The following is a 115,343-nucleotide window of genomic DNA, read 5'->3' as shown; positions in this document are numbered from 1 at the left end:
ATTGTTCGGTGAGCTGAAACCGGCACGCCCAGCATCTCTCCAAGCACCGCGATTCCGACCTGACACCCAACGCCGGTGAGAAAGCCCGCGAGCACCGTCTCCGAGAGAAAGTCGGCGATGAAGCCGAGTCTTAGCAATCGCGCCAAGAACAGGAAACCGGCGGTGAGCAGCGCCACTGTACCCGCCAGTGCCACATATCGCACGCTCGCTGCGGGCGCCAAGTCAGAGACTCCACCGGCAAAGATGGCCGCGGTCGCTGAGTCGGCAGAAACCACCAAGTAGCGGGAGGAACCGAACGTTGCGAATGCCACGAGGGGCAGCAACAACGTGTAAAGACCAGTGACCACGGGCATGCCGGCAATTTTGGTGTACCCCAAGGCTTGCGGGATATTCATTGACGCAAGCGTGAATCCAGCGAGTCCGTCGCGTAAGGCAGCTGCCCGCTCGAACGGCCGTATTGCTTGAAAGAGTTTCAACAAAGTCAAGTTCCGGAAAGCTTATTAATCGTAAGTTGGAAGTGTACATTCTCCCCGCCTGGTCGGGCGTTGGCAGAAAACACGTCGCCGATTACTCCCTGATCGCCAACGCACTCATTGACAATTGAATGCGTTCCAGAGGAACGTGTGGTCCATATCGAAGAAGTAATCAACCGGTACCGAAATAGCGATAATAGGCTTTTAAATTGGGCCTCGAAATTCTCGACGGCTTTTTAAGGAATCTTTGCCGTGAGCGTATCCCACAGTAAGCCTCGAATTGCGGCTGAGGGCTACAGGAAGGGTAATGGCAACCCGCAAAGGTCTGGGAATGCCCATTGGTCGTGCTTCGCCGCACCAATCCACTCGATCGAATAGTCCACTTCTCGGACAAGTGCGTTTCCGCCGTCGACTGACGATGACGCCACACGTATCTCGCTTGCTGAAGAGGCAGGCTAATCCGTCCGCGAACGGGCCAGCTTTTGGAGTGGTGATTTTCCTACTCAGGGTTATACGCGATCTCTCCTGGTGACAAAGCAACGGGGCCAGCGCCAGTCCAACCCACTGTGTCTGTAGATCTCTGAATTGACTTTCCCATTATTCGATCCGCAGATGGTATCCGCGTTTGATCGAAGCTCCTTCGATCATGCCACCGTTGGCAATGTGTTGCTTGATGGCGCTATTCGAGGGCTCAGATTTGACCGAAGCCGCGAGCGGTTCTGCCAGCGTCTTGGGCAATGCTTCGATCACTTCGATCCATAGCGGCCCATCAATCTTGGCTTCAAAGCGCCTAAGGTGATTGGGGATGCTGTCCGGCTGTGTGATCTCCACGCTGTTCTGAGAGTTCTTGTTCCGCTTCAGCGTGAATTCGTGGCTCTCGATCTTCTTGAGATCGTGGCTGGGAAGGTAGTAGAGGACCATGGACTCGGTCCGCTCAATCTTGCTTAGTGCCCTCCTGGCACGAGCGGCGTATCTTGCCGACTCCTTCTTGCAGTGTTCGGCGCGCGTCTCCATGACCCTGAGAAACCTGCCGATCCGATCGATCTTTACGTCCATCGCCTGGCAGAACAGTTGCAAGCGTTCCATTGCTCCGGCGCTCGCTTCGCCCTGGTCATCGATCTCATCCTGAATCTGGTCGAGCAGCGCATCGAGTTCGAAGTCCAGCTCAAGCAGAGAGTGATCCGTTGCTAGCGCCGTGGGAGACGACTGCGTTGCAGTTGTGCTTTGAAACGGGATCAGAGGTGTCGCTTTGCTAGCCATAAAATCTCCGGTTTGTCATTGAAAAGCTCCACGCATGTGAGCCTGGCAGAAAATCCGCCACAGGCTCACATGCAATGGTTCATGCGAAGAGCAGCAACTGCTCTCCCTCCGAGTAGCCGGTGGGCCAAAGCGCGGAAGGGTTCTGCTGCTTCTTCGAAGGTGACGATGGTGCTACTGGCACCTGCGACTGACGAGGCAACAGTGGATCGTCCTCTGCCACCAACTCCGGCTGCGACACCATCGGCATTGATGGCATCTGCTGGGCACGTTCGCGCTTGAGATCAGCCCAGACGGCATCGGCCGACTCGCCCACGCGTCCGCGCTCGACCAACTCACGTGCCATGGCGCTCATCATGTCTTCGTCGCTCTCGAGTGAATGAATGCCTTCGCCCGAGAACTTGCCCTCCATCATCAGGGCCACCAGCATCTTCTTCCCCATCAGTCGTAGACACGTGGTCTGTGTCGTGGCTTTGGACACGAGGAACTTCACCCGCACTGGATGCTTCTGTCCGATGCGCCACGACCGCCGCGAGGCCTGTCGCAGCGTGTGGAGAGAGTATCCGGTCTCGTAGAAGTAGAGGGTCGGAAACGCCAGAAGATCGAGGCCCGTCTCTACCAATTTTGGATGACAGATCACGACTTCGACGCCGTCTTTGAGCTCCTTCTCGTACCAGAGCTCTCGCTTGAGCGTCGGCACCGTGGGCCGAAATACAGCGACACGCAGCCCTGCCTGACGAAGTACTCGCTCGAGGCGAGCTACAACATCGTGCTCACCTGTGAAGGTTGCATAGACCTGGCAACGCCTTCCTTTCCCCAACTCTCCGCGGATGTCCTCGATGAGCCTGCGCTCTTTGGCATACACGAAGTCTTCGGAAAGATCCGGTGCTGTCGTTACCAGGAACGGCTCAAGACAACCGAGATGAGGGTTAAACCGTTTGCCCCAGATTTCCCCGATCCCGAACGGATGATCGGGATAAAGAAGCAGGCGATGCATCATGAGACTCATCAGGCTGCGGTTTCCGCGGTTCTTCTTGACCGCTTCGCGTATGTCCTTTTCGATCTCTGCATACGCCTTGCCGAGCTCTGCATCCATCTCCATCTCGATGACGCTCTCTTCATACGAAGGCAGGTATGCGGCGATATCCTCGAGCGTCACGAAGGCCGTGGACGCCATGAGGAACTTGCCGAAGACCAGCGGTGAAGCCCCGGGCTTTCGCACCTGTCGCACGGTCGTCTTCTGAGCCCGGCTGCAGGCGTTGTCGGCATCCGGGATTTTCTCAATGGATTCGAGAACGCCATAGCGTTCAGCAAAGTCTCGTCTTCCCGAACCGCCCGCCGCAAAGCCTTCTGCCACCATCTGCCGGGGCGTCATCCGATAGAAGAGGTTGAAGAGGTCACGGGCATAGCGTTAGTGCAGATTACAGAGCAAACGTCTTCGGCAGATCCCCTTCTGACCGCGGAGGATGTCGCCGAGCGACTCAAAGTAAGCAGGGACTGGGTTTGGGACCACTCATCCCGGAGATTGCCTTACCTGCCGGTGATCCGGATGAGCGACGGAGCGTTGCGCTACCGGGCCAGTCAGATCGAAGCGTTCCTGACCGAGCGGGAACAGTCCTCTAGTTTACGCCGCAAACGCCGGTAAAATAGGGACGGCCACTTGTTTCCTCCACACAGAAATTGAGGAACAAATGGGAATTTCATATCAAAAAGGATGGGTCAGGCCACGGGGGAAGAAATGGCACGGCTGTTTCCGCCGCACCGAGCTTGACTCTGCAACGAATGAACCGAAACTCATCACAGCATCGATCGTCCTTGGGCTTAGGTCTGAAATGTCCAAGTTCCAAGCCCGGGAAAAGCTGGAGGATGAACTTGCCAAACTAGGGGGTCGCTCCAGCGGGGGATCAAATCGTCGCACATGGAGCAGTCACCTTTGAATGGTTCGTCAAAAACCGTTACCTGCCATTTAAAAGAGGGGGACTGGAGGGAAGAGACTGCCAAGGTAACGAGATACTTGATCCAGGCAGATCTCGTCGATGCGTTCCACGATTGTCGGCTGGAAAACTTCGACAAAGTCATCCTGCAGAACCACCTTAATAAGCTGGCGAAGATTCACTCAAGGGACAGAGTGTTGCAGATCCGATCCTATATGCGAGCAATTTTCGCGGAAGCAGTCGACCAGGACTTCCTCGCCAAAGATCCCGCGCGTAAGGTCAAACCTCCCGCGAACCTGCGCGAGGTCGACAAGACAACGTTATCGTGGGATCAACTGCGTGCAGCCTTAGAGAAGCTGGACGAACTCAGTCTTCGCGATTGGATCCTGATGAAACTGGATATGTCGAATGCTCTTCGGCCCAGCGAGTTGTTTCCACTCCGGTGGAGCTGCTTCCTCGAAGAGACACATATTCTGGACATTCAGGAGACGGTCTATAAGGGGAAGATTCGCCCTTACGGAAAAACCAAAGGAAGTCTGACGCAGGTTCCGATCGCTGACGTACTGGCAGGCGAGATTGTGGAGTACCGAGAGGAGTGCAGGAAGAAGGGGGAGGACGTTTCTCCGGACGGCTTTATGTTTCCGGGCCGCTTCGGGGGACCGATGGATTCGAGCAATTATCGTCATCGCGTCCTGCATAAACTAGCCAAAGAGCTGGGCTTCCCGAAGCTGAACTTCCAGGTAATCCGTCGCACCATCGCCACCCTCGGCAAGACGAAAGGACACCCCAAAGATATCCAGGGCCTGATGCGGCATAGCCGACTAGCGACGACGATGGAAATCTACATGCAGTCGTTGGAGAAGGAAGTGCGTACTGCGATCAACTCTATTCACGACGAGTTGGTAGCCACGGGAACCGAAGGACCTCCTTCTCAGCAGCCAGGGGCGACGTTTGCGCAGAACCCAGAAAGCGAAGTTAATCCCCGAGCGTTTGTCCAAGAACGTAGTTCAACAATGGAGCGCAGGAGCGCTTCGGAAGGAGAGGAAAAGAAGAAGGAAGTGCCGCCTCGCGGTAAGCTTTTGCAATTTGCGGGCAAAATGCGGGCAAACAGTTTGGGAGGGAATCTGCTAAATATTTGAAATGATTTGGTGGACCTGGTCGGGATCGAACCGACGACCTCTTCCATGCCATGGAAGCGCGCTCCCAGCTGCGCCACAGGCCCACTTTCGGAAACCTTTTTCTATTTTCTGTGACAGACGACGTTTCGTCAAACCGCCTCAAGGAAAAACAAGCTTTTCAAGGATGAATGTTTTCTTCCAACTGACAGCAACCATTTTGACATAATTGGGCATCGGGACTTTCATATGCCCTTCATGCAATTGAGTTCTGCAAGGCGTTGGCAAGGCGCCCTATCGTTCGCTCTCACCCTGTTGGCCCCGGTGTCTTTTTGCCAGATGGGCGTAACCAGCGCACCATTGCCGAGCCAGCCCGCGCAGGCATCGCCGAAGGCTTCTGATGTGTTGCATCCGGCGCTGAGCCAAGTCAGTCAGGCAATTGTTGCGCTGAACATTTCCCGCTGGAAAGCTCCCGGCGAAGTGCGTTCTGCTACCCAGCAGAACGTCGACTCCATCCAGCGCGATCTGAACAACACATTGCCCGGACTGCTCGCAACTGCTGACGGAAATCCCGAATCGGTTTCCGCTGTTTTTCCGGTCTACCGCAATATCGACGCTCTCTACGACGTCCTGCTGCGCGTCTCTGGAACGGCCATGCTCGCTGCTCCTGCCAATGAAGTTTCGAGTGTTTCGGACGCGCTCTCCAAACTTGAGTCGGCGCGCGCCGATTTGGCGAACGCGATTCTCAACGCTTCAAAAAACAACGAAACGGAAGTGCAAAATCTGAAGCTGGTCATTCAGAAGGCTGCCGCAGCTCCGCCTGCAGCCGCCCCGAAGACCACGGTAGTGAACGACGGCCCAGCCCAGACGACTGCTCCCAAGAAGAAGAAGAAGCCTGCGGCCACGCCAGCTGCCACACCGCCTCCCAGCTCCGGCTCAACTCCGCCTCAGCAGTAGGACCAGCCGCTTTTCCGTTCCAGAGGAAGCGGCTTCCCTCCCCCTTGGTTTTCGTAAATTCGCCATTTTCAATGGCTTAAGCGTGGGTTAGTTTCCAAGAAATTGCTTTCGCACACATTTCAGACCCCTTGGCTAGGTCCCGCTCCTAGTTCCTAAATTTTGGAGACTGAGGCTCTCGGCTATGTGAGGGAGAGTACCTAAGCCTTTGGAAATGCTCGGCCCTCTCCTCACTTAAATCGCTAAAATATTGAAAAATCATGCGTTGCATGCAAAATATTGATTCTACAAAAGTTAAGGCCCGCGTTTGGACGGGCCCTGACCTTTTCGCTTCTCTACTTCTATTTTATCGGATTCTGCATAATTTTATGCCAAATCAAGGCAGGTTTTTCCTCTTTAAAATGAGTGGGTTAGACGAAAATTTCCAGCGGAGGGGCTTGACATCGATGAGATTGGGGATGGGCTAATCCGGTGGCCACGCGGTAGAAAGCCCCCGCTCAAGCAAAAAGAGTGCTGACTGAGCCGTCAGATAAGGAACTGACTGGGGGATGATCGATCAATCCGCAGAAGATGATGGAGGTACGGACTCGTCAAATCCGGTGGTGAATCTGGCGGGAGCTGGATCATTCTACAGGCAAAAAAAGGGCCCCTCGGGGGAGGGGCCAATCTGCCTTGGTTCTCTCGTTGTGTGAGAGCTTGGTTGCGGACCTCTTTTAGTTATGTGGTTGAGCCGCTGGTTGCGACGCAGCACCCTGAGGGGAGGGCTGCGCGGAAGACTGCTGCGTCGCACCAATCGGTGAACCCGCATTCGAAGATGTCGAGTTCAAGGCCGCTAAACTGTTTTGCATTGTCGACACCCGAACCACGCTTCCCGTGGTCGAAGTGCCGTCTGCTGTTTGAATCTGGGCGTTGCCCATCGCAACCTGGTGAATGCGATAGACCGGAATCTGATGCTCGGTGACGAGGTAACGGACAACCGCGTCAGCCATGTGCTGCGAACTCTGAATTCCAGCCTGGCCGCGGGTGCGCGAGTAACCTTCCACCTCTACGATGTAGCCCTTCTGTCCCTGCAGCTGGGTCGCAATCTGATCGAGTGCGTCCTTTGCTTTTGCATTCAGGGCAGTCTGGCCGGAACGGAAATGAATCTCCGTATCGCTGACTTTCGAATACTGGTCGAGCCCGGAAACCGTAGTGTTCAGCTTGCCCGTCTGATCGCTGGCGTTCTGAGCGAGCGTCTGAGCCTGGTTTGCGGTGCTGTTGGCGCTTTGGGCCGTCTGGCTTGCCTGATCCGCAGTGCCCTGCGCCTGCTTGATGCCAGCTTGTGCCCGCGAATCAACATCCTTGATGTCGTTTGCGTTCTTCGCGGTCAGCTGATCAAGTTCATTCAGGCGATCCTTGACTGGATCCAACTGCCGATTGACCCACTTCTTACGGGCAAACGGGTTCATGTGACCCCAGAAGCCCTCATTCGACTTGGTCGGCAGCGGCTGTCCTGTCGCGTAGGTACTGTTGTCGCCCGGATTCATTCCGTTCGACGTGCCGCTTGCCGAGGTGCCCGTCTGCACCTGAGCGTTGGGGGTGGGGGGAGGGGTGGGGGATTGATTTGACGTATTGGATTGCGCCAGCGCTGGAATTCCCAAAGCGGTCGCTAATACAAGTGTTGCAACCATTCGGAGATCGGGATTTTTTGTAGTCATTTTCCTCATCATCGTCTTGTATCCTTCGTAAACTGCTCTACTAGAACACACTCCGGATGCTGCGCAGCGTCCCGTTACGCCATGAGTATGTGCAGTTGGCATGCCAAACCCGCGAAGCCAAGTGAAGAAAATCCATATGTTCATTGAATATCAATAGCTTAGGAAGAAATGTGCGGGGATGATATGAAGATTTGCAGCACTTCAGGGCCGCCATTCACAGAGGCGCTGAGAGCAGTTTTCGCTTTAAAAAGGGAAAAAATTGCGCGGTGGGAGAGAAGTAAAACTTACTTGCCAGCGACCTGAATAACACGCACTTCGGGGTACTGACCGTTCCAATCCTGCGCAATGTGATCCAAGACAAGGCGAAAATCCTGTGCGTCGCCTGGTTTGAGCGGGGCGGCCGAGACAGGTTGCGTATCCACGTAGGGCTCACGCATGCGAATCAGACTCAGCGGCATGGTTTCTTTTTGCACCAGCTGGTTTCCGAAGTCGTGGAAACCTATCTGCACGGTGATATCGGTGACTGTCTTGCTGCCGTTGTTGGCGATGTGGCCGTCTACATATGTCACCTTGCCGCCGGCAAAATTGCTCGATTCACTCATCTTAAGGTCAGTAATTGGCAGACTGGCCGCATACGGATCAGCTTGCGCCAGCACGGCTCCGCCGGGATTTACTGGAGGTGTCTTTTTCCCACCGAAGACGAGGAGCAGGCCAATTCCGAGAACCACAACGGCACCCGCAACGATCCAGGGAAGGTACGAACGACTCTCTTTTCCGGTGGACTGCCCAGCGAAAAACTCGGGTGCTTTCTGTTGATCGGCTGCCATCGGGTCGATTCTACATCCACAACCGCAATCCACATTGGGGACCTGAACGAACCTTAACCAAAACGACACTTCCTTGACAAAAAGTTTTTACAGAAAACGCATCAATTGGGCGCAAAATGGGTCTAAGTTGGAAGGCGGAAGTCCATCCGCCGGGTTAGTTGAAACGTAAACACAGCGAGCTACACCATCTAACGCATTCGTAATTTTGTTGAGTTGAGGCTGATATGGAGCAGACGCCGAACACGTCCCATCCCAAACTGACGCAGCGCAGGAAGGCCGCAGACTATGTATATCAAGCGGCAACGGTTGCTGCTGCGCTGCTTTTGTTGTTGACTGCCACGGTCTAGACGCGAGAGCTGGTTCGCGAAATCGCTACGCGAAACTGGCCCGACGCACGCTACGACGAAAATCATTTCCGCTCATTTCCACCACAACGCACATTTCTGCCAAACGGGAGCGCATGCGCTCGCCAATGCGATCGCCTAATGTCTCTTCGCGCATGGCGCGATTTGTACCGCCGCCACCGCCAGGAGGCTGATCTGCATAGTTTGTGGTGATAATTGTCGTCCGCTTGTCGTTGTAGCGCGTGTTCAGAATGTGGGCGACGGTGTCCCATACCCAGTCGGTTGGCTTGGCCGCGCCGAGCTCATCAATCACCAAGATCTCGGCGTCGAACACCGGTCGGAGAATTTCCAACTCGGTGGTCGCGACCTGCGGGTTGTAGGAGTTCTGAATCTCTTTGAGTAACTCACGGTAGTCGCAGAAGAGGCCATGTACGCCTTTTTCAAGAATGAGCGCCTGCAGGATGGCTACCGCCAGGTGGGTCTTTCCTACTCCAATGGACCCAGTTAAAAGTAGCCCTCTGCCATCGGTATCCACCGGGTACACTGTGACAAATTTCTCGGCCGTTCTGCGAGCGTTGCGCACCGAATCGTGCGTCTCCCTCGGTAGCTCGAAACTTTCCAAAATGCAGTGTTCGTAGCGGCGAGGAATCGCGGCCCGTGCCAGCAGGCGACCAACGCGCTGCTCGTGCACACAATCGCAGACCTCGGCAGCCTGGATGCCGTCTGCACGCCGGAAAACGCGCATTCCCATGCCGTCACACTTTGGACAAACTTCGTTCATGATCTTCTCCCAAGGATATCTCAGAGGGGCTGCGATCCGGCTTTGGAAAACCGGGCTGGATGTGTGCAAAGTAATCCCAAAGATCCGGCAACACTCCGGAGCCCTCCAGGTTGAATGGAAGGACTCCGGTGCGGCTCCTCCGGCGATTCTGCCGCGACGGACGGAACGACGAGAGTAAACCGCTACTTCCCGACGCGGGTATCGAAAAAGTGCGCCATGACCTCGTCGGCCTCGCGTGACTCGGGAAGATCGACGTCATTCCAGAAAGCATGCGGCAACGCTTCGAAGACGACCAGGTGCGCGTCCACGCCGGCTCTTAAGAATGCGCGATGCAGGATCGTCGTTCCGCTCAGCAACAGATCGCGTCCGCTGGTGACAAAAAGCGTCGGGGGCATTCCTCGCAAGTCGGCATAGAGCGGAGAAAGCACGGGATCCTTCGGATTTGTCGTGCCTACATACTCGGGATCGTGAACGCCTTCGAGTACGGGTGGTGAAAGATAGCCGGAAAGGCCGCGCAACGCGTACATCGATTGCGAGTCTCCTGCAAGGCTGAAATCGCCGAGACCCGAGAAAATTCCTAGAGCGCCCGGCATCGGCAACCCGAGTTGCTTAATTTTTACGGCCGTCTCTGCGGTCAGGATGGCTCCTGCCGAGGTTCCGTAGAGCGCGATGTTGTGCGGTTTGTAGGTCTTCAACAGCTCTTTGTAGACGGCAATTGTGTCTTCAACCGAAGCGGGAAACGGATGCTCAGGTGCGAGGCGGTAGAGCACCGAAATCACTTTCGTCTGGGTGAGATTCGCGATTGGAATGGACTCGGTCAGCGAGCCCGAATCAGAGTTAAATCCGCCACCATGGAAGTTCACTAGAACGCGGTCTGCTTTGCCGGTTCCCACAATTGGAGGAGTCACGATGCGGACAGGCACGCCCCCGATTGTGCCCGCGCTCACCGTCGCCGGATACACCTCGCGGTAAGCCTCCCCTGCCTTGGCCTGCCATGCATCGGTCTTTGACCGACGGTCTGCCAGCGGCTCGGCTACCGGGGCGTCGGAATCAGGCCGTGCAAGGCTCTTCTGCGCTTCCGGGCTGATGGTCTTTGGAACCGGCACGATGCGGGAGACATGCGCGGTCCCCTGGGCGTCGATATAGCTGGCATTTGCCTGAGGCGCGTTGGCGGCTGTCGTTTGCGCTGTGGCGCTTGCGGCGGAAACTATGGCAAGTAAAGCAGCGGAAAACACAATGTTTTTCATGCACGCCACTAAACCACAGCACACATCCTCTGTCGAGCAACAATTGCCTCGCAACCAAATCCCCGTGACGTATACACTTGGTTCAGCGAAACGAATCTTTCCTCAAGGACCAGAATGCAATTTCAAGTGGAATTCGACCGGGAAGAGGACGGCCGTTGGATCGCAGAGATCACGAACCTTCCGGGCGCTATGGCTTACGGAATGACGAGGGAAGAGGCGCTCGCCGCTGTGGAGGCAATCGCGCTGCGCGCCCTCGCCGAAAAGCTTGAAACTGGGCGCGAATCCCTCAAATCCAGCGTCGAGTTTTCCTGCGCTTGAGTGTCTGGCCAAGTACACGCGCAAAGATCGTTCTGAAGGCTCTGAAGAAGATTGGATGGGCAGAGGTGGGGCAGGTCGGATCTCACCTCAAACTATCGCGTCCAGGCTACGCAAACTACATCTGGGCTTTCCATGACGGTGAAGAGATTGGACCGAAGATGCTCACTCGCATTGCTAAGCATACCGGTCTGAAAGCGGAGGATCTTTAGAGGCCTGATGAGCATCTAAAACGTTGCGAATCCAGTGAAATCCGCTTAAAATAAAAGGATTGCAGGGAAAGGTTTTATAGAGTCATGCCAAAGCAGGGTATTCATCCAAACTATAACGAAATCCGGGTTGTCTGCGCGTGCGGCAACAACTTCGCGACCCGTTCGACCCACAAGGGCGATATTCACGTAGAGATCTGTTCCGCCTGCCATCCGTTCTTCACCGGCAAGCAGAAGCTGGTCGATACGGCAGGCCGCGTCGAGCGCTTCCGCCGCAAGTACGCCAAGGCGGAGACGGCTGCCAAATAAACGGAGCCTTCGGTTTCTGAAGCAAAAGCCTCCGCCCGTCGGAGGCTTTGCTATGTTGGCTGGTAACGGAGTCCGATGAAGAAGCACTGGGACAACCCGCAGGAACACGCCATGCCGGAAGGCGTGCGTGTTCCTGCGTCTGTGCGAATCGGCAACGTGACCGTTGCCCCGGCGACAGTGCTCGCGCCCATGGCTGGAGTCACGGACACGGTCTTTCGTCGATTCATTCGCAATGCCAGCGTCTTTTCAGCAGAGGCCGGCAGCGGTGATTCGATCGACACAGAAATCAGCAACCAGCAGTCAGGGTGCGGGCTCATTATGACCGAGTTCACATCGGCGGATGGCCTGTCGCGCATGCGCGAATCGAAGCGTAAGCGCTATCTGACTTTCTACGAAGACGAGCATCCGATTTCCGCGCAGCTCTTCGGTTCGAATCCAACCACGCTGGCTGACGCTGCCCGCATTGTCGAGCAGACGGGCTTTGACATGGTCGACCTGAACCTCGGCTGCCCAGCCAAGCGCGTGGTTGCGTGCAATGGCGGCAGCGGATTGCTGCGCGACCTGCCGCTGATTGCGAAGATCTTCGAGGAAGTCCGCGCCGCAGTGACAATTCCCTTCACCGTTAAGTTCCGTCTCGGCTGGAACGATAACCACATCATCTGCGTGCCACTTGCCAGGCTGGCTGAGGAGTGCGGACTGGAGGCGGTCGCGCTGCATGCGCGCACCCGCGAGCAGGGCTATTCGGGACAGGCGCGCTGGCACCACATCGCCGAAGTGAAAGATGCGGTGAGCATCCCGGTGATCGGCAATGGCGACGTGCGCACTCCGGAAGACGCCTGCGCCCTCGTCGCAAAGACGAACTGCGACGCGGTGATGATCGGCCGCGCCGCGCCTGCCAATCCGTGGATTTTCCGGCAGATTGCGCAGTACACGGCAACGGGACGCTACGACGAACCTACCGATCTCGACCGTTACCGCATGATCCGCACCTACTTCCAGATGCTGCTCGACGAGGGCAATCCGGAAGCGCAGGGCAAGATGAAGCAGTTTGCTTCATGGTTCACGCACGGTGTGCCTGGTGGCGCGGCGCTCCGGAAGTCGATTTACGAATCGAAGACCGGCACAGCTGTTCTGGATGCGGTAGAGCGATTCTTTGAACCGCGCTTCGCTTCTATCGAGGAAGAGCCTGCCGCAATCGCAAGCTAGCGATACCTATCTCTCACTTCTCTTCCGAAAAATAACTCGTCGGCGCTGCCGCCAGTGCTCATCGAGCGCGATGAGCGTCCAATCCACTTCAGGCTTCAGATACCGCAGCACAGTCTCGTTTGCAGGGTGAATACGCAGCGCGGGCGCAACAAGCATCAGCAATGGTGGCTCCGGCGATAGCTCTACGCCGTTGAAATATCCATGCGTCTGCAATTCGCCTTTTGCGTGCACCTGACGCACGCGCAGCCAGTAATCTAGTCCCTGCAGCGGCAGATGCAAGTCTTCATCTGCCTTCAATTCCAGCACCATTAACCGGCCGGAGCGGGTCACGCTCAGCAGATCGATCATGCCACGATCGCCGCCCGCGAATGCCGGCACCTGCACGTACACAAACTCTTCTCGAATCGACGGTTCCAGCTCCGCCAGCCCTTGCCGCAGTTCCGACTCAAGCCAGCGCTCGGGCTGCAGCCGGTATAGCGGATTACGCACGCTTCCACCGGCGAAGCGCCCGTCATGGACACGCTGAATCAGCTCGCGGAACAGATCTTCTGTTTCATGCGTGAGCGGAGTTTCATTGGCTCCTGCGCCGAAAGTGATCGTGTCCTGACGATCGAAAGAACCAGCCACCAGGCCATGCCGGATGCGCGCGAATTCAAGGCCGTGCAGCCGGAAACTGATCTCCGTTGAACTGAGCGGGCGTATCTCTGTCCGCGCCTTCATTCTTACGGGCAGTAATGCCAGCAGCCGATCCACAGTGGCCTGCGACCGCTCCAGCGCGCGTTCATGGCTGAAGCTGTGTACCAGTCGAATGTCGAGATTTCCTTCATCGCCGATCTGTGCGGACTCGACTGTTTCGCAGCGTTCGTCCAGCTCATACAACTCCCATTTCGCGAGCGATGGATTGAGCCACGCCATGCGTCCCCTCGTGACGGCTGCGGCGCCTGCGGGAACAATGACTTTCAGCCCTTCAAAAACACGTCGGCCGCCGCTGTGCTCACGGCAATAGGCCAGCCACAGAATGCCCAGCGTCAATGCGCCATCGACTGTCGCCTGTGTCTCCTCTGCATTGACGGCGATCACCGCCCACGCAATCGGGCCGCGCACCAGGACGCCGCGCGCATAGGCAGGACCGAAACTGTGCTCCAGGTCGGTCGCGTTGCCCAGACTATCAAGCGCAAGATCGGGGAAAGCGCGCGTCATCACGCGTTCCAGCATGCGCAGGAACTTCTTGCGCGTGGCTTCTCGCGTGGTTGGCGTGCGCGTGTCGCGGTCGGGCACAAGTTGAAGCGTCTGCGGCTTGGTCTGGCCAAAGCGCCTTGTCTCGATGCGCAACACATTCTTGCGCGCATCCAGATTCATGACAGTGCGAACCAGATTGCGATCCTCTGACCAGAGGTGCAGCACGCAGCGTCCATGCTCGGCGGAAAGCGCGTAGCGGGCAGTCTGCATTTCGAAAAGCACGCGCCCGTCTTCCAGGACCGCAGCGCGCGGGTGTTCCGCGAGAAAGGATTCCAGTGCAGAGGCCAGCTCCGCTGCAGATGTTTCAGTTTGGATGGGGGGCATTAAGAAAAACTATGCTCGTAGGCACCCAACGGAGCAAGCACTTTCCTGCTACCAGCCCATGCGCTTCCGCAATTCGGTAACGTGCGCGACGTGATGACGGCAGTGCCACGCGTATGCCTGCAGCACATTGGCCAGTTTTTGGCGGCCGTCTTCAGAGTGCACGTATCCGCGCTGCCACTGCTCATCGGTCAGCGATCCGAAGAGCGCGACCCAGCGGCGATGCAGTGGTTCCAGCAGATGCAGCGAAACTTCGATCGGCAAGGTACGCGCGTCAGGAAGCTGAGCCCACAACTTCTCGTCATATGCAGTCACGGCAGGCCAGTCTTCTGTCAGCGCGCGCTTTGTGCGCACATACGCGTTGATGTGACTGTCAGCAATGTGATGCACAAGCTGGCGAACTGTCCAACCGCCGTCACGATAAGGAGTATCTACCTGCTTGTCTGTAAGGCCTTGCACTGCGGAGCGCAGGTTTTCAGGCAAGGCGGCAAGAATGGCAATCGAGGCACGACGTTGCTCCGGGGTCTGTTCGACAGGACCGGAAAACTTTCCGACGGGATAACGAGGATCTTCGCTCATAGGCGAAAAATATCACAGAAGGAACACGGCGGGCTTGCGGGCCCGCTCGCGTTACCGGGCGCGGTGGTGATGACGATGATGGTGGCGGTGGTGATGTGGTTGCGCAAACGCTGAGGCCGAGAACAGCAGCACCAAGGACAGGACAATCAACTTCTTCATGCCGCGATCGTAGCAAGAATCGCCAGCTGCGCATCTGTTGAAATCGCGAGAGGAACCATCGCCGTTAGCCCTCCCCGGCGGCCACTGAAAACCCCAGCGAATCCCGCGGGAAAGCAGCGTAGAATCAGAAGAGCGCTCGGCCTCATCTAAAGGGATACAGGTCCATTCATGACGACACCGCCCAGCAACCACAAACGCTATTTCTTTGAAAAATTCGGCCTTTCCGAGCGACTTCTGGAGCGCTGTCTCGGCGAAGCTCTCTCCGCAGGCGGCGATTATGCCGACCTCTACTTCGAATCCGTCTCGGCAACGTCTATCGGCGTCGACGAATCGCTGGTGAAGACCGCCAGCCAAGGCGTAAGCGCAGGATGCGGAATCCGCGTCGTCTCCGGCGAACGGACCGGTTACGCCTACACGGATGATCTTTCTGCAGAGCGTCTGCTGCATGCTGCGCGCACCGCAGCGTTGATTGCCAGCGGCCCTGCCAAGCAGCTCGTCGCCGGGTTCACAGAGACTCAGTCGCCGAATCTATATCCGATTCCCGCCGCCGATCTCGATTCCGATCTGAGCACGAAGCTTGATCTCGTGATGCGCGTCGATCGCGCCGCCCGCGCTTATGATGCGCGCATTAAGCAGGTACGCGCCAGTTACTCGGATGAGCTGAAGCGCATCCTCATCGCGGCCTCCGACGGCACCTATGCCAGCGATACGCAGCCGCTCGCGCGTCTCAACGTTTTTGTTCTTGCGAATGATGGCAAACAGACGACGCGCGGTACAGCCGGTGGTGGCGGACGCGTTGAGATCAGCTACTTCCAGACGGAGAAGACTCCGGAACACTTTGCCAATGAAGCTGCTCGCACTGCCATTCTGCAACTTGGAGCCGTTGCTGCTCCCGCAGGCGAGATGGAAGTCGTTCTCGGTCCAGGCTGGCCTGGAGTGCTTCTGCACGAAGCCGTAGGCCACGGACTCGAAGCTGACTTTAACCGCAAGAAAACTTCGGCTTTTGCGGGGCTTATCGGCCGGCAGGTCGCAAGTTCCAAAGTCACGGTCGTCGATAACGGGACGATGCCGTCGCGTCGCGGATCACTGAATGTCGACGACGAGGGCTCGCCCACGCAGGAAACGATGCTGATCGAAAACGGAATCCTTAAGGGCTATCTGAGCGACAAGCTTTCGGCGCGCCTCATGAACATGCCGCACACCGGCAACGGTCGCCGCGAGAGCTACCAGCAGATTCCCATGCCGCGCATGACGAACACGTACATGCTCTCCGGCGACGATGCCCCCGAAGATATTCTGCGCAGCGTCAAGCGTGGGCTTTATGCCGTAAACTTCGGCGGAGGCTCGGTCGATATCACAAGCGGCAAGTTTGTCTTCAGCGCGTCAGAGGCGTACCTGATCGAAGACGGCAAGATCACGGCGCCGGTGCGCGACGCTACGCTCATCGGCAACGGGCCTGAGGCTCTGAAATATGTCTCGATGGTCGGCAACGACCTCGAACTCGATGAGGGCGTCGGCACATGCGGCAAGGATGGACAGAGTGTTCCGGTAGGCGTAGGCATGCCGACAGTAAAGCTTGACCGTATGACTGTGGGCGGCACTGGCCACTAAATGCGAATAGTAGACGTAAAACAGTTTGTAACGCTTCCCGATGGCTCGCGCAGCTATGCTTCGCAAACGGTCTCTGCTGTGGATGCTCTCAAGTTAGCTGAGCCTCGTTTACGATGTCCCGAGTGTAAAGGGTCTGTCGGACTGTTTCGCGGGTCCGTGAATGAATCGATGCCTGATCGAGCCGAACACAAGAAAAGAAATCTCGGCTGTTCCTTGGGCGATTGTTTCGACGGAATAAAACGCCCAGCCACGAGCCCTATTGAGCCAAATGAAAAGAGCATAAATGAGCAGTCTTTCAACTGAGCTGACTACCAACCTCAAGCAATTAGCAACTGACGTCGTTACAAAAGCGCGCGCGGCTGGAGCTACTGACGCGGAGGTGGTCGTCCGCGAAGGCGACGAATTCTCGGCTACCGTCCGTCTAGGCGAAGTCGAAACGTTGAAAGAATCCGGCTCGCGCGGCATTGGTCTGCGTGTCTTCGTCGGCCAGAGAGTTGCCAGCACATCGTCGAGCGACTTCACGCCGGAAGGCATCGACCACCTCATCTCTGGGGCGCTGGCGCTTGCCCGCGTTACTTCGGAAGATCCCTTCGCCGGGTTAGCCGACGCCGGCGAATTCGGTCAGCTGGATGACGATCTCAAGCTTTATCACGAGGATGTGTATTCGCTGCCAACCGCCGAGCGCATCGACTTCGCCCGCCGCTGCGAAGCTGCGGCCATGTCGGCCGATACGCGCATACAGAACAGCGACGGGGGTAGCTTCGATGCGGCTACAGGTCGCAAAGTGCTGGCCAACTCGCGTGGGTTCGTCGGCGAATACCGCTCGTCCTACTGCTCCGTTTCAACAAGTCCGATTGCCATGAGCAAGAACGGCGAGATGCAGCGCGATTACTGGTACTCCTCTGCGCGCACACTCGCAAAACTTGACCCCCCTGAATCTGTGGGCGCGGAAGCTGCGCGCCGTACTCTGCGCAGGCTGGATGCGCGCCGCGTCCCAACGCAGCGGGCGCCCATCGTATTCGCGCCAGAGATTGCGCGCTCCCTCATCGGAGCCATCTTCGATGCTGCGAACGGCGACAGCATCTACCGCGGTGCATCCTTCTTTACCGGCAAGTTGGGCGAGCAGGTCGCCGCCGAGTCGATCAACGTCATTGATGATGGAACCATCATTGGCGGTTTCGGCTCATCGCCCTTCGATGGCGAAGGACTGCCGTCACGCCGCAAGGTCATCGTCCAAAATGGCGTGCTCAAAACCTACCTACTGAACACCTACACCGCACGCAAGCTCAACATGCAAAGCACCGGCAACGCCGTCCGCGGACTCGCAGGCAATCCGGGCATCGGCAGCGGCAATCTTTACCTTGAAGCGGACAAGGTTTCGCCTGAGGAGATTCTGCGTGACATAAAAACCGGCTTCTATGTCACGGAGCTGCTCGGGCAAGGGGTGAACATGGTCACGGGCGACTACTCACGCGGAGCATCCGGCCTCTGGATCGAGAATGGCGACCTGACCTTCCCTGTGCAGGAGGTTACAGTCGCGGGCAATCTCAAAGAGATGTTTCGCAATATCACCGCCATCGGCAATGACCTTGTGTTTCACAGTTCTGTGGCCTCGCCCACGTTACGCATCGACGGCATGACCATCGCTGGCGAATAATAAGGACGAGTCGCATGCTCGTCCACTCCATCGCTTTTGATCCAACGAATCCTGCCTCGGCCCTTGCGCAGATACCGGCGCAGCCGGGTGTCTTTGCACTCTTTGCTGCCGATGAGCGCGCCGAGCCCTATCTAAGCCGCACGCCAAACCTGAAGCGGCGACTCACGCGGTTTCTCGATGCACGGCCATCGCAATCGAAACGTCTGCGCCTCACCGAGAAGATTGCGCGCATCGAATACACCTTGACTGGTTCCGACTTCGAATCGGCGCTCTGCCTCTATGCCGCGTCGATGCAGGCCTTTGGAGAGGCAACGCGTAAGCGCATGCATCTTCGCTCGCCATACTTCCTGCGCATGACCAGCGAGAATGCCTACCCGCGCGTATATGTAACCAACAAAATTACGAAATCCGCGTTTGACGACCTCTTCGGACCGTTCCCTTCACGTGCATCTGCTGAAAAGTTTTGCGACGAGATGCTAAACCTCTTTGAGCTGCGCCGCTGCCATGAAGATCTGAACCCCGATCCGGCCTTTCCCGGCTGCATCTACTCCGAAATGAAGATGTGCCTGGCTCCCTGCTTCAAAGGCTGCAGCGATGCGCGCTACGCTGAAGAGGCCGCCAGCGTTCATGCCTTCCTTGAAACTCGCGGCGCCAGCCTTATCGAGAAAATTGGGGCTGAGCGTGATGCAGCATCTGCCAACCTGGAATTTGAGCAGGCTGCACAGGCTCACGCGAAGCTGCAAAAAGTGCAGGCGGTCATCTCGCTCATGCCCGCCGCAGTCCATCCACTCTCGAAGCTTGTTGCGCTCGTCGTGCAACCGTGTGCCGAGCCGGAAAGTGTTGCCTGTTTCCTTCTGACGCGCGGCGTTATTCTCGGCCCGATCTCATACTCCGTGCAGGGCATGCGTCTGCATAACGAGCAATCAGGATCGACGTCGCTCTATCTTCATCCCACAACAGTCGAGGCTCTACCGTTGGAAGCAGAAAGCGCGAGATCAATCGTTCAGACCGTCTCGCGCAATGTGCTGGAAGAGCGTCTCCAGCAAACGCTGGCTGATTTGAAATCGCCGCCTGCAAAGTCGAAGCTCAGCACGCAGACAATTTCCGATCATCTCTGCCTTTTCAGTCGCTGGTTCTATCGCAATCAAACACAGCGTGTTGGTGAAGCATTTCTTGCCAAGGACGCAGACTCGCTACCGCAACGGCAAATCCTGCGCGTCATCTCGCGCGTCTACAGCAGCAATCTCTCATAAAGTAAAAGGCCGGAGACTGGCTCCGGCCTTCGTTAAAAACCGCCTCCCAGCGATTTCTGTGCGGGGATCCACTCCCTCAGCTTTGGTTGCTGCGCAGCACGCAGTTCAATGCAGTCGTTGATCTGGTTCTTCGCCCGCGCCAACGCGTGCTCCGATGCCGGTACCTTGTGCGTGTCGAAAAAACTCACAACCTGATCACGAGCTTCGGCGCTGCAGAAATTTCCCGTGCCGCTCACCAGATATCCACCCATAGCGGTAGTAAGCTGCGCCTGTACCTTGTCCCAGTTCTGCTGAATGTACTGCCATGCCTGGTCACGCGTCTCGCGCGCCCGCAGCATGATCAGCAACTCAATCGCGGCATCCTGGTTCCTGACCTTGCCCGAAACCGTGAAATCGAGAGCGCGATGCTCAAGCGATTGATCTTTGAATTCAGCCAACAGCCGCAATGCAGTCTCCTGCAGTTGCGGATTCGCCGATGTTTCGAAAGTCTGCTGCAACTGATCAAAGAACGCAGGATCGCCGTTCACAGCCGCAATGCCTGTTGCTGTCTGCGCGAAGGTGCCTTCGACGGAAGAAGGATCCGCCAGATACTTTTCAGCAATCTGCTTGGCTTGCGCGATCACGTCCGGATCTTTTCCGAGCGTGCCCAGGTACGCAAACAATGTTGCCCGTAATTCTTTTTTCTCTGGAGTGTCACTGTCCGACGCCTCTCCAAGCCTCTCGTATGCGGGCTTGAAGTTCTTGCGCACCCACGCGGCCAGAGCATCGCGCTCTTCGTCGCTGTCGGCGACACGCGCGTTAATCGTTTCGACAGCGCTCAGAGCCGTTCTGACTACCGCGCCGCTTGAGTCATCTTTCACTGCCGCAGCAAGATTCAGATAGTCGCCTACTGGCATTTTGTCAGCGCGGACCTGCGCCCATACATCGCCTAGCAGACCGATTCGCTCTTCCGGTGTAAGTCCGCTTTCTACGTTGTCGACGATCTTTGCATAAACGTCGGCAGGATAGGTGCTGCGGTAATAGCCCTTACCTTCGGCGTTGGCAAAGAAGAAACCTGACTTGGGCGTCTTCAACGATTGCTGCGATGCGGACAGCATCTCGCAATTTTCCTTGCCGCCGCTCGATTTCATGCACACAGGAACGGTCCACGAATGTGCCTGATCAGCCTTCATGCTAGGGCTCAGGAAGAATCGCTGCTGGTTGACCGCAACGCTATCGGCCTGCGGCGCACTGAAGTTCAGCACCGGCACGCCGGGCTGCGCGACGAAGCTTTCCATGATCTTGTCGACAGGCTTATGGCTTTCCGCTGTCTGCGCGTTCCAGAAGTCTTCTGCCGTTGCATTGCCGTACATGTGCGCTGCCAGATAGTTGTGCACGCCTCTGCGGAAAGTTTCTTCGCCGAGGTAGTTCTCAACCATCAGCAGAACCGCGCCGGCCTTGCCATATGAGATGCCGTCAAACATTTCGTTGATCTGATCCGGAGTGTCCGCCTTGGCGCGTATGGTGCGCGTAACACGCTGTGCGTCGTAATTCAGCGTGTTGTCGAGACCTGCAGCAACATCTTGCGGAATGTTCCACTCCAGGTGCCACGCTGCGACGGGCTTGTTCTCCATCCAGGTTGCAAAGCCCTCGTTCAGCCAGATGTTGTCCCACCACTGCATGGTTACCATATCGCCGAACCACTGGTGAGCCATTTCATGAGCCACTACTTCGGCGACGTTTTTCTTTGCCCCAACTGAGGCGGTCTTTTCGTCGATCAGAAGATCGGTCTCGCGATACGTAATCGCGCCGAAGTTCTCCATCGCGCCCGCTTCAAAGTCGGGGATCGCGATCATGTCGAGTTTCGGCATGGGATACTTGATACCGAAATACGTGTCGTAGTAATGCAGCACAAACTCCGCTGCCTTCACGGAGTACTTTCCTAGCTCAACCTTGTCAGGCGTGGCACAGGCGCGGATCGGCACACCGTCGCTCTCGCCGCTCGTGCACTGAAAGTCGCCCACGAGAAATGCAACCAGGTAGGTCGACATCTTCGGCGTGGTAGCAAACTTGATCGTGTGCTTGTCTGCTGACGGGCCAGCGGTGTCTGAAACGACATTGGTGTTCGAGATGGCTGTATCGCCTTTATCTACGACCAGGGTCACATCATAGGTTGCTTTGAATGCCGGCTCATCAAACGAAGGAAACGCACGGCGCGCGTCGGTCGATTCAAATTGCGTGACGGCGTAGTTGCGCTTCTCAGTCTTCGACAGGTAGAAGCCGCGCAGTTCGTTGTTGAGAATGCCCGTATACTCAATCGCCAGTGTCAGCTTGCCTGTGGGCAGTTGATGATTGAAATGGAAGGTCGCCTGCTGCTTGTCTGTATCTTCCGTAACGGATGCTTCCAGTGTCTTGCCGTTCAGATTTGCTTTTACGCTCTGAAATTTAATCTCGATGGCATTCAGCGTGATCGAATCGACTGGCTTCTGAATCTGCACATCGATCGTTTCGGTGCCGGTGAAGGTTGCGCTCTTCAGATCGGGAGTGAGGATCAGGCCATAGTGTTCCGGACGGACCGTGTCCGGCAGCCGTTGCGCACTCGCATTCGGGCTGAAAACTGTTCCAAGGACAAGACATGCGGTGGCACAACACACAAATCCTGCAATACGACGAATAGCTTGCTGCATAACCTTCCTTTACAGAGAAAGAGGTGCGCTTCTGGCAGAACTGCATTCAGAGCGCTGTATTTACCATATGCAACGGAGGATACGGTTGTCGAATCTCAGGTCTGCCTACGATTCGCGGTAGTCGAGGAGCACGATCCCGACCAGAACCAGGCACACCGGCCAGACATAGGAAGCTATTTTAGAATCACGGTCTTGCGACAGGCGGAGTTCGAGCCAGCGGCTCCAGCCAGCGGTTGCGCCGAGCAATGCAATCGGCGTGTGGCTCATCTCGGCCAGCATTTCTTCTTTGATATTTCCCAGCGCGTGGGAGTGCGTCAGCAGCAGCGCGCCGCCCGCGGCACACATCAAGGGGAAGACGTAGGACGCTCTGCGCGATTTCACCCGGCCCGTCTCAACCGCCCACTCGAAGACAGCAAAGGCCGTAATCAATACCGCATACATGCGGTGCTGGAGAACATCCGGCGAAGAAAAGCTCGCCCAGAATGGCCTCGGTCCAAGCGGCCAGTTTTCCGGATCTGCGCGCAGCAGGATAAACGCCGCCAACCCGATGAATAAAAGCGGCCAATGATGCGCCCACTTGAATCGCTCCGAGCGCGCCAGCAGCGCGAGCAAACCTGCAACCAGTACGATCAACCCCGCCCAGTGATGGTTGTATTCGCTCCATGCGCGGTCGTTCGCATCATTCTCACTTCCGCTGCCGAAGAGAGAATTCTGAATCGCAACCTGAATAGAACTCGGAGGCACCAGCGCTTTCAGCGGCGGACTCGACATGCGTGGCAACACCCATCGCATGCGCTCGACGATTTCATGGCTCGTTAGGCGATCCCGCGTCAGATCAACTGCCGGAGGCTGCGATGTCAGGGATGCAGCCGCGAGAATTGCTGTGAATCCGAGACCGATCTCCGCCTCGCTGAATCGGCGTAGTCGCACCAGCAGTGGCGCAGGCGCACGGTCAATCTGTCGCACCAGAAAGAAATTCCCCGCTCCCATTCCAAGAATCAGCAGCAGCAGGTAAATCTTGGCAACGATCATGATTCCATATGTGGTCCCGTAGATACCCTGCCACGATCCGATGTAGAAGAAGGCCATCCCAATGCCGCCAAGCACGAGCAGAGAGACAGATGTGATCGCCATGGCGGAAAAGCGGCGCGCGTATCGTCCGGCTGTCATTTGGCTCTTCTCACCCCGCAAGGCAATCAACAGGAATGGCATGGCGCCAATCCACGCAGCCGTGCCAACGTGATGCAATGTAGTGAGCGCCAGCAGAATCCAGCGATTTTCGAGCCGAGCCGCCGCATGGCTCATGCCTACGGAAGCCATCAGCACCATAATTGCAAACGGTGCACAGGCAAATAATGTCCTTCGCGAGGTAGCGCGCATCAGCGCAAAAAGTGCCAATGCACTGACAAAGAGCAGGAATCCCAGGAAGAAGAAATCCGCCGTAGCAACATCGCGGAAGCTGAACCCTGAACCGCTGATGAGAATAGTGCAGCCGGTGGCAACGGAAAGAACCTGCGCGACAGCGAGCGCGAGCGCAGCCCAACCCGTCACAATGCGGAGTCGGCGTGTATTCTCAGCATCGAGGCGCGCGGGCAGCGCAGCAAGCAGGAGGAACGACACTCCGCCTAGCGTCAGCGCCTCAAGCGCCAGGCCCGCCGCCCGCAGCAGCACCGAGAGTAGATCGAAATCTTTGAGTAACCAGATCAATGCCGACTATTGAACCGTAAACGGAATTTCTCCGCGCGTGATATGCCCATCACTTGCCAATGCCTGCCACCGAATCGTGTATCCGCCTGCGTTCAGTTTGACACCTTCTGCGGCAAGTGCATCGGGCGAATCCTGCGGAGCCAGCGTCAAAGGCTGCACCTTACCACTTGAATCGACAAGATACAAGCGTGAGTGCGCGCCGTCTATGCGGGAGTTGAACTTAAGATAGACCGAAATCTGCGGGCCTTTGACGGTTGCATGAGCCGTGGGGGTTGACGTCAGCAACACCGCATGCGCCAAAGCGAGCCTCGGCACACTTACAATCGCGGAGAAGATCACCGCCAACAATAAACCCTTCGGAAAAGAATGGACTGCTTTCATATCACTCCATTCAAAGACGCTCGCCAAGGCCGCGGCGATTCAGGAAAACTGGATTGACGCAGCACGCACCGATTGACCACTGAGTTGCGCCGCCCTTGCTTCCGCATACGCGGCCGCTCCCAATAACGCAGCACGGCTCTCCAGAATAATGCGTACCGGGGTATGAATGAGCAGATCACTCAGGCGTCCCTTATCGACGAACGCCTTCATAAAGGCTCCATCCTTCATCGTCTTCAAAATCTTCGGGGCAATGCCGCCGCCCAGGTACAGTCCGCCAACCGATAATACCTTCAAGGCAAGATTCCCAGCCTCGGCGCCATACGCTGAAACGAACATCTCCAGCGTCTTGGCGCACAGCTCGTTCGAACCGTTCTCGCCCACTTCGCCGATCACTGCATTCGGATCTTCTGCATGCATCCGTTCCTTCAGCCATGTCGGCTCATCCATGCCTTTTTCATCTCGCAGGAATGCGTAAATGTTCTTTAGGCCAATGCCGGAAACCACGCGCTCGAAGCTTACCCGTCCCTTCAGCACTCGCTGCAGATAGCGCATGAGATCGATTTCCATCTCGTCGCGCGGCGCAAAATCGCAGTGGCCGCCTTCGGAAGCCATTGGGATATGCATCTTGCCATTCCACACGAGAATAGCCTGGCCTAATCCGGTACCCGCGGACACCAGCGCGCGATTCCCAACCGCGCTCGCATCGCCTTCGCTCAGAACATGAATCTGATCAGCGTGCAGTTCAGGAATGCCATACCCGTTTGCTTCGAGGTCATTGATGAGAAACAAGTGCCGGATATCTAGTCCGGTCGACAGCTCTTCGCAATCGAGTATCCAGGGCAGATTGGTCAGCTTCAGGCGTCCATGCCGCACCGGGCCCGGCACACCAAAACATGCAGCAGTAACTTCCGGATTGCCCGTATCGGCTAAAAACTTCTCTGCTATAACTTCGAGCCCTGAATATTCCTGAGCAGGAAATCTCTCTTCGCGAACCAGCGTCAGTTCACCATTTTCAAACCCGTACAACGCCAAGTCTACTTTTGTGCCGCCCACGTCCCCGGCGAGAATCATCTTTGAATCTCCAGTTTCCCCTTGCCACTCGCGTCGGGCGCGGGCAGCAGCGCCGCTGCATCTTTGTCCAGCAGGAAGAGTAGTTTCCCATTTTTCGGCTGAATCAACTGCGATGGCAGCGTCTCCGGATCATACTGCCCCTGCAGCACGCGATGCAATGGGTCAGCCTTGTCCTTGCCGCCAATCAGGAAGAACACTTCGCCGGCCTGAATAATCACAGGCCATGTCAGCGTCACGCGCCATGTATCTTTCTGCGGAACCTGGTTCGCATACACGAGGCGAGCCAGTTCGTGAATGCCGGCAGTATGCGGAAAGATCGACGCCGTATGCCCGTCATCACCCATTCCGAGTGCCAGCACGTCGAAGCGGGGAACTTCCGCACCCTCCAGCTTGAACTGGTTGCGAAGAGTCGATTCGTATCGCGCGGCTGCTTCTTCTGGAGGCAGTTCGCCCTTAATGCGGAAGACCTGCTCGGGCTTCAGCGGAACCTTGTCTAGCATCGCCTCGCGGGTCATGCGATAGTTGCTGTCTTTGTCCGTGGGAGGCACGGTGCGCTCATCGACAAAATAAAGCTCCAGCTTCTCCCATGGCATCGCCTGCAGAAATTTCTCTTTAGGATTCGCCAGCAATTCAAAGGTTCGCTTCGGCGTACTGCCACCGGAGACGGCAATACGAGCCTTGCCTTTGGCGGCAACACTCTTTTGCGCCTGTTCCAGAAAATGTTCCGCCGCCGCATGCGCCAGCGCATCGGGCCCATCGTGCACGCGGTATTCGACTGCTATCGTCTTCGCCATGCGTCACAACTTTCTCAAAAGCGTCCTGCCCATCCTACCCCTGACCTATGCAAGAGGTAAGGATGGGATCACCGCCATGCACCGCGTTTCCTTACTAGCTGTTGTGCCAGCGCCTGCCATCGCGCCCGATCAGCCCGTCGGCAGCCTTCGGCCCCCAGGTACCGCTGGTGTAATTCGGGAAATCCCTCGGCTTCGACTTTGCCCACGCCTCCAGCACCGGCGTGTACAGCGCCCATGTCGCTTCGACTCCGTCGCGATGGGCGAACAACGTCTGGTCGCCAAGCATCGCGTCAAGCAGCAACCGCTCATAGCCATTTTGCTGATTCACACCAAATGCAGTTGCATACTGGAAGTCCATCACCACCGGGCATACATTCGTCTCCGGCCCCGGAACCTTCGCGCCAAATCTCAGCGAGATCCCCTCATCCGGCTGAATGCGAATCACCAACACATTCGGTTGAATCTCATTGCACGGCCCCGAGCCAGGCTTATCAAAGAGCAGCTGCGGCGGCTGCCGGAACTGGATCATAACCTCCGTCACGCGCTTTGCCAGACGCTTGCCCGCGCGCAGGTAGAAGGGCACTCCAGCCCAGCGCCAGTTCTCGATCTCAAGCTTCAGTGCCCCGAACGTCTCCGTCGCTGAATTGGGATCGACGCGGTCCTCTTCGCGATAGCCTTGCACTTGCTGGCCATCCACCGTACCCAGCGCATACTGGCCGCGCACCGTGTTGTCGATGGAAATGGGTTTGATCGCGCGCCAAACCTTCAACTTTTCGCTGCGGACAGCGCTAGCCTCAAATGAAACCGGAGGCTCCATGGCGACGAAAGAAAGAACCTCCATCATATGGTTTTGGAGCACGTCCCGCAGGGCTCCGGCCTTCTCGTAAAACGGCCCGCGGCCTTCGATGCCAATGCTCTCGGCTGCCGTAATCTGCACGTGATCGATGAGGTTCCGGTTCCAGATCGGCTCAAAAATCCCATTCGCAAAGCGAAAGACGAGGACGTTCTGCACAGTCTCCTTGCCAAGATAGTGATCGATGCGGAAAATCTGCTCCTCATCAAACACCTTGTTTACCTCATCGTTCAGTTCCTTGGCCGATTCCAGATCATGTCCGAATGGCTTCTCGATGATGACCCGCGCATGGCCTTTTTCCGGATGCGCCATGCCATGCTCTCCGAGCCGATTGATGATGTCAGAGAAATATTCAGGGGCCACGGCGAGATAGAAGAGGCGGTTGCCCTCGGTTCCCCGCTCTTTGTCGATCTTCTCGAGCAGAGCCTTCAACGCTGTGTAGCCGCCGTCGTCATCAAAGTTCATCGCGTGGTAATCCACTTTGTCGATGAACTCATCGATTCCGCCGTCCGATTCCTTCACGCCGCCAAATTTCAAAATGCCGTCTTTCATATCAGCGGCAAATTCATGGCGCAGGTCGCGCCGTGCTACGCCGACGATCGCGAACTCCGCGGGCAGCAAACCTTGCTGCTCCAGGTGAAAGAGCGCTGGCAGCAGTTTGCGCTTCGTTAAGTCGCCGGACGCGCCGAAAATCACCACGATCCCGGGATCGGGAATGCGTTCGCTCCGTTGCTCCGCTGCCCGAACGCCCTCAGGAGCCACCCTCACTTCTGTCGTCGCCATAAGTCTCTCCCTGCTGCTCTTTCTTTACTTCGTGACTGCTCTATCCAATCCAAGCGGGTTTGCAAATCGTCGCTCGGTGGCTTACCGCGATACTGCTTCAGGCTCCAGCGAAATACCCAGCTTCTCAAATTCCGCTTTTAATTGCTCCGCGCCTTGATAACGAATTCCGTGCATTCCCACGTCAAGCGCAGCCTGTACATTGCCCGAACGGTCATCGACAAACGCCACTGAGTCCCCATCTTCCTGCAGGATATTGAGCGCAAGCTTGAAGATATCGGTACGCGGCTTGCGCAACCCCACATAGCAGGAACTCAGGAAGATCTCGAAGTAATTATGCAAGTCGAATTTCTCGATGCGGTAATCGTTCAGCTCACGTGACTCGTTGTTCAGCATGCCCAGAAATACTGATTCCGATGCGGCGAGATTCCCAAGAATTCCCAGAGCGCTGTCACCGAGTACTTGTGACTGGGCCTTCATCGCGGCTATGAAGTCGTCCGGGGTAAAGTTGCGCGGCTCGTAGAAGACTGTCTTCCTGAGATACTCCTCAATCGTGATCAGTCCCTTTTCCCAGGCGTCGTTGGACATTTCGTGCCTTTCTTCAAACACGTCGTGGTCCAACCCAAATTGCGCCTGCAGGGCAGCACGCCCCTTACGGTCCCAGCCATTTGTCAGCAGGACCCCGCCAACGTCCCACAAAATGGTATTGATGGTTGTCATTGCCGCTCCTGCGCTGTTCCTTGCGCCTGCAGTGTTTCGTTTTAAGTTCGATTTGATTTACTACTTAACGGTATGGCTCTCCACCTTCGCCGCTTCTGGCATATTGCGAGCCTCAATTGCCTTCACTTTATTCAGCCTGCGTACAAAGCGCTCTTCCTGCTTCTGGAATCGCGCGTTTAGAAAAGATGACACCAGTTCAAACGCCAGCGCGGTGCCGATAATCCTTGCGCCCATCACCAGCACATTCATGTCATCGTGCTCCACACCCTGATGCGCGGAGTAGCTATCATGACACATGCTGGCGCGAACACCCGGCATCTTGTTCGCAGCAACATTCACGCCAACTCCGCTGCCACAGATCAGGATGCCGCGTTCTGCGCGTCCCGCAGCCAGCGCCTTGCCCACGGCCTCAGCAAAATCCGCATAGTCCGAAGGCTCCGTATTGTAAGCGCCTAGGTCGATGACCTCATGCCCCAGGCGCTCCAGATATCCGCGAACCTCTTCCTTTAACGGAAAGCCCGCGTGATCGGCCGCGATCACCAGCTTCATATGCCTACTTCCCTGCGAGCGCTGCGCTCTCCACCAGTGCCTTCGCGCGGCTCACAATGCTCCCTACGCCGAAGCCCAGCTTCTCAAGCGCAACCTTACCCGGAGCCGAGGCGCCAAAGCGCTCCAGTCCGATCACATCGCCGTGACGGCCGACGTACTTCCACCATCCAATCGGGCTGCCCGCTTCCACAGCCAGCTTCGGCAGATGATCCGGGAAAATGGAAGCCTTATACTCAGCGCTCTGCTCTTCGAAGATCTTCCAGCTTGGCATCGAAACCACGCGCACAGTCAAACCTTCCTTCTTCAGCGTCGCCGCAGCGTCGAGAGACGCCCACAACTCCGCGCCTGTCGCCACAATCAGCAAATCGGGTGAATCGCTTCCCTGCTCGACAATGTACGCGCCGTGTTTTACGCCTTCGTAAACGTCATGCTTTGCCGGATCGAGGACCGGCAGATCCTGCCGGGACAGCGCCATGAAGCAAGGGCTCTTGCGTTCAAGCGCCAACCGCCATACGGCGACGGTTTCGTTTGCATCGGCCGGGCGGAAGTCCGTCAGGAAAGGCACCGCGCGCAGCATCATCAGGTGCTCGATCGGCTGGTGCGTCGGACCGTCCTCGCCTAGCGCAATCGAATCGTGCGTAAAGATGAAGAGAGAATGCGCGTGCATGATCGCCGCCATGCGGAGCGCGGATTTGCAGTAGTCGGTAAAAGTAAAGAAGGTCGATCCGTACGGAATGAGGCCGCCATGTGCCCACATTCCGTTCACTGCCGCGCACATGCCGAATTCACGCACGCCGAACCAGATGTTCCTGCCCTTGGGATCGACGTGGAAATTGCCGCCTTCCTTCAGGATCGTCTTCGTCGAAGCAGTGAGGTCAGCGGCGCCGCCGATCAGCTCCGGCACATCCTTGGCGAACGCGTTCATGACGGCGTTACCAGCGTTGCGCGTCGCAACCGGCTTCTCAGTGGAGAACTTGGGCAGCGACTTCTCCCAGCCATCCTTCAGTTTGCCGGCCTGCGTGCGCTCATACTCCGCTGCCTGTTCGGGAAACTTCTTCTTGTACTCGGCAAAAAGCGCGTTCCACTTCTGTTCGTATTCAGCGCCACGATCTTTAATCGTGCCCCAGTTCTTTGCCGCATCTTCCGGCACGTAGAAGAACTTGTCCGAAGGCCAGCCCAGGTTCTTCTTGGTCTCGATTGCCTCTTCCGGCTTCAGCGCCTCGCCGTGCACTTTGTTCGTTCCAGCAATCGGGCTGCCATAACCGATCACTGTCCGCACCGCAATGATCGACGGCTTGTCCTTCACCGCCTTGGCAGCTTCAATCGCCTTTGAGATCGCATCGAGGTCGTTGCCGTCAGCGACCCTCTGCACATGCCAGTGGTAGGCCTCAAAGCGCTTCTCAACGTTTTCGGTAAATGACAACTCCGTCGGACCATCGAGTGAAATCAGATTGTCGTCGTACAGAAAGATCAGCTTGCCTAAGCCCAGCGTTCCGGCCAGCGAAGCCGCTTCATGCGAGATGCCTTCCATCAAATCGCCATCGCCGCAGATGCCGTAGGTGTAGTGATCGACAATGTCGAAGCCCGGCTGGTTATAGACAGCAGCCAGATGCTTCTCCGCGATCGCCAGCCCGACAGACATGGCAAGGCCCTGTCCCAGCGGACCGGTCGTGACTTCGACGCCATCGGTATCGCCGCGCTCGGGATGGCCCGGCGTAATCGAGCCATACTGCCGGAACTGCTCAAGGTCTGAGATGGCGACCTTGTATCCCGAAAGGTGCAGCACGCTATAAAGCAGCGCCGACGCATGGCCATTCGAGAGCACGAAGCGGTCGCGGTCGGACCAGTGCGAGTTCGCCGGATTGTGCCGCATGTACTTATGGAAGAGCAGGTAGGCAATGGGAGCACAACCCAGAGGCGCTCCCGGATGGCCGCTCTTGGCCTTGTCCACGGCGTCAACAGCAAGAAAACGAAGAGTATTAATCGAAAGCTGGTCGATATCGCTCATAACTTAATCACGCTCCATTGAATTTTCGGCCCGTAGAAGATGCGCGATTTCGAGTTCGGCGGCGCACCCAGAAAAGATGTCATTGATTGCTGAAACTCATCAAAAATTCGTTCAGCCGGCACATCCAAACACTAGGATGTCCGCTGTACCCAAAAGGGCTCAGGAAGCGCCTTCAACCCGCACATCAAAATTCCGCCCTTCCCACCGATTTTCGTCTATCCAGTAAAGAGTAAACGAAACCGCGCCGGTCTGCTCCGGGGTGGTGGGTATATCCGCAAAAGACCCCGCATATCCAACCGTTGAACTCTCCGCGGAACGATTCGTCTGCCAACCGTCGACCGTCCAGGCCACCTTGAAACGATTATGCGCTGTAATGCGCAGCGTCTTTCCCGCCGGAATGCTGGCGAGCTGCCGCCGCAGCTTGAAGACCTCGATATGGCTCGTCGCGTTGCCCTTCGCATACCGGTCCTCGACTATGGGAATGCGATCGAAGACATTCCCGTCGGTCACCGAGCGCAGCAGCTTCAGATACTCCGCATGCGCCCATACCAGCGGCATCGCCGCACCCGCAGGGCCGCCAAAAACCAGCCCGCTCTTATCCGGCTCATCCCAAATCTGCTCTGGAAGCAGTCCACCACACGATGCGAACTGCTCAATGGTATCGATCAGCGAGCTTACATCGCGCCCCGCAGCCAATTCATAATGGGCACGCTCGCCGGTCAGTAGCGGCCATACGCGCCCCTGTCCAGAGCCCAGAAAAGGTCCGCCGTCCTTACGCTGTCCATACCCGTCGTGGTTATACCGTCGCCAGCAGGGCCCTTTCGGCGTGTCTCTCCTCAACACTGCATCAACGACTTTCACCGAATCCACGATCACCGGATCATCCGCAGCCCGCACGCCATAGCGCACCAGTTCCAGAAAACCAGCATCGATCACCTCGCGCGCTTCGAACTCGTTCTGTTCACCCGGCGCGCGATTCGCAATGCGAATCATCTCGCGACCGCACTCCTCATGGGCATACGGCTCACCGCACTCCGGTGGACGAACCCGCATGTAATGCCGCTTCACGTCGGGATGCAGCACGCCATTGTTGGTCACTGTCCAGTCTTCAAGATGACTCTCAATCCAGTCGGCCTGCTCTTCCAGAAATTTTCCCAGCTCCGGAGCGCGATGGGCCCGCGCCATGTCCGCCGCACAAATCAACCCTGAAATCACCGCCGCCAGAGTTGACGGCGAATATCCCGGACATTCCTCCCAGCGCTCCTGCTGCGTGACTGGCGCGTACCGCACCAGAAATCCCGCCGCCCGCTCTACAAAAGGAAAGACATCGAAATTGCCGAGACCATCAAGCTTCCACAGCCGCCACGCCAGTATGATGGGGAACGCCACTTCATCCAGCTGCAGTCCCGTCCAGTACGGCGTCCCGTCAATCCAGAAGTTCTGTGCAAAGCTGCCATCAGGCCGCTGCGTGCACGCCAGATACACCAGCGCCCTGCGCGCCGTCTCTACGCGATTACAGGCCAGCAGCGCCGTCGCGCTCTGCACCATATCGCGCGTCCACACCAGGTGATAGCCACCCAGATCGTCATCGCCCTTGGCATATCCCCAGGGAATCGATGCCGAAGCAATGAACGCGCCCGCGTAGGTCTTGTCTTCGTGCGCCAGCACAATGTTGTGGCTGATCTGCATCACCTTCCCGTTATCCATCGAGCTCGCCGCCAGCTCCCGCGGACTCTCCGCCCTGTGCCATTGCTCGATGAATCGCTTCAGGTGCAGCGCAAATGGCTTCGACAGCGCTCCCATCGCCGCCGACAAGGCAGCATGATGCCCCTCGCCAAAACCCAGCGCTATGGTGAAATCGCGCGCCCGGTGCACCTTGATCTCGCCCATGATGGAAACGTTGCCCTCAAGCGCCGAGCCGAACTGCCAATCCATCTGGAAATTGTGGTGAAGGTCCTGCCAGCCGTCGCTCGCCCCAACATAGCCCACGCTCGCGCAATCGAATCCGCAATCAACCGTCAACGCCACCGACGTGTGGTTCTTCCATGCAAGCGCCGCGCGCTGCCCGGCGACTTCAATCACGCGGGCATTGTTGCCCATGCCCCCGCCTTCGATATGCGGAGCCAGCAATACATACACCTTCAACCGCTCCAGTAGATCCTTGTCGCCGTCGATCCTTACATGCGTCAGAACCACCGGATAGTGCGGATCGTTGATGATCTCCTTGGTGATCGTGTAGCGCCCGTCGCGATCGCGATTGCATACCTTGACCGCCAGCGAATCGGAATCGACATACTCGAATTCATGCAGCAGGTCCTTCCGCTCTTCGTGAAAGAAGGTCTCGCCATCGGTGATCAGCAACTGCATGTCGCGAATCTGCGGGCGGTCGATGGTCGGGTAATACACCTCGTTCAGAACCCCATGCGACACCGTGTACCATGCACGGCTCGAAGCCGAATATGCCGTCCCCACTGCGTCTTTTGCGCTTGAGGTCCACCGCGGCTCCAGCCCAGGCGCGCCAAATGCCATTCCCTGCCCGTCGATCCACTTATATTGCGGCGCCAATACTGTCATAGCGTCGACATTCTCCTCTGAATAACCGAAATAAGCACTCTACTCCACTTTGATAAAAAACGTGGGAAAAGGTGACAGATTCGCCTAAATCTGAAGTACAGAAAAACCGGCTGCCTCGGCGGCATCACCCAGCCGCTTGTCGCCGCAAATGAAGGTTCGTCCCTGGGGCCGCTGCCGGCACCAGATCAGCGCCGCCGCTAATTGCAGGCTGTCGCCCGCACGTAGTGGATACATCGTGACAAGTTGGCAGGCGAGATCGCGAACTGGTTCGTCTGGGCGAATTTCGCTCCACCCAACCCTAAGCCTTGCCAAGCGGTCATGCGCTCCGCTCGCAGCCTTCGCATCCAGGCCACCGCTGCGAAGCAGCCGTGCCAGTGCGCTGTGAATCTCGACGATACTCGCCCACCAGATCACAGGATCGTAACGATGCAGATAGGCTCTGACCTGGCTCGTTGTTATCTCGGAAACACAGCAGGGGACTAATGCGCTGGCGTCCCAGAAGGCCGGAGTTCTTCTCACAGTCCTTCTTCTCTGTCAGCTAGAAGCGCTTCGATGGCACGCCTGCCCTTTAGCCGGCGCGTAGGAATTTTAAAGATTTCGTCGATATCCAGGTCTGTCAGGGGTCGCTCTGGCAACGTCATCTTTCCTTCGGCAACGAGCTGTAACTCTTCTTCGCTCGCGTTTCCGGGCACGAAAGGAACGATCTTCGCGACAGGCATGTTGCGGTCCCGGATCACGATCTCCTCGCCATTGCGCGCAAACTTCACATAGGTACTCAATCGGTTCTTTAACTCGGCAATGTTTACGGTTTTCATTTCAACGCCTCATGGCCATTATAGCCATGTTCCTGGTGCAGGGCTTCTGTGCCTAGAGTACCTGTGAATTCGTGTCGGGATCGGGATGGAACTGTACCTCGCGCATGGCGTGCCCGACCTCGCGATTTTTCATAAACTGTTCCCATACAAACCCTGTGCGCAGATTCTCCGCCATCAATACGCTGACCCCCTGGTTGATGCCAAGAATATCCGTTGCATAATAGTTCGCCTTGGGGTTGAAGGCATCGACAAACCCATAGCGCGTCCATACCTTGTCGTCATACTTCTGCCGCATGCTGAGCAGCACATGCGAGCATTCTGCCGGAAGAAATGGCAGCGATCCCGCGCATGCCGACGGCACGACCGTGCCATCCAGCGGCCCCATCGCCGGAGGCCCGCCCCACACGCGATACCCCTCGCGCGAATCCGACGCCGTAATCCCCCACAAGTCCTGGTCAATCCACGAATACTTACCCCCCAGCGTCATACACCACAATTGATGCACGCGCGTCGCGGCAATGGAATTGGTGAAGTAGTTCGTATGCAGATCCCGCTGGTCGCGGTAATCGCACCACGCATGCGCATACTGGTGAATAAACAACGGAGCCAGTCCGCTGATGTAATCAATGCCGCCATACTGCACCAGCGGTCTCTGCAGCGCGTTCCACGTCTCCGCGCCGATGGAATGCGTCGGCGACCCGATCGCCAGCAGGTACATCGTCATCAGCTCGGCATAGATGTCCCAGCGATGCTTCAAAAATCCCTGGTCCGGCAGCCATCCCATCGAAAGCGTGGTGCCGCCGTTCAGCATCCACTCCCAGTCGATGCGCCGATAAAAAGTCGTCGCCAGCGCCTCGATGCGCGTATTGCCTGCAAAGTACTGGCGGCAGGTCAACACCCCGCACAGCAGCAGCGCCGTATCGATCGACGACAGTTCGCTGCCGAACATCCGCTGCCCGCTCTCCATATCGATGAAGTGATACAGAAAACCGTGTTCATGCGGGCAATCTTCCAGCAAAAACGCCAGCGTCTTTTCCACGCGCTGCTCACATTGCAACTTGGGTAGATAGTTCCGCTTCGCCGCAATACACATCGCCGTCAGCCCAAACCCAGTCGCGGCAATGCTGGCCACGCGACTCAGCGACCGTCCCGCGGCTGGAGCGCGATCGCGCACCAATCCAGTCTTCGGACTAGCCTCGTTGTAAAAGAAATCGCAGCCGCGTCCTTCCAGATCATCGAGCAGCGCATCGGCCTGCTTCGAAACCTGCGTCAGTGGACGGTTGATGAAAACGCCTGTACCGCGCTGATATTGCTCGGCGTTCTGCGCCTCGGTTTTCGGCTCCTGCCCCGGCTTTACTGCCGGTGCCTGCTGCTGGTTCTGGAAACCCTCAGCGGCGCCTATGGCGGGCGCGCCCAGCACCAGCATTCCGGAAGCGCCGGCGGTGCGCAAAAGTTGCCTGCGGGTTATGCGGGAACGACCCAAATGCAGAAAGTCTCTAGCAATTTCTGATGGCAAGAAGCCCTTAGCCCCTCACCGTACTGCCGGGAAAACAGAGAACCAAATGTCCTCTGCAAAATGCTCAATGCGCTACATCCTGACCATGAAAGGAGTTAAAGGAGACGACCTGTTTTTTCTCGACATCCCATCCGTCCCCAATCAAAGATCCTGTTCAAGATCCTATTCGCAGTGTATCGAAGATTGCGAGATGCGTTCCAGCGCAGAGCAGCAATCTATCCTGTCAATGTGATCACGATCCGTCCTTCAACCAGCATGGATGCCGACGCGGTTTGGAAGATTCTCGAACCCACCATCCGTGCCGGTGAAACCTATACCCTGCCGCGCGATTTTACCCGCCAGCAGTCTCTCGAATACTGGTACGCGCCGCACCACGATACCTTCGTCGCGGAAGAAAACGGAGAAATCCTCGGAGCCTATTACCTTCGTGCCAATCAACAGGGCGGAGGCAGCCACGTTGCCAACTGCGGATACATGACCGCACCTTGGGCCACAGGACGCGGCATCGCTGGCGCCATGTGCGCCCACTCCCTTGACCGGGCCCGCGAACGCGGCTTCCGCGCCATGCAGTTCAACATCGTCATCAGCACCAACGAGGTCGCCGTGCGCCTCTGGCAGAAATTCGGTTTTGAAATCGTGGGCCGCCTGCCCAAAGCTTTTAACCACCCCAAACAGGGCTACGTCGACGCCTTCGTGATGCACCGCCAGCTCTAGGCAGTTTAGAAAGAAGCACTAGAATGGGTGCGCCATTCCTCCGCGCATAGCGAAAGGGTGCGATTCTTAAGCCGCCTTAACGACCCAAAAGTAAGGTAGCGGGTCAGCCTGATGGAACTTTGAGACGCACATTTCCGACAAGCCCGTTATACGGACAAGGGGACTACTTCCGAGTAGGCGGTCATACGGCAAAAAAATCACTTTCGTTGTCCAACCTCTCGTATTGATCGACTGATCCTTCAACCAGCCTGTTCGTGAGACTATTTGGAAGCGTAGAGGCGGATGTACCGGAGAAATGAGTGTGACCTACGAAACGTTTGTGAAGGAGATGCTCAACTGGTTGCCAATCCTTCACGACGAATGTATGGCCTATATGGACGAGGATGATCCGTTACCGTATGTGGCCGTCGGTTGTGTTCTCAATCCGTGGCTCGAAGCATGTCTTGAAGCGCACGACGTTGCCAACATCGCGAAGGCATGCGAGTTTTTGGAGGTCGTGTCGGCCGAAGGTAAGAGCGACGGACGATTAGATGATCTGATAGGAATTGAGATCGGCGAATGGCTCCCAGAAATCAGAGAGAGGAAACTTCTCCTCTCGCACTTGGGACCGGAAACTCAGAGGGTGTGCAGCTACCACATCAGCCGATTGCCAGAGTAGTCGTTGGAAACGTGCTTGTCTTTAGTAAAGTCCGGTTGGTCGGCAAACCGGAAGTAATTCACTTGGCCGCAAAAATAGGCATTTCGGACAAGTGCCTTCTCATACCAAAATTAAAATCTCCCCGACCACTCCCAGCACCCAAACACTGACCTTCCGCATCCCTTATCATTGAGGACGCAGAACAACAGGGTGATTTAGACACCCGAGACATCCACGCAAGAACAACAGGAGGAAAGCTTTGGCACACGAAGTCCCACCCCTACCCTACGACTATGCCGCTCTCGAACCCCACATCGACGAAGCCACGATGAAGTTTCATCATGACAAGCATCACCAGGCCTACGTCACCAATCTCAATGCGGCCATCGAGAAGCACCCTGATCTCGCCAAGCACACCGCTGAAGACCTGCTGCGCAATTTAAACAACGTTCCCGAAGACGTCCGCACCGCCGTGCGCAACAACGGCGGCGGCCACGTCAACCACACCATGTTCTGGAACATCATGAAACCAAAAGGCGGCGGTGAACCTACAGGCCGCATTGCCGAGCAGATACGCAAAGACTTCGGCGACTTCGACTCCTTCAAGAAACAGTTCAACGAAACGACAGCAAAACAATTCGGCTCCGGCTGGGGCTGGCTTGTCTGGGACGGCGGCAAGCTGAAAATCGTCACGACTGCGAACCAGGACAGCCCGCTCTCGCAGGGCCATTACCCCATTCTCGGCAACGATGTCTGGGAGCACGCCTACTACCTGAAATACCAGAACAAGCGCCCCGACTACCTCGCCGCATGGTGGAATACCGTCAACTGGGACGAAATCAACAAGCGCTTCGACCAGGCCCAGAAGTAACTCCAGCAGGCAGCTGGGCTTAGCCGGCGCCGGGATGCATGTGCAGCCAGCCGTCGCAAAACGCTGGCAACTCACCCACAAAAGAACTGAGGAAGAATCTCTTAACATTCAGAGATTCTTCCTCGCTCCAAATCTCCCGGCTCGATCAGCCAGCTGCCAGATCCATCAGCTCGCCTAAGGAAAAAGTCGCTGCCGCAAAGCCGAAGGTCCCGTCTGCCTTGATCTCGCGCGCTGCATGAACGAATGCCGTCAGCGCGGCCCGGCTTAAAGCAGACCCTAAGCTGATGCGGCGCACCCCCAGACTAGCCAGCTCCGCCACGCTGAGATGCGGCGCGTCTTTCAGCGCCGCCAATACATTCACCGGCTTGTTGACAGCAGCGCAGACAGCGCGAATATCCTCTTCGCGCGTAAGGCCCGGAGCATACAAGACCTCCGCCCCGGCCTTCTCAAATGCCTGCAGGCGGCGAATGGTGTCATCCAGATCAGCCCGTCCGTGCAGATAATTCTCCGCACGCGCTACAAACATGAAAGGAAAAGGCAGAGCACGCGCCGCTTCCGCAGCTGCCGCCACACGCTCTACTGCATGATCAAAGTCATAAATAGGGCGAGCCGAATCGCCGGAGGAATCTTCAATCGACCCGCCAACCAGCCCAACCGACACCGCCAGCCGAATCGTTTCCGCCGCAGCCTCCGGAGTGTGCCCGTATCCGTTTTCAAGATCGGCAGCCACCGGAAGATGCGTGGCATCTACAATTGCCTTCGCATTCGCAAGTGCCTCATCGCGGCTCACGCTGCCCGTGCCATCGCGCCGCCCAAGGGTGATCGCAAGTCCTCCACTAGTCGTTGAAAAGGCTTCAAATCCAAGCGCCGCAAGAATGCGCGCCGTACCCGCATCCCATGGATTGGCAACGACAAGTGGCTCGTTCCGATAATGAAGCGACTTGAAGGTCGCGGCTTTTTCAGCTTGAGTAGGCATGTGCTGAGTTTACTCGCCTACTCAGCCGTTTGAGGATCCTCCAGCTTGCTCTGCTGGTCCTGCGATGGGGGAGCCTGTCCGGGTGGCGGAGTCGGAGGCTTTGGCCGGTTCGTCAGCTTAAACCCATCGCGAATCACGTAAAAATTCTGCTGCGGAAGGTCCGCTTCCAGCAGATGACCGTCCGCCGAATAGAACAGCTCAATCGTAATCGCGTTCTGACCGCCAATCGCAGCGCTCACATACTTCACCGAAACAGGTTGCCCATTCAAACGTCCCTGCGTATCAGGCTGCGGTGAAAATGTGACCGGCACAAGAAAGCCGTTCTCCTTGGGAATCAGCGCCCAGGAGTGGGTAGGATTGCGCATGGCAATATTCGCCAGCACCATATATGCCGCCGGATCGAGGTCCGTCAGCAGCACCGCATTCTGGTTCCGGTCCACCGAGTTATTCTGCTGCGTGCCGTTCGCCGAAATGTCCAGCTTGAACTGCCGCCCCGTCGGATCGGAGCTGGCGCTGAAGCTCACTGCCTTGCCATCGACCACCCCGCTCAGCTGATCGGTGATAAGGTTCAGCGACATGTCCAGCTTCTGCGTATTCGAGAAGGCATAGCTGAACTTATCCTCGGTCATCTTGCCGGTCGAAGTTACGATGTACTTATTGGGGGCATTCTGGATCGTATAGCTCGCCGTGCCCAGCTTCTTGCTATTTTGCTCAATGCTGTAGCTGACCGTGCCCGGCGTCAGCTCAGTCTGCGCAAAAGTAGTGGACGTTACCAGGGCAGCAGCGCAGAGAAAAAGATTCAGTCGTTTCATTTCTGGAGCGTTCTCCTCCCTGTACCTGTAAACACGGCTCCCGCAGGAAAGTGGCGGACTCCATCATCGTCCGAAAGATAACAACGGTCCAGTGAATCCTCGCCAACCCAATCTGAATCACTAAAATAGAGAAAAAGCCGGACAGAGATCCGCACCCGACTCACCACTTCGCACCGCCATCGAGAAAAATGACATCGTTAAGAAATAAACATGCGTGGATCATCGTCCTGCTGGGCCTGCTCAGTGTCGTTACGCCCTTTGCCATCGACATGTATCTCCCGGCCTTCTCCCACCTCGCCGCCGATTTCCACACCACCACCTCCGCCATCGATCTCTCGCTCTCGACCTACTTCATCGGCTTCGCCCTCGGCCAGATCCTCTACGGGCCGCTCCTTGACCGCTTCGGACGCAAGCGCCCGCTCTACTTCGGCCTTGCCGTCTACATCGTCGCGTCCATCGGATTGGCGCAGGCGCACAGCATCCAGGCCTTCATCGCGCTACGCTTCATCCAGGCTCTCGGAGGCTGCGCCGCGCAGGTCGCCGCCATCGCCATGGTGCGCGACTTCTTCCACGCGAGCGAAAGCGCCAAAGTCTTCTCCCTGCTCTTCCTCATCATCGGGACCTCACCGCTGCTCGCACCCACCATCGGCAGCATGCTCGTCGCGTCGCTCAACTGGCGCTGGATCTTCCTCGCTCTCGCCGCCAACGCGCTCGTGATCCTCACCCTGACCTTCACCCTGCTACCCGAGGGCCACACCCCCGACCGCTCCATCTCGCTCCGCCCGCAGCCCATCCTGCAGGGCTTCTGGACGATCCTCCGCAAAGCGCAATTCACCACCTACGCGCTCGCCGGAGCCTTCTCCTTCGCCGGCCTCTTCGCCTTCGTCGCCGGCTCGCCCATTATCTTCATGGACGGCTACCACCTCGGCGCCCGCGCCTTCGGCCTCATCTTCGCCGTTCTCGTCATGGGCTTCATTGGAGGCAACCAGGTCAACGTCTTCCTGCTGCGCCGCTTCACCAGCCAGCAGATCTTCTTCTACGCCCTCGCTTTTCAGGTATTCGTCGGAGTCATCTTCTTTGTGAGCGCGCACGCCCACATCCTCGACCTGCAAGCCACGCTCGTCCTCTTCTTCTTTTTCTTATTGGCGATCGGACTCACCTACCCCAACGCCGCCGCCCTGGGCATGGCGCCCTTTTCCAAGGACGCAGGCAGCGCATCGGCCCTCTTGGGCTTCCTACAAGCCGGAGTAGGCTCCGCCATCTCCATGGGCATCGGCGTCCTCGGCGCGACAGCCATCGTGTCAATCCTATCGAGCACATCGTTCATCGCGCTACTGGTCCTGCTGATCGGCAGAACTCGCATCGGCGAACTAGTCGAAGCCCCTGAGGGCGAAGCCGTAGCAGCCATGCATTAAACTGGGTGCCCAGTTTCACGAACCTAACCTGGGTCTTTAGTCATCATCTGCTTAGCAGGATAGGAGCACTAGGAGCGGGGAGTCTCCGGGCACATGCGCTACACTGATCGGAATGATTTGAAGGTCAAATATGGATGGATTGTGGACCGTCGAATTTGGTAGCAGCGCGGGTATCTTCGGCGGGGGAATAGCTGTGTTAAGTCGAGGCAAGATTTATGGGGGCGATTCAGGGTATTTTTATCTTGGCTCCTATAGGCTGGAAAACCATTCGTTTACAGCGAGGCTCGAAGTACAACCGTTTATCGATAGCTTTCAGAGCGTATTTGGAACAATAGGAAAGAGGTTCACTCTTCTCCTCGAAGGAAGCTTGAAAGATGAAAATAATGCTATTGCCCAAGGGCAACCAATTGGCATGCCTGAAATGAGATTTGGAGCTAAGTTAACAAAACGTAGCGATGTCGATTAGCGGAACATATCACCTTGGACTTTGAAAACTCTACTGGTAGGGCGGATGTGGAATCCGTGCTCGCCGATTTTGACCGTCGCAAAGACAATCTAGTCGAGTTCTGTAATAAAACAAAAACCTTGATTGAAGAATGCTTGAAAGATGCAAGCATCCACTTCCAATCGGTACAAGCTCGCGTAAAAGGCAGAGATAAATTAAAGACCAAGTATCTCGACCCTTCAAAAAACTACAAGAATCTCGATGACATTACCGACCTTGCAGGTCTAAGGGTAATCACATATTACGAAGATGAAGTTGACAGTGTTGCAGAGATTATCAAACGGGAATTCGCTATCGATTCAGACAAGTCTGTCGATAAACGAGAAACTCAGCCAGATCGATTTGGGTATTACGCGCTGAATTTGATATGTACCCACTCATCAAGACGCGTTCTAGATGTCCAATACAAAAAATTTACTAATGTCTGTTGTGAAATTCAGATTACATCGATCCTGCGACACGCATGGTCTGAAATTGAACATAGCTGGTATGACCTAAAGGAATCGTTTCCTGATCACATAAAGAGAAGGTTTTATCGTATTGCGGCTCTCCTTGAAATTGCAGAAACGGAATTTCTAGATATCAGAAAGCAAAAAGCCGATTACTCGCGAGCGATCGCTGTCCAGGTAGAATCAGAAGTTCCTGAATTGCTTGTTGATCCAATCTCACTTCAAGCATTTGTAGACCAAGAACCATTGGTGCATAAACTCGATAATGTTATTGCAGATCTCCTTCAGTTAGAACTACACGACGAATTTCCGGAAAAGACAGCAGAAATGAGAGCCCGCGCTGCCAATCTAGCAGGCCTTAAGACATTACGGGATTTACGCAAGGCGCTTAAACAGTATGAAGAAGGAATTGTCGAGTACGTTAGCCGTTGTCGCAGCGTCTGGCATACTGGACCAAGTTCCACATCGCATCTCCAAAAAGGCCTTTGCATTTACCATCTCGCGATGATGCTTTTGGCTATACGTGGCAACGAAGTTGTTCTTGAAGCACTAAAAAGCTTGAGAATCAATCCATCTTCTGCGTGGAACGTTACGGGACAAATTGCTATTGCTCAAGAGGTAATGGCGAAGTATGACCAGCTAACTACTTAGCTGGTTGCAAAGGTGACTCCAGAAGAGGCGCAAAGCACCTCCAGGTAGAAGCCGGAGGGCTTAAGCCCCCGGAAAAACCCGCCGTCGAGAGACGGCGTATCTTACTGCCGTAGACCGGGGTCCCCAATGCGCGATTTTTGCGCATTGGGGTGGAAGATCCATCCGCTCAAGGTCGCAGACCGCAGCGGATCACTCTCGCCGCGCGAAGCGCCTCCTTATTCCGCGCCTTATTTCTTCGCCCGAAACGTCTTTCCCAGCTCCGTCTCCGCAAGCCGGAAATAATGCCGGAAGTTATAAATCAGCGGCGACCACTTCTGCGGATTGACATAATGCCCGCCGAGCACAAACTCCTCGTCTACATGCACGCGCACGATCTCAACCTCAGCCGCCACGCCGCCGCCTAGCTCCTTCAGCTTCCCACCGTTCATCGGGTGCAGCTTCTCGACACGCGCCTCCATCTGCACCGGACACTCAGCGGCGCGCATCGGCGCGACCGTCTCGCTCGGCGTCGGAGTAAGCCCGGCCACTTCAAATCTCTGATGCTCGTAACGAAACTGCTTCGACTTGACAGTGAGCAGGTGCACAGTGGGCATTTCAGGCAGAGAGGGGTAATAGTCGGAACCGATTACCCGGCAAGTGATTGAAAACACTAGAAACACCCTAACCAATTGAAGAATCAATGAGATAGCGGGGGATTTCCCCCGCTATCTCGTTGAAAATAAAAGAAAGAAGCTACCCGCCCCGGGGGGAGGGGGAGTCCACTGGGAAGGCCGCCTGCACCAGCGCCAATCCCTCGTCCTTGGAGGCGATCAGGCCCTCAAGCTGCGCGTCCTCGGCTACGGCCAGCATCTCCTTGAAGCGCGGCCCCGGACGGTATCCGGCAGCGATCAGGTCCTCGCCCGTCACCAGAAGCGGAGGCTTCACCGCCTCCTCGGGAAGCGTCTCATAGCGCTCCTTGGCGTACTCGTAGAGCGACAGATCGGCATGGCTCGACAGGCAATCGATCCGGTGCAACTCCAGGTGCTCGGAAAAGCGCGGCAGCCGGAAAAACCGCTTCAGCGTCGACTCTTTCATATGCTTAACATCGCCAAAACGCATGTGATTGGCCACTAAAGACGCGATTTGTGCCGTATCTTCGCTCGAAAAGCGCAGCCTGCGGCAGATATCCTCCGCAATCCGCACGCCCACCTCGACGTGCCCGTTGAAGCGGATGCGGTCGGGAGCGCGCTCGAAGGTCGCCGGCTTGCCCACATCGTGCAGCAGCGCCCCCCAGGCGAGCGTCGGCGAGACGCCGGCAGGCAGCTTCTCGAGCAGCAATAGCGTGTGCACCCACACATCGCCCTCGGGATGGTACTCAGGCGGCTGGGCTACAACGTGAAGAGCGTGGACCTCCGGCAGCACCTGCCTGAGCAGCCCTGTCCGGTCGAGTAGCTCAAATGCCCGGCGCGCCCGCCCTTCGGTGATCATGCGCGTCAGCTCATCCCGAATCCGTTCGCAGCTGACCTGCGAAATAGCGGCAGCATGGCCGCGAATCGCTGCCTCGGTCTTCGGCGCGATCTGAAACTTGAAACGGGCCGCAAACCGAATCGCACGCAGCATCCGAAGCCGATCTTCGGCAAACCTCTTGTCCGGATCGCCGATCGCCCGAACGAAGCCGGCGGCAAGATCCTCGCGCCCGCCGACGAAGTCGAGCACGGCCAGTCCCGGATCGCCGGTCTTCGCGAGCACCTGCGGATCGAGCAGCATTCCGTTGATAGTAAAGTCGCGCCGCACCACGTCTTCCTGCGGGCTGTCTGAGAAGCGCACCTCGTCGGGACGACGACCATCCGAGTAAGCGCCATCGGAGCGGAATGTAGCCACCTCGGTCACAATCTCCTCGCCGTCTACCTCGTCCGCAACCAGAACAACCCCGAAGTGCGCCCCCACCGCAAACGTCCGAGGAAACAGGTCAAGTACCACATCCGGACGCGCATTTGTAGCCACGTCGAAGTCCGCAGGCTCGCGCCCTAGCAGCATGTCACGCACGCATCCGCCAGCGAAGTACGCGTCGTATCCTTCGGCGCGTAGCCGCTCGACAATGGCCTCAGCCGCAAGTTGTGCCTGACTCTTCGCCATTCAGTCTTTGTCATCCCGACCGGAGCGCAGAGCGCGAAGCGGAGGGACCTGCAGTTTCTCTCCTCTATCATAGAGAGATGAGCACAGGTCTGATATTAGGCATAGAGAGCTCCTGCGACGAAACAGCAGCCGCCGTCGTCCGCCGCGGAACCGAGAGCCTATCAAACGTAGTCGCCTCGCAGATTGCGACGCACGCTCCCTACGGCGGAGTCGTGCCCGAGCTGGCCTCCCGCGAGCACCTGCGCAACATCGTCCCGGTAGTCCGCGCCGCAATCGCCGAGGCCGGAATCACCCTTCAGGACCTGGACGCCATCGCCGTGACCGAAGGCCCTGGCCTGGCCGGAGCGCTGCTTGTAGGCATCACCTACGCCAAGTCCTTAGCCTTCGCCCTGGGGAAGCCCCTGATCGCCGTGAACCACCTCGAAGGCCATATCCACGCCGTCCTGCTGGAACAGGCAGAACTGGCAGCAGAGCCGATTCCGTTGCCCGCGCTGGCCCTCGTAGTCTCCGGCGGCCACACGCATCTCTACCTTGTCCGCCGTAACGGCGAATCCTGGCACTACCGCAATGTAGGCCACACCGTAGACGACGCCGCCGGCGAGGCCTTCGACAAGGTAGCGAAGCTCCTCGGCCTCGGCTACCCCGGCGGCCCCTGGATCGACGCCCTGGCGCCCTACGGCAACCCGGGTGCCGTCCCTTTCTCCTTCGCACAGATCAAACCCAAAGCCCACCGCAAAGACAGCAACGGCGATGCGCCGGCTCGACGGTTTTCCTTCTCATTCAGCGGCATCAAGACGGCAGTGCTGCGCTACGTCCAGACGCACGATCTGTTCGCCTCGATTGAATCGCGTCGCAGTGCTCTTGCGCAGATTTCTTTCGCACAACCAGCAGACGCGTTTCCGCTGTGCGACGAAGAGGCGCTGAATCTGATTGCTTCGTTTCAGCGGGCCGTCGTCGATGACCTGCGCCGCAAGACATTTCAGGCTGCGGAGGCTTTTGGCGCTGCGAGCATCCTCGTATCCGGTGGAGTGGCCGCTAATCGCGAATTGCGCGCGCGCTTCGCGGCCCATGCGGCGGAACGGAATCTTCCCATTGCCTTTCCTTCGCTCGCGCTTTCCACAGACAATGCCGCGATGGTAGCGGCGGCGGCATGGCCAAAGCTGCTCGATGACGCATTCGCACCGACGGACCTTTCTGCCGAACCTTCGCTTGCGCTGGGCCGATGAGGTCAACTGATAAAATCGCAAGTGAACTCGAAGCAGTTGCAAACCGCACGAATGACCATTCGCCTTTTTAATACCCTGACGAACAGCATCGAAGAACTCCAACCCTCAGACGGTGAGGCGCTTCGCATTTATGCCTGCGGGCCCACGGTGTATGATTACGGCCACATTGGCAACTTCCGTACATTTCTGCATGTCGATGTTCTGCGCCGGACATTAGAGCTGCAAGGCATGAAGGTCCGTCATGTGATGAACATTACGGATGTGGATGACAAGATCATTCGAAACGCGGCGGCGGCCTATGTTCCGATCAGCGAATACACACCCCGCTTTGAGAAGGCATTCTTCGAAGATCTGGACGCTCTCTCCGTCGAACATCCCGAGGTCGTCGCGCGTGCGACCGAGCACATCCCGGAGATGGTTGCTCTCATCAAACGCCTTGCCGAGCAGGATATTGCTTACAAGGTGGAAGACGGCTCGTGGTACTTCCGCATTGCCAAGTTCCCGGAATACGGCAAGCTTTCGAAGAAGGATTTCTCCGGCATTGCCGACGGGGCACGCGTTGACGTCGACGAGTACGACAAAGATTCTGCGCGTGACTTTGCCCTTTGGAAAGCGCCCAAACCCGGTGAATATCGTTGGGAAACCGATCTGGGACCGGGTCGGCCGGGCTGGCATATCGAGTGCTCGGCGATGGCAATGGAGTATCTCGGCGAATCGTTCGATCTCCACGCGGGGGGCGAAGATCTGATGTTTCCCCATCACGAGAACGAGATCGCACAGTCGGAATCGGCTACGCACACAGCCTTCGCCCGCCACTGGTTTCATGTGCGCTTTCTGCTTGTAGAAGGCCGCAAGATGTCGAAGTCGGAGGGAAACTTCTACACACTGCGCGACCTGCTGCTCAAAGGTTACAAAGCATCAGCAATCCGCTTTCTTCTCACGTCAGTCCCCTATCGCCAGCAACTCAACTTTACTTTTGAAGGGCTAGCTGCGGAGACCGGCGCCGTTGAACGGTTGCGTACGTTCTATCAGCGGCTGAAAACGACGCCTTGGCCGGAGAACAACTCCTCTCAGGGCGGCACAACCATTCGAGAAGCAGCCTGCGCAGCCAAGGAGAAGTTCCGCGCGGCTTTAGCCAACGATCTCAACACAGCCGAAGCACGCGCGGCGATCTTCGACCTTGTTCGCTTTGTCAATGCTGCCGCCGATGCCGGGAGCCTTTCAGAAAGCGACCTCCCGAATATTCTTGACGTGCTCGCTGACTTCGAAAAGATCTTCGCCGTACTTGAAGACAACGATGCAAGGTGGACACGCTTCGCCCTCGAATGGGCTGAGCGGGAAGGCCGGCTCGATGAAGCATCTCCAGAAGTTCGGGCTCAACTCTCACTGACCGATGGGCAAATTGACGCACTGATTGAAGAACGCAACAAGGCGCGTCGCGCACGCAACTTCGCTCGGGCCGATGCGATTCGCAAGGATCTACTGGAGAAGGGCATCATCCTTGAGGACTCAAAAGAAGGAGTTCGCTGGAAGAGGAAATAGAACGATCAGGCAATGAAAAAGGCAGCCCTGAAGGCTGCCTTTTTCGCGTTGAGCTACAAAGAACTATGCGGGAGAGGGGCTGCCTTCCGGCAATCCTCCACCACGGTTCGGTTCCGGTTTCAGCACCTGTTGGACATCTCCCGTAGCAGGAGTACCGCCGCCGCCATTCGACTTCATCGGAGGCAATTCCTTGCCTTCAATGATCATTCGGATCTCATTCGCATCGATCGTCTCGCGTTCGAGCAAAGCAAGCGCCATGCGGTGCATGGTGTCATGGTTGTTGTTGAGAAGGTCATACGCAGCCTTGTATGCTTCATCGACAAAGTTACGAACTTCAGCGTCGATCTGCCGCGCCGTCTCTTCCGAGAAGTCGCGATGCTGCGCAATCTCGCGGCCCAGGAAGATCTGCTCTTCCTTTTTGCCGAAGGTCAGAGGGCCGAGACGGCTCATACCGAACTCGCAGACCATCTTGCGAGCAAGATCCGAGGCGCGCTCGATATCGTTGCCTGCGCCGGTGGTCATCTGTTTCAGGAAGATCTCCTCGGCAATGCGGCCTCCCATCAGTATGGCCAGCTGCGTCTGAAGATAGTCCTTCGTGACTGTGTGCTTGTCGTCTTCCGGCAGCTGCATGGTCACACCCAGCGCCATACCGCGCGGAATGATCGTGACCTTGTGCAATGGATCAGCATGGTCGCGCATTGCGGCGACAATAGCATGCCCTGCTTCGTGATAGGCCGTAACGCGCTTCTCTTCGTCGGTCAGCAGCATGGACTTGCGCTCGGCGCCCATCAGAACCTTGTCCTTCGCTTGCTCGAAATCAAGCATCATGACGGACTTGCGGTTTGCGCGTGCCGCATTCAGAGCTGCTTCATTGACCATGTTGGCCAGGTCAGCACCGCTGAATCCCGGTGTGCCACGTGCCAGAACGCGAAGATCGACGTCTTCGGATAGGGGGACCTTCTTGGCGTGTACACGAAGCACTTCTTCGCGTCCGCGCACATCGGGACGGCCCACTACAACTCGGCGATCGAACCGGCCGGGACGCAATAGAGCCGGATCAAGGACATCAGGACGGTTGGTTGCGGCAACGAGAATGACCCCGTCGTTTGACTCGAAGCCATCCATTTCCACCAGCAGTTGGTTCAGCGTCTGCTCGCGCTCGTCGTGTCCACCGCCAAGGCCGGCGCCACGGTGACGGCCCACGGCGTCGATTTCATCAATGAAGATGATGCAGGGAGCATTCTTTTTGCCCTGCTCGAAGAGGTCGCGCACGCGGCTCGCGCCCACACCTACAAACATCTCGACAAAATCAGAACCTGAGATGGAGAAGAACGGGACATTCGCTTCGCCAGCGACGGCGCGCGCAAGTAATGTCTTGCCGGTTCCCGGAGGTCCGACCAGAAGCACACCCTTTGGAATACGCCCGCCGAGCTTCTGGAATTTCTGTGCCTCCCGCAGGAACTCGATAATCTCCTTCAGTTCTTCCTTGGCCTCATCGACGCCGGCTACGTCCTTAAAGGTAACTTTCTTCTGCTGCATTGAAAGCAGCCGCGCGCGGCTCTTACCGAAGGAAAGCGCTTTATTACCGCCGCTCTGCATCTGGCGCAACATAAAGAACCACAGTGCGCCGATGATGATGACGGGCGAAAAATTAATCAGAATCGGGAGCCAGGAGTTGCCGTTTTGGTCCTTTACCGTTATTGAAACCTTGTTGTCGGCAAGAATGTCGTAAATGTGCGGATAGTTCGGCGGAACGGTGACATGGAACTGGCTCTTGTCGTTCTTGAAGTGGCCATGCACCTCGCCGCCGAGAACGGTCACGTCACTGATCTGCCCTTGCTGGGCGTCCTGCAGAAACTGCGAGAAGGCGATCTCCTGCTCTTTGCCGCTACCTGTGCTCTTTTCAAACACCTGCCAGAGCAGCACAAGGCATGCGAATACAAATACCCAAAAGATGATCGTCTTGACCGTAGAATTCACGAATTAAACCTCGTTTCTCTTTAGCGCCAGCACAACGATGATGGCAAGAAACCATTACCTGACCCTGCGACACACGCAGGGTTTTCATCGGCTTTGCTGCATTAGACGCCATTTCTTCAAAGAAGATGCGCGTACGCACTCACGTTTTTGCGTCTAATTGCGCATTCTTCATTCTACTCCTAGTTACGCGCCGTGAAGAAGCATGGATCATTGTTTTCTGGCGGAAAAGGCGGCCTAAGGAAGTTCCTCTACCTCGATCCGAAGACCGGCAGTCCCCCCCGCATGGCTTTCGACCTCCGTTCCCCGAATCCAGACAATTTCGCCCTGCCATTCTAAAACGGGCCAATTCTGACGCTGGTCTACGGGTACTTTCATACGCTCAAATACCTCTTTGATGCGTTTGGGACCAGCGCTATAGCGTAGTTGGACTCGGTCACCCGGCTTGTGCACCCGCAATATCGCTGGAGGAGTGCTGGCGACCGAATTTCCGCTCAGGTCTGTGATCAGACGCAACCGAAAAGCCTCTGCCACAACTTCCCCGGGAATCGGAACCTCGTATGCCGGCAATTGCTTCGCACTTCCCTCCCCTTCCTTGCGCACTAGGCGTAACTCACGCGGTGTGCGCTCTGCGTGGACTTGAGCCGTCAAGGTTTCCCGGCGCCCAGCCCTGTTCTCGCACATGGCGAGCAAAAGGTCTGTCTGGTCAAAGTTCAGCGAACATCCGATTTGTTCTGCGGCTGCCCGCAACACGCGCCGCCGTGAGGCCAGAGGCAAGATGCGCAGTCGTTCCACTTCGATGGCAAATGAAGCCTGATCGGGGTGAGTTGAGTTGGCCCGGCCGCCTCCGCGCACCGCTTTGCCCGGAAGCAACAAGGAAGGCAAAAGGCGTTCAAGCTCTTTCTGCCAGTAGGCATCTTCGTCCCTTGCAATCGAAGCCATATGACCAAGATGCGCGACGATTTGCGGGTTGTATTCAGCGAGAATCGGAAGCAGGTGATGGCGGACCCGATTGCGCGTATAGGCATGATCCGTGTTGGTTGAATCCTCGCGCCAGGACTGGCCGATTTGCTTTAACCACGCCTCAATCTCAAATCGGTGGGTACGGAGAAGCGGCCTCAGAATGAGACCCCCTTTTCGTTCGACATTGGGGAAAATACCCGCCAGGCCTTCTGTCCAGGCTCCTCGCAGCAGCTTGAGCAGGACGGTCTCAGCCTGATCGTCGAGTGTATGTGCCGTGGCAACCGCTTCCAGTTCGCCTCTAGCCAGCAATCCCTCGAACCAGGCATAACGGAGGTTTCGCGCGGCCTCTTCGATCGTTTCCTGCTCTGCTTCGGCGTGAGCAATCGTGTTTACATCGTGCCGCATAAACCGGATTTCAAGCTGGCGAGACATCTGTTCGACAAAAACCGCATCGGCTTCCGCCTCGGCACCGCGAATTCCATGGTGGACATGCAAAACCGTCAACACGAGCCCCAGTTCAAGCCGCATCTCAGCCAAGCGACGCAGGAGAGCAACTGAGTCTGCACCTCCCGAGACTGCCACTCCGAGGCGCATTCCTGGATGAAAGGCATCCGTTACGATCGGCAACGAACTTTGTTTCGATGAGGGCATGCTCCGAGAATCATCCTATCGTCTTATACTTGCTCACGTATGCTTGAGACGCGCACAGCCACCGCAGCCGACGCCGCCACAATTACCCGTCATCGTCATCGCATGTTTGTAGACGCTGGACGCCGCGACACGCCTGTGCTCCAGGTAATGTCGCAGCACTTTGAACCCTGGGTAGTACGTATGATGAACGAGGGCAAATACCTTGGATGGCTTACAGAAGACAGCGGCAAGGTAGTTGCCGGAGCGGGGCTGCTGTTGCTGGACTGGCCGCCGCATCCGCTCGACCCTCATTCGACTCAGCGAGGATATCTGTTGAATGTCTACGTTGAGCCCGAGTATCGTCGCCGCAAACTTGCCAGCCACCTTATCGAATTTGCTCTGGCAGAAGCGCGCCGCCGCAAAATTAGGGTTGTCTCGCTGCACTCCACGGATGAAGGACGGCCACTTTACGAGAGCAATGGATTCCGGCAGACAAATGAGATGTTTTATGTGGAACCGGTGGAGTCTTAGGTAGTGGGTCAGTTTGAAATTTATTAGGCGTTTCGTTTGGTATGGATGGCTGCTGCTGTAAGCCTCCAGCGCACAATGCCATGTTCTGTGGGCCATCTCGAAGAGTGTTGAGTGCAGCTAGATTCTGGAGGCAATGTGTGTCCCTTAGTGGACACGGCTTCGAAGCCACACACGGCGCAGCGATAGATTCCGGAGAACGGAGTTGACTGACCGGGCCAATATAGCGTGTCAAAGTTGCTATCGTCGGGCAGGCAGTTGAAGAAGCCCCCGTACTTGTAGTTAGGCATTTTCGCTTTCCTCGGTCTGCGCTGTTTGTTGGACTGTTGCCTCTGGCTTTTTCAAAACTCCCGTGCAGAATTCTTCCTTGGTCAGTAAAGATTGTCTGATCATGCTCGCCATCAGCTTTCGGTCGAATTGCTTTTTGCTAACATCGACCGTGACAATCGCTCGCTTGCGCTTCCCATCGGCGGACGCGGAGCGCTCATATGCCTTGTGAGAACCTACGGTTCTCTTGTGGACAAACTCACATGCCTTCAGATTCGCTTCTACTTCGCGCGGTGTTAAGAGCGGAAGTTTCCCCATGTCCGAGCACCCCGTTATTTGGGCGAGATTCTCCCGGAGATTTTTCCTGACGGGATTTGCAGGGGACTCTTACGATGGGTTTGCGAGACACACCTGAAGTCCTCTCCGGATTGGACCGCCGAGAGGCAGAATCTCTTGAGGCCCGCCTCTAGTGGGCCTCGCTTTATTATCAGGGATAATTGGACGAAAGCAACCCTGATTTTTCGGACGAAAGCCCGAAGAAACAGGGATCAAATCAGCCGAGATGGTAATAACTGCCTAAGCGCAGTGAGAGCTTACCATCCAAGAAGGCACCTTGAAGAAGGTTTTCCTGTGTTGTTTACGGCGAAAGAGTAGTATCGGAAGCCGATAGAGCAGCCAAAGTCCGACGGCATATTTGATGCGGTGGATCAACGGAGACGGGCGTAAAACAGATTCGAGTGCCATAGTTTCATCCGTCTCGACTCCTTCAAAGAACACAGCAAGGTAGCCACTCATCGCGTCTTGCAATCCGGCAATCGCTTCATCTTCGGTCTTGCCTTCCGCAGTGATGTCTAAATCAATGCACTCAGCGACATATAAGTGTTCAGATTCGCGCCAGCCAAAGCAGCGCAGGTTATATAGAGAGCTGTCCAGCTTGGGGTTATTTATCTCCGGAAGACGCAGGAGAGCCTTTCCGCATCCATTGCAATGCGCGACGCTGCTCCCCTCTAGCACGGGTACGCTTTCAGTGGGCTGTTCGACGGTAGCCCCTAGTGCTTCTGTCATGGCTTTTTGCCTTGCATTTGAGTTGTGGACTTATTCCACCTTGCTGCGCTCGCCTGCTTCGCGATCTCTTTCCGCCGCTTTGCACTCATTGAACGCGCGCGCGCCCGACCACCAAGCAGGCCGCCTTTTCGTGCGGCCTCTATTCGCTTATCCGGTTCCACAGGCTCAGCCAATGCAGCCTGTACGGTTCTGAATGCGCGCACGTTCAAATCCATGCACACCTCATCGACAGTTTGACGCTCCTCGCCAGGGGAGGGTTGCATCTTTTCTACAGCAGCATTGTAGACAAAGAGTTAGACACAACAATGTATCGTGTTTTTCGGAATATGGGAATAACACGAAGGTTACCACCCTCCGTATTAAACATATCAGCTCCAATTTCGTTAGGATTCATCAATCGCTCCGCGTGACCCCGGCGATGGAATCCGGATTGTGTGCTCATCCTTGGACAATTGACGAGTTGGTCGGACTACTTTCAAACTGAGCCACTACCGAGTCTTAAGAACATTTGAGGAGCAATAACTTGTCAAGAGCCAAAAGCATCGCTCGGTCAGCAAGTAATTGATTCTAATCCGGATAAAGTTCTCCTAATTTGGCGTGTTTTACTTGCAGACCAGATATAATAAGAATAAGGACCACGAAAACCCGTCGCTATAGAGGCGGGTTTTTTGTTGAAGATTAAACCTATAAGAATCAATTAGGTAGGCGTAAGTCATCTAGATTCAATTAATAAGCGGTTTCTAAATTGAACTAGCTTGTTTTCAGGTATTTACAGCAGAGGGGGATCCAGCCCTTACCTTGACTTCGGACGAAACATCCTTGCCGCAGCACCTGAAACCAATCGCCGAGGAACAAACCGCTGCATGAACACCATTGCCTTCCCTGCGCTGTATGGGATGACCCAGGACCTACCCTCAACCAATCCTTCGAGGCCCAGGCGCGCCACTTCTTCGGCAGATTGACTGCTGCGACCGCGCATTTCGCGCAATCCGGCGACCTGGTTAAATTCAGATTCCGTTGGGCCCGGACAGAGGGCGCTTACTTTCACTCCGTGCTCGGCAACTTCGTGAGCCAGCGCCTCAGCCAGGAAGCGATCAAAGGCTTTGGTGGCCGCGTATGTGGACATGTAGGCAACGGGCTGATATGAGGCTGTAGAAGCGACGATCATAACGTAGCCCCGCCTCCGCTTGATCATTTCGGGCAGGAAAAGCCCGGTGAGATGGACGACTGCAGCACAATTCACATCAACCATTTGACGCTGCCAGGCGGCATCGCCCTTTGCGAATTCGCCGCTGTAGCCAAAGCCTGCGTTGTTGATGAGGATGTCGATGGCCAGACCCGATTCCTCGGTGGCCGCAAGAAGCTGTTGCGGAGCGGATGGCTCAGCGAGGTCAGCAGTAATATTGCGTACCTCGATGCCGTTTTCGCTGCGAAGTCTGGCAGCAAGCGCTTCTAGTCGATCAGAACGGCGGGCCGTCAAAACAAGATTTACCCCAGCCGCAGCCAGTTGTTCCGCCAACGCCAAACCAATTCCCGCGCTTGCGCCAGTTACCAGCGCCCATTTTCCTTGCACTGCCTGCCGAAGCACCTTCGATCCCTGCATAGAGTCCTCCAACGATCAAGCCGATGCGAGAGCAGGCTGTTCGAATTCCTCGCCAATCCAACGGGTGAAGGCCTCGATACTCTGCTCCCGTCCCAGAAATTGCTGGACAATGCTCTTGCCCGGGACCGTCCCGCCAGGTTCAAGAACAGTTTTGCGGTATCTCAACGCGACAGGGTCTTCAAGCAAGTTCGACCGATTGAACTGGTTGAAGAAATCGAGAGCTATCACCTTGTCAAACAGATAGGTGTAGTAGTTCGAAGAATACCCGGTGAGATGAGTAAAGCTCGCATACATGCGGTTGCCGTCGATCCATGTATAGGGCAGGAATTTCGTGTAGTCTGCCTGCAGCAAAATATCGAGATTGAGCTTCTCTGGATCCTCATAGTGCGTGTCCAGAGAGTAGCTGGTATAGAAGAGCTGCGTCCGCACCCAGTCTGCGCGCCCGAAGGCGCCCGCACGGTTCATCTTTTCGACAAGTTCTGCGGGAATCGGCTCACCTGTCTCATAGTGTTTGGCAAAGCTTGCCAGCAGTTGAGCGTCGCGGAAGAACTCCTCCAGCATCTGCGACGGGACCTCCACGAAGTCACCTTCCGTAGCGATGCCGCTCACACCGGCCCATTTCTGCTGGCCGCCCAGGATGGCGTGCATCAGGTGCCCGAATTCGTGAAAGAATGTCACCACGTCGGAGTATTGCATTAGCCCCGGATTGCCTTCCTTTGGCTCGGGGAAATTGCAGATCAGCGCAGCTTCCGGCACTTGTTTTCCGGCAATGCCGGGAATAAGCGGATGGGCGCTGAACCACTTGTCCTTGCCCTCACGCGGATGCATGTCCAAATAGAACCGACCGATTTTCTCACCCGAATCTGAACTCGGACCGTCAAAGACATCCCATGCGCTCACCGATTCATGCCACACATCCGCATCTTTGGCCGGGCGAAAGGTAACTTGAAAGAGCTTCTCTGCAGTGTGTAGAACTCCCTTTTCCACCGGCCTGTACGGGAAGTAGGGCCGCACCGACTGCGAATCGAAGGCATAGGCCACACGACGATATTGCTCATACCAATAAGCCCGGCTATCGGCATCGATTGAGACCATCGTCGGCTTTTCCTTACGCACGAACTCTAAGACCGTTGCGTACTCACGTTCCGCACCGGTTTTCGTGGCCCGATCCAAATCGGAAAGGAAGGACTTCATATTCGCAGCTGAAGCCATCATCTGATCCGCAGTTGCTAAATCAGCCCAGGTTTCAAAGCCCAGAATTGTCGCAATCTCACGACGCGTCTTCAGCAAATCGAGAAGAATCGCTCCATTTGCTGGATAGGCACGGGTGTTGTAGGCCAGGAACATCCGCAGGCGCAGCTCTGCGTTCTTGGCGAAGGTCATTATTGGCATGTAGTCGGGATAATCGGTTGTCAGCGTGATTTGCCCGTGCTCATCGGGCGGGTGAGCCTTGATGAAATCTTCAGGCAGACCTTCCAGATCTGATACATTTCCGACCTGGACACGATTCACATTCTCCTGAACATTGCGGCCGAACGTGAGAGAGAGCAAAGTTGCTTTATCCTGCAACTCCTTGATTCTTGACCGGGTAGCCTCGTCTTTGTCCACACCTGCCAAGCGGTATTGCAATAACGTCCGTTCAACATAGTGCTGAGTGCCATCATCGGCACCGGTGAGGTCCATGGCGTTCAGGGCACTGTAGACACCCTGGTTCAAAGCCAACAACGTACCAGCTTCTGCGATCTTCTGTGTGAGGACCTGAGCCTTATCGCGGATCTTCTTCTCCGGATGCACGCTGTCGAGCAGCGCAGTCTGAGATCCGGCTGCGCCCAACTCAGCGATTGCGTCATCATAGGCCCGGAGGGTGTTCGCGATATCCCGTTGGCCGTGTAAGGTCAGGAGCCGATCGATGGCCTTCTGATGGCGCTCAAGGGCGGCTTCGACCCATTTTTCCAGACTCGATTCGTCCACGATTCCCTGTCCATCGGGATTCCAGGGATGACCCGCTTCCTCAACGGATTGACCCAAAATACCTAACGACCTCACAAATTCACCCGCAGGCTTTGATCAAAGCTGATTTTGATCAAAGTGATAGTCTGTAACGCGTTGTCTCACAAATTCACCCGCAGGCTCTTGCATCCTGCTGGAACAGTCGGTAATATGCCGCAATTGCCCTCATGAATCATGTCGCTGCTGCACTCTCGCCCCAGTACCTCCGATCGCGGATCGGAAAAGTTTGCGTAGCCATTATCGGGTCTACTCCGACAGAAATGATCGAAAAGGCCGAGACGGCTGCTCGCGAGAACCCTTTTCTCGAATTTCGCCTTGATTACCTGGAAAAGCCTCTTCTAGCACTGCCTAAGTTTAAGACTTTCCTGGGCGAACGCAGTGAAGTGACCGCGGTAGCTACCTGCCGTCGTGTTGCGGCCGGAGGCAAATTCAAGGGCAAAATTGCAGACGAACTGGAGATTCTGCAGAAGGCGGCGTCTTCCGGCTTCCACATGGTGGATATCGAGCTTCAGACGGCAGAAGCCATCAAGGCCAATGAACTTGAGAAGCTTCGCGCGCGCGGTGCGGCCCTCATCATCTCGTACCATGACTTTGCAGCCACCAAAGATCTTGACGGCATTTTTGAGCGCATCCGCCCATACGAGCCTGAGTTCATCAAGATCGTTTCTACCGCCAAAAATCTGGCCGATAACGTAGCCATGATGCACTTCCTGGAACGCGCTCGTGACATGGCTAACCTTGTCGGCATCTGCATGGGCGATCAGGGAATCATCAGCCGCGTTCTTGGGATCCGCGCTGGAAGTGTCTTCACCTTTGCTGCCGCTACCCCTGGCGAAGAAACTGGCCCTGGACAAATCGCTGCGCGCACGCTGCATGAAACGTACCGCATCGATCAGATCGACGTTTCGACCCGAGTTTATGGAGTGGCGGGCAATCCAGTGCGGTATTCCCTTTCGCCATTGATGATAAATACCGCCTTCCGCCGCGAAACCGTCAATGCTGTCTTTCTTGCGTTGCAAACGACGAAGATGAATGACCTGTTGACGCTGATGCGCGAGGTCCCCGTCCATGGTCTCGCGGTGACCATGCCTCTCAAAGAAGATATTCTCGAGCATCTGGAGAAGACCGATCCTATCTCGGAGAAAATCGGCGCCTGTAATACTGTCGTTCGCGCACAAGACGGCAAGCTGTACGGCTTTAATACAGACGTTGCGGCCGTGGTTCGCCCCCTCGAACGCCGGTTGCAGTTAAAGGGCGCGAAGATTCTGGTGCTGGGAGCTGGCGGAGCCGCACGCGCCGCAGTGTTCGGCCTTAAAGAAAAGGGTGCGGAAGTCTTCATCCTCAACCGCACGGCTGAGGACGGACAGAAGCTGGCGCGTCAGGCAAAAGCGAAGACATTCAAACGCGACCAGCTCGCTAAGACTCAATTCGACATCATCCTGAATGCGACACCTGTGGGGATGCACGGCGTCAAACCGAACCATATTCTCGAATCAAAAGAAATCAATGCACGTCTCGTCTTCGACATGGTCTACAACCCTATCGACACGCCGCTCCTACGCATGGCGCGCGAGAAGAACATCCCGGTTGTCACAGGGGTCGAGATGTTCGTGAATCAGGGAGCGCGTCAGTTTGAAATCTGGACCGGCAAACCGGCCCCCGAGGAAGAGATGTTACGGGTCGTAGTTCACGCGCTACGCCAACAGGCGGAAGCTGCTTCGAACGACAACACGAAGCATTAACTCTCGCTTTAGAAGAACCTATTCGCGGTAGACGCTGGCCAGTTCAGTCTCCTGCGATCGCCAGGTCATGGTCCTGCTCCGCTTGTTTGCGAAGCGACCGCTCAAAGGCCGCGAGCTGTGCTTCGATGTCTCCCTCAATCTGGCGGCGCTTGATGATGTCCTCGCGATAACGGCGCAGGAAGTAGTCGATCGTTTCTACGCGAATGCGGATGGAACCGGAAGGCTTGTTCTCATCGAGATCCTTGAACGAGAAATACGGGGTTCCGGACTGTTCGATGATGCCTTCGATGACTCCATAGATAGGAGCATCGTGCCCGCACTTGAAGCTTGAGACCTCCAGAGCAACGAGGTTGGGGTGACGCGCTGTAAACTTCGCCGCCCACACTTTATGATTCGTGCTGGTGGAATAGCGGTTCTTCCATACATCGGAGATGTCGAGCGGATGCGTGATCATCCCAGCTCGCACTTCTTCGCCGAAGAGCCGGTCCAGCAGATCTTCATCGAGCGGCAACGTGCTCTGCGAGAAGACCGGGTAGCCCAGCTTCTGGAATTCCTCCATGATCTCGTGGTTCAGACCGGGATCATGGTGGTAGACGCGGCCAAGCATCACGATGCCGATGCGGTCTTCACGTTCAAGCTGGTCAAGCGTTTGGCGCGCCTGGTTGCGGATTTCCGACTCGCATGCACTCAGCGCTTTGAAACCTGCATCGAGTGCTCGGTCATTTTCCTCGCGGCTCAAGCCGAGGACCGGTCCCAACGCCTTGTACATCTGGTCGGCGCAGATCTTCTTGTCCTGAAGATTGAGGATCGGGTCGAGATAGAGAATCCCGTTTTCGCCGAATATATCGCTTTCTTTCGTGAAAGCAGCCTTTACGGTTTCCGGTGTGGCGGTCACCGTAGGGCAGGCATTCGAGCCAGTAAGGTTCACGAGGTGCGAGTGCAGTACGTCATACATCGGGAACCAGATCGCGTTCAGCGGTTTCTTGTTGTGCTTGGTCGCTAGCAGGTTGTAGACGTGCGCGATGCCGATCTTTGACGGATAGCAGGGATCGATGGCGCCGCGGCTAGCGCCGGCACGATAGAGCTCCGGCGTTGTGTAGTCGGAGTAAATGATGTTCTCCGACTTCAGGCCGAGACTGGCAAAGTACGCATTGAAGAGCGGTGCATAGGTATAGGTGTTCAGCAGGCGCGGGATGCCGATGCGGAAGTCTTTCCTGCGCTCCATGAGAGGAACGCGCTCTTTGATGCTCTTTGAAACGAAGAGGCCTTTCGTGCTGGGCACAGAGTCGGCGACGACTTCAACCTGGCGCGGACGGAAGACATCGTGTGCAGCGATATCTACGAAGTTGGGATTGGCTTCTTTGATCTTGTCGATGTCGGACTTGATGTCTTTCATCTCATCCAGATCTTCGACTGTTCCCTTTTCGCACGTAGCGATGATCAGGCGCTGCTCGCCCATGCGAAGAGGAACCTTGGTCTTGCGCGGCTGGAATTCGACCGGCTTTGGCAGTTCGACGACCTTGCTTGATCCGGGAGAGACCTGGATTTGAATCAGCGGCTCTGCCTTCGCCTTAAATGTAGATTGCGTGTGGGAGCCGCATCCGCCACCAGTGCTGCACGAAGAGCCATGCGATTCTACGGCGGGTAGATTGGCTTGAATCTCTTCGAGGCTCGGCAGCTGTGCGGCGACTGCAGCAATCTCTTCTGCCGTGGCGGCGCGGTCGCTTGCGACCGGCTGCTTTGCTCCGTTTACGTCTACGTCGATAAAGGTTCGCAGACAGTTGTTTTTGCAGAAGTAGCAGCGTGTGTCTTCATTGCGCGTTGTCCGATAGCGGATGTTTGCAACTGCTTCGAGACCGATGAACGTAGTCTGTTTGCCGTTTTTCCAGAGACGCAGAGCTTCCTGAGCGGCGCCGATCGCTCCTGATTCGCCGCAATGCTCATGGACGATGATCTCCGGCTCTTTGCCATTGGCGCGGAAACTGGATTTGATGAAGTCCACCTCCGCCTTCACTACGGCCATATTGTTCTGCGTGCCACCCTGTAAAACAAAGCGCGAGCCGAGGGCAGCTAGATTCGGAATGCTAGCGACGTAAAGGAAAACATTCTTCGGCAGGACGTCAGCGAGTCCAGCGAGGATCTCTTCAGAACGCCAACCCTGTCGCTGGAAGTTGACGATGTCCGACTGCATGAAGACGGCGCAGCCATATCCGAAAGACGGCATCGATTTCGCGGAGAAGGCAATGTCGGCGAAGTCTTCTACCTTGAGACCAAAGCCTTCGGCAGTGGATTGCAGGAAATATCCGTTGCCGGCCGAGCACTGCGTGTTCAGCTTGAAGTCTTTGACGCGGCCATCTTTCAGGACGATGAGTTTGATGTCTTGTCCGCCGACGTCAATGATGACGTGGGGATCATCGTAGAACTTGAGTGCAGACTCCGTGTGTGCGACTGTCTCAACCAGTGCTACGTCAGCATGCAGCACATCTCTAAGAATGTCCTTTGCGTAGCCGGTGGTGCCGACTCCGAGGACTTCGAGGGATGCGCCTTTGCTCTCGATTTGCTCACGCAACTTCTCGAACATTTCGATCGCGTCCTGGATCGGATTGCCATTCGAAAGCTGGTAGGTCTTGCACAGGATCTCGCCGTCTGTCCCCAGCAGGGCCGCTTTGGTCGAGGTGGAGCCTCCATCAATTCCCATAAAGCCAGAGACGACCTGGCCGGGCATGAATTCTGCCGGTACGAATTTCTTTCTCTTGTAGGCCGACTTGAACGAAACCAGTTCGGCGTCTTCGGCGACGAGTCCCTTACCGCCGGCCGCGGCTTTCTCTTCGGCACGGCCATAGTCGATGTAGTAAAGAAGCTTCTCAACTCCGAGATAGCGGCCGACCACGGCTTCTTCGTCCTTGCCAAATTCAACCGAGCCCAACGCAGCGAAATATTGCGCGTTCTCGGGTACCTTGATCAGTTCTTCCGGCTTGACTCCATCCGGAATTTCAACTTTGCGTTCCTTCCACATGCGTGGGATGTTGGCTTGCCAAGCCTCGCGCATACCGCGGATGAATCCATTCGGGCCACCGAGAAGAAGTACGTGCGGACGCAATGTGTGTCCGCGCGTGAGCACGCTCAGGTTCTGCAGCACAATCGCCTCGAAGAGTGAGGCCATCAACTCATCCGAGGGGGTGCCGGTTTTTTGGAGTCCGTTGATATCGGTTTCGGCGAAGACGCCACACTTTCCAGCAACTTTATGAAGCTTGACTCCCTGATATGCCTGGTTAGACAGCTCTGAGGCAGGAATTTTCAGCTTTGCGTTGATCTTGTCGATGACTGCGCCGGTACCGCCAGCGCATTTGTCATTCATAGATGGGATTTTCTTTTTTCGGCCCGTCTCCTCATCGTCTTTGAAAACGATGATCTTTGCGTCCTGGCCTCCCAGTTCGATGACGGAATAGACCTCGGGATGCAGCTTCTCCACCGCAAGAGAAACTGCATGCACTTCCTGCACGAATTTCGCGCCAACCATCTCGGCGATCGTTCCACCACCGGAGCCAGTGATGAAGATGCGGGTATTGTCCTTTGATATGCCAGCTTCGGATTCCATGCGGCGCAGGAACTCGAGCACTTTCTCCGGTTGCCGCGTTTCGTGACGCTGATAGTCCTGCCAGATTGTCTTATCGGTAGCTGCATCCACAACGATCGCTTTGACTGTGGTCGAACCAACGTCCAAACCAACCAGAAATTTCTGCATCATTTTTTCCTCAGCTACAGAAGTTCTCCACGAGACAAGAAAACTGGCCGTCGTGCCCGGCTGCTCGCAGAAGTTGCGAATTTACCAGATGCATCGTCCGGCGTCCCACCTTCTATGCGCCGCGCTCGCAGTGAGCGAAGCGCACAATGCAGTGTTGCCGAAAACAATGCCAGCGCCAGAATGGTTGAGCCTTCCAGCACAACTCGAAGCAAGGTGCGCATCACGCCACCTGCGATGTGGCCAGCGAGACGCGCGGCTGACGACGATAGCTTCTGTCGCGATTCATGAGGTCGCTGACATGCCATGCGAACTGCGCCGCCGTTCCAGCCACGCCTTCGCGATGCGGGACTTTATACAGCGCATGCTTCAGTTCGGGATGTGAATCGACATAGTCGCGCAGATCATCCAGTGATTTGCCCGTTTGCGTCAGCACGTTATCGAATTCCGCCCGCGCCTTCGCCTTCGCTTCTGCCAACGCCATCTGTACGCGGCTGTGCGCGTTGACTTCGCCCTCACCGGAAGTTTCGATAGGCAGAAAGATCATGTCCTTGAACTTGTTGACGACTCTCGACTGAACGCCATCCGACTGCGTTGAAGGCATGCATCCGAAGGGTTTCAGCGCCAACACCATATGGCAGAGATGATTCACGGTGTAGTAGACATTCTTGCCCACTTCCATGTAACCCTCTCCACCGCGCGCAAGTTGGTGATAGAACGGATGCGCCAAACGGGACAGTTCTTTTTGCGGAATGAGATGGTGCGCCGTGTCCCCCATGTGCTTGATAGTGCGATGGTAGAAGTAGTTCCACATTGCGCTGCCCGCACTGAGGCCACCGGTTTTCTTGAAGAGCTTGAATTCATTCGCAAAGCGCTTCTTGAGTTCAAACCACTTGGGATCGCGATATGGCGCTTCAGCGCCAGCGCGAGCTTTGGCGCCTTCCTTAGCAACGTACATCATGTAGGCGATCCAGGTGGCGATGGGCTCGACCAGAACCTGCGCACCTTCTCGCTCGAGGAACGCGAACATGTTGAAATTGCCATCGCCTTCGGTCGTTTGCGCCCAGAATTCGCCGGTAATTTTAATAACCGGCTTTACGCGGAGACGATCTACTTCGATGGCGTTGATGCTGTCGCGGCAGGCATGGAGAGCGTCCACATACTCTTTGCCGTAGAGATTGTGCGCAACCTTGCCCAATGTGCAGCCAATGCCCGCGATCTTGTCGTGTTTCGCAAGAAAAGGCTTCGCCCAGGATGGCGCCGCATCGTTAATGTGCCAGCGCTTTCTATCACGCAGGGTATCTGTCAGTGTTTTTGCCGCCTGCTGAATGACCTTATCTGTCTCACCCTTCCTCACTTCGAAGGGACGAACCTGGTAGACCAGTTCGTTCAGCACATCGCCGAGATTGAGCGCGTTGAGCATGCCCATCCCGAAATCGACGCTGAATTTCAGCCCTGGCTCACCGCTCGCGGCCTTGATGCCATCGGTCTGCTGGAACAGCAGAACGCGAAATCCATCGAAGCCCGAATTCTTCAGCGCAAAGCGATACTCAGCTTCGTACATGCCGAAGCGGCACGGACCGCAGGAGCCGGCGGTGAAGAAGACGTAGTTGTCGATGATCTGCTGCTTCGTCATACCCTGCTGCTCAAGGCCTTGCAGGTAACGCACGAGGTTGCCCACGGTAAAGTACGTTGGGTTGCACTGGCCGTTGTTTCCGAATTCCTTCCCTGCCTGGAAATCGGCAACTATAGGAGTCGGAATGTTTTCACAGCGATAGCCGCTTCCGTGAAAAACGGCCTTGATCATTTCCTCGTGTTTCCAAGTGAGGCCGCCGAAAAGAATCGTCACATAGTCGCGCTCTGCTCCCGTAAATGTACGCTCCACCGGTTTCTTAAACTCACGCATACGCGCCAATCCTGCTTCCGCACGAAGCCGCGCACGTTCTGCATCAATACGAGCCTGAATCTCAACCTCAAAATCGGTTTGAACGATTTCTGCAGCTGGCATATCCCTCTCCTGTGAGTCAAAGGTTGCTCTTGCCTTATTATTGATTCTCGCTGTAATCGAACTGCTGCAGCTACATCTGCCCCTTCACTCCCTGGAACCCGTGGGCGAGCTGCTTAAAGAAGTACTTGATCACCCGCTGGTCGTTGTAGCACCAGCCCAGAATGTGGTTCAGCGTCGAAAAGCAATGGGTCTGACAGGTTTCCTTCTGGTGGTCGAGTTGTTTCGTCTCGAACTTGTGGTCGCCCACAACTCCCCAGTCATAGCTGGCAGTGTACATCGGAAAACACGGCGCCAGCGTCCCATCAACGCGAATAATCATGGAATTTTGTCCGGCGCGGCAATTCCATGGAAAGTGGTTGCCCTTCATGAAGTCGACCATCTGCCAAAGTCGGGAATTCGAGTTCACCATCTTGTAGCCCGAATCCTGCTTTTCTGTCAGCCATTGAATCGTCTCTTCCACCAACGGCCAGTCGTCCTTCGTAATATAGGTTACGTTGTTGTCTGCATGCTTGAAGTGCTCGTCCTGTTCAAGCAATGGCGATTCATTGATGTGATAATCAGTGGCGACACCGCAATCGCGTGCGATCTCCGTGAGCTCCCGCACGTCGTCGAGGTTATTGCGGCAAATATTGATGTTGAGGAAGACCGAATAGCCGTAACCGTATTGCTTGCGGACGAGATAATCGAACTGCTTACGAATCGGGGCAAGGGCCTTCGGAAGACCGGGCTTAATATCGACCGCATCCACAGCGATGTTGAAGGTCGACATGCCAGCATCCGCAAGCTTATCGATAACTTCGGTGCGCAACAAACGGGCATTGGTGGGCAGGTAAATCCAGAAGTCCTTCTTTGCCGCGTAGTAAGTGATTTTTTGAATAAAGTCTGGCCGCAGAAGAGGCTCGCCGCCCATGTAAGCGAGCACCCGGCAGCCGGTGCCGTGCAGCCAATCGATCGACCGCTTCGCTGTGTCTTCAGTCATGCCTTTGACCTTGTTGTCGAAGGCCCAGCAATAGTGGCAATCCAGGTTGCACTTGAACTCGGTAAACAGATAGGCAATCAGAGGATGGAAATCGCCCTTCGTAACGCGCGATCGAATGTAGGGGAAAAGCCAGCCCTGCATCGCGTGATAAATCTGACCGGGCGAATACTTGCGTTTTTCTGGCGGGACCCAGTCGTTGCTTATTTCAACGGGCCCCAGCAACTCTGGACGCTGCGGAAAGACCGGCTCGGGAAATGTTTCTGGCTTGCCTACTGGATACAGCCCCATCGGTGGTGCAGAAGGTTGAGTCAGGAGATTGTGTAACGGTACATCGAGTCGAAAATTTGAAGCTTGTTCCGTATGTTGCTCAACAGGCATCAGGACCCTCCAAAGGTTCAAACTCTGGTCTTGCGCAACTCGCTAAAGGCTCAATCTTTGAGACATGTTATACCCTGCACATCACTCTCCATATCCCCCGAAATAGTTATTCGTTCTAACTGCGTGGTAAGAAAAGAGATGGTCTCGTTCTTTAAGAGACACGCGCTCATCTGTCAGATAGAACTGCCAAAAAGCTAACCAGGTGCCAAATTATTGGCATCGGACGCTGTTCTTCCGTCGTCTATATCTCCACGTAGATCGTGATTGCTGTAGTGGTTAAAGATACCTAACGAGTTCGCTGATCATCTATAGTTTGACCAGTTTGTAGACTGGGCTAAGCAGAATTGAATCATGGAGACGCAGGACGACATGTGTGTATCCAGTTCCGCTCCCACTCGCTTACAGATCGAGGACGATGACGTCTTTCTGCGCTTTATTCGGCATCTGAGCCAGTTTTCCAGCGCGGAACATTTGCTGCAGTCGCTGCCATCCGTATTTCACAATCTGATCCCAGCTGACACCTATCTCATCATGCGAGAAGATGGTTCGCACGCTGGCGTGAGCCTGATTGCTGACAGCAGAGGCCAAGGATTAATTTCCCCGATCGATCTAAGTTCAGGTGAGCATTCAGCATACCGCTGGGTCCATGAATATCAGAGGCCGTTGGTGATCGGTTCTGTTGCGTCTGAGACACGGTTTACAGATACGTTGGAGTGGTTTCGGTCGAATGGAGACCGGTCAATTTGTGTTCTCCCGTTTAGTACAGCGCTTCGCCGTTTGGGAGCGATATGTGTCGGCCGTTCTACTGAAAATGCCTTCTCTGAAGAGGAAATTTCCCTTCTTACGCTGGCTGTAGACTATGCAGCTCTGGCGCTTGATGACAGGTTGCATTTCGCGGCTTCAGAAAAAGCAGGGCTGCAACTCGAAAATGAACGGACAAAGCTCAAGCTCATTCTCGACCTAAATAACAGCGTTGTGTCTAACCTAGAACTGAAACAATTGATCCGGGCGATATCCCCCAGTATTCGCAATGTCATGCAGTTGGATGCTGTCGCCTTGATGCTGCCGACAAGCGACAACGGATGCCTGGAAGTTTACGCGTTGGACTTTCCAGACAGCAAAGGGACGATTCGGCCCGGAGTTATGGTTTCACCCGATGGTCTTCCGGGACAGGTCTTTCGTAGTGGGAAGCTTTGGGTTGGTGACATAAGTGAGGAACGTACCAAGACTGACGATCGGAAGCTGACTTCGCAGGAGGGATTTCAAGCGACATGCTTCCTACCCCTAGTCCGCTCCAGCCGTGCGCTCGGCGTCCTTTCCGTAGCCAGACTTCGCAAGGACTCATTCACTGAGCAGGATGTGGACTTTCTACTTCAGATCGCCGGACAAGTTGCAATCGCGATCGACAATGCGCTCGCTTATCACAAGATCTCGGAACTCTCCGACAAACTCGCGCAGGAAAAGCTCTATCTGGAGGATGAGATCCGCAGTGAGCTTAACTTTGAGGAAATTGTAGGTAACAGCACGATCCTCCGGAAAGTTCTGCGTCAGGTCGAGGCGGTAGCCCCAACCGACTCCACTGTGCTGATCTATGGCGAAACGGGAAGCGGAAAAGAACTGATCGCACGTGCCGTGCACAAATTAAGCATGCGCAAGTCTCATGCCTTCGTGAAGCTCAACTGCGCAGCCATTCCAACAGGCCTACTGGAAAGTGAGCTCTTTGGTCATGAGAAAGGTGCTTTTACCGGGGCGATTGCACAGCGAATTGGGCGCTTCGAACTAGCCTCACAGGGTACGATATTTCTCGATGAAGTCGGAGAGATACCGTTGGATTTGCAACCCAAACTGTTACGTGTCCTGCAGGAAAGAGAGTTTGAGCGGCTGGGCAGCTCTCGCACAGTCCACACGAATGCTCGGCTCATTGCTGCAACGAATCGCGATTTGAATGCGATGGTTGATAATCAAAGGTTCCGCTCTGACTTGTTTTACAGGTTAAATGTTTTTCCCATCTACGTACCTCCACTCCGCGAACGGACCGAAGATATTCCCTTCCTCGTCAGACATTTCGCTCAGCATTTTGATCGCTTGATGAAGCGCCAGATCGAAACAATCTCATCCGAGACGATGAATGCTCTTGTCCGCTATCCGTGGCCGGGGAATATTCGTGAGCTGCAGAATGTCATAGAGCGAGCTGTGATTTTGTCGTCAGGAAAAGAACTTAAGGTACCTATTGCGGATCTAAAGCCAAGATCCGGGGATAGTGGCGGGAGCAATGGCATGATGACTCTGGAAGAAATGGAAAGGCGACATATTCTGTATGTTCTCAATCAAACAAACTGGGTTTTTTCCGGCCCAAACGGCGCAGCTGCCAAGCTAGGGATGAAGCGGCCCACCCTCCAGTTCCGAATGCGAAAGCTCGGAATCTCACGTCCGTCTCGCCAGTAGCCTGCCAACATATTGGCGAGGTGCCAGTTGGTCAGCATCATGATCGGAGGACTGTTGTCTAATATTTCGACGCAGGCCGACTAAGTCCCTTTAATTAAACTACCTAACTTCAAATTATTGGATCAGTCTCTGGCAGATTGATTGCGTAAACTTCGACAAAGTACATCGGAATGCTTTCCGAGACTCACTTGAATTCAAACGATTCGGGAAGAACGGAATGCTCTGGCTCGCGACCAAGTAATGCAATGTTCAGAATTACGGTTGTCGAAGGCCCATCGGAAGAGAAATGGATTCTTCAGGGCCAGCTAACTGGAGAGTTTGCTTCAGAGCTGAACGCAACCTGGCGTGAATCGCTGGAGCGGTGTTCAGACCGGTTACGTGTCGTTGATCTGAGCGATGTGATCTTGATCGACAAGATGGGGGAGGATGTTCTCCTCAAGATGCTCCGTCAACGAGCCAAATTTGTTGCATCAGGTGTTTACACAAAGCATTTGTTAGAAGAATTGCAAGAGCGCATCGACTGTACAGAGGCCGATTAAGCTGACTTCAAATATTGCGGCACATATATCAGCGGCGATGCAGTTTCACAACCGCATCGCCACCTGATAGCAACTTCTCCTCTTAATTACAAGTTGGAGCGGTGTTGTAATTTACACAGCCTGAGGTCTGATTGCCCATCGTCCAGACTGCCGAGACATTCGGCATGTCCGCGCGATGAATAAACCAGTACAACCAACTCGACCCCGCACCGAACGTCATCGTTTGGCCCACATCGTTCAGTTGGTCGGTCCACTGATTCGGGTCGCAGTTTGAGTTCCAGAACATCTGCGACTGCAGCACCCCGGTTAGCGTTGCGCTCGGCGAAATTCTCATCGCCTGATACTGCTGACCATTACTCGTGTACATGCACGCCTGCCATTGCGTCGTGATTCCCGATGCGGCGGCGGTTACAGGGACAGTCGCGGTTGAGGCTGTGAAGGAATCGTCGTAGGCCACGACCTTGAGGGTATGGGACCCTTGTGACAACGCGAGACTAACGTTGATCGCCGAATCCGGATTTTCATCGACCCACAACAGATTGCTTCCATCGAAGATTGCCCAGCTGTAAACGCTTCCGTCGGTGTTACTTGTCTGCGCGACCGTGGCCTGAATCGTAACCGATCCATTTACCGATTGGTTTGGAGAGGGCGACGTCACCGTTACCAGTAGAGGCGATCCTGAAGGACTCGATGTTGAACCGCCACCTGACGAGCCGCCCGAAGATCCTGAGCCCGAACCCGAGCCCGAACCAGAACCAGAACCAGAACCACCGCCGGGCGTGACACACCCATAGCAGCCAGAACCGGATCCAGATCCGGAGCCGGAGCCAGATCCTGAACCAGACCCCGAACCGGATCCAGATCCTGAGCCAGATCCTGAACCAGATCCCGAACCGGATCCAGATCCTGAGCCAGAACCCGACCCTGAACTAGAGCCAGAACCTGTGACTGTCAGACTCGCTAAGCTCGAGGACGATTGAGTTGAATAGTCGGCGACATCGACCTGCAGTGTCCCAGGATTCTCAATCTCGATAGCAGTGACCCCCGCCATCAGCAGATTACTGTTGACGAAATATGTCTGGAGCGTCTGCACTCCATTTGTGGTGTAAAGCCGCACGACCGAATTTGAGTTAAATCCGGCTCCGGTAACGGTGAGGACAAAGCCGCCGCTTCCCGCAGCGATGCTTGAAGGTGTAAGACCAGAGATTGTCTGCCCAACTGCGCAACTGGCAAGTAACAATCCAGAGAAAATATAAGTAAAGAGAAACGATCGCAGCAGTCGGAACATAGACGTCGCATCCCCCTTTCAAGACAAAATTAGAGAGGCAGATTACGTCAATTAACGCCTTACATCAGTGATTTGGGGTTGGTGCCGGGAGGGGGGGTCGAACCCCCATGACCGCAAGGGTCGGCGGATTTTGAGTCCGCTGCGTCTGCCAGTTCCGCCATCCCGGCTAATAGATGGTTATTTGAATCGAATATGGCTACTTCCCCATTGCTGTATCGCAACGTGGGACCTACGCTCACCTTATCCGAGTACTTCCAGTCTCGCACAGCAATACCATACCAGCAAGAGGATATGCCTTTGAACTAACTTTCGTAATTGGTTAGCGGAGGCGATTTTTAGTCGTCGGCCACTTTTCAGAGCAAAGAATATTGAGTTCCGCACACAAAAAGAGGAGCCAGAAATCTGGCTCCTCGATCACCTATGTTTTCCGATTCTGTTTTTATGAAGAGAGTGCTTCTTGTTCCACCTCAAGACAATCTTCAGCCTTGCGGCGCGTGCGTTTGAACTTGCTTAGCAATGTGCTCAGGATGACATACAACACAGGTATGAACAGGAGGTTCAGGAAGGTCGATACTACCATGCCTCCGACAATTGCAGTGCCAACTGAGTTTCTTCCTTTCGCGCCCGCACCTGTTGCAAAGTACAGCGGCAGCACACCAAGGATGAACGCAATTGACGTCATTAGAATCGGCCGCAGGCGTAGCTCCGCAGCCTCAATTGCAGCATCAGCTATTGATCGCCCATGCTCGCGCAGCTGCTCCGCGAACTCAACGATCAGAATGGCGTTTTTGGCAGCAAGGCCAATCAGCATCAGCAGACCAATCTGCACATAGACGTCATTCGAGAAACCACGAAGCGAGACAAGTTCGAGGGCGCCCAGCACCGCCATCGGCACCGAAAGCAGAATAATGAACGGCAGTGCGAAGCTCTCGTATTGAGCAGACAGTGTTAGATACACGACGATGATTCCGAGCCCGAAGATGATGATTGCCTTACCTTGTGACTCGACCTCTTCCAGTGCGAGACCGCTCCATGTGTAGGACATTCCCTGCAGCTTGTTCTGCTGAAAGAGATCTTCCATCGCCTTGAGGCCCTGGTTTGAACTGTATCCCGGGGCAGCGGAGCCATCAATTTCTGCTGACCGGAACAGGTTGAAGTGATAGATCACCTGCGGTCCAGCCGTATCGCTGACTTTCACCAGATTGTCCAGCGGAACCATGCCGCCACTGCTGATGCGCACATAGTACTGGCGCAGGTCGCTCTGTTTCATGCGGAAAGGCTGGTCTGCCTGAATGTAGACCCGATAGGAGCGATTATTGAAGTCGAAGTCATTAATGTACTCCGACCCCATGTAAACACCCAGGGCATTGGTCACCTCGCTGATAGGCACGCCCATCGCCTTGGCTTTCTCGCGGTCGATCTGGATCAGCAGTTGCGGGTCATTCGCCGTATAACTGCTGTAGAGATTGGCCAGGTCTTTACGCTGCTTGCTGGCCGCCACCATCTTTTGCGCCACAGTGGCCAGATCTTGCAGCGTGTTCCGGCCCAGATCCTGTAACTGGAACTCGAAACCGCCAAAGCTGCCGATGCCCTGCACTGCCGGAGGCTCAAACATCACAATCAAACCGCCTGGAACCCCAAACATCTTCGGCGACAGGCGTTGGACAATTTCTCCTGCGCCATGGCCTTTGCCACGCCGCGAGTCAATTGGCTTCAACGGAACGAAGATCAATCCGTAATTCGGAGCACTGCCACCCGACAAGCTGAAGCCAGGAACGGCAAAGGTTCCAAACACGTCAGGGTCCTGCAAAATCACCTGTTCTGCCCGGTGTGAAAGCTCGGTTGTGTAATTCAGCGAAGCTCCCGGGGGCGTTTGCACCACGCAGATCAGATAGTTCTGATCTTCCTGCGGGATGAATCCCGTAGGCACATGCGTGTACATGAAAACCGTTGTGGCCAAGCCACCGAAGAAGATCAGCAGCAACAGATAGCGCAACCGCAACGCAACATGAATGATCTTCGCATATGCGCGGCCCATCCAAAGGATAAAGGACTCTACGCCGCGCGCGAACGCTGCGTATCCGCGGGAAAGAAATTTGATGCGCGTCCAATCCAGTAGCTTGTACTTCTCTTCTTCGCCGCGAAGAAAGAGCGCCGCAAGCGCGGGAGAAAGCGTCAACGCGTTAAATGCGGAGATGGCGATCGCGAATGCAATCGTCATCGCAAACTGCTTGTACAGAATGCCTGTTGTTCCGGGGAAGAATGACACCGGCACAAACACTGAGATCAACACAAGCGATGTTGCGATGACCGCGCTCGTCACTTCCTTCATTGCGTCTGATGTCGCTTTGTGCGGATCGCAATGTTCCAACGCAATGTGACGCTGCACGTTTTCAATCACCACGATGGCGTCGTCCACCACAAGGCCCGTCGCAAGAATGATGCCGAACATCGTCAGCGAGTTGATGGAAAAGCCGAATGCCTTGATGAAGGCGAACGTTCCGATCAGCGATACAGGAATCGTAATCGCCGGGATGACTGTCGCGCGCCAGTCGAGCAGGAAGAGGAAGATGACTGCGATAACAATCACAACCGCTTCTTCCAGCGTCGAGATGACTTCCTTAATCGAATCACCGACGACCGTCGTTGTATCAAAGGCGACAACGTATTTGATTCCCGGCGGGAACGCCTTCGCCAGTTCTGCCAGCTGTGCCTTCGCAGCTTTATCTACATCTAGCGCATTCGCATCTGACAGCTGCTGCACACCAACGCCAATGGCTTCGTGCCCGCTGTATTCCAGGTTTGTGTCGTAGGTTTCCGCGCCTAGCTCGGCATGACCGACATCTTTTAGCTGGACGATGCCGTTTGGCGTGTTTTTGAGGATGATTCCTTCAAACTCCTTCGGATCAGAAAATCGCCCAATAACGCGTAGAGTGATTTGGAAATTCTGATCGCTGGGCGCAGGAGGACGGCCAAGCTGCCCGGAAGGAATTTCAATGTTTTGCTCCTGAATGGCATTAATGACATCTGTCGCAGTCAGATTGCGCGCCGCCAGCCTTGCGGGATCGAGCCAGATGCGCATTGCATATTTGCGCTCACCGAAGATCACCACATCGCCAACGCCTTTGATTCTCTTCAGCGGGTCCTTTACATAAACATCAAGATAATTGGAGATGTACTGATTCGAAACACTCCCGTCTGGCGAAAAGAAACCAGCTGCAAAAACGAAGTTTGAGTTCGCCTTTGAAATTGTGATGCCGGTATTCTTGATTTCCTGGGGCAGGCGGCCTTGCGCAGTAGACACGCGGTTTTGCACGTCGACCGCCGCGATGTCCTTGTTGTATCCAGTAGTGAAGAAAACCCTGATGCTGCTGGTGCCGTCATTCGAACTGGTTGAAGTCATGTAGTGCATGCCCTCAACGCCGTTGATCTGCTGCTCCAGCGGAATCGTAACTGCCGACTCAACCACCTGCGCGTTGGCGCCAACGTAATTGCTCGTGACGTCAACCTCCGGCGGAGCCAACTCTGGATAAAGCGAAATCGGCAATGTTGGAATGACGGCTGCACCCGCAAGAATAATCAGCAGCGCGCAAACCGTCGCGAATACGGGACGGTGAATGAAGAAATCTACCACGCGAAAATCCTTTCGCTACCGGGCCACGGCCCCAACATTTGTGCTGAGCGCGGTGCGCTATTCAGCAGCGCTTCTTGATCCGCAGACATTTCAGCGATCACAAACAATTACCCCAATGGCTGCACTGGAACGCCATCGACCAGAAACTGCGTGCCGGAAACAATCACCTTATCTCCGTTCTTAAGGCCGGCTTCAACAGCGTAGTTGTTGCCAATCGTGTCGCCAAGCGTTACTGCTCTCTGTTTCGCGACAAACTTACCATTGTCGCTTTGCGCTACGTACACAAATGTTTGCCCACCCAATCGAGTAACAGCGAGTACCGGCACTGTCGGCGCGGGAGCAGTCGACCAAATTACCTTCGCTTTTACCAGCTGCTCCGTGCGCAGCAGCGGCGAATGTACCGGTGCTTTCGCCAAGATTCCCTGCAGCTGATCATCTACCTGCGGAGAAATGAAGTTGATCGTCGTGCGCTCGACCTGTTTTCCGCTGTTATCGAGAATGTCGACCGGCAAACCTATGTGAACCTGGCTTGCCCGCTCTGTGGGGATATAGATATAGGCCTCGAGATCGCGATTTTCATCCACCGTCGTCAACAAGGTTGAAGACGAAACATAGTCGCCGAGGTGAACCGGGATATCGCCGACGATTCCATCAAAAGGTGCACGAATGCTGTAATAGGCCAGCTCACTTTCCTGAGTTGCGCGCGATGCTACAGCTGATTCATAGTCGGCCTTGGAGTTCTTATATGCCTGCTCGGCCTGATCAAGCGTGTCGCGGCTGGTGACTCCGGCAGCGTAGAGCTTACGCTGACGCTCAACTTCTACCTGGTTGTACTCGTAAACAGCCTGCTTTTGCTTTTCGGTCGATCTCTGCGAATCCACCGTCGCTTGCTGTTTCAGCGGATCGATCACCATGAGCAGTTGGCCAGCCTTTACGTGATCGCCAGAGCGCGCTTCGATTTTGACCAGATTGCCCGCTACCTGCGGCGTGATCGTCGCCGAGCGACGCGATTTGATAGTGGATACGTACTCGTCGCCGCGCGCCACCGGCTGCGGTTCAACAGTTACGGTTTGTACGGGCATAGCCTGAGGGCCTGCTCCGGCGCCCGCCTGTTGCGCCGGCTTACTGCTGCATCCGGTCAGAACTGTTGCAATCGATAAAACGCTAATCGCGAGTTTCAATTTACCTTCCACGACTGGGCCTCAAATTGTTTGGGAACCTGTAAACGTCTGATCGGGAGTTGGCGTCGGACAGGTTCTGGCATGCTGGATCAAAAATGGACGAAATGTAAGCCTTAATTTGCGTGCAAAATGGCCGCCAAAGCAGCCCTTCCATTCAAATAGTTTCCGTTACAAATGAGTGTTGGATGTAGAACCACGTCAAATGCTTCAAACAATTCGCCGAGGCGGTATGTTCGCAGGCCAGTCGTCCAGGAAGAAAAAAGGCAATCGACGCAGGCTTAAGCCGGCACTTGCTAACTAATTCTTAATAAAAGATTTACAAAATCTCGTTTCGAGACCTTGACATCATCTTATGCTCGCAAGTGAAAGGGATTGAAGTTGGTTCTCTCATCGAAGCTATCGACCCCTTCCGTCCGTTTCAGCCACCCCACCACTATATAGGTAACGGGCGTAGCTAGTGTCTCATAGATCACCTTTGTTACATAAGACCAGAAGATCACGCTGCCGATGGTTCGCCAGGGGGTACCCCAAAAAGCAATCACAATCACAGTCGCGGTATCCACAGCCTGCCCCGTGACTGTTGACCCAATCGTCCTGGTCCAGAGCCATCGCCCTTTTGTAAAGAGCTTCAATTTTGCCAATGTATAGGAGTTGGTGAATTCGCCCGCCCAATATGCCACCAGGCTGGCAACGGCGAATCGTGGCACCAAGCCAAATACGGTGGCGAACGCCTGCTGATCATGCCAGTCTGATGCTGCTGGAAGGGCGACGCTAATCGCTCCCATCAGGGACAGCAGGGCCATGGCGAAGAATCCTAGCCAAATCGCCCGGCGCGAAGCCGAATATCCGTAAACCTCGGTAAACACATCCCCACATATGTATGTGATGGGAAACAGCAGCTGAGCGGCACTCACACGAATGGCGCCAAGCCATCGCATCAGCGGAGCATCATATGGACCGAATTGGCAGATCTTTGGTCCCACCAGATTCGAAACGAGCAACACCACGACAAAAGCGATCGTCAACAGATCGAGAAATTTGAACCGTCGCATGGAGACTGCAGGATACCGTATTGGCCCGCTCAAGGATCACGCCGTCACCGAAGAACATCCACATGCTTCAGAGACTCGATGGTAGTGTCTGATTTCGTGATCGGCCACAGGCGGAAACACCAGATTGAAAAAGAGATTTGGGCCATTTTCCTTTGCACAAAATCTCCTCAATTTTTGGTGGGCAAAATACTAACATCAGGGATTCCAAACATCACAATATAGCGAGGCTTTGTTAGCTGCTTCTCTTGACTACGAGAGCCGATCTCGTATAGTCGGAGGATGGCGAAAAGCAGCATACCACCTGAATTGCGGGAGTATTTAGCAAAACTTCGACGGAATTGTGCGTTATTCCGGCTGCGTCTCTCACACGTTCGATCAATTCACGCGCGTAATCCATCCCACCGCCGTAGGTAAGGTATAAGTCTACGGCGTGATGAATCCTTTCATAAGTTTTGGAAACCGGAGAGCGCGTCACTTCCGCGTCTACTCCAAGAACCACGCCATTGTGGCAAACAAAACACGGCACCGTCACAACTCTAGGCTTTTCTGGCTTCTTGTTAGGGTGATCTTCCACCGCCCATGCGGTCTAATCGAAAAAAACCATAATATTCCGTTTTGCCGAGTTTTCACGGCTTAGTCTCCTTTCGTGCTGGGCTCACGTTAATTAGGACACTACCGACTCGATCCGCATCTTTGACACGAGGCCCTATGATTGATAAATTCAAAGTGATACTTCCCGCCTGGCAAAACGAAATAAGCAGCTGCCAATCGCGTCCCCGTCGTCTAGCCGGCCTAGGACACCGCCCTTTCACGGCGATAACACGGGTTCAAATCCCGTCGGGGACGCCAACATTAGGTTGATCGAGTAACCATCGCATAAGCATCTCATTAATAACAGTGTTAGCCGGTTCAAAGAACCCTCGTTTGTGACTGAATACGAGACCTTCCGGAAAGAACCCTTTAACGAGTTCCTGACGTTGATTGACGTTTCCCTTGTTCCACGCTGCTACGAGATCGATAGCCTCTTTCTCTGCCTGCCGCATCAACTGTTCCATCGTGGCATTCTCTGAATCCAAGTCACTTATCTGCTTCTCAATCTGTTTTGTCTCCGCAGCAATCTCTGCCTTGATCGTGTCAAAGTCCTCTTGCTCGATCTCTCCTTTCACCCGGGCCTTGATCGCCATTTGGTTTAAAGTCTTTTGCTCGGCTAGTTTGCCTGCAAGCTGCGCGGCCTCGGCAGCAATACGCCCCTTGCGTTCACTCCAACGCGTTGCCACTCGGTTTGGTAGGTCAGCGAGTAACTCGGCAGTCGGTTCCATACGTCCCAACAAACTCATGAAATGGCGGTCGAGATCATCCCGGCTCACTCCCACTGCGCGACAGCCTTTTGTCCAGCACCAGTACCGGGGATAACGCTCTGTGCGCCCCTTTGCCCACCCTGCCGTGAGCGGCCTCTTGCACGATGCACACAAGACCGAACCCCGCAATGGAAAGTCTTCATTGAGACGTTTGTGCGGGACAGCCTTTCCGTCAATCCGCTCCTGTACCGACTCGAAAAGCTCATCGGAGATGAGCGCGGTGTGCTTACCACGAACCCTGATGTCCCCACTAACGACCCATCCCGCATAAATGGGGTTAGACATCATCCGGGCAAAGGTCTGCTTCGTGAGCTTCCGCCCTTTGCGCGTGGTCAGGCCCAACGCCGCGATCATCTTAAGAACTGAATCCGCTGTGACGTGGCGGCCCGAAGCCTAAGCTCAAACGCTTTACGTACCAATGGCGCACGGTCAGGGTCAACGTGGAGTTGTTTATTTTTGTTGATATATCCAATCGGGGCGGGCCATACAAATCTCCCATCTCTCACCGCAGCGAGCATACGTTCACGGGTTCGCTCAGAAAGCGAGTCGCTAAAGAATTGATTGATTGCGGCCAGCAAGTAGGCAAGGTGATTGTGAAGTACGGGACCGACCACCCTAACCAGCTTTGGGCAGGTGCCGCATTGTTCACAGCCCTCGCGCTCAAAGACGCCTACCCGTGCCAAGAGTAAACGCTTGGTGAATAGATGGTCGGCATGGGCGTATCGGATACGCTCATTGATTCAAATCGCATCGGGGATCACAGTGCGTTGAGCGAGGTATTGTAGGCTGGTAACAAATAGAAGGCGAAAAGGCGAAAGACAAAAGTCTCATGGGCTCACAAGAAGCGCGAAGGCCAAGGATTGGGCGAAACGATCCTTGCTGGTGTCACTCAGGTAGAAAATACAAGTTCTGCCATTTGGATCGCGATAAGGCGCCCCGCAGAAAGCCTTGGGAGACTGCTGCAGGCATACGGAAACTCTTCTCTGATGCAAAGTACTGTATCCATGCCGACGCGAGTCCGGCGGCATGCTCTGGCCAGATCGTCAGGGCTCATACGCTGCCCCGTCGCGCCGCACTAGCAGCAATCGCCGAGGGCGGGCATGTTTACGGCCACGACGCAGACTTGATGTCCCTCTTTAAGACCCATGGGGTGGTGAAGTTTAAGCGTATAGGAATAAATGAAGCGTCAACATTTACGGGGTTTTGTGCGGTACACGATGACCGGACTTTCGCTCCACTGGAGAAGCAACCGCTAACCGCCAGCCCGGAACAGTGCTTCCTGATGTCCTACCGCGCCATTTGCCGGGAGTTGTTTCAAAAACGAATACACAATAGCAACGTTGGAATCATGCGAGGTATGGATCAAGGCGCACCGCGCCAGATTCAAGAGGCGATGCAATGGTTCACGAACCTGCACGAAATTGGCATTCTGATGGGGCTAGCTGAAATCCAACACCACAAGGACCTCTACGACGAGATGCTAAGACGCAACAACTTCGATCCTTATCGGAGATTGATCATTCGTTTTTCATGCGTTCCGGATGTGCTTTCCACAGGCGCATTCGCCCCCGAGCATGATTTTTCCGGTAATCGATTCCAGAATCTCCTAGATGACCCGCCTTTGAAAAACATTGCCGTAACGGTGCTCCCAGCCGACGGAGGTGGAGTTGCGGTGCTGGGTTGGCAAGAGGGTAGCGACGCAGTTTGCATCCCATTTGTAGAGTCCCTCATATCTATCGGTGAGGAAAGTCTCGGGAATGCGGTGCTCAGGCTCGTCTTTGAGCACATTGAAAACACCTTTTTTCGACCGTCTTGGTGGGAGGAGCTGCCAGAAGCGACACAGCAGGCGCTTATTCGCCGAACGAACAGCGGTGCTAGCCCAGCCACTCCCCGTGGGCCGAGTTGCCTACGGGATGACAAGCTGAATTATGTGGACTGGCCTGTTACAAGCGTAGAAGCTCAATTCCCTCGACGCGCTCGATTGTAAGCACGCCCCCGTTTGGATTCGGCAAATCGGGGAAAATAGGCGATCACCTCATGCGCCACTATCAGTCCTCGCGAGCGTACTCGATACGTAAGAAGAACACGCGATGGTGACCGCTCTCGCCTTCAGGATCAGGTTCAAATTCCTTCCGTCGGGGACGCCACATCAAATCAAAAACTTACGCTCGGTTTCGCCGGAACCTCGAGGGTGCAAAAAGCCACATTTTGGTGCCATTTTTGCACCCTCGAATTAATCCACTATGCCGTTCCCACGATCACGCTGTCATCTGCAGCGCCAGCCATCGGGAAGAAAAGGGCAAGCCGGCGGCTTGGGCAGCGTGCTTGGCAGGTGCAACTGCCTTCGTGTAGATATCCATCGTTGTCCTCAAGGTGGAATGCCTCATCAATTCCTGCATCACTTTGAATTCGGCTCCGACACTCCTGAGAAGGGTGGAATAGGTGTGCCGGAATGTATGCCAGCCGATACGCTTCTGAATATTGAGAGACGCGGCAACCGGCCGGATGTACTTGCGAAGGATCGACGCGCCCCAATACGGCCGCCTTCCTTTGTGCGACCGACTCGCAAATACCCAGTCATCGACTCCTGTGAATCTGCAAGTCTTTCTCCAGGTCAACAGAGCCTCTCCGAGCAGTGAATGCATTGGAACCGGTTTCTGTGAAGACTCGGTCTTGCATCGCCCGACAACGCCGAAGACGATCGAACGGACCACGCTAAGTTCTCCACGGTGGAAGTCAACATCACGCCACTTGAGCCCGAACAACTCGCTTTGCCTCAAACCTGTCGCCGCTGCGAGGAGGACAAGGGTCCGCTCGCGAATGTGTAGATGGTCCACCAACGCCTTGATTTCAGCGGCTGTCAGCACGGCTGGAGCGCTACGGCGCTTTGCGCCCTGGCGGACAAACCGCATCGGGTTGCGGTCAAATAGTTCGTAGCGACAGGCATGGTTGAACAAGATCGACAAGATGCTTCGACTGTTCGCGCGTGATGATCGAGCCATGGGGAGGCGCCGCAACCATGCTTCGACGTCTACAGCCTTGATTTCGTCCAGGTAGCGAGAACCCCAGCGCGGCTTTATCCATTTGCGAATGTAGCCGCGATACGTCTTGACCGTGGCGAAGCTCCGAAAGCTGTCGCCAGATCTCAATTCCCTCTGTTCAAAATGCTCGCAGATTTGCTCGACAGTGATCTTGCACCCGCTGGCGCCTGCATTGATATGGCCCAAGAGAGCTGTTGTCACCTCGCGCGCTGCTTGCGCATTTGGGTATTGCTGAACCGTCCCGATCACTCGCTTGCGGTAGATCCGACGACCGCTTCGGTCTTTTTCAGACCACCGAAACTGCCACACGTCTGGTCCGTGCTTTCGACCTGTCTGAATTACGCTTCCTAATTGCATGTGAGCCTCCTTTCCCGTGTGCGGGTGGAAGCAGTTTTCATTCTTTGGGCTCCTCGGTGCGAGTTGAAGCTCTCCTCCCAACGCTCTAGGACATTTCTTTTTACTGATCGTGACCATCCGTCTGGCGAAACGAAGGCACGTGGCCCCCCTTTTGAGGAGTTGGAATTGGTCTGCGGCGGGAGAGCAAGCATCGCGCGAGAATTCGAAGACGCGAGAGCGTCAGGAATTTAACTGGGACTGGTTCGTTCGCGCACGCCAAGCGTATGTGTGTTGTTTCCAAGGGCTGATCAGCCCGTCGCTACAATGTTGCGAGTTGAACGGATTCTTTCACAGCGTTAACGCGGGTTCGAATCCCGCCGGGGACACCAACAAACGAAAAGAGTTAGCTAAGAACATCGCATTTGCCGCCGAGCATTCGCGGAGCAGTTGATCCTCAGCCGTGACCTTCCGCATAGTTCGGATGACTCGTTGTCACGTCGCCGACGACCATCTTTCTCAATCCCTGACGTGGCGCTGAAGCAGCGACGGCTGAAGCTCAAGCAGCATCTGCCTGAACCCAATTGGGTATGGCTGCAGACACTGTCTCGAGAATTTCCTCAGACAAAGCAGCATCCGGCATACTGCGAGCTAAAATCATTCCCCCAATCAGTCCGGCAAGAATGACAATTGCCTGCTTTCTCTTCGCTGCCTTTGTTCTGCCAGGCACAATACGAGAGAGTAGATCAAAGATGTTCAGCTGTTCTTCCAGCACTGCCTCTTTGACCGAACGTGGCTGACGGTCGAGTTCACTGCCTAGCGCAGCCAAAAGGCATCCCGCCTCAGGGCGGATCTGATGTCTTTTCGACAAGTAAAACTTCGCAAAAGCTTCCAACGGCCGGTCCGGGGCTTCTTCGATGACCTTTTCCCACTTTTTCGCGGTTTCGCGCAAAGCGCGCTGCGAGGCCAGACCAATGAGTTCTTCCTTTGACCCGAAATGTCCGTAAAACCCGCCGTGAGTTAAACCAACTTCCTTCATCAAATCGGCCACGCCGATACCGTCAAAACCTTTCTCACGAAATCGTTTGGCAGCCGCCGTGATGATCTGCTCTCTGTGCTCGGCCATTTTCTGCTTGCTTACCTTCATGAACAGCACTCCTGTCTCTTTCTATTATGTTAGATGACACTCATCATTATTGTGAATCATATTAATTATGCCTGTCATCAATAACAGAGAACGTGGCTTTGGGGCGCAGAGAGAGCCCAGGTCACGAGGAGGTAAGCAGCGTATGAGATTCTGGAAGCCGCATCCGCTTACGTTATTCGTCGCGTTATCCCTGGCACCGACCGTCCTTGCGTCAGCACAAGCGGTCGATGGGGCAGGGGCTTCTCCTTCGTTTGGCTCGATCACGACACCCCGCCCCATCAATCCAGCCACTGACACGACGAACCCAAGTGCGAGCGCGACGCAGTCCCTGAACCCTTACCTTGGAAGCACACCGGAAGGGCCCGTCGTCGATGAGGAAATCAGGCTCAGTCTGGAAGAGGCTGTGAGTCGTGGATTGAAATTCAACCTGGGCCTGATTGACAGTGAACAGGCGAACGCGCAGATTCGGGCTCAAAGGGAACATGCGCTCGCTGAGCTGTTGCCTCAGATTTCTGCGCGAGCCGAGCAAACTTATCAACAGTTCAGCTACAAAGAGTTGAACATTAAGTTGCCGCCAGCCTCAGGCCTTACCTTGCCGCCCACCTCCGGCGGATTCGGATATTCGGAAGCCCAGATTCAGGTTGAAGCTCCGATAGTGAACATGCATCTCCGCGAAAGCTATAAGCAGCAGAAAGCGCTGGAGACGGCATCCGTTCTCAGCGCAAAGGATGCGCGCGATGTGGTCGTTTTTGCTGTCGGCGCAGCCTATTTCCAGGTTGTGGCGAGCCATGCGCGACTCGAAACCGCCAAAGCGGCGCTCGCGTCGGCTCAGGAACTGAACAGACAGGTCGAGGACCAATATAAGAACGAGGTATCTCCCGAAATCGACTCTCTTCGCGCGCGAGTTGAGTTAAGCACGGCGCAGCAGCGCATTGTCGATGCGACGAATGATCTTGAAAAAGACAAGCTCACACTCGATCGCATCACGGGAATCCCACTGGCCCAGCGCTGGAAACTCAGCGGCGACTATGGATACCTTCCCCTGCTGAATCCGAGCGAGGACGAAGGGCCCTCCTCCCAGACGCGATATGACGTTGCGAGCGCAAAGCAGGAGGTTGTAGCCGCAGAACTGGGCGTTAAGGCCGCGAGGGCTGAGCGTCTGCCTGAAGTCTCCTTCACTGGCAGCTACGGTGGAGGCGGTAACAATCCCGCAAACTACAACCAGTTGTATGACGTCCAGGGTGGCGTAAACGTTCCCATCTTCACTAGCGGACGCATACGCTCAGATGTCCACGCCGCCGAGGCCGTATTGACGCAGCGGCGCGCGGAGTACCGCGACCTCCAAGGCCGAGCTGATTACGATGTTCGCGTCGCTCGCCTGGACGCTCAGTCCTCTGAATCGGCTGTGAAAGTTGCCCAGGCGAATCAGAGGCTTGCGCAAAAAGCACTCGAACAATCAGAAGACCGCTACAACAGTGGCGTAACAAACTACCTTGAGGTACTCGAGGCGCAGGAAGCCCAGGTAACCGCCAACGAGAACTATATCGCGAGCCTTTTCTCTTTCAATGTAGCGAAGATTGCGCTCGCCAGGGCACTCGGCACTGCTGAGAGCCGCCTGCCAGGTTTCTTCAAACAACAGTGAGTCCGAACCACTACGCAGCAATGCCGACAAGGAGGCAGATATGGCTACAGCAGTGAAACTCGAGGAGATGGAGACGACCGCCTCACCGAACAAGAAACAGGAAACAGCGCCGACCCGAAAAGTCTCGAAGAAGGTATGGGTAATCGCTCTGGCTGCTGTAGGCCTGCTCGGGGCCTTGGGCTACTGGTTGTATGCCCGTCATTTTGAATCCACCGACGATGCGCAAGTCGACGGGCATTTTGCGCAACTCAGCACGCGCATCACCGGAACCGTGACTTACGTTAATCCGCTCGTCGAAAATGACCGCTTCGTTACGGCTGGCACCTTGTTACTTGAGCTCGATCCCCGGGATTATGAGGCTGCGCTCGCTCACGCGAAGGCGACTCTTGAAACAAAGGAAGGACAACTGCACGCGTCGCAACTGCAGGTACCCATTACTGACGCAAGCGCGTACAGCCAACTGCACCTTGCTGAGGCCGCAAGGCAGGAAGCGATCGCGAGTGTTGCCGCAGCTGAAGCGGAGTTGACCGCTGCTCAGCACCGGGTTCAGCAGGACCAAGCTGTCGCCGACCGCGCCGAACGTGACCGTGTTCGCTATGCGGCGCTTGCCGAAAAGCGTGAAATCTCCCGCTCCTACTATGACGCGAGGGCGACGGACGCAACTGCAAGCGCGCAGAGCCTCGATTCGGACCGCGCAGCGGTAGCAGCGGCCGGGCAAAAGATCGCGCAGGCCAGGAGCCTCGTAGCCCAACGTGAGGCTCAAGTGACCAGCGCCCACACGGCGCCGCAACAGGCTTCGGACGTGCGAGCGCAATTGGAGTCCGCTCAAGGCGAGCTAGACCAGGCTCGGGCGGACGTACGGACAGCCGAGCTAAACCTGAGCTATACGAAAATCTATGCCCCCGTCAGCGGAGTCGTCGGTCACAAGACGGTTGAATTGGGACATCGTGTACAGCCGGGCCAGTCGCTTCTGACAGTCGTTCCAGTCGATGACATCTGGATCACAGCAAACTTCAAGGAGACCCAGCTGCGGCGCATGCGCCCAGGCCAGCCTGTGACCATTCATGTAGATACCTTCGGACGAGATTACAAGGGAGTAGTTGAAGATATGGCCGGCGCTTCAGGGCCGCTCTTCAGCCTATTTCCGCCGGAAAACGCAAGCGGCAATTACGTGAAGATCGTGCAGCGTTTTCCAATCCGTGTCCACATCGATCAGGGCCAGGATCCGCAACATGATCTCCGTCCAGGCATGTCAGTCGAAGCAACAGTTCGCGTGCGGTGACAGGACGTTCCATGAAGACTCTTAATACAAACATAGATTCAACTGTTGCCGAGCAATCTGGCGTTCGCACGGTCAACCCCTGGTTTATTGCAGTCACGGTGACAATCGCTGCATTCATGGAACTGCTCGATACGTCCATCGCCAACGTAGCCCTGCCCTACATTGGTGGCGGGTTAGGGCGCAGCTACGATGAGGTGACCTGGATTCTCACTACCTATCTCGTCGCAAATGCTGTCGTACTACCCATGACAGCATGGTTAAGCAGGCTGTTCGGACGAAAGACCTATTACCTCTTATGCGTAGTCCTGTTTACGATCTCGTCTTTCTTCTGCGGTGTTGCTCCTTCATTGGGCTTCATGCTCCTCTGGCGTATCGTTCAGGGCGTAGGCGGAGGTGGTTTGGCTCCGGTAGCACAGGCCATCCTGGTCGATACTTTTCCGCCTGCAAAACGCGCGGCCGCCTTTGCGCTCTTTACAGTAGTGATTGTTACAGCGCCGGCTATCGGGCCAGTCCTTGGCGGCTGGATTACAGATAATTACAACTGGCGGTGGATCTTCTTTATCAATGTGCCAGTCGGAATTCTTTCACTCTATTTGTCGAACAAGCTGATTCACGATCCTGCCGCCTTTACAGAGGAGCGTCTCGCCGCAAAAGCAGCTGGCCGCATGTCGATTGACACGATTGGAATCGTGCTCATCACGCTGGCCTCCGGTGCTCTCGAGGTGTCGCTTGACCGCGGCCAGATCGATGACTGGTTTGGAAGCAGCTTTATTACAAGTATGATTGTCATCGCGGTGTTCGGCTGGATAGGGACTGTACTGTGGGAGCTCTATGTCAAGGAACCGATCATCGATTTCCGACTTCTCAACAATCGCAATTTTGCAATCGCCAGCAGCCTGTTCTTCGTATTCGGGATCGGACTCTTTGGGACCACCACTCTCATCCCACAATTGCTTCAATCTCTTTACGGATATCGAGCGATCGATGCTGGCCTCGTACTTGGTCCAGGCGCGCTGGTTATCACCGTCCTGGCGCCGATCTCAGCGCAGCTTTTGCAGCGTCATCTGGTCTCGGCGAAGACCCTGATTCTGATGAGCCTGTCCTTTATTGCCGCAGCCATGTTCGTATACAGCGACATGAATCTCGATACGAACGGTGCCCACTTCGGTTGGATACGGGCGCTGCAAGGAGTCGGGTACGGCCTCTTTCTGGTTCCGGTCAATATCATCGCGTACTCACAGTTGCGTCCGGATCAAAATAACAAGGCATCCAGTCTCACCAATCTGTTCCGCAATTGGGGTGGGAGTTTTGGTATAGCCTTTGTCACTACAGCGGCGGAACGAAGGGCCGATCTTCATCAATTGAACCTGGGATCGCACCTTGGCAGTAGTTCACAAGCGCTGCAACAAAACGCTGCAGAGTTGGTAAATCGCCTGATGCAGTTTGGCTCTACCAGCGCTGACGCCGAGCCAGCCACACTAGGAATTGTCTATCAACAGCTTCTACACCAGAGTGAGTTCCTTGCTTTCATGGACTGCTTCAGGGTGTTTGCCTGGTTGACCCTCATCATGATTCCTCTCGTAATTCTCGTACGCAGGTTCAAAGTAGGGGGAGCGCCAACGGGAGGTCATTGAAGATTGGGGAAATGCGGTCCCTGCTTAAAGTGAACCAAACAGACCCACCAATCGTGGTGGCTCAATGCGGCAACCTTCGAGCAGCACGGGACTTTCGGAATCGCCAGCAATAGATTCCGAGATTGAGAGCGCATACGGCCACCCCTGCACTCGTTACTACCCAGCTAGGAGATTGGGGTACACGATCGCGTCCAGGTAGTGCAGCAGGAAACCGCCCTGGTACAAAGGCGTACCGATCCGGTCCTCAAAGTACTGTTCCGCCAAAGTCAGAGGACATGGCCACAGGCTCACTTCCGCGACAATGCCCCAGAGCAGCGCGAGAATTTGCAGCGCACTCCACATTGGCCGGCCGCGTGTCAAGAGCGATCCGAAAATTACCAGAGCAAGCCAGACCAGATGGGCCACTAATATAAGGGCTGCAACAAAGGCCCTAACTCGCGCAACTCGGATTTCACGTCGTCCCTGCCGAAAACGGCTGATGTTCCTTGGGGGTCGGATTACGGTCGATCGACTTCCAAGTAGACCGTTATTCAGCACTAATTGCCTGGGGATTCAGCGCGGGTCACGTTTACACGGGCCGGCAAGCAGACGGAGGATCTGCTTCGAGCGACCGGCACTCAAGAGTACTTGATCATTCAATGGTGGTCCATGATCCGTAACGGCTCTGCACTCAATGTCGGAACGTTCGAGTCGATCCATTTGAGACTATAAGATATCTCACCGAGACTCGGTGTGACAACCCGTCTCATCCTATGTTAAGAGACGTTTCCTTCGTAGAGCAGAAGCGCTGCCGGGCTTGGAGAAGAGTATGTCCCCTATCGCTCCCGTTATCGCACCAAACATCGACAACCACGTTGCCGCGACGCTTTCTCAGATCCAAGGGAGCCTCGGCAAAATTCCCAACACTCTCGCCACATTAGGAAATGCTTCTGTCCCCCAAACGATCCTGAAGAGCGACAATGCAACGGTTGAAGTGTTTCGCAAGCTGCGGATAGGGAGTATAAGCAGTCTTTACCTCCTCTCCTTCTTGCTAATGGGAAATCGAAAGGAGGCAAGGCGATGTTTCGTGGCCGGTGTTGCCGGCTGCGTAGACGAAAACCGCGTCTTCAAGAAGTGGGCTACGTCCTGGGCTCGCAGCATCATAGTACACAACGCAATCCAAATACAATCGCCTCACGCTGGTCCCCCAAGACCAGGAGGCAGTGTTTTGCGTTCGGCAACCGACCACAACCTTTCCAATAACGCCTTGCAGTATGGTCCGTTTGCGAATGTCCTCGCGCTTGGGGACTTTGAACGCTTCGTATATGTGCTCTCTGTTCTCGAAGGATATACCGACCGGGAGTGTTCAGTTCTCTTAAACAGCTCGCTACAAGAAATAGAGCAGACACGGAGTCGTGCTCTTCAGCATATGGCAGAGGTCGATAGCGAAGGGACACTGCGTCAGAAGTAAGCCGTGTGAGAGTGGCGAATCTATAAAAGTTCACCATGACCAAACGGCAAGACGATAGTCGCAATTTAACCGGATATCTACCTGCAACCTTCAAATGGAGTTGGAAGATATGGCTCAAATACACACAGTGTCTCTCCTACGTAGCACATCTAATGGCATTTTCTTAGTTGAGTTGCGTCAGTACTTCCCGAGTCAAATCGAGACTATCTCGCCATTCATAGACCGACTCATGGATTTCATCGCGAAGTTTCGAAGGAAGGACGGGAGTGAAACGGACATTGAGATAGCGCTAAGTGAGGCTGTGGAAAATGCCGTAGTCCACGGCAACGGGGAGGACCATCGCAAGCACGTTTACGTGACCTGCCGTTGCTCTTCAGACGGAGAGGTCTCTATTGCAGTTCAGGACGAGGGACGAGGGTTTGACACTGGTACTCTGCACGATCCAACCGCATCCGAAAATCGGCTGCGAACTTTCGGGCGTGGGATCTATTTGATGAAAGCATTAATGGACGAGGTTTGCTTTGAGAAAGGCGGTGCACTTGTTTATATGCGCAAGAAGCCCAACGCTGTGTCAGCCGCAGAGAGAAAAGCGGGATAACACCGAGATTTGTAGCCATACCAGTTGCTATAGGGCAGCTGAGTTCTTTCGCCCTCGGTAAAAGCACGCCTGAATTACAGTAGTGGACCCTATGGCAATTGTGGGCAGCTAGGAGTTGATCGGCGTCTCTTCGCGGGGAGCCGATCCCCAGCGCGATTTCAAAAGAGAGCAATTGAACATGAATGTCATTCGCAAACCGCTAGAACAGGGATTGAGCAACCGCTTTGCGTTCCTCAATCGAGCTTCTCTAGCTCGCTGGTCTACCATTCCGCTCCGGCTGATTGTTAGCTATGGCTTCATGCAGCACGGCTTCGCCAAGCTGTCCAAGGGGCTTGAAGCCTTCGCTGTCGTCCTGCATGCAATCGGCGTGCCTGCGCCTCATCCCGTGGGTCGGAAACGTTGCTTCCTCATGAAGGATGCAGTTCTGTTTGCAGTGTCCTTCTGTCTACTAAGACAGGATGTTGTTCGGGATTCACAAGAAGCGAACTGCGCTCTGCCTGGGTGTACCCTTTGAGACTTCGGATTCTTCAACAGCTCGTGCTCCTGGCGTTGCCCCTGACTCTGAACATTCACGCGCAGAACTCGCAGCCTTATACGCTCCGCACGCAGTCCAACGTAGTTCTCGTCCCCACCACCGTCCAGACCAAACACGGCGAGTTGATCTACGAGCTTAAGCCGGAGCAGTTCGTCGTCGAGGACAACGGCGTTCCGCAGACCATCCGCGTCGACGAGGACACCGGTTCGCTCGGCCTCACGATGGTCGTGCTCGTGCAATGCAGCCGCTCGGCTGTGATGGAGTCGGCGCACATCGCCGGGCTCGCTACCATGATCGACTCAATCGCCGGCGGAGCACCACACCAGATCGCCGTCGTCTCTTACGGGGAAAACCCCACGCTGCTCGGCAACTTCTCAAGCGATACCGCCGTGACAGCGGATGCCCTCGCGCAGCTCACTCCATGTGATGACTCTGCCGCAGCCACCTTTGACGCCGTCGCCTACGCAACCAAACTTCTGGAAGCCCGCGACGACCACAATCGCCACGTCATCCTGTTGGTCAGCGAGACACGCGATCACGACAGCAAGACCAAGGCCGCGGAGGTGATCGCCGCGCTGGGCCGCACCAACACCGTCGTCAACTCGGTGGCCTTCTCACCGGGCAAGACCGAAATCCTAAATGATCTCCACTACGGCGAAGGCTCCGGTCCCTTTGGCCTGCTCGTGATGGCCGTCAGCGCTCTTAAGAAGAACGTATCGCATGAACTGGCCGCACTCTCAGGAGGCGAGTACATCAACTTCACCACACGCAACGGCTTCGATGCAGGTATGCTTCAACTCACAAATCACATTCACAACTACTATCTGTTAAGCTTCCAGCCTAAATCCGGTCCGGACGGCAATCCCTCGCCCGGAATGCACTCCATCCGCGTCAGTGTCCCTGATTATCCAAGCGCGCGTCTCCGTTTCCGCGAGAGCTACTTCAGCGGTGCGCTCGATACGGTGCCGCCCGAAGCACAGTAGCCAAGAAAGGCAAAGAGACCGGCTAAGGAAAATGGCCTTCAGCAATCCCACCGAATGCAGAATCCATTGGCAGTCGGACACGTCGCTCTTGCGGCCAGGAACATTCTTTATGTACTACGCATTTACAGTAAGGCCCATACCATGCCCGCGGGATTCCATTGAAGCTTTGTTTGGGTAGTTAAATAAGTGATCTTGACTGGGTGACACGTCAAATTCTCAGGCTCAAGCCCGCTTAGCGCCATAACCCTACTCGACCTAGAGAATATAGACGCGTTGCGGTTAGAGAGTTGCCACCACAAATGAAAGAGGCGCGGAGTGATCCGCGCCCCCCGTGCAGAACCGGCTATTTACTGGCCTGCAACGATGGTGGTCTGGGTTGCGTTCGACGCTGCCGTGGTGCGCTCGGCGGCCTTCTCACCTTTCGTAGTGGGGAATTCTAGATTCAGGATTCCTACCGGGCCGCGTACTTCACGCAGGAAATATTGGCCGCCATAGGTGTCGAAAACCAGGCGTTCCGTATCCGCTTTGTAGAGAGGCGTTTGTTCCCATGAGCCGCCGTCTCCTAGCCTCATTGCATGATACTGCGGATGATCGATATTCCGAACCAGAAGCGCGTGGTTGTCCGCTGTTGGCGTTGACTCCGAATCAAAGACGTAATTGCCGGCGGGGAGCATCTTGTTGCCGACACTGAACTCAAAAGGAACGTAAACCCTCACTTCATGCTTGAACTGCGCAAAGGCGCTTCCGGCCGAGACAAGTCCGGCCAGCGTAAGTAAGGCGGTGACGGTGAACTTCTTCATTTCCAAAATCTCCTTTTCAAAGCTTCAAAGTGAACAGTGGCAACCTACCGTCCTGTCGTTTTCTACGCGTACCGCCCTCACTAAACCGTGTATTCAAACTTAATACCCTCGTTGTTTAAGATGCGCCACATTTGCCGTGGATACATTTCTTGCAGTCAACGCAAAACTAGAGCGTGTTCACACTAACGACTTCTGCTTCGGCTAAGTTGGAGTTAGAAAGACGATGCGTACGATCCGTCTAACTGTAGTTATTCTCATATGGGTGAAAGCGCACTGTGTGGTGCGTGAATCAGTCCCAAGAACCCATCCTGCGTCTCTTTGGCACATTAGCAAACAGAACGAATACGTTTGGGATCCTGATGATTATCCTTTCGGGGCAACACACACACACGCAACACTCACACAGTTCCAAGTTGTCCCATCCTGTTAAATGACCATAGAAAATGCAAAGACTCGGGTCCCAGCACGAGGAAATTCACACTTTGTTGCATCCCTCGCCCTAACATTTCTCGAGATAGCAGTCCAACTCGTGATCACAATTTTTTCTTGGACGCTAACGCATACATTTCGGACTGACTTACAGTGCGACATATCTTGTGCTTGCTCCTAAGCCTGTAACCAATAGCTCCTCATGGACATCATTTAGAGTTCTGCCGTACGAGATAGCAGTACCAGCGCACAATGATGCCTGCCTGCGAGTCGCTCGCTACAGCTCATTTCAAAAGCAGAACAGATCAAACGGTACGGGAGTGTTCTTTCATATGAAGAGAATCAGGAAGTATTTCGGAATTATCACGACGGCTTTGGCGCTGACTACTGTTGCTGCAGCGGAGAGCGAAATACAGAATGTAAGCCAGCTAGTTGCAGCCGATGCTGTGCTGCTTCAGAACGTCGACGCAAGAACTGTTAAGCAAGGTGATACGGTGAAAGCCAGATTAACTGAGTCCGTTCACATTGCTGGCGACACAAAGTTGCCGCACAACACACTGCTGATTGGACACATTGACGAAGTACAGCCCTCGGGCAACGACGGGATTTCAAGGGTCGTCCTGACCTTTGATCGGGCGCAGTTGGTAAACGGTCAGCAGATCACCATTAAGTCCACAATTGTAGGTGTTTATCCAGATGGAACGGATGAAAATGACTTGATGCATCCCTCGTTGAATCCGGACTTGAAGGTGTATCAGGAACCTTCGAGCAGGCACGGATATGCATTGAGCAGCAATGTCGCCGACTCGAGTTCGGGTACGTTGAGCGCGAATGGGAAGGACGTTCACCTGAAGAAACAAACCGAATTGGTGTTCGCACTTGCTCCAGTTGCTGGCGCTACTTTTGCTTCGGCAGGAAAGTAATCCGGCATATCCAGGAGGCACAAGCCCGCGACTCAACTAAGCGCGGGCTTGCTGTCTGTGATCGGACTCGAGATACTCGACAATATTCTCATCTAGTTCCGCGCACAATTATCGATTCTCAAAAATGGTGTCGAAACGGTTTTGAAAATAATATGCGGTCGTTTGCCTGAAGGCGCCAATTGGGTCCAGCGGGGATTGAGGGAGAGATCGTCGGGTGAAATCTCTGGTTGGCAAGACGTTGGTTCAATCTTTGTGTATCTGACTGCGAGCGAGCCACGCAGAAGGCGACATTCCGAGACGCTGCGTAAAGACTCGCGTTAGAGCCGTCGCATTTGCATACCCCACTGCGGCCGCAATCAGTTTCAATGAATTGCCTTTACGCAACATGGTTTGGGCAACCCCCAGCCGCCAATTTGTCAGGTAATCAAATGGTGTCATGCCGACAACCTGCCGAAAATGGACAGCAAAGCGCGCACGGGACATACCAGCAAATTGAGCCAGGTGCTCCAGCGACCACGAAGTTCCAGGGTATTGATGCATGGCCTCAATTGCCCTGCTAAGACGCGAATCACTGAGCCCCATCAAAATCCCGCTGTCAATGAGGCGCGCATTCATTGCCGATCGTATGAGAAGCACAAAGAGATATTCGAATAATCGATCTAGGGCAGCCTGACGGCCTGGCGATTCTGCGAACGCTTCCGTGAACAAAAGTTGCAGCGTCGGCGCAAGTTCGGGAAGGGCGTCAAGCGGAAGCACGAGCGGCTCTGGAAGCGACGCAATGATAGGGTTCAACATTCCGGCGCCAAATTCGATCGTCGCGCATACGAGCTCGGCTCCTTCTTGCATTGGGCCGTGAAGGCGATGGATGCGAGGACGTGGAAAAAACAGGATACTCGGCGTATCAATGACTATCTGACGGGCATCTGGACGGGTGATCTTCAGTCTTCCTTTCTTGAGCACATGAAGATGACCGGCATGTTCGCTTACCTGATCCCCGGTGCTTCCGCACAGGAGTCCCGAATAGAACATCTGAGCCGCCAGAGAAAACCTTTCGAAGAAGGGAGCGAGTCGATCCATTTAATACTATAAGATATCTCAACGATACTCTCTACGACAATGCGTATCGTCTTATCTCCAGAAATGCTTACTGTGCAGTGCACAAGTGCTGCCAGAGATTGGAGAAGTATGTCCCGCATTGCTCCTGTTGTTCCAGCCAACACCAAGACCAAAGTTGCTGCCACCCTTGCGATGAGTCGTCTGATGTGCGAGGTATCTGTGCGCCTTCAGTAGCTCATTCACTGGGTCCACGATTCTTTTACTAGTAGCACGGAGCTAACCGTCACCACTACAGCTTTGATCTGAGGAGCTTCTCATGCATGAACACCACAAACTAATGGGACCTTTCGAACACCTTACAAATGCAGAGATAACATCGGCGATTCATTACCTCGACCCCGATACGAGTTGCCAAAAAACTGGGAACAACGCCGGTGTAATTCTCTGGCCCATTCTAATCGTGTTAGTAGGCGTACTTGTCTATCTCTGGCTGGCTTAACCTGCAGATCTTGAGACCACAAAAGCGAATAGGTAATTCTCTGGCGGAGGTGGCTGAGACTGCCTTCCGGTCAATGAAGTTTGCAAGAACGTATCAACCGTAAGGATTGTCATGAGTACTAATATCCTCGCAGATGCAACGCTGCAACAACCACAACTCTCCGACGACCAGTTGCTCTCCCAAGCTAAGTCTGGAGACCACGAGGCGTTTGGCGAATTGTGCCTGCGCTATAACGCAATGCTGAAACATAGGATATTCAGCATCGTCCGACAACAGGAAGATACAGAGGACGTTCTTCAAGATACGTTCCTAAGCGCATATAAGCACCTCCACAGCTTTCGGGGAAAGAGCAAGTTCTCTACTTGGATGATAAGAATCGGAATTAACAGATCTCTGATGCTCCTTAGAAAGCGCAAAACCCTGTCGAAGACGACATCAGAGGTGCTAACCGAGGACGCTCAAGAAATTAAAACCCCGCAAGTCCGAGATCCTAAACCGAACCCTGAGCAACGGTGCATGATTAGTCAAACACAACAGATCTTAGGTGATGCAGTGCGAAGGCTTCCGTGTCACATGCGCAGCGTGATCGATCACCGGTACGGAAAAAACCGTCGAATAAAAGAAGCTGCAGCAACTCTCGGCATTACCGAGACGAATGTGAAATTAAGACTCGTGCGAGCGCGGCATATGCTTCGCCGTTCGTTGAAGAAGAACGAACTCTGGATTCCCTGACAACAGAACATTGGCCGTGGCTCAAGCGGTGAGGATGTCAACAAAATGGTAAGCCGTGCCAATGCTGTCGAGTTGCTCAGCCACGAATCCTCGGTGTTCGAACGGGCAAGACCTATCTACCTGGGCTGTCGGCTTTCATCCAGCGATACCCTGACCTGACGCAATTAAGTGTTCAAATATGGAGTGTAGTTACAAGCTAGCCGAGCAAAGGAGGCGGTTAACTTGTGCAAACCGCGACCATTATCGGCTCCGGCCCGAACGGCCTTTCGGCCGCAATCGTTCTCGCTGCCGCCGGCATTGCTACCACTGTTCTTGAACGCAATAACCAGATCGGTGGCGCGTGTTCGACTGCGGAGACCACGCTACCGAATTTCCGCCAGGATCTAGGATCCTCTGCCTATCCAATGGGCGTAGCAAGCCCCTTCTTTCGCTCGCTTCCCATCAATATTCCCTGGATTGAACCAACGGCCCCCTGTGCTCATCCGCTCGACGATGGAACGGCCGTGATGCTTGAACATTCCATTGAAGCTACCGTCGATACTCTAGATGAATGTGACCAAAGCAGCTACCGGTCCTTAATAGCTCCCCTGGCTTCTGAATTTGCAGAACTATCTGAAGATATTCTGGGGCCGATTCAGCATATTCCACGCCACCCGCTGGTGCTCGCACGCTTCGGCTCGTCGGCACTTCTCTCCGCAGCATCTCTTGCGCGCTCTCGTTTCGCTGGAACGCGCGCCCGAGCTCTTTTGGCCGGTATGGCGACTCATTCCGTGCTTTCATTAGCAGCCCCGGCTTCAGCCGCCGTCGCTTTAACCCTCATGGCTGCTGGTCATGCCCTTGGCTGGCCTATCTTACGCGGCGGTGCTCAAACCCTCCCAGATGCCCTCGCGCGTCATCTGCAAGATCTTGGCGGGCACATCGAGACCAATCATGAAGTTGTAGAGCTTCCACAATCCGGCCTCGTTCTCGCCAACATCACTCCCCGGCAACTTCTTCGCATCGCAGGCTCTCAACTGCCCCCGCATTACTGCAAGCTCTTGGAGCGCTTCCGCTATGGCGCTGGCGCTTTCAAGATTGACTATGCTCTGCGAGCGCCTATTCCCTGGACTGCTCCCGAATGCTCGCGAGCTGCGACCGTTCACATTGGGGGCTCGCTTGAAGAGATCGTCGAATCGGAGCGAACTTTTACCTCCGCGCGGCCCTTCGTTCTTCTTGGTCAACCATCGCTCTTTGACCCGAGCCGAGCCCCGGCGGGTCAGCATACCGCCTGGGCCTACTGCCATGTACCTAACGGAAGCACAAGAGACTGTACGGAATGCATCGAAAACCAGATCACACGATTTGCTCCGGATTTTCGAGATTGCATTTTGGCCCGATCCGTTTCCTCACCCGCAGCACTTGAGCGATGGAACCCAAACTTGATTGGAGGCGACTTCCTGGGAGGCGTCATGGATATCCGTCAGATTCTCTTCCGTCCTACACGCTTGCTCTATCGGACTCCCCTGTCTCATCTTTTTCTCTGTGGAGCATCGACTCCCCCTGGCGGCGGTGTCCACGGAATGGCCGGCTACCACGCCGCTAAGACCGCGCTTAGGAGCTTGAATCGTTGATTTGCGCTCGGGCGGTAATTGCTCCTGCCACAAGAGCTGCAGTGTCGCTTCAAGTCCTGGAAGGGCATCAACCGAGAGCACGAGTGGTTTTGGCATCGATGCGATGAGAGGGTTCAACATTCCGGTGCTGAATTCGATGGTGGCGCATACGCCCTCTTGAACTGGGCTGAAGACGATGGGGGCGAGGGCGCGGAAAAAACAAGATCCTCGGCGTATCAATGGCCATTTGACGGTCATCTGGCCGGGTCATCTTCAGTCGTCCTTTCTTGAGCAGATGAAGATGATCGGCAGGTTCGCTTACGGTTTCCCGTGCTGCCGTACAAGAGTCCCGAATAAAACATCCGAGCCGTGAAAGAAAGCTTTTCGAAGAAGGGGACCAGTCGACCCATTCGAGACTATAAGATATTTCAACGATACTCCATGCGATAATGCGTATCGTCTTATCTCCAGAAATGATTCCTGAGCAGTGCAGAAGCGCTGCCGGAGATTGGAGAAGATGATGTCCCGCATTGCTCTTGTTGTTCCGGCCAACACCGACACCAAAGTTGCTGCCACACTTTCTCATATAAAAGCGAGCGTCGGGAATGTCCCAAATGTGTTTGCCCTGTTGGCAAATGCGCCCGTCGCGCTGGATGGATACCTGTCACTGTCAAAAGCCCTTTCGCCCGGCCGCCTCACCGGTCGTCAACGCGAAATCCTCGCACTGGCTATAGCACAAGAGAACTCGTGCCAATACTGCCTTTCCGCTCACACGGCATTAGCAGAGGGTGTCGGTCTCAGCGCAGCGGATGCCCGCAAAGCACGCTTTGGGAAGAGCGATGATCCCTTCGAGCGTGCTTTGATCCACTTCACGCAAAACATCATCCGTCAACGTGGCCTTGTTTCAGACGAGAATCTCGACCGTGCCCGCAAGGCCGGGATCGACGACGGACTCATGTTGGAAGTCGTTGCGAATGTCGCGCTCAATACATTGACTAACTATGCCAATCGCTTGGCCGATACGGAAATCGACTCCCCTGTCGTTGAGGTCTAGCTCTAAGGCAGGTCAACGCTCAAAGAATTACTCGTGCCTAAGACGATTGAAAGCCATCGTTGAACGGACAAAATTCATTTCTGTTCCACGCCGATGGGCAACCGTTTGTGTATTCAAAAGTGCCTATCGACAGACGCCCACGTGTAAACACATGAACCTTAGCAAGGAGGAAGTGACAATGAGTGACATCACGTCTACCCAAGCAGTCGGCTCAGAGAAGCAAAATCTGGTGCCATCTACTAATCTCTTGGAACAAGCTCAAAGCAATTTGATCAGATTGGCCGCATGGATAAGTAAGCGCAATCTCCCCTTCCTTATCATGAGTATCGGTATGATCGTTATGCTGCTTTGGGCCGGAGCTTACAAGATGACGCGGCCCGGCGCCGAAGGCATCATCCCCCTGGTTTCCAACAGCTTTCTGATCTGGTGGCACTTTAAGTTATTCGGTCCATATGTCGGATCGGACCTTATCGGCCTTACCGAGTGGCTTTCCGCCGTCTTGATTATCGCGGGCTACTTTAGACCCAAGGCCGGCATCTTTGGGGGACTCGTCGGAATTGTCATCTTCTTTACAACCAGCACTATGATCATGACCACCCCTGGCGCGATTATTTCCGTACCTGGGATTCACGGGATGAGGTACATGAGTTTCTTGGGCCTGTTCCTTTTCAAGGATGTTATATCCCTCGGAGTGTCCTTTTACCTGGTTAGCTATTTCGGCAAGAAGGCCATCCTTTCCGAAAACAAATCCGAATAGCCAGAAAGTTGCTTTCGTGGTGAAAGTTGTGGTTCTGCTAGCGCTGTCGTTCTATCCGCTGAAGCAGGAGTTTTCCAGAGTCACGCCTGCTCTGAATTGCGTGATGCGGAGTTCAGAGAGTCCACGTGGACCGTGGTCCGGCGCCGGGCGCACCCTACCCACAACCCTGTCTTTGACAGCAAAGCATGAGGGCGTGGACATCGGCGTCGGCCACGTTGTTGAGGGCATAAAGTTCTGTTCGCCCGCAGTAAGAAAAGAATGAAATGGTACGTGACTTTGACGGATCGAATTTCGCTATTCCCGTGCGTTTTAGGGAATCACTCCTGAAGCCCTGAGACGTTTAACCAAACGCGCTCTCCGTACCTCTTACCGTGAGCAGCGCCTCTACACAAAACCGAATGGAGTTACTCACATGTTTGACATGAAGAATCTGACTCGGCTGAAGAAGCTGGATGAGAATGCACCTGAAACGATGAAGGCCTTTTGGGCCTTCGATAAAGAGACGTTCAAAGACGGTGCCATCGACGTTTTGCACAAGCAGTTGATGGCAGTCTCCGTTGCGCTGACTACGCAATGTCCATACTGCATCGAATTGCATGTGAGGGCAGCGCGTCAGGCCGGAGCAAGCGACGCTATGCTGACGGAAGCAGCAATAGTGGCCGCCGCGATGCGTGCGGGCGCATCGATCACACACGCGACGCACTTGTTTAAAGATTAACGAGAGCAAATGTCGCGCGAAGCAACGATGTTAGTGAACCCCATGTCTCAACGAGGCATGGGGCTCAAGCTCGATGTCTGGGTGGCTGTTTGAGACCGTTGATATCTGCCGGCTCTTGGAACAAGAACCTTGGAGTGCCGGGGGGAGCTTTCGCGCGGTGTTCAGTGTCACGATCTCCACTTTATGACCAATGGCTGGGTGACGTCTGCGTGGTTTTCGGCGATGGTCGGAAACCACACTCTCCCATAAAAGACATCTGCTACTTGCCGTCTCATCTGCTAAAGAAGTATGTCGCCGGACCCGAATAGGATCTAATCAAAGCGGCACTGATGACCGAATCCTTCGCGATAAACAGTGCGGCGTGGGAGCATGCACTTAATATATGCACGCCTCTCTGAGGCTAGATTCTCAATTGATTCGCAGCCGACTCCTCGAACCGAAGGTCGAGTCAGGGTAGCTGTCGAAGAGGGCGCGTCGATCAATCTGAGATTAGAAGACATCTTAACGATACTCTCCGGCACAATGCGTCTCATCTCATCTTTAGAAATGCTTCCTGAGCAGTGCAGAAGCGCTGCCAGAGATTGAAGAGGATCATGTCCCGCATTGCTCCGTTGTTCCAACAAATACCTGGACCAATGTCGCAGCCACACTTTCCCTAGTGAAAGAGAGACTCGATAGAGTCACAAATGTTTACTACGTTTAACTGCTGGCCAGCCGCATCGCAGCCAGAGGCGATATGAGATTGCAGATGGCTATTGCTTATCTTTTGATCCATTTCTTGCCGCTATGCCGAAGTGGATACTTTGTCGCGACAGGCGGCGATCATACCAAGTTTCATGAAGGAGCACAGAATGAAATCGAAGCATACTTTACTACACTCGTTACTACTCTCGTTATTAATCTCATTCATGCTGATGATGCCCTTAGCGTTACCAGCTGCCTCGAAGAATTGGGCTAACATCACGTTTGAAGATACCGTGATTGTGAACGGAACGCAGATACAGCCAGGGGACTATCGCGTTCAATGGGAAGGCACCGGTTCATCTGTCAGAGTCAGCATTATGAAGGAAAGGGAGACAATCGCCACCGCCCCTGCAACGGTGATTCAGGAGAAGTCACCATATAATGACACGGCAATTCGCTTTACCAACGGAAACATTGTCCAGGAAATCGAATGGAGAAACCAAACGGTCCGATTCGATCAAGTCGATGCCTCTTCGAGCACTTCTGCCAGCAGCACAAAATGAATCTTAAAGAAAGGCGCGATTCTTTCGCGCCTTTTTCCCGGATCAGCGCACCGCGGAATCTGACACGAACCCTTGCGCGAGGCGGAGGAGATCTCATCAGTTCTAGATTGTGCAATCGCCTTCTTCTCAACAGTTGAACCTCCTCGGCGATAATCTGTAGTCACCCAGTGCATTATTCAGATAGGTAGGGGGCGATGTTAATGCACTAGTTGTTCGGCTTCGTTCTTTACGCGCACCGCTGGCTTTACCTTGAACCAGATGGAATAGAGCGCCGGAAGGAAGACCAGAGTAAGCACGGTTCCCACTGCCGTACCTCCAATGAGGGTGTACGCGAGAGACCCCCAAAAGGCTGAGAAGGTCAGAGGAATGAACGCGAGCACTGCGGCCAAGGCGGTAAGAACGACCGGCCTGGACCGCTGCACCGTCGCTTCGACAAGAGCATGGAACGGATCGAGTCCTTCCCCGCGATTCGTCTTAATCTGGCCAATCAGAATTAGCGTGTTGCGCATAAGGATGCCACCCAGAGCGATCAAGCCCAGGATGGCGTCGAATCCGAAGGGCTGATGGAAGATCAGAAGAATCGGTACTACACCGACCAACCCCAATGGTGCGGTGAGCAACGTCATGGCCAGAGCCGACAACGAGCGGACCTGGAGAATGACGACAACGATCATGCAAACGATCATGATTGGGAAGACGGCCGCCAGGGCCGCGTTCGCCTTGGCCGCCTCTTCCACGCTGGCGCCAACCTCGATTGAATATCCGGGGGGGAGCTTGTCGATGATTGTTTGGAAGGATTTGGCTAGTTCTGCCGTCACCTCTGGAGGTTGTAAGACGTCATCGATGTCACATTCCACCGTGATGGTTAGCATACGGTCCCGTCGCTTTAGGATCGGATCTTCCGGACGGATTTCAACTCTGCCCACTTGGCTAAGCGGCACTGGGCGCCCGTCTTGACTCTGAAGCGTCATGTTCATGAGTTTGATCGGATCAAGTCGGTTCTCTCCTGAGGTACGGGCGACTACGTCCACGGCCCTGATGTCCTCGCGGACTTGCGTGACCGTGAATCCAGTGGTGAGGAATTGAATCTGCTGGCTCGCTTGTTCCGACGTTAGACCGATTAAAAGGAGCCGATCTTGATCGAGCACGAAGTGGACAGTGGGTGCGCGCTCTCCCCAGTCAAGATTCGCCTGGCGGGTGTGCGGATTGGTTTGCATTTTTGACAGCAGCTGATTAGAGATGTCGCGGACTCTCGCAATGTCTGGTCCAGATACGCGGAATGCTACGGGCCACGGAGAATAGGGTCCAAACACGAAGCGCGAAGCGCGAACGCGTGCTTCGGGAACCAAATCTGCGGCAAGCTGCTGACGCAGATGTGTTAAGAGCTGCGACTGCGCTCGCTCATCCGCTGTAGAGACGATCATTTTTGCAAAGTTCGGATCGGGTAATTCGGGGTTGTAAGCGAGGAAGAACCGCGGAGCTCCACCACCCGCATAGGAGGTCACAATCTGGGCCTCGGGCTGCTTCTTTAGCCAATCCTCGAGCTTCTTCACTGCGCCCTCAGTGGCCTCGATGCTTGCGCCTTGCGGCATGGTGACGTCTACTAGGATCTCGGTGCGATCGGAATTCGGAAAGAATTGCTGTTCGAGCAATCCCATCCCAAATACTCCGCCGACGAATAAGACAACTACTGACGCCGCGACCAAATACTTGTGGCTGACTGCTTTGATGACAAGGCGGCGAAAGCGTTGATAGTTTGCAGTCTCATATATCTCAGCATAGCCACCCTCCATGCGCGGGATGTTGGGCAGCATATTGACCCCAAGAAAAGGCGTAAATGTCACTGCTACAATCCAGGAGATTAGAAGCGCAATGAACACTACCCAGAAAAGATTTCTGACATATTCACCAGGGCTGGATTGAGCGAAGCCAATAGGCATGAGACCAATAATGGTCACTAGGGTTCCAGCAAGCATTGGTGCTGCTGTATGGCTCCACGCGTAGCTCGCGGCGTTTATCCTGTCCCAACCCTCCTCCATTTTCACCACCATGGTCTCGATGGCGATGATTGCATCATCTACAAGAAGCCCGAGGGCGAGGATGAGCGCTCCAAGAGAGATACGGTCGAGGTTGATACCTCCGGCCAACATCGCAACGAGAGTCGCGGAGAGTGTAAGCGGAACAGCGGCTGCTACCACGATCCCGACGCGCCATCCCAAGCTGAAGAGGCTGACGACCATAACCACCAGGAGGGCGACGAAGAATTTGATCTGGAACTCGTCAATCGCGTTCTTAATGACTTGCGATTGGTCAATGACTTTAACGAACGTGATGCCGGCCGGTAGATTTCTGTCGATTTTTTGTTGCTCCGCGGCAAGGGCTCTACCGAGGTCCAGACCGTTGTATTGGTCTTTCATAACAACATCGAGCATCATCGCGGGATCGCCGTTGTGATGCACGACGAACTGAGCCGGATCCTCGTAGCCCCGAGTCACCGCCGCGATCTCGGAGAGCTTGAATACCTTGCCATTTGAGACTACCGGGGTATCTTGAATCTTCTTCAAGCTGTCAAGTGCACCATCGAGACGAACGTAAACTCGTTGATTGCTCGTATCGATTGATCCCGCTGGCGTGACAGTATTCTGCTTAACAAGAGCATCAAAGATGTCCTCAGCCTTGACTCCAAGAGTAGCAATTCGGTCGTAAGAGAATTGCACGAAGATTCGTTCGGGTTGTTCTCCGAGAATGTTTACCTTTTTGACCCCTTGGACATGCAAGAGGTCTTGCCGAAGAATCTCTGCCTCCCGAGTCAGTTGGCGCAGAGGCATGCCCTTTGATTTGAGGGCATAGACCGAAAATATGACATCCGTGTACTCGTCATTCAGTACTGGGGTGAGAACTCCGTGCGGTAGCTTCGAAGCTTCGTCCTGAATTTTCTTACGGCCTTGGTAGAACTCCTCCTGAACCTGGTCCGGTGGAGTGTAATCCTGAAGCGTGACCGTGAGGAACGCCAATCCTGGCCTGGTGAAAGTGTCTACGTGGTAGTAATACTTGAGCTCCTGCATCCGCTTCTCTAGCGGCTCAGCTACCAAATCTTGCATCTCTTGCGCCGTGGCGCCCGGCCACGCCGCAGTGACAGTGAATACCTTAACCGTGAAGGTTGGGTCTTCCGCACGGCCGAGCCTCAGATACGCGACGACACCCGCTATGATGATCGCAAGCAGGAAGAAAGTAGTAACTGACTTTTCGCGAACCGCTAGCGCCGAAAGGTTGAACCCTTTTTGTTCGTCGGGATTCTCGATGTTCGGGGCCTTGAATTCGAAGTCACTCATCGAGTAGCCACCTCATTTTCTGCAATTCGCACACGTTGCCCCTCACTCAGCAGATGAGCGCCGAGCGCGACGATCGTCTCTCCAGGACGAATGCCGTCATCGATGTATGTCTCCTCTTCACCGAGGCGCACGATTTTGACTGGCTGGAATGAGACTGTCGAACTGTTCCTATTCACCATCCAAACGCCGGGCCCGTTGCCCCGGTCCGTGATCGCTGTATTTGGTACCGCAACTGTGTCGGACGCATCGGCCAGTGGAATCTGAACGGTGACTGTCGCTCCAAGAGGAGCTTTGGCATCCGTCCCTTTGAGGACGTAGCGCGCCTCAAAGGTCCGGGTAGATGGGTCCGCGGCGTCGGATAGCTGCCGTAGGTTAGCGGGGACGCTTTCCGAAGATCCATATAAAATCGCGCGGACCGACGAGCCAAGGCGGGGACGTAGCGTTTCTGGCAAATAGACGGCCGCTTCACGCGGTCCGGCGTGGGCCAATTTGATGACGGTTTGGCCAGCAGCCACTACTTGCCCCGGCTCTGCCAATGTATCCACGACAGTTCCATCTGAATCTGCAACCAGAACCGAATAGTCACCCTGGTCGCGCGCGATCTTCGCTTGGGCTTCAAAGGCTTCGAGCTCGGCTCGTGCGGAGTCGGCAGCCGCCTTGACTTGGTCATAAGTCGAGGCGGAAACAGCACCACTTGCAACTAGCGGTCGATAGCGCGCCTCGTCCGCAGCTGTCTGATCAGCTTTGGCTTTGGCGGCTCGAACTTGCTCCTCTTGATTGGTTACGGCGTGAGCATAGTCCGTGACATCAATCCGCATGAGGGGCTGTCCCACGTGAACGACCTGACCAACGTCCACCAGTCTTTGCGTCACCTTTCCCGAAACTCGAAAGCCGAGGTCGCTTTGAACGCGGGCCGTCACGACGCCGGTAAAGAACTGGTCGCTCGCCGAAGCTGAATGCACGGTGGCCAGCCGGACAAGCGGAGGTTGAGTTCTGGGATCTTGTTCTTGCTTATTGCAGCCGGCCAAAGCCACAGAGATTGAGGAAATCAGAAGGAGTCCGAAAGGCTTTACGGTCATATTCGATTTGCTCCTGCGTATGGGAATGACATAGATCCATCGCTGAGACTTCCTCCGCACGGAACAACTATGGAGTCCATCCGCCACCTAATGCGCGAAAGGACGCCACCGCTGATCGTGCTGCGGATTCTCGTGAGACCGCGAGGTCGTCCTTCGCGACAAGCAGTTGCCTGTCAGCATCCAGCACATCGGTAAGGGGGATTACCCCAACGGTGTAAGACTGCTGAGAAAGATCCCGAACGCGTTGCAGAGCGGTGATCTCTTTAAGAGTCTCGTCGCGACGAGCTTCGGATTGAGAAAGAGCGCTGAATGCGTCTTCGACATCCTCGGCGCCGCGAAGAACGGAATTGCGATAGAGGAGAAGCGCCTCGGCATTCGCGCCACGCGCCTGCTTTACTTCTGCATCAACGCGTCCAAAATCAAAGAGTCTCCATCGGAGACCAGCCACTGCAGAAGGCTGGAAGGTTTTCTCCTTGAATAGATTTCCAGGAGCGATGCTTTCATTCCCTATGAGTCCAGCAAGTGAAACCTTCGGATAGTATTCTGCGAGGGCCTGGCCAATACGAGCGTTTGAGGCTGCAAGTTGCCGTTCGGCCGCAATAATGTCCGGGCGACGCCGAAGAAGATCTGACGCGGGACCTGCTGTTGATATCGCTGGGACGACAGGAATATCGGTTGGTGTCGTGAGTTCTGCCGCATATGTGCCCGGCTGAACTCCCAGCAGAACGTCGAGTCGATTCAGCTGCGATTCGAGAATGATTGCGAGGGCTGGGACAGTGGCCTTTGCTTGTGAGAGGAGAGCTTCGGCCTGAGCGAACTCTCGATCCGATGCAATCCCGGCTTCTTTTCTCTGCCGAACAAGCCGAACGAGATGATCGTCGGTCTTGATCTGCTCTTGAGCGACCTGTATTCGTAATTGCGCCCCTCGAATCTGGAAATAGGCATCCGCAGCATCAGCAGCGATTGAGACTCGTGTCCCCATGTGTTGCGCCTCAGCTGCTTGAGCTTCAGCCGTGGCTGCTTCGGCGCTACGCTTCAGGCTTCCAAAAATATCGGCCTCCCACGTCGCGCCGATATTGAGGTCGTAATAAGCCTGGTTCCGATTGAAATTTGGAAGAATGGTTGAATAACGGCCTATTCTACCCTCGAGAGATTGTCTTAAAGCCTCTGCTTGAGCATTCAGAGTTCCGGATGGGAGCCGTTTCGCGCCTGCCTCTTTCGCGACTGCACGTGCCTGTAGCACCCGGGTCATTGCGGCCTGCAGGTCAAGGTTCTGGTCAAGCGCGCGCTGGACAATGCGCGTTAGCTCTGGATCGCGAAATCCCGTCCACCAGGAGTCTAGTGGCGGAGCCGCCGAGCCGGTCCCGCGATCTGCAATTGCAGGCGCATTGTGAAACGGCTGAAGCTGCACCGATGGCGGTCGATATTTCGGTCCAACCGTGCACCCGGTCAGCAAGATAACAGAGAATAGCGCCATAGCATGGAAGGCTCGTGGAACGCCATCAAAGACTCTGCGACGTTCAGCTAATTGAACCAGCCCGTGCTTCATCCCGAAAGCCTTTCGGTGCTTTTCACACCTTGACGGGGGCGACGCTTTGCAAGGATCGCCTGGCCATAGTGATAAGCCAAATGAGCAGTCCTGCCGAGCAAGCTTGCGTACCTGTTGCGGTGCGGTTCCCGGACGAAGTCTTCGGGAAAAATGCTCTGATGCCGTTGCAACCACTCAGATGGGGAAAGTTTTTGGAATTCCGCCCAGAGGACCAGATCCAATTCCGCCCAGATTTGCTTGAGCTCCGGGCCGCTGGGAATCTGCAAAACGGCATGGTCAACAGCTGAAATGAATGTGTCATCCAACTCTGGATATCGCCTTTGACCAAACACAAACAGCGGAAGAATCGCGTCATTCAACGCAGTCAGATGGCCCCAGATGTAGATCAGGCGGTTTCGAGCAGGCGCGACTTCAAGTTCCAATTCCTCTGGAGTTAACGAGCCGAAGAATTTGCTCGCCCGGTCCATATTGGATCGCCAACTGCGCAGTGCTGCATCAACAAGAGTCTGTTCTGGTGTCATGTCATCACCCAATGTCCTCTTGCGCTTGGTTGTCACACGAAGAGGTTAAAATTGTTCGCCCATCCGAAATCACGCCGTCAATGAGCAGACCACGAACTCTGACAGGGCGAATCGAAGGCGATCTAAACTTGTGCGAATCGACCATCGACGAATAGCTCAATTCCGGTGACGAAACTGCTATCATCCGACGCGAGAAACACAACTACTTTCGCTATCTCATCTGGCGTTCCGAGCCTTCAGGACAGCATTGGGAATGGCTTTTCGACGCTCTTGTCCCGCCGGCGCAGAATCCAACAGATTTTTTAATCCCGGCGTTTCGATAATGCCTGGACTTATCGCATTCACGCGAATCCGACGGCTCTTCAGATCCGTTGTCCAGGTTCGTGCGAATGAGCGAATAGCGGCCTTAGTAGCGCTATAGACACTATTTGAGGACATTCCCTTGCTGCCCACGACCGATGCATTCAGAATGACCGAAGCACTGTCCGGCAATAATGACAGCGCTTTCTGTACCGTGAAGAGCACGCCTTTTACGTTGATGTCGAATATCGAATCGTAATGCTCCTCCGTAATCTGGCCGAATGCCGCGTACTGTGCAATACCGGCGTTGGCAAAAATAACATCAAGCCTGCCTTTGTCCGTCCGGATTTGTGCAAAGAGGCGATCAAGATCGGAAAGGTTCGAGACGTCTCCTTGTACCGCGGTGACGTTTCTGCCGATCTCCTTCACTGCAACATCCAACTCTGCTTGCCGCCGTCCTGTAATAAAGACATAGGCTCCTTCCTTGACAAACTGTTTTGCTGTCGCCAGGCCGATGCCGCCATTACCGCCCGTAATGAGTGCAAATTTTCCTTCCAGCTTGCTCATAGTCCTCTCTCCTTAGAAATGCGGATACGCACAATGACACAGCTAGCTATGGTCAGCAATACGCGTAAGCTCTGGATCGTGAAATCCTGTCCACCGGGAGTCTAGTGGCGACGCCGGCCTTTCTTCCTTCGACTGAAGGTGCATTATGAAAGGGCTGCAGCCGGGATTGAGGTGGACGGTACTTCGGCTCAACTGAGCACCCCACCACGAGAAGAATGATTAGGGGCAACGCCAGATGGAGCGCCGATAGGTGTTTCGGCGCAGGCTCGAAGCGGATACGGATTGCGGTGAGTAGGCTTGTCATTCGATTCGCTCTCTGTAGGATCTCGACTATATAGATGTTTTGTAACATCTAAACGGCGCATACTTTTTTGGAGGACCGCCAAGGATTACACTTCTTTGTTTAGATGTTATATGACCTCTAATCTAGGCGGTGGGACTTGAGACCTGGCCGCACTGCGTTCGGCCAACTGCGACTTCAGGACGGAGGGACGGAACGAATAAAACTATCTGATAAACATGCTCATCGAGAAAGTGTCAGAGTCTTCCTCAGGTAGTCGGATGCCTCTCTGTGTCATCCTGATCGCTCCAATAGCCGACACACATGCTCGCACTTCACTGCCAGGACCGCTTCAATTTGGTCAATCCTACGGCTCGCGAAATCAAGCGACGTACGCAAGAGAAGGCTAGCGATGGTAGCTGCGCCTAACAGAGCGGCCACCAAGATGACAATCTAAATGGCACACTAGGGAGCCGACAAAAGTCAGCTCCCTTTATTTGTGAATTTAAGACAGAAACGCGCTTCGGTGCGCCTCAAGGTATTCAGGCAGCCCGATTGGTCGTTGTCCTCCGATCTTCTCGACCAGATCGTTTGTTCCAGCAAACACTCCATTCTGGTGGTCTTTCGCAATCTCCTCGAAGTGCTGCCAGAGTGTATCGGTAACAACTTGTTCTCGGCCTTGGTAATCTCGACGAGGGATGTTGGCATTCAACTTCTTTAGTGTCCAGGCATCCACTTGTTCATAGCCCAGGGGTTTGCCGATGACCTTACCGATCTCGGCCGCAATTTCGGGGAAGCTGTACTCTTTCTCTCCATAGAGCCGGTACACCTGTCCCTTATGCTCTTGCGGGGTGAGCAGAATTTTCGCTATCACCCGGGCCTGATCTTCCCCCGCGATCGGCGCATGCTTTCCGGTCCCGAAGGGCAACCGTAAGATTCCCGTCTTGATTTGATCGATCCAGTAGAGAGCCCATTCCGCGAATAGGGTTGGACGAAGATGCGTCGTAGGCACGCCGGACCAGTTAAAGACCTGTTCCGAAATCCAGTGATCCTGGGCAGCGTGACTTTTGGCCTCCCGGCGCGCCGAAATCTGGGACATATTCACCACGATCTGGATGCCAGCCTCCTTCGCTGCCTGAGCGAAATAGGCCGACGCCTGCAGGATGCCGGACCTGATGGGGTAAACAAAATATGCGCCCTGAGTTCCTTCAAGTGCAGAGCGGACGGCTTCGAAATCCAGCAAATCACCCCTCATAATTTCGGCACCCTGAGCGGCCAAAGCCGCCGAACGCTCATCCTCGTTGTGAACGAATGCTCGCACGCGGGCTCCTGCCTCGACCAGGAACTTCACGGTTTTGCTTCCCGTCAACCCAGTCGATCCCGTTACCAAAAACATCTTCGACATACTCCTCCTTTTGCGCTTCGATGCGCCCACATTTTAGATGTTGTCAACAATCTAACTGGATTCAAAAAAGGAAAGCATTTGGAGGCTTAATATCATCCAAATAATGGATAAGAGTCCTGAGCGAGGGACAAATGTAGATTCCGGTCCTGCATAGTACGAACCATGAAATGCCCTTAGCCCAAGTTGATTTGCGCGGTCGCCGGTGATGCGGCTGCCTCGTAAGGCAATCAACGCAATCAGCCATGCTTTCTGGAGAACCTTCATGACCGATACGACTACCAAGGTACAGGAACACTACAGTGGTACTGGCCTCACCGACCGCATCAAATCGGCCCTCGCGAGCTTCGCGCCCGAGGATCAAACAGTGACCATCGCTCAACTCGCTCAACTCGACCAGTTCCACACTCGCGGTATCCTCGCCACGGCCGATCTTGCCACGGTTGCTGACATCGAGCCCGCAACCCGCGTGTTGGATCTTGGTTGTGGCATCGGCGGACCCGCGCGCTATCTCACCGCCACTTTCGGCTGTAAAGTTACGGGTGTCGACTTGAGTTCTGCCTTTATCGACGCAGCCAACTACCTGACACCGCGCACCGGAATGTTAGACCGCCTTACGTTCCAGGTAGGTAATGCTTTAGATCTGCCCTTCGCCGACGGGAATTTCGATGTAGTGTTCCTACAGCACGTGGCGATGAACATTGAGCACCGTTCCGCGCTCTATAGCGAGGTGGGCCGCATGCTTACGCCCGGCGGACGATTTGCAACCTACGATCTGGTTCTGCGCGACGGCGATGTCCTCTATCCCGTCCCTTGGGCGCGATGCCTCGACCAGTTTCCTGCTCAGCGAACACGACACACGCACGGAACTTGAACAAGCTGGATTCAAGACCATCCTCTGGCGAGACGACACCCAAAGCGCTCTCGACTGGTTCAAGGAGGCGATGGCCCGTCTGCCGACCGGACCGAGCCTCGGCATTGTGATGGGTACCGATTTCCAGGAATTGGTCGGCAACCTGGCCCGCAACCTGCGCGAGAGGCGTCTTGGGCTCCTGTCCGCGGTTCTAACAAAGAAGTGAGACATGCTGCTTCACTTCACAGGTGCTGCGTTTCCGCATCTGCGTTGAGGAAAATTTATTCTCGTAATAGCCTTAGCTCTCCCGGTCTGTGAAGTTAATGCTTCAGAACGAAGGCTTTGGTGTCACGCAGAAGACTGTCGGAGAGCTTCGGATCGCTCACGATGCGAGACAGCATCATGCCGCCAACCATCGCGGCTACGATCGCATGAGCACGAGCCTTCGCTTCTTTCGGGGGGAGTTCAGGAAGATGGGACGCGATGATCGTGATGACTTGCTCAACGCCCTTCGAGGCTATTTGGCGAGTAGCTTGATCGGCGAGGCGCAACTCGGAGCCCAAAGATGCCAGCGGGCATGCTTCTTCGGAATTGTCGCGGTGTTTCTTCGACAGGTACTCTCCAACCGTTTCTTCTAGGGAGCGATTGGCTTTTGGACTCTGCATCGAATCCGCAATACGTTCAAGAGCGGCCTCGACAGCTTCAGCGACAAGCTGGTCCTTCGATGAGAAATGCTTATAGAAGCCGCCATGGGTGAGACCGGCGGCAGCCATAATCTCGGTCAGGCCGGTGCTCTGGATTCCGCTTTCATTGAACTCGCGAGCGGCGACCTTAACGATCCGTTCGCGGGTCTCCGCTGCTTCTTGGCGAGACTTTCTCATTGTTTGCTCCAAGGCGTGCCCAAAAAAGAGATGCCCACAATAGATGTTATCAAACATCTATTCCGTTGGAAAGCTGTGCCCTGTCGCTGCAATAGCGTTGCGCAGTACTGAAACGGTACTCTCGCTGATACAAGCAACTAGAGTAGGCGACAAGGTCCGAGATGACGACTTGGACTTTCGACGCGGACGTCGGACCCCTCGATGATCGCTTTGGCGATTTGGCGCGAAGCCGGTCCACGCTTCGGCGGCGGTTCAACTCATAACCGCCGGCGACTAACTCTCAGATCGGCGTGGAAAATCAGGGCCAATCACAACTCTAAAATCCTCAGCTATGAATGGTTGAGAAAATCGAGGCAAGTCAATCAGACCGTAAGTTCTCGTCAATTGATATCAGTTTCGCGCGGTAGGTTTGGGAGCCAACCTTCGCATACTGACTGGAGAACCTAAGGGAAAGTTTGCGGAGATTCATGAGCGCAAGACGTTTCTCGAGCCACGCGACTATGAAGAACATCTGGGACCTACGGAACGTGCTCCTGTCCATCTCTTGCGAATTCTTCCGGCCGAGAAGATGAAGGTGCAGGATCGAGAACAGCCCTATCGCCAATACCCAGGCAAACCTGTTCGACACTCAATGATCGGATGCTTCTCTATCCGACCAAACGGAAGACATAGTGATGGGAGAGAGACAACGGCGAGTGTGATTTGCACTCTCTCTCCCCAGAGGCGCCGGCTAGAAATTGGCTGCTGTCTCCATTGAGAAGAAGGCCGTTTGCGGAGTGATCGAATTCTCCAGATCATGTACAGATTGATGCAAGACCCGAGGACAGCAAGCACCATCATGGGAATGCGTATTGCGTCCTGATGAAATCCCGTTGCCGGTCCCTTGGCGCCCGCAGCAACTGCCGCAAGAGCTCCCAATCCAATGACGAGTCGCACGCCGCTGAGCGCCATGACAATGGTGCAAACGCTTTGCAACGCGATGAAAAGAAGGCTCGTTAGACCGACAGCCCAGCGGGGGACGCCCCGGTCGCTTGAGGGCTCAGTTATATCAGATCGCCGCGAGGCGACCACTGCTCGATCGATGGCCACCTGCATTTGACGATTAAGTCCGCGCGAGGATACAGGAAAAATTACAAGACTCCAGGCGAAGGCCGCCCCTGTAACTATCACTAGATGCCGCAGGTCTCAGCAGATTGCCGGTCCTGTTCGACCCCGAAATCAGCGCGGCGATCGGAATGCGAGTGACAACAATGTTGGCCTTTCCATTGATAACACTCATTTGAGCGTTCCCGTAAACGACCAGCGAATGACGCTCAATTCTGCCGTCGCCGGTGCAGTCGCCGAAATCAAAGCGAATTGGGCCGCATGGAATGGGGCTCGATTCGGATCCTCCTCTTGCGGAGATCAGGAGCGCCATCACAATCGCGCCAATTGGATATCAGACGGAGAATGTTGAGACGCCCGCGCTAAGATGTTGAGCAATCCGCGCGGGCGTGGTTTCGGAGTTTTGATTAGAGAGCAGCAATACCGTTGAAGCCGGCAGTCTTCGGGAGGCCCTCGATGTCACCAAGTTGGTTGAGAGTTCCGTCGGGATTGATGGTGTAAACACCGATGACACCAGCGCCTGACTGAAGGTTAAACAAGTACTCTCCGTCGCCGCTGATGGCCATGTCGAGGTTGGTCGCTCCATCAGGTAGCGTCCTGAGAATCGTGTTGGCAATGGGCGTCAACGCGCTGCTCGAAGCAATCGAGAATCCCGCCACGGTGAACGTGCCGGCGTTATCGACGTATACCCATTTGCCATTGGGAGTGATGGCGTTCCAGCAGTTACCGTTGCCAAATGTGGGAAGGCTCTGACTGACTGGAGTGAGTGAGCCGTTTGCGTTGATAGTGTATGAGGAAATGCTTGACGTGTCGGTTCCATTGTTAGGCTGATTCTCGGAAACGATCAGTTGCCCAGTCGGAGTGAACAGGGTAGCGAAAACTCCCGGAGTAACGCTCTTGTTGTTGACAACCGCACCGAGCGAGCCGTCTGGATGAACGGGGAATACGTCAATGCTGTTTGTCGCCTTTTCGATCACGATGAGCCACTGACCGTTGGGGCTTACCGAGATCGAGGAGGCGCCTGAGTTCAGGCTGGTGAGAAAAGTGGATGAGTTTTGTATCTCGTGAAGTCGTCCGAGACCGTCTGCGTTGAAAGCAACCACCGCACCACTGCCACCTGCATTCAGGACGTAAACGGTGCCGTTGTGCTCCGTCACTGCAATCGGAAAGGCACCATCCGAATACTCCTGGTCGATGAATACGGGGACACCGTTGAGAAGATGAAAGCTTGAGACTCTTCCGCTGGCTGAGTTTACTGCAAGCAAAAGAGTGTGATCACCGCTAATAGTCAGAGCGCCTTGCGACTGAAGCGGGTCGGTTTGGCCACCGCTGCCGCGGCCACCAGTTGCGACGCGGCGTCTGAGGGCGAATTGCCCATCGAAACCACGTTGATATGTCAGGATTTCGTTCTTAACCTTATCGTTCGTCATGACGAAGACGGAAGTGCTGCCACCTCCGATTGTCTCGGCGGCATACATCGTAGCTGCAGAAGCTCCGAGACAGAGCGCAACGGCCAAAAGACCAGGTACTGACTTCAACATTACTGCTGACTCCTTTTGGGGCAAACCCCGGGGCGCAGGAGCCTCGTTACGGTTCAGAAACAACGCTCGAGATGACCCCATAACTCTGCGCGAAGGTGAGAATGACGGGGGCTGCGAAAGTTACAACACTTGGTGAAAAAAGTTTCAGACGTACGTCGTATGATTTTGTTTGGACGGAGCGCTTTCATCGGCCACGTAGCTTGCGCCTAACGTTAATCGGTCTATCATTCGCATGCACTCTCGCGAGGCCGCATCCGACTAGAGCATCGCGAAGAGCCTGCTCTTGATGTACATCGCGGATCTCTTCACACAGCACGCGTCTCCGGCCGCCCGAAATGGAAGCTTACGTAACCTTCGGATTGAGGCCCCATTCTCATCAACGAAGCGCTCATATAAGACGGGCGCGTCGAGAAAACCGGTCACTCAGGCAAGTCTCTGTGTGGCCCGGGGTGGAGACGAAATGTACGGATCAAGTCTGGCAGTCACTCCGCAACATCCCTCGCGGACAGACTCGTACCTATGCCCATCTCGCAAAGGACATCGGATACCGCTAGGGCATCGACCGCAAAAAGAAATTACCAGAAATCGAAAAATCCCAGGTCTTACTGGACTAGACGCACTTCCAAAAAAACGCTTAAGGCTATGTGCGTTGGCTGGACTCGTGCTTCGTCCAGGCGTTTTCACTGCACAAGTGCGGCCATCCTTTGATTCGCCCACCCGGGTGCGGGTGCGCACCTTAATGCGTAAACTGCATCATCTTGATCACGCTCTGTTGGTCGTATTGCGCGAAATAGAGCGTCTTGCCGTCGGTAGTCGCACTCAGGCTTGGTTGGAGGCCCGCGGGCCGCTCGTTAAAGGAGAAGACGCTTGAATTCCGGCCCGTCGCAAAATTCAGGAATTCGATTGCAGGACCGGGTTCAGCCTCCGCGTCCAGAAAATACAACCCCGCTCTGGTGACCGCGAAGTGCCCCCAGTAGCCGACTTGCGGCTTCCCCTCAACAGCTCTGGACTCGTTCCCGCCATGCGCAGGAACCTTCCAGATTCCCGCTTCATAGAACCGCGAGTAGTACACCTCGCTGCCATCGTAGGATTCCTGCGGGTCGAAGCCACCATTTTTCGTCAACTGCATCTCGGTGCCGCTCTCCAGGGAATGTTTCCATACTTGCCACGCTCCGGTGCGGTTCGATGCGAAGTAGATGAATTTGCCGTCGTGGGGACCAACTAGGCACGCAGTTTTCATCGGCGCCAGACGTGATCGCGTGCAGGTTTCTCCCCTCCGCGTCGATCACGAAGATTTGTGGGCCGTGCGGAAGATAGGTATCAAAGGCGACCCATTTCCCGTCCGGGGACCAGCGCGGCGTGCCGGAGTGCCTTTCCACATGCGTGAGTTGCACCGGGTCTCGGCCCGACGCATCGCTAGTCCAGATCTCTTCATGGCCTGCTCGCATTGACATCCAAACCAGACGGGTACCGTCCGGCGATGGCTGGGCGTCCAATTCGGGGTATTGGGTGCCAATCACTTTTTTCACTTCCAGCGTCCGTCCACCCGCAGCATCCAGGTCAGCGCGCCAGATTGCCGGAGGATCAACACTGGTTTGTTCGGAATAGACGAAGCGGAGCCCGTCTTTTGTAAAGCTTCCCAGCGCCGGAAAAATCAGTTCGCGCTGAACAGGACCACCCCTGGCGGAGACTCGAAAAAGGGCGGGAAGTGCGTCTTTATCGGAGGCAAAGATGATCGAACGGCCATCGGCTGTCCACATCAGTTTGCCGCATCCGAAGTCCTGATACAAACTGCATTTCATCGGCCAACCGGAAGTGATCAGCTTTGTCGCTCCCCCCTAGTTCGTCGAACATGTATCGCGATTTAATCCCGAAGCTGGCCGACCAGTTCCATCTTGTCGCTCCTGATTATCCTGGCTCCGGCAACAGCGATTATCCGAGCGAGGCGCAGTTTAAACCGATCGGGATCGCGCAATTAACGAAGGAGAGTCTACATGAACAAAGTCGGAATACTAGCAACGTTGCAGGCCCGCCCAGGCAAAGAGGCAGAAGTAGAACAGTTCTTGCGGTCTGCCGGCCCTCTAGTCGAGGCAGAAACAGGGACAACAACGTGGTTCGCATTCAAGGTCGCGCCCGCAACGTTCGGCATATTCGATACCTTCAAGGATGAGGATGGAAGAAACGCTCATGTCAACGGTGAGATAGCCAAGGCGCTTTTCGCACGTGCTCAAGAGTTGTTTGTCTCTCACCCCGATATCAAGC

At 55.1% G+C, this 115,343-nt stretch carries 95 protein-coding genes, 4 tRNA genes and 3 pseudogenes (2 of these 102 running past the window's edge); 45 read left to right on the top strand and 57 right to left on the bottom strand.

Going from position 1 to position 115,343, the window contains the following annotated elements:
- The 3 genes from H7849_RS02125 to H7849_RS02115 all read right to left on the bottom strand — a co-directional run.
- Positions 1-476, bottom strand: partial view of a SulP family inorganic anion transporter gene (locus H7849_RS02125; protein WP_285288924.1) — the 5' end (the start) only. The gene continues 1,183 nt to the left of window position 1, outside the view; 476 of the gene's 1,659 nt are visible here — the first part of the coding sequence; its start codon is at positions 474-476; its stop codon lies off the left edge, out of view.
- A 594-nt stretch (positions 477-1,070) separates the two neighbouring features.
- Entirely contained in the window at positions 1,071-1,733 is a 663-nt protein-coding gene (locus H7849_RS02120) for a siphovirus Gp157 family protein (protein WP_186743774.1), read from the bottom strand.
- A 79-nt stretch (positions 1,734-1,812) separates the two neighbouring features.
- Complete coding sequence (locus H7849_RS02115; protein ID WP_186743772.1) at positions 1,813-3,090, bottom strand: DEAD/DEAH box helicase; 1,278 nt, start codon at positions 3,088-3,090, stop codon at positions 1,813-1,815.
- Positions 3,091-3,144: 54 nt separating this feature from the next.
- On the opposite strand from H7849_RS02115, the gene H7849_RS27270 reads away from it, so the two are divergent.
- Together H7849_RS27270 and H7849_RS02110 are read left to right on the top strand one after the other, a co-directional pair.
- Positions 3,145-3,375 carry a helix-turn-helix transcriptional regulator gene (locus H7849_RS27270; protein ID WP_432756519.1) on the top strand — a complete coding sequence of 77 codons (231 nt, stop codon included), beginning with the start codon at positions 3,145-3,147 and terminating at the stop codon, positions 3,373-3,375.
- Between the two features lie 504 nt (positions 3,376-3,879).
- Positions 3,880-4,803, top strand: a complete 924-nt coding sequence (locus H7849_RS02110) for a tyrosine-type recombinase/integrase (protein WP_186743771.1) — start codon at positions 3,880-3,882, stop codon at positions 4,801-4,803.
- 7 nt (positions 4,804-4,810) lie between these two features.
- Here the strand turns inward: H7849_RS02110 and H7849_RS02105 are convergent.
- A tRNA-Ala gene (locus H7849_RS02105) sits at positions 4,811-4,886 on the bottom strand.
- Between the two features lie 232 nt (positions 4,887-5,118).
- Here H7849_RS02105 and H7849_RS02100 point away from each other — a divergent pair.
- Positions 5,119-5,736, top strand: a complete 618-nt coding sequence (locus tag H7849_RS02100; RefSeq protein WP_186743770.1) for a hypothetical protein — start codon at positions 5,119-5,121, stop codon at positions 5,734-5,736.
- A gap of 710 nt (positions 5,737-6,446) precedes the next feature.
- Here the strand turns inward: H7849_RS02100 and H7849_RS02095 are convergent.
- Together H7849_RS02095 and H7849_RS02090 are read right to left on the bottom strand one after the other, a co-directional pair.
- Positions 6,447-7,430: an OmpA family protein gene (locus H7849_RS02095; protein ID WP_186743769.1), complete on the bottom strand. Its 984-nt coding sequence runs from the start codon at positions 7,428-7,430 to the stop codon at positions 6,447-6,449.
- 284 nt (positions 7,431-7,714) lie between these two features.
- Positions 7,715-8,257 (bottom strand): DUF2393 family protein, encoded by a 543-nt coding sequence (locus H7849_RS02090; protein ID WP_186743768.1) that lies wholly within the window; start codon positions 8,255-8,257, stop codon positions 7,715-7,717.
- A gap of 224 nt (positions 8,258-8,481) precedes the next feature.
- On the opposite strand from H7849_RS02090, the gene H7849_RS27030 reads away from it, so the two are divergent.
- Positions 8,482-8,604 carry a hypothetical protein gene (locus H7849_RS27030; protein ID WP_285288923.1) on the top strand — a complete coding sequence of 41 codons (123 nt, stop codon included), beginning with the start codon at positions 8,482-8,484 and terminating at the stop codon, positions 8,602-8,604.
- 25 nt (positions 8,605-8,629) lie between these two features.
- Here H7849_RS27030 and H7849_RS02085 read toward each other — a convergent pair whose 3' ends face one another.
- Complete coding sequence (locus tag H7849_RS02085) at positions 8,630-9,382, bottom strand: ATP-binding protein (protein WP_186743767.1); 753 nt, start codon at positions 9,380-9,382, stop codon at positions 8,630-8,632.
- A 182-nt stretch (positions 9,383-9,564) separates the two neighbouring features.
- Entirely contained in the window at positions 9,565-10,629 is a 1,065-nt protein-coding gene (locus H7849_RS02080; RefSeq protein WP_186743766.1) for an alpha/beta hydrolase fold domain-containing protein, read from the bottom strand.
- Between the two features lie 114 nt (positions 10,630-10,743).
- Here H7849_RS02080 and H7849_RS02075 point away from each other — a divergent pair, with 114 nt between their 5' ends.
- From H7849_RS02075 to dusB, 4 genes are all read left to right on the top strand, one after another.
- Positions 10,744-10,947 carry a type II toxin-antitoxin system HicB family antitoxin gene (locus H7849_RS02075; RefSeq protein WP_186743765.1) on the top strand — a complete coding sequence of 68 codons (204 nt, stop codon included), beginning with the start codon at positions 10,744-10,746 and terminating at the stop codon, positions 10,945-10,947.
- Complete coding sequence (locus H7849_RS02070) at positions 10,944-11,156, top strand: type II toxin-antitoxin system HicA family toxin (protein ID WP_186743764.1); 213 nt, start codon at positions 10,944-10,946, stop codon at positions 11,154-11,156. Before H7849_RS02075 ends, H7849_RS02070 begins: the two co-directional genes overlap by 4 nt.
- An 84-nt stretch (positions 11,157-11,240) precedes the next feature.
- Positions 11,241-11,462, top strand: coding sequence for a 50S ribosomal protein L31 (gene rpmE, locus H7849_RS02065; protein ID WP_186743763.1), 222 nt, complete (start codon positions 11,241-11,243; stop codon positions 11,460-11,462).
- Positions 11,463-11,537: 75 nt separating this feature from the next.
- On the top strand, positions 11,538-12,668 hold the full coding sequence (gene dusB / locus H7849_RS02060) for a tRNA dihydrouridine synthase DusB (protein WP_186743762.1): 1,131 nt from the start codon (positions 11,538-11,540) through the stop codon (positions 12,666-12,668).
- Positions 12,669-12,674: 6 nt separating this feature from the next.
- Here the strand turns inward: dusB and H7849_RS02055 are convergent, their stop codons facing one another.
- Together H7849_RS02055 and H7849_RS02050 are read right to left on the bottom strand one after the other, a co-directional pair.
- Complete coding sequence (locus H7849_RS02055; RefSeq protein WP_186743761.1) at positions 12,675-14,231, bottom strand: PDDEXK family nuclease; 1,557 nt, start codon at positions 14,229-14,231, stop codon at positions 12,675-12,677.
- Between the two features lie 48 nt (positions 14,232-14,279).
- The gene (locus tag H7849_RS02050; RefSeq protein ID WP_186743760.1) at positions 14,280-14,807 is read right to left on the bottom strand and encodes a YfiT family bacillithiol transferase; all 528 of its coding nucleotides are present in this window, start codon (positions 14,805-14,807) and stop codon (positions 14,280-14,282) included.
- Between the two features lie 327 nt (positions 14,808-15,134).
- Here H7849_RS02050 and tldD point away from each other — a divergent pair, with 327 nt between their 5' ends.
- Genes tldD through H7849_RS02035 form a run of 4 tightly spaced genes read left to right on the top strand, consistent with a single transcriptional unit; the run spans position 15,135 to position 19,487 of the window.
- On the top strand, positions 15,135-16,577 hold the full coding sequence (gene tldD, locus H7849_RS02045; protein ID WP_186743759.1) for a metalloprotease TldD: 1,443 nt from the start codon (positions 15,135-15,137) through the stop codon (positions 16,575-16,577).
- Positions 16,578-16,880 (top strand): hypothetical protein, encoded by a 303-nt coding sequence (locus H7849_RS27705; protein WP_490337729.1) that lies wholly within the window; start codon positions 16,578-16,580, stop codon positions 16,878-16,880.
- A complete protein-coding gene (locus H7849_RS02040; RefSeq protein WP_186743758.1) occupies positions 16,861-18,234 on the top strand; it encodes a TldD/PmbA family protein in 1,374 nt (457 codons plus the stop codon). Before H7849_RS27705 ends, H7849_RS02040 begins: the two co-directional genes overlap by 20 nt.
- Before the next feature lie 14 nt (positions 18,235-18,248).
- On the top strand, positions 18,249-19,487 hold the full coding sequence (locus H7849_RS02035; RefSeq protein WP_186743757.1) for an excinuclease ABC subunit UvrC: 1,239 nt from the start codon (positions 18,249-18,251) through the stop codon (positions 19,485-19,487).
- 32 nt (positions 19,488-19,519) lie between these two features.
- Here H7849_RS02035 and H7849_RS02030 read toward each other — a convergent pair whose 3' ends face one another.
- The 13 genes from H7849_RS02030 to H7849_RS01970 form a co-directional block, all read right to left on the bottom strand.
- Positions 19,520-22,153 carry a M1 family metallopeptidase gene (locus H7849_RS02030; protein ID WP_186743756.1) on the bottom strand — a complete coding sequence of 878 codons (2,634 nt, stop codon included), beginning with the start codon at positions 22,151-22,153 and terminating at the stop codon, positions 19,520-19,522.
- Between the two features lie 105 nt (positions 22,154-22,258).
- Complete coding sequence (locus H7849_RS02025) at positions 22,259-23,860, bottom strand: copper resistance D family protein (RefSeq protein WP_186743755.1); 1,602 nt, start codon at positions 23,858-23,860, stop codon at positions 22,259-22,261.
- A gap of 6 nt (positions 23,861-23,866) precedes the next feature.
- Positions 23,867-24,241 carry a copper resistance CopC family protein gene (locus H7849_RS02020; RefSeq protein ID WP_186743754.1) on the bottom strand — a complete coding sequence of 125 codons (375 nt, stop codon included), beginning with the start codon at positions 24,239-24,241 and terminating at the stop codon, positions 23,867-23,869.
- Positions 24,242-24,280: 39 nt separating this feature from the next.
- On the bottom strand, positions 24,281-25,312 hold the full coding sequence (gene glk, locus H7849_RS02015; protein ID WP_186743753.1) for a glucokinase: 1,032 nt from the start codon (positions 25,310-25,312) through the stop codon (positions 24,281-24,283).
- Entirely contained in the window at positions 25,309-26,106 is a 798-nt protein-coding gene (gene pgl / locus H7849_RS02010) for a 6-phosphogluconolactonase (RefSeq protein ID WP_186743752.1), read from the bottom strand. Before pgl ends, glk begins: the two co-directional genes overlap by 4 nt.
- Before the next feature lie 94 nt (positions 26,107-26,200).
- Complete coding sequence (gene zwf / locus H7849_RS02005; protein WP_186743751.1) at positions 26,201-27,742, bottom strand: glucose-6-phosphate dehydrogenase; 1,542 nt, start codon at positions 27,740-27,742, stop codon at positions 26,201-26,203.
- Positions 27,743-27,823: 81 nt separating this feature from the next.
- A complete protein-coding gene (locus H7849_RS02000; RefSeq protein ID WP_186743750.1) occupies positions 27,824-28,459 on the bottom strand; it encodes an HAD-IA family hydrolase in 636 nt (211 codons plus the stop codon).
- Positions 28,460-28,519: 60 nt separating this feature from the next.
- Positions 28,520-29,008, bottom strand: a complete 489-nt coding sequence (gene rpiB, locus H7849_RS01995; RefSeq protein WP_186743749.1) for a ribose 5-phosphate isomerase B — start codon at positions 29,006-29,008, stop codon at positions 28,520-28,522.
- 4 nt (positions 29,009-29,012) lie between these two features.
- Entirely contained in the window at positions 29,013-31,016 is a 2,004-nt protein-coding gene (gene tkt, locus H7849_RS01990; RefSeq protein WP_186743748.1) for a transketolase, read from the bottom strand.
- A gap of 159 nt (positions 31,017-31,175) precedes the next feature.
- Positions 31,176-33,590 (bottom strand): glycoside hydrolase family 15 protein, encoded by a 2,415-nt coding sequence (locus tag H7849_RS01985; RefSeq protein WP_186743747.1) that lies wholly within the window; start codon positions 33,588-33,590, stop codon positions 31,176-31,178.
- An 84-nt stretch (positions 33,591-33,674) separates the two neighbouring features.
- The gene (locus H7849_RS01980) at positions 33,675-34,109 is read right to left on the bottom strand and encodes a type II toxin-antitoxin system VapC family toxin (protein ID WP_186743746.1); all 435 of its coding nucleotides are present in this window, start codon (positions 34,107-34,109) and stop codon (positions 33,675-33,677) included.
- Entirely contained in the window at positions 34,106-34,405 is a 300-nt protein-coding gene (locus H7849_RS01975) for a type II toxin-antitoxin system Phd/YefM family antitoxin (protein WP_186743745.1), read from the bottom strand. Before H7849_RS01975 ends, H7849_RS01980 begins: the two co-directional genes overlap by 4 nt.
- A gap of 52 nt (positions 34,406-34,457) precedes the next feature.
- Positions 34,458-35,855, bottom strand: a complete 1,398-nt coding sequence (locus H7849_RS01970; RefSeq protein WP_251106545.1) for a glucoamylase family protein — start codon at positions 35,853-35,855, stop codon at positions 34,458-34,460.
- 294 nt (positions 35,856-36,149) lie between these two features.
- Between H7849_RS01970 and H7849_RS01965 the strand changes: the two genes are divergently transcribed.
- The 3 genes from H7849_RS01965 to H7849_RS01955 all read left to right on the top strand — a co-directional run bounded on the left by H7849_RS01965 (position 36,150) and on the right by H7849_RS01955 (position 38,143).
- Complete coding sequence (locus tag H7849_RS01965) at positions 36,150-36,635, top strand: GNAT family N-acetyltransferase (RefSeq protein WP_251106544.1); 486 nt, start codon at positions 36,150-36,152, stop codon at positions 36,633-36,635.
- Between the two features lie 301 nt (positions 36,636-36,936).
- The gene (locus H7849_RS01960) at positions 36,937-37,293 is read left to right on the top strand and encodes a DUF7674 family protein (RefSeq protein WP_186743744.1); all 357 of its coding nucleotides are present in this window, start codon (positions 36,937-36,939) and stop codon (positions 37,291-37,293) included.
- A 238-nt stretch (positions 37,294-37,531) separates the two neighbouring features.
- Entirely contained in the window at positions 37,532-38,143 is a 612-nt protein-coding gene (locus H7849_RS01955) for a superoxide dismutase (protein ID WP_186743743.1), read from the top strand.
- A gap of 145 nt (positions 38,144-38,288) precedes the next feature.
- Here H7849_RS01955 and H7849_RS01950 read toward each other — a convergent pair whose 3' ends face one another.
- Together H7849_RS01950 and H7849_RS01945 are read right to left on the bottom strand one after the other, a co-directional pair.
- Positions 38,289-39,119 (bottom strand): isocitrate lyase/PEP mutase family protein, encoded by an 831-nt coding sequence (locus tag H7849_RS01950; protein WP_186743742.1) that lies wholly within the window; start codon positions 39,117-39,119, stop codon positions 38,289-38,291.
- A 17-nt stretch (positions 39,120-39,136) separates the two neighbouring features.
- The gene (locus tag H7849_RS01945; RefSeq protein WP_186743741.1) at positions 39,137-39,931 is read right to left on the bottom strand and encodes a hypothetical protein; all 795 of its coding nucleotides are present in this window, start codon (positions 39,929-39,931) and stop codon (positions 39,137-39,139) included.
- Between the two features lie 188 nt (positions 39,932-40,119).
- Here H7849_RS01945 and H7849_RS01940 point away from each other — a divergent pair, with 188 nt between their 5' ends.
- From H7849_RS01940 to H7849_RS01930, 3 genes are all read left to right on the top strand, one after another.
- Positions 40,120-41,346: a multidrug effflux MFS transporter gene (locus H7849_RS01940; protein WP_186743740.1), complete on the top strand. Its 1,227-nt coding sequence runs from the start codon at positions 40,120-40,122 to the stop codon at positions 41,344-41,346.
- A 130-nt stretch (positions 41,347-41,476) separates the two neighbouring features.
- On the top strand, positions 41,477-41,812 hold the full coding sequence (locus H7849_RS01935; RefSeq protein WP_186743739.1) for a GrlR family regulatory protein: 336 nt from the start codon (positions 41,477-41,479) through the stop codon (positions 41,810-41,812).
- A 14-nt stretch (positions 41,813-41,826) separates the two neighbouring features.
- A complete protein-coding gene (locus H7849_RS01930; protein ID WP_186743738.1) occupies positions 41,827-42,951 on the top strand; it encodes a GTP pyrophosphokinase in 1,125 nt (374 codons plus the stop codon).
- A gap of 227 nt (positions 42,952-43,178) precedes the next feature.
- Here the strand turns inward: H7849_RS01930 and H7849_RS01925 are convergent, their stop codons facing one another.
- Positions 43,179-43,601: a hypothetical protein gene (locus H7849_RS01925; RefSeq protein WP_186743737.1), complete on the bottom strand. Its 423-nt coding sequence runs from the start codon at positions 43,599-43,601 to the stop codon at positions 43,179-43,181.
- Positions 43,602-43,683: 82 nt separating this feature from the next.
- On the bottom strand, positions 43,684-45,066 hold the full coding sequence (locus tag H7849_RS01920; RefSeq protein WP_186743736.1) for a CCA tRNA nucleotidyltransferase: 1,383 nt from the start codon (positions 45,064-45,066) through the stop codon (positions 43,684-43,686).
- Positions 45,067-45,143: 77 nt separating this feature from the next.
- Here H7849_RS01920 and tsaD point away from each other — a divergent pair, with 77 nt between their 5' ends.
- Positions 45,144-46,292: a tRNA (adenosine(37)-N6)-threonylcarbamoyltransferase complex transferase subunit TsaD gene (gene tsaD / locus H7849_RS01915; RefSeq protein WP_186743735.1), complete on the top strand. Its 1,149-nt coding sequence runs from the start codon at positions 45,144-45,146 to the stop codon at positions 46,290-46,292.
- A gap of 51 nt (positions 46,293-46,343) precedes the next feature.
- Positions 46,344-47,834 carry a cysteine--tRNA ligase gene (cysS, locus tag H7849_RS01910; protein ID WP_186743734.1) on the top strand — a complete coding sequence of 497 codons (1,491 nt, stop codon included), beginning with the start codon at positions 46,344-46,346 and terminating at the stop codon, positions 47,832-47,834.
- Positions 47,835-47,897: 63 nt separating this feature from the next.
- Here cysS and ftsH read toward each other — a convergent pair whose 3' ends face one another.
- Both ftsH and tilS read right to left on the bottom strand, forming a co-directional pair.
- Positions 47,898-49,814, bottom strand: coding sequence for an ATP-dependent zinc metalloprotease FtsH (ftsH, locus tag H7849_RS01905; protein ID WP_186743733.1), 1,917 nt, complete (start codon positions 49,812-49,814; stop codon positions 47,898-47,900).
- A gap of 234 nt (positions 49,815-50,048) precedes the next feature.
- The gene (gene tilS, locus H7849_RS01900) at positions 50,049-51,425 is read right to left on the bottom strand and encodes a tRNA lysidine(34) synthetase TilS (protein ID WP_186743732.1); all 1,377 of its coding nucleotides are present in this window, start codon (positions 51,423-51,425) and stop codon (positions 50,049-50,051) included.
- A gap of 39 nt (positions 51,426-51,464) precedes the next feature.
- Here tilS and H7849_RS01895 point away from each other — a divergent pair, with 39 nt between their 5' ends.
- On the top strand, positions 51,465-51,935 hold the full coding sequence (locus H7849_RS01895; RefSeq protein WP_186743731.1) for a GNAT family N-acetyltransferase: 471 nt from the start codon (positions 51,465-51,467) through the stop codon (positions 51,933-51,935).
- A gap of 840 nt (positions 51,936-52,775) precedes the next feature.
- Here the strand turns inward: H7849_RS01895 and H7849_RS01890 are convergent.
- From H7849_RS01890 to H7849_RS01880, 3 genes are all read right to left on the bottom strand, one after another.
- The gene (locus tag H7849_RS01890) at positions 52,776-53,264 is read right to left on the bottom strand and encodes a type II toxin-antitoxin system HicB family antitoxin (protein WP_186743730.1); all 489 of its coding nucleotides are present in this window, start codon (positions 53,262-53,264) and stop codon (positions 52,776-52,778) included.
- Between the two features lie 793 nt (positions 53,265-54,057).
- The gene (locus H7849_RS01885; RefSeq protein WP_186743729.1) at positions 54,058-54,867 is read right to left on the bottom strand and encodes an SDR family NAD(P)-dependent oxidoreductase; all 810 of its coding nucleotides are present in this window, start codon (positions 54,865-54,867) and stop codon (positions 54,058-54,060) included.
- Between the two features lie 15 nt (positions 54,868-54,882).
- Complete coding sequence (locus H7849_RS01880) at positions 54,883-56,913, bottom strand: M3 family metallopeptidase (RefSeq protein WP_251106543.1); 2,031 nt, start codon at positions 56,911-56,913, stop codon at positions 54,883-54,885.
- A gap of 131 nt (positions 56,914-57,044) precedes the next feature.
- On the opposite strand from H7849_RS01880, the gene aroE reads away from it, so the two are divergent.
- Complete coding sequence (gene aroE / locus H7849_RS01875) at positions 57,045-58,619, top strand: shikimate dehydrogenase (RefSeq protein ID WP_186743728.1); 1,575 nt, start codon at positions 57,045-57,047, stop codon at positions 58,617-58,619.
- 43 nt (positions 58,620-58,662) lie between these two features.
- Here the strand turns inward: aroE and H7849_RS01870 are convergent, their stop codons facing one another.
- The 4 genes from H7849_RS01870 to H7849_RS01855 form a co-directional block, all read right to left on the bottom strand.
- Entirely contained in the window at positions 58,663-62,367 is a 3,705-nt protein-coding gene (locus H7849_RS01870; RefSeq protein ID WP_186743727.1) for a BadF/BadG/BcrA/BcrD ATPase family protein, read from the bottom strand.
- 217 nt (positions 62,368-62,584) lie between these two features.
- Positions 62,585-64,369, bottom strand: a complete 1,785-nt coding sequence (locus tag H7849_RS01865) for an activator of (R)-2-hydroxyglutaryl-CoA dehydratase (RefSeq protein WP_186743726.1) — start codon at positions 64,367-64,369, stop codon at positions 62,585-62,587.
- A gap of 70 nt (positions 64,370-64,439) precedes the next feature.
- Positions 64,440-65,726, bottom strand: a complete 1,287-nt coding sequence (locus tag H7849_RS01860; protein WP_186743725.1) for a radical SAM protein — start codon at positions 65,724-65,726, stop codon at positions 64,440-64,442.
- A gap of 399 nt (positions 65,727-66,125) precedes the next feature.
- Complete coding sequence (locus H7849_RS01855; protein WP_186747936.1) at positions 66,126-66,314, bottom strand: hypothetical protein; 189 nt, start codon at positions 66,312-66,314, stop codon at positions 66,126-66,128.
- On the opposite strand from H7849_RS01855, the gene H7849_RS01850 reads away from it, so the two are divergent.
- Together H7849_RS01850 and H7849_RS01845 are read left to right on the top strand one after the other, a co-directional pair.
- A complete protein-coding gene (locus tag H7849_RS01850) occupies positions 66,258-68,171 on the top strand; it encodes a sigma 54-interacting transcriptional regulator (RefSeq protein WP_186747095.1) in 1,914 nt (637 codons plus the stop codon). The two genes, H7849_RS01855 and H7849_RS01850, sit on opposite strands and share 57 nt — an antisense overlap.
- Positions 68,172-68,359: 188 nt before the next feature.
- Positions 68,360-68,710, top strand: coding sequence for a hypothetical protein (locus H7849_RS01845; RefSeq protein WP_186743724.1), 351 nt, complete (start codon positions 68,360-68,362; stop codon positions 68,708-68,710).
- An 82-nt stretch (positions 68,711-68,792) separates the two neighbouring features.
- Here the strand turns inward: H7849_RS01845 and H7849_RS01840 are convergent, their stop codons facing one another.
- The 5 genes from H7849_RS01840 to H7849_RS01820 form a co-directional block, all read right to left on the bottom strand.
- On the bottom strand, positions 68,793-69,998 hold the full coding sequence (locus tag H7849_RS01840) for a choice-of-anchor Z repeating domain-containing protein (RefSeq protein ID WP_186743723.1): 1,206 nt from the start codon (positions 69,996-69,998) through the stop codon (positions 68,793-68,795).
- 79 nt (positions 69,999-70,077) lie between these two features.
- Positions 70,078-70,165, bottom strand: a tRNA-Leu gene (locus tag H7849_RS01835).
- Between the two features lie 272 nt (positions 70,166-70,437).
- Positions 70,438-73,632, bottom strand: a complete 3,195-nt coding sequence (locus H7849_RS01830) for an efflux RND transporter permease subunit (protein ID WP_186743722.1) — start codon at positions 73,630-73,632, stop codon at positions 70,438-70,440.
- A 107-nt stretch (positions 73,633-73,739) separates the two neighbouring features.
- Entirely contained in the window at positions 73,740-74,813 is a 1,074-nt protein-coding gene (locus H7849_RS01825; RefSeq protein WP_251106541.1) for an efflux RND transporter periplasmic adaptor subunit, read from the bottom strand.
- Positions 74,814-75,163: 350 nt separating this feature from the next.
- The gene (locus tag H7849_RS01820; RefSeq protein WP_186743721.1) at positions 75,164-75,865 is read right to left on the bottom strand and encodes a queuosine precursor transporter; all 702 of its coding nucleotides are present in this window, start codon (positions 75,863-75,865) and stop codon (positions 75,164-75,166) included.
- Positions 75,866-76,637: 772 nt separating this feature from the next.
- On the opposite strand from H7849_RS01820, the gene H7849_RS01815 reads away from it, so the two are divergent.
- Positions 76,638-76,714, top strand: a tRNA-Glu gene (locus H7849_RS01815).
- Here the strand turns inward: H7849_RS01815 and H7849_RS26620 are convergent.
- Together H7849_RS26620 and H7849_RS27265 are read right to left on the bottom strand one after the other, a co-directional pair.
- Entirely contained in the window at positions 76,693-77,352 is a 660-nt protein-coding gene (locus H7849_RS26620) for an OmpH family outer membrane protein (protein WP_432756536.1), read from the bottom strand. The genes H7849_RS01815 and H7849_RS26620 overlap by 22 nt on opposite strands.
- A 51-nt stretch (positions 77,353-77,403) precedes the next feature.
- Positions 77,404-77,580: pseudogene (locus H7849_RS27265) on the bottom strand (recombinase family protein); the annotation flags it as partial.
- Between the two features lie 472 nt (positions 77,581-78,052).
- Between H7849_RS27265 and H7849_RS27260 the strand changes: the two are divergent.
- Positions 78,053-78,142 (top strand): annotated as a pseudogene (locus H7849_RS27260) (SEC-C metal-binding domain-containing protein); the annotation flags it as partial.
- Positions 78,143-78,349: 207 nt separating this feature from the next.
- The gene (locus tag H7849_RS01805) at positions 78,350-79,210 is read left to right on the top strand and encodes a hypothetical protein (RefSeq protein WP_251106539.1); all 861 of its coding nucleotides are present in this window, start codon (positions 78,350-78,352) and stop codon (positions 79,208-79,210) included.
- A 271-nt stretch (positions 79,211-79,481) separates the two neighbouring features.
- On the opposite strand, the gene H7849_RS01800 is transcribed toward H7849_RS01805, so the two are convergent.
- Positions 79,482-80,621 carry a tyrosine-type recombinase/integrase gene (locus H7849_RS01800; protein ID WP_186743718.1) on the bottom strand — a complete coding sequence of 380 codons (1,140 nt, stop codon included), beginning with the start codon at positions 80,619-80,621 and terminating at the stop codon, positions 79,482-79,484.
- A gap of 294 nt (positions 80,622-80,915) precedes the next feature.
- Here H7849_RS01800 and H7849_RS01795 point away from each other — a divergent pair.
- Positions 80,916-80,989, top strand: a tRNA-Glu gene (locus tag H7849_RS01795).
- 167 nt (positions 80,990-81,156) lie between these two features.
- On the opposite strand, the gene H7849_RS01790 is transcribed toward H7849_RS01795, so the two are convergent.
- The gene (locus H7849_RS01790) at positions 81,157-81,744 is read right to left on the bottom strand and encodes a TetR/AcrR family transcriptional regulator (protein ID WP_186743717.1); all 588 of its coding nucleotides are present in this window, start codon (positions 81,742-81,744) and stop codon (positions 81,157-81,159) included.
- Positions 81,745-81,886: 142 nt separating this feature from the next.
- Here H7849_RS01790 and H7849_RS01785 point away from each other — a divergent pair, with 142 nt between their 5' ends.
- From H7849_RS01785 to H7849_RS01775, 3 genes are read left to right on the top strand one after another with little or no spacing between them, the layout of a single operon-like run.
- Entirely contained in the window at positions 81,887-83,386 is a 1,500-nt protein-coding gene (locus H7849_RS01785) for a TolC family protein (RefSeq protein WP_186743716.1), read from the top strand.
- 40 nt (positions 83,387-83,426) lie between these two features.
- The gene (locus H7849_RS01780; protein ID WP_186743715.1) at positions 83,427-84,668 is read left to right on the top strand and encodes an HlyD family secretion protein; all 1,242 of its coding nucleotides are present in this window, start codon (positions 83,427-83,429) and stop codon (positions 84,666-84,668) included.
- An 11-nt stretch (positions 84,669-84,679) separates the two neighbouring features.
- Positions 84,680-86,302, top strand: coding sequence for a DHA2 family efflux MFS transporter permease subunit (locus tag H7849_RS01775; protein WP_186743714.1), 1,623 nt, complete (start codon positions 84,680-84,682; stop codon positions 86,300-86,302).
- Between the two features lie 156 nt (positions 86,303-86,458).
- Here the strand turns inward: H7849_RS01775 and H7849_RS26415 are convergent, their stop codons facing one another.
- Positions 86,459-86,707, bottom strand: a complete 249-nt coding sequence (locus H7849_RS26415) for a DUF2784 family protein (RefSeq protein ID WP_222439754.1) — start codon at positions 86,705-86,707, stop codon at positions 86,459-86,461.
- An 802-nt stretch (positions 86,708-87,509) separates the two neighbouring features.
- Here H7849_RS26415 and H7849_RS01765 point away from each other — a divergent pair.
- From H7849_RS01765 to H7849_RS01755, 3 genes are all read left to right on the top strand, one after another.
- Positions 87,510-87,752, top strand: coding sequence for an RNA polymerase sigma factor (locus H7849_RS01765; RefSeq protein ID WP_186743713.1), 243 nt, complete (start codon positions 87,510-87,512; stop codon positions 87,750-87,752).
- Between the two features lie 94 nt (positions 87,753-87,846).
- A complete protein-coding gene (locus tag H7849_RS27255) occupies positions 87,847-88,350 on the top strand; it encodes an ATP-binding protein (protein ID WP_432756518.1) in 504 nt (167 codons plus the stop codon).
- 510 nt (positions 88,351-88,860) lie between these two features.
- Positions 88,861-89,868, top strand: coding sequence for a VWA domain-containing protein (locus H7849_RS01755; protein WP_186743711.1), 1,008 nt, complete (start codon positions 88,861-88,863; stop codon positions 89,866-89,868).
- 347 nt (positions 89,869-90,215) lie between these two features.
- On the opposite strand, the gene H7849_RS01750 is transcribed toward H7849_RS01755, so the two are convergent.
- Entirely contained in the window at positions 90,216-90,668 is a 453-nt protein-coding gene (locus H7849_RS01750) for a hypothetical protein (protein ID WP_186743710.1), read from the bottom strand.
- Between the two features lie 761 nt (positions 90,669-91,429).
- Here H7849_RS01750 and H7849_RS01745 point away from each other — a divergent pair.
- The gene (locus H7849_RS01745; RefSeq protein ID WP_186743709.1) at positions 91,430-92,020 is read left to right on the top strand and encodes a hypothetical protein; all 591 of its coding nucleotides are present in this window, start codon (positions 91,430-91,432) and stop codon (positions 92,018-92,020) included.
- Between the two features lie 243 nt (positions 92,021-92,263).
- On the opposite strand, the gene H7849_RS01740 is transcribed toward H7849_RS01745, so the two are convergent.
- Positions 92,264-93,097 (bottom strand): AraC family transcriptional regulator, encoded by an 834-nt coding sequence (locus tag H7849_RS01740; protein ID WP_186743708.1) that lies wholly within the window; start codon positions 93,095-93,097, stop codon positions 92,264-92,266.
- Positions 93,098-93,686: 589 nt separating this feature from the next.
- On the opposite strand from H7849_RS01740, the gene H7849_RS01735 reads away from it, so the two are divergent.
- The 6 genes from H7849_RS01735 to H7849_RS01710 all read left to right on the top strand — a co-directional run bounded on the left by H7849_RS01735 (position 93,687) and on the right by H7849_RS01710 (position 99,672).
- Positions 93,687-94,307, top strand: a complete 621-nt coding sequence (locus H7849_RS01735) for a sigma-70 family RNA polymerase sigma factor (RefSeq protein ID WP_186743707.1) — start codon at positions 93,687-93,689, stop codon at positions 94,305-94,307.
- 224 nt (positions 94,308-94,531) lie between these two features.
- Positions 94,532-95,917: a phytoene desaturase family protein gene (locus H7849_RS01730; protein ID WP_186743706.1), complete on the top strand. Its 1,386-nt coding sequence runs from the start codon at positions 94,532-94,534 to the stop codon at positions 95,915-95,917.
- Positions 95,918-96,413: 496 nt separating this feature from the next.
- The gene (locus tag H7849_RS01725) at positions 96,414-96,950 is read left to right on the top strand and encodes a carboxymuconolactone decarboxylase family protein (protein ID WP_251106779.1); all 537 of its coding nucleotides are present in this window, start codon (positions 96,414-96,416) and stop codon (positions 96,948-96,950) included.
- Positions 96,951-97,128: 178 nt separating this feature from the next.
- Positions 97,129-97,707 (top strand): DUF417 family protein, encoded by a 579-nt coding sequence (locus H7849_RS01720; RefSeq protein WP_186743705.1) that lies wholly within the window; start codon positions 97,129-97,131, stop codon positions 97,705-97,707.
- 412 nt (positions 97,708-98,119) lie between these two features.
- On the top strand, positions 98,120-98,425 hold the full coding sequence (locus H7849_RS01715; protein WP_186743704.1) for a carboxymuconolactone decarboxylase family protein: 306 nt from the start codon (positions 98,120-98,122) through the stop codon (positions 98,423-98,425).
- A gap of 851 nt (positions 98,426-99,276) precedes the next feature.
- Positions 99,277-99,672, top strand: a complete 396-nt coding sequence (locus tag H7849_RS01710; RefSeq protein ID WP_186743703.1) for a hypothetical protein — start codon at positions 99,277-99,279, stop codon at positions 99,670-99,672.
- Positions 99,673-99,869: 197 nt separating this feature from the next.
- Here the strand turns inward: H7849_RS01710 and H7849_RS01705 are convergent, their stop codons facing one another.
- The 6 genes and pseudogenes from H7849_RS01705 to H7849_RS01680 all read right to left on the bottom strand — a co-directional run bounded on the left by H7849_RS01705 (position 99,870) and on the right by H7849_RS01680 (position 108,705).
- Positions 99,870-103,004: an efflux RND transporter permease subunit gene (locus tag H7849_RS01705; RefSeq protein WP_186743702.1), complete on the bottom strand. Its 3,135-nt coding sequence runs from the start codon at positions 103,002-103,004 to the stop codon at positions 99,870-99,872.
- Entirely contained in the window at positions 103,001-104,083 is a 1,083-nt protein-coding gene (locus tag H7849_RS01700) for an efflux RND transporter periplasmic adaptor subunit (RefSeq protein WP_186743701.1), read from the bottom strand. The genes H7849_RS01705 and H7849_RS01700 overlap by 4 nt, the downstream gene beginning before the upstream one ends.
- 67 nt (positions 104,084-104,150) lie before the next feature.
- Positions 104,151-105,560 carry an efflux transporter outer membrane subunit gene (locus H7849_RS01695; RefSeq protein WP_186743700.1) on the bottom strand — a complete coding sequence of 470 codons (1,410 nt, stop codon included), beginning with the start codon at positions 105,558-105,560 and terminating at the stop codon, positions 104,151-104,153.
- A gap of 68 nt (positions 105,561-105,628) precedes the next feature.
- Complete coding sequence (locus tag H7849_RS01690; protein WP_251106538.1) at positions 105,629-106,165, bottom strand: DinB family protein; 537 nt, start codon at positions 106,163-106,165, stop codon at positions 105,629-105,631.
- 110 nt (positions 106,166-106,275) lie between these two features.
- Positions 106,276-107,020: pseudogene (locus tag H7849_RS01685) on the bottom strand (SDR family oxidoreductase).
- A 785-nt stretch (positions 107,021-107,805) separates the two neighbouring features.
- On the bottom strand, positions 107,806-108,705 hold the full coding sequence (locus tag H7849_RS01680) for an NmrA family NAD(P)-binding protein (protein WP_186743699.1): 900 nt from the start codon (positions 108,703-108,705) through the stop codon (positions 107,806-107,808).
- A 262-nt stretch (positions 108,706-108,967) separates the two neighbouring features.
- Here H7849_RS01680 and H7849_RS01675 point away from each other — a divergent pair, with 262 nt between their 5' ends.
- Together H7849_RS01675 and H7849_RS27025 are read left to right on the top strand one after the other, a co-directional pair.
- Positions 108,968-109,576: an SAM-dependent methyltransferase gene (locus tag H7849_RS01675; protein ID WP_222439752.1), complete on the top strand. Its 609-nt coding sequence runs from the start codon at positions 108,968-108,970 to the stop codon at positions 109,574-109,576.
- 70 nt (positions 109,577-109,646) lie between these two features.
- The gene (locus tag H7849_RS27025) at positions 109,647-109,781 is read left to right on the top strand and encodes a hypothetical protein (RefSeq protein WP_285288922.1); all 135 of its coding nucleotides are present in this window, start codon (positions 109,647-109,649) and stop codon (positions 109,779-109,781) included.
- Between the two features lie 94 nt (positions 109,782-109,875).
- Here H7849_RS27025 and H7849_RS01670 read toward each other — a convergent pair whose 3' ends face one another.
- Together H7849_RS01670 and H7849_RS01665 are read right to left on the bottom strand one after the other, a co-directional pair.
- Positions 109,876-110,436 (bottom strand): TetR/AcrR family transcriptional regulator, encoded by a 561-nt coding sequence (locus H7849_RS01670; protein WP_186743698.1) that lies wholly within the window; start codon positions 110,434-110,436, stop codon positions 109,876-109,878.
- A gap of 1,511 nt (positions 110,437-111,947) precedes the next feature.
- Complete coding sequence (locus tag H7849_RS01665; protein WP_186743697.1) at positions 111,948-113,081, bottom strand: lactonase family protein; 1,134 nt, start codon at positions 113,079-113,081, stop codon at positions 111,948-111,950.
- 335 nt (positions 113,082-113,416) lie between these two features.
- Between H7849_RS01665 and H7849_RS27250 the strand changes: the two genes are divergently transcribed.
- Positions 113,417-113,635 carry an MGMT family protein gene (locus H7849_RS27250; protein WP_432756517.1) on the top strand — a complete coding sequence of 73 codons (219 nt, stop codon included), beginning with the start codon at positions 113,417-113,419 and terminating at the stop codon, positions 113,633-113,635.
- Positions 113,636-113,817: 182 nt separating this feature from the next.
- Here the strand turns inward: H7849_RS27250 and H7849_RS01655 are convergent, their stop codons facing one another.
- Positions 113,818-114,321 (bottom strand): TolB family protein, encoded by a 504-nt coding sequence (locus tag H7849_RS01655; protein ID WP_222439751.1) that lies wholly within the window; start codon positions 114,319-114,321, stop codon positions 113,818-113,820.
- Between the two features lie 754 nt (positions 114,322-115,075).
- Between H7849_RS01655 and H7849_RS01645 the strand changes: the two genes are divergently transcribed.
- A protein-coding gene (locus tag H7849_RS01645) for a putative quinol monooxygenase (protein ID WP_186743693.1) crosses the window boundary here: on the top strand, positions 115,076-115,343 show its 5' portion. It continues 29 nt past the right edge of the window; the window shows 268 of its 297 coding nt (coding positions 1-268); the start codon lies at positions 115,076-115,078; its stop codon lies beyond the right edge, outside the window.

This window comes from Alloacidobacterium dinghuense (genome assembly GCF_014274465.1).
GTDB lineage: Bacteria > Acidobacteriota > Terriglobia > Terriglobales > Acidobacteriaceae > Alloacidobacterium > Alloacidobacterium dinghuense.
The sequence above is the reverse complement of the archived record's forward strand: the minus strand, read 5'-3'. Positions and strand labels throughout refer to the sequence as shown.

What these genes read in the sequence shown, in the direction of transcription:
- H7849_RS02120 (WP_186743774.1), bottom strand. Translation starts at nt 1,733, where the DNA reads ATGGCTAGCAAAGCGACACCTCTGATCCCGTTTCAAAGCACAACTGCA.
- H7849_RS02115 (WP_186743772.1), bottom strand. Translation starts at nt 3,090, where the DNA reads ATGGTGGCAGAAGGCTTTGCGGCGGGCGGTTCGGGAAGACGAGACTTT.
- H7849_RS02110 (WP_186743771.1), top strand. Translation starts at nt 3,880, where the DNA reads ATGCGAGCAATTTTCGCGGAAGCAGTCGACCAGGACTTCCTCGCCAAA.
- H7849_RS02100 (WP_186743770.1), top strand. Translation starts at nt 5,119, where the DNA reads ATGGGCGTAACCAGCGCACCATTGCCGAGCCAGCCCGCGCAGGCATCG.
- H7849_RS02095 (WP_186743769.1), bottom strand. Translation starts at nt 7,430, where the DNA reads ATGACTACAAAAAATCCCGATCTCCGAATGGTTGCAACACTTGTATTA.
- H7849_RS02090 (WP_186743768.1), bottom strand. Translation starts at nt 8,257, where the DNA reads ATGGCAGCCGATCAACAGAAAGCACCCGAGTTTTTCGCTGGGCAGTCC.
- H7849_RS27030 (WP_285288923.1), top strand. Translation starts at nt 8,482, where the DNA reads ATGGAGCAGACGCCGAACACGTCCCATCCCAAACTGACGCAGCGCAGG.
- H7849_RS02085 (WP_186743767.1), bottom strand. Translation starts at nt 9,382, where the DNA reads ATGAACGAAGTTTGTCCAAAGTGTGACGGCATGGGAATGCGCGTTTTC.
- H7849_RS02080 (WP_186743766.1), bottom strand. Translation starts at nt 10,629, where the DNA reads ATGAAAAACATTGTGTTTTCCGCTGCTTTACTTGCCATAGTTTCCGCC.
- H7849_RS02075 (WP_186743765.1), top strand. Translation starts at nt 10,744, where the DNA reads ATGCAATTTCAAGTGGAATTCGACCGGGAAGAGGACGGCCGTTGGATC.
- rpmE (WP_186743763.1), top strand. Translation starts at nt 11,241, where the DNA reads ATGCCAAAGCAGGGTATTCATCCAAACTATAACGAAATCCGGGTTGTC.
- dusB (WP_186743762.1), top strand. Translation starts at nt 11,538, where the DNA reads ATGAAGAAGCACTGGGACAACCCGCAGGAACACGCCATGCCGGAAGGC.
- H7849_RS02055 (WP_186743761.1), bottom strand. Translation starts at nt 14,231, where the DNA reads ATGCCCCCCATCCAAACTGAAACATCTGCAGCGGAGCTGGCCTCTGCA.
- H7849_RS02050 (WP_186743760.1), bottom strand. Translation starts at nt 14,807, where the DNA reads ATGAGCGAAGATCCTCGTTATCCCGTCGGAAAGTTTTCCGGTCCTGTC.
- tldD (WP_186743759.1), top strand. Translation starts at nt 15,135, where the DNA reads ATGACGACACCGCCCAGCAACCACAAACGCTATTTCTTTGAAAAATTC.
- H7849_RS27705 (WP_490337729.1), top strand. Translation starts at nt 16,578, where the DNA reads ATGCGAATAGTAGACGTAAAACAGTTTGTAACGCTTCCCGATGGCTCG.
- H7849_RS02040 (WP_186743758.1), top strand. Translation starts at nt 16,861, where the DNA reads ATGAGCAGTCTTTCAACTGAGCTGACTACCAACCTCAAGCAATTAGCA.
- H7849_RS02035 (WP_186743757.1), top strand. Translation starts at nt 18,249, where the DNA reads ATGCTCGTCCACTCCATCGCTTTTGATCCAACGAATCCTGCCTCGGCC.
- H7849_RS02030 (WP_186743756.1), bottom strand. Translation starts at nt 22,153, where the DNA reads ATGCAGCAAGCTATTCGTCGTATTGCAGGATTTGTGTGTTGTGCCACC.
- H7849_RS02020 (WP_186743754.1), bottom strand. Translation starts at nt 24,241, where the DNA reads ATGAAAGCAGTCCATTCTTTTCCGAAGGGTTTATTGTTGGCGGTGATC.
- glk (WP_186743753.1), bottom strand. Translation starts at nt 25,312, where the DNA reads ATGATTCTCGCCGGGGACGTGGGCGGCACAAAAGTAGACTTGGCGTTG.
- pgl (WP_186743752.1), bottom strand. Translation starts at nt 26,106, where the DNA reads ATGGCGAAGACGATAGCAGTCGAATACCGCGTGCACGATGGGCCCGAT.
- zwf (WP_186743751.1), bottom strand. Translation starts at nt 27,742, where the DNA reads ATGGCGACGACAGAAGTGAGGGTGGCTCCTGAGGGCGTTCGGGCAGCG.
- H7849_RS02000 (WP_186743750.1), bottom strand. Translation starts at nt 28,459, where the DNA reads ATGACAACCATCAATACCATTTTGTGGGACGTTGGCGGGGTCCTGCTG.
- rpiB (WP_186743749.1), bottom strand. Translation starts at nt 29,008, where the DNA reads ATGAAGCTGGTGATCGCGGCCGATCACGCGGGCTTTCCGTTAAAGGAA.
- tkt (WP_186743748.1), bottom strand. Translation starts at nt 31,016, where the DNA reads ATGAGCGATATCGACCAGCTTTCGATTAATACTCTTCGTTTTCTTGCT.
- H7849_RS01985 (WP_186743747.1), bottom strand. Translation starts at nt 33,590, where the DNA reads ATGACAGTATTGGCGCCGCAATATAAGTGGATCGACGGGCAGGGAATG.
- H7849_RS01975 (WP_186743745.1), bottom strand. Translation starts at nt 34,405, where the DNA reads ATGAAAACCGTAAACATTGCCGAGTTAAAGAACCGATTGAGTACCTAT.
- H7849_RS01950 (WP_186743742.1), bottom strand. Translation starts at nt 39,119, where the DNA reads ATGCCTACTCAAGCTGAAAAAGCCGCGACCTTCAAGTCGCTTCATTAT.
- H7849_RS01945 (WP_186743741.1), bottom strand. Translation starts at nt 39,931, where the DNA reads ATGAAACGACTGAATCTTTTTCTCTGCGCTGCTGCCCTGGTAACGTCC.
- H7849_RS01940 (WP_186743740.1), top strand. Translation starts at nt 40,120, where the DNA reads ATGACATCGTTAAGAAATAAACATGCGTGGATCATCGTCCTGCTGGGC.
- H7849_RS01935 (WP_186743739.1), top strand. Translation starts at nt 41,477, where the DNA reads ATGGATGGATTGTGGACCGTCGAATTTGGTAGCAGCGCGGGTATCTTC.
- H7849_RS01920 (WP_186743736.1), bottom strand. Translation starts at nt 45,066, where the DNA reads ATGGCGAAGAGTCAGGCACAACTTGCGGCTGAGGCCATTGTCGAGCGG.
- tsaD (WP_186743735.1), top strand. Translation starts at nt 45,144, where the DNA reads ATGAGCACAGGTCTGATATTAGGCATAGAGAGCTCCTGCGACGAAACA.
- cysS (WP_186743734.1), top strand. Translation starts at nt 46,344, where the DNA reads ATGACCATTCGCCTTTTTAATACCCTGACGAACAGCATCGAAGAACTC.
- tilS (WP_186743732.1), bottom strand. Translation starts at nt 51,425, where the DNA reads ATGCCCTCATCGAAACAAAGTTCGTTGCCGATCGTAACGGATGCCTTT.
- H7849_RS01895 (WP_186743731.1), top strand. Translation starts at nt 51,465, where the DNA reads ATGCTTGAGACGCGCACAGCCACCGCAGCCGACGCCGCCACAATTACC.
- H7849_RS01890 (WP_186743730.1), bottom strand. Translation starts at nt 53,264, where the DNA reads ATGACAGAAGCACTAGGGGCTACCGTCGAACAGCCCACTGAAAGCGTA.
- H7849_RS01885 (WP_186743729.1), bottom strand. Translation starts at nt 54,867, where the DNA reads ATGCAGGGATCGAAGGTGCTTCGGCAGGCAGTGCAAGGAAAATGGGCG.
- aroE (WP_186743728.1), top strand. Translation starts at nt 57,045, where the DNA reads ATGAATCATGTCGCTGCTGCACTCTCGCCCCAGTACCTCCGATCGCGG.
- H7849_RS01870 (WP_186743727.1), bottom strand. Translation starts at nt 62,367, where the DNA reads ATGATGCAGAAATTTCTGGTTGGTTTGGACGTTGGTTCGACCACAGTC.
- H7849_RS01865 (WP_186743726.1), bottom strand. Translation starts at nt 64,369, where the DNA reads ATGCCAGCTGCAGAAATCGTTCAAACCGATTTTGAGGTTGAGATTCAG.
- H7849_RS01860 (WP_186743725.1), bottom strand. Translation starts at nt 65,726, where the DNA reads ATGCCTGTTGAGCAACATACGGAACAAGCTTCAAATTTTCGACTCGAT.
- H7849_RS01850 (WP_186747095.1), top strand. Translation starts at nt 66,258, where the DNA reads ATGCGAGAAGATGGTTCGCACGCTGGCGTGAGCCTGATTGCTGACAGC.
- H7849_RS01840 (WP_186743723.1), bottom strand. Translation starts at nt 69,998, where the DNA reads ATGTTCCGACTGCTGCGATCGTTTCTCTTTACTTATATTTTCTCTGGA.
- H7849_RS01820 (WP_186743721.1), bottom strand. Translation starts at nt 75,865, where the DNA reads ATGCGACGGTTCAAATTTCTCGATCTGTTGACGATCGCTTTTGTCGTG.
- H7849_RS01805 (WP_251106539.1), top strand. Translation starts at nt 78,350, where the DNA reads ATGTCCCTCTTTAAGACCCATGGGGTGGTGAAGTTTAAGCGTATAGGA.
- H7849_RS01800 (WP_186743718.1), bottom strand. Translation starts at nt 80,621, where the DNA reads ATGCAATTAGGAAGCGTAATTCAGACAGGTCGAAAGCACGGACCAGAC.
- H7849_RS01790 (WP_186743717.1), bottom strand. Translation starts at nt 81,744, where the DNA reads ATGAAGGTAAGCAAGCAGAAAATGGCCGAGCACAGAGAGCAGATCATC.
- H7849_RS01785 (WP_186743716.1), top strand. Translation starts at nt 81,887, where the DNA reads ATGAGATTCTGGAAGCCGCATCCGCTTACGTTATTCGTCGCGTTATCC.
- H7849_RS01780 (WP_186743715.1), top strand. Translation starts at nt 83,427, where the DNA reads ATGGCTACAGCAGTGAAACTCGAGGAGATGGAGACGACCGCCTCACCG.
- H7849_RS01775 (WP_186743714.1), top strand. Translation starts at nt 84,680, where the DNA reads ATGAAGACTCTTAATACAAACATAGATTCAACTGTTGCCGAGCAATCT.
- H7849_RS27255 (WP_432756518.1), top strand. Translation starts at nt 87,847, where the DNA reads ATGGAGTTGGAAGATATGGCTCAAATACACACAGTGTCTCTCCTACGT.
- H7849_RS01750 (WP_186743710.1), bottom strand. Translation starts at nt 90,668, where the DNA reads ATGAAGAAGTTCACCGTCACCGCCTTACTTACGCTGGCCGGACTTGTC.
- H7849_RS01745 (WP_186743709.1), top strand. Translation starts at nt 91,430, where the DNA reads ATGAAGAGAATCAGGAAGTATTTCGGAATTATCACGACGGCTTTGGCG.
- H7849_RS01740 (WP_186743708.1), bottom strand. Translation starts at nt 93,097, where the DNA reads ATGGATCGACTCGCTCCCTTCTTCGAAAGGTTTTCTCTGGCGGCTCAG.
- H7849_RS01735 (WP_186743707.1), top strand. Translation starts at nt 93,687, where the DNA reads ATGAGTACTAATATCCTCGCAGATGCAACGCTGCAACAACCACAACTC.
- H7849_RS01725 (WP_251106779.1), top strand. Translation starts at nt 96,414, where the DNA reads ATGATGTCCCGCATTGCTCTTGTTGTTCCGGCCAACACCGACACCAAA.
- H7849_RS01720 (WP_186743705.1), top strand. Translation starts at nt 97,129, where the DNA reads ATGAGTGACATCACGTCTACCCAAGCAGTCGGCTCAGAGAAGCAAAAT.
- H7849_RS01715 (WP_186743704.1), top strand. Translation starts at nt 98,120, where the DNA reads ATGTTTGACATGAAGAATCTGACTCGGCTGAAGAAGCTGGATGAGAAT.
- H7849_RS01710 (WP_186743703.1), top strand. Translation starts at nt 99,277, where the DNA reads ATGAAATCGAAGCATACTTTACTACACTCGTTACTACTCTCGTTATTA.
- H7849_RS01705 (WP_186743702.1), bottom strand. Translation starts at nt 103,004, where the DNA reads ATGAGTGACTTCGAATTCAAGGCCCCGAACATCGAGAATCCCGACGAA.
- H7849_RS01700 (WP_186743701.1), bottom strand. Translation starts at nt 104,083, where the DNA reads ATGACCGTAAAGCCTTTCGGACTCCTTCTGATTTCCTCAATCTCTGTG.
- H7849_RS01695 (WP_186743700.1), bottom strand. Translation starts at nt 105,560, where the DNA reads ATGGCGCTATTCTCTGTTATCTTGCTGACCGGGTGCACGGTTGGACCG.
- H7849_RS01680 (WP_186743699.1), bottom strand. Translation starts at nt 108,705, where the DNA reads ATGTCGAAGATGTTTTTGGTAACGGGATCGACTGGGTTGACGGGAAGC.
- H7849_RS01675 (WP_222439752.1), top strand. Translation starts at nt 108,968, where the DNA reads ATGACCGATACGACTACCAAGGTACAGGAACACTACAGTGGTACTGGC.
- H7849_RS27025 (WP_285288922.1), top strand. Translation starts at nt 109,647, where the DNA reads ATGGCCCGTCTGCCGACCGGACCGAGCCTCGGCATTGTGATGGGTACC.
- H7849_RS01670 (WP_186743698.1), bottom strand. Translation starts at nt 110,436, where the DNA reads ATGAGAAAGTCTCGCCAAGAAGCAGCGGAGACCCGCGAACGGATCGTT.
- H7849_RS01665 (WP_186743697.1), bottom strand. Translation starts at nt 113,081, where the DNA reads ATGTTGAAGTCAGTACCTGGTCTTTTGGCCGTTGCGCTCTGTCTCGGA.
- H7849_RS27250 (WP_432756517.1), top strand. Translation starts at nt 113,417, where the DNA reads ATGGAAGCTTACGTAACCTTCGGATTGAGGCCCCATTCTCATCAACGA.
- H7849_RS01655 (WP_222439751.1), bottom strand. Translation starts at nt 114,321, where the DNA reads ATGAAAACTGCGTGCCTAGTTGGTCCCCACGACGGCAAATTCATCTAC.